Here is a 110,635-nt window from a genome sequence, read left to right on the forward strand (position 1 = left end):
GGGATAAAATAGCAGCCTCGATCTTTGCCGGCCATCGGCGTCGCCACTCTCGCCCAATGGCTTTCGTCCTCGCTGCCGCGCCATGGAAATCGGAGCTTCACGCGTCCCATTTGCTCGGGATCTTGATTGTTCGTGACGATCGCATTGGCGACGCCCTGCACTTGCTCTCCGTTCCGGTCTCCGGGTTGCATCAGATCAAGTAAACTCATAGCGCATTCTCCTTGACATGGAAAGTCGTCGTGTAACCGGATCCGCCTATCGTATGGGTGCTCTTCTCAATGTAATAGGCTTTGCTGAACCGCTTGCCGAGACCGTCCAGTTCGATTCGTTTGCCCGGCTGTATGTCCGGAATGCCGATCGACTCCGCGCTGCCTTTGATCAATCCTTCCGCGTGCTGGTTCAGAATCGACCTCGCGAGCTGATCGGCTTCCTGCTGCGAGAAGACGGGATAACGCGCGTTCTCGCTTATTTTTTCGGAGGAGGAGGAGGAGATGAGCTCCCCGCCGCTTTTCTCCTTGGAATGCGACTGTTTGCCCGCTTCGTCTCCGACGCGCGCCTTCCCCACGATTTCCTTTTTGGATTTGGGATCCCAGCCCCGCACTTCAACCTCTTGCACTTGTCCGGCGAAGTTGAGCTCCGGTTGGAAGCTGATCAACGTCTTGCGCCATTCGAGCTTCACGACGGGTGTGCTGTCCAATGCCGGCGCGCGAAAAGTAAGCGTATCCCCGAACACGAAAAACTCGAAGTGATTTTTCTGCGCGAGCGATTGAATCAGCTGAAAGTCGTTTTTGCCGGCGTCTTTAGTGATTTTCGGATAGGGCACTTTCGTGTCCTCGACATCGCTCTTCAGTTGATATTCTGCAGCGAGCGCGGCGACCACGTCGCTGTGCTTCATGTTGTTCCACGACCGGGGCTCCTTCTTCTGCATGAGCTTGTTCGAGAGATCCAATCCGCTCACTTCCAGCTGCGGAGTGCCGCTCGCGGGGAAATTGACCGACATGGAAGTGACCATGCCGACGAGCATGAGCTTAAGCTTGCCGGCGTAACCCATTCGAATCGTCAATCGTTTGGTCGCAGGCAAGAACAGATCCATCCACTTCAAATCGCCTGCGATCGCATCGAACGCATGATCGATCGTAAACGAGAAATGATCCGCTTCTTCAAGCGATTGATCGACGGTTACGCCGGAGATAATCATGCCTTCTCGAATCAAGTTCCGGCCTTCGACCTCGATCTCGAATGCCGGCGTATAAAAATGGCCGTACTCTTTGTCTAACTGCGCGAAATCCATACGATCACTCCAACGGAGGTACGGTTATCGGTTGACCCGGTGTCAATCGGCGAGGGTTCGCAATGTTGTTCGCTTGGGCGATTTCGCGCCATTTGCCGGGGTCTCCGTATTGCTGCTGCGCGATGGCAGACAATGACATGCCGGCGTTCGCCGTCACTTGTCTCGTCTGACCGGAAGCGGTACTCGGGGTCAACTGTTCTTGAATCGTTTTGTATTCCTTGAACGACACGTTCAGCGTCGCGCGCACCGGAATGCCCGAATCGAGGAACATCGTGAACTTCTGGGACACTTTCTCGATGACGCCCTTGAACTCGAGCTTCCCCCAGATAAACTTGCACACCGGAGGCGCGCGCAGGCTGCCGTCGATGTCGAGCAGGCCGGTCACTTGGCTCGTGTACGCTCGCACGTCCTCGCCTTGTTCGTAACTGTCGAAAAAAAGATCCATCGTCAGCATCTGAGCGTTCCCGCTCACGAACTGCGTCGCAGGCACGGATAGGCCCGGAATCGAGACGGACTGGTATTGATTGCCCTTCTCGATCGAATATTCGCTGGGATTGAACAGCACTTTGACCGGTTGTCCTTTATGGCCGCCTTGTTCGTCCAGCGGCTGAATGAGCGCTTTCTCCAAAGCCATTGGCGCCTCCGGGAACTTGGCTTATAAGCCTTTTCTCTGTCGTTCGACTCGCAGCTTCCGCTCAATCTCTTGATACACATCGTCAGTTAACCGTTTCATGTCGAGAGCAGGCGCGGCCAACGCATACGGCGCGAGCGCAACGGGCGGCGCGATATCCTTTACGGCTTCTTCGCGGCGAGGCGGCGAGCTGACCGAGCCCTCGTTGGGATTCGGATCGGCGTGAAGCAAGCTGACGGATTGAGCATAGCGATACGTGCTTGATGCATGCTGATCCGTAAGGCGTTGCGGATGCGGCATGCCTACGGTTGAAGGAGTATTCTGCAACGGTGACACAGGCGGCGCCTGAATCCATGAGGTCGCCATCGGAACCGTCCTACTTGGCTGATGCATCAATTGGAGAGGATGATTCCGTATCAAGGTCGGGTTATGAATAACAGAGCCAAAATGCATGAATCGTTGGGGTGCGAGCTTCGTCTGTTTTGCGTGCTGTTGATTAGAAGCTGGATCCGGTTCTCCCACGTGCTGCGATTCCCGGAAGTAACGCGAAACCTGGCGATGCTCCCGCACTGCTTGTCGTGAAAAACTTATCCGCTCATATCGGTGATCCCGTCGATACGTATGTCTATTCGCCGCATGCTGTACGGTCGTTCGATTCCTGATGCTCACGAGCAATCGTATCTCGATCGGCCGAACGATCGTCAACCATTCGCGTCGTTCCATGAACCGCTCCCGCTGGATATGATTGTTGCGGACGGGAGATACGGCGGCGAGAAACACCAATGCGGCGCGGCTCTTTGACTTCTGAACTGTAATGCCATACTTCCCTATGATTCTCTCGGCGAATTGAAGCGGCGTCTGCGGCATCCGTCATCCGTCCTTGCTAAAGCCGTTGTGCACGAGCTCGATCGACTCGAAGGCAACGCTGCCGCTGTCGGATTTCAGATCCGGTCCCGTCCATTTGACTGGAAACGCGTTCGTGAAGTTCCAGCGCCATTGCTCTTCGCCCGCCGCATCGACCATGATGACGGAACCGCTTCTGCGAGTAATCTCGCCATTCTTCGCGGCTTGGAACCATGTCCACAGCGTATCGGAGCTCGTCAGCCCTCGTTTGATTGTCAAGTTGGGCACTTTCGACGCCTTTACGAACTTATGGACATAGCCGTTGACGCCGCCTTCGCGGAAATCCTCGGTTTCCAGCTCCGTCAGTAAGCCGGACACTTCGGAGAAGCCGCCAACGACGAGGCCTTCGATCTCGATCTGGAACCGAAAGTTCGTCAGCGGATCTTGTCTTACGGCCGTTGGCATTCCGAATCCCTCCTATGGCTTGAATACGTTGTCCGGCGTCTGATTCAGCTTCCGGTGGATGCTCGATATTTCTTCGCACCAGCGCGTTCGTTCCCGGTGTTCCAATTGCATGATCTCCGCGTGCGGCCAGTGAAAATAGTACGCGATGAAGGCTATCTCCTCATACAGCTTATCCAGAGGGTAGCCGTTTAAGCTTCCCCCGCGGCAGCTACCTCCACGGCGAATTTATGCTCGCAGCGCGGGCATTCGGTCTCTACGCCGGTCATGCCGCTGTCGTTCATTTGACGGTAGAGCTGCTGCAAGTACGCCAGATCGCTCGAGAAGAAGCCTTCGACGACGCCGGGATTGATCACTTGCAAATCGCCCAGCTTCGTCACGACGCGGGAGAGCAGAATGACCGTCAGATAAGCCGGATTTTGCTGCACCCGAGGATCTTTCAGCGGCAATATCTCGTCCGCGGCGGTCGCAAGGCGCATGATGCCATCCCGGTGCAGGTTGCCGTGCTTATCGATGTAGCCTTTGGGTAATGTGAATTCGAATTCAGTCACGAATGTCATAAGAGCCCTCCTGATCCAAGTGCGGTATCGGATGATTAGCTGACGCGCGTCATGCCTTCGTGCACGATTTCGATCGATTCGATCGCGATCTCGTTACCTTTGGCGTTAAAGTCCGGCGCATCATATTTCGTCGGCCATGCGCCGACGAAATCCCACCGGGCTTTATCGTTGCCGGCTTCGTCGACGACGATGATGGATAGGTTCCGGCGTTGGATGCTGCCCGCGATCGCTTCCTTGTGCCAGTTGTACAAGTCGAGCGAATCCGTCTGGCCCCATTTGAGCGTAATGTTGCCGTATTTGGTCAAGCCGGAAAGCTTGCGGACGTGCGTCGGGTCCGTCCCTTCCCGGTATTCGATAACGTCGATCGTCGAGTCGAAGCCCGTCGCGTCGCTGAAGCCCGCTTGCTGGATACCGTCGATCTCGATGCGGAATCGGAAGTTGCGAAGCGGATCTTTACGCTGCCCTGTCGCCATGAACATGTTCCTCCTCTATCTCAATCCTTCTACTGTCATGCCTGGTTAATGTCGGCGCCGGAAGCCACTTGCGCGATTCTGAATATGACGAATTCCGCAGGTTTGACCGGGGCGATGCCGATGAGCGCGATGAGCCTGCCGTTGTTAATATCGTCCTGCGTCATCGTCGTATCGTCGACCCGTACGAAGAACGCTTGATCCTGCTTCGTGCCCATGAGCGCGCCGTCGCGCCAGATGCGGGTAAGGAAGTCGTTGAGCGTGCGGCGGACCCTCGCCCACAACTTCGCGTCGTTCGGCTCGAACACGACCCACTGTGTGCCTTCGTCAAGCGATTCCTCGATGTAGTTGAACAACCTGCGCACGTTGATATATTTCCAAGATGGATCGCTGGAGGTCGTACGGGCGCCCCATACGCGGATGCCGCGGCCGGGGAACGAGCGAATGACGTTGACGCCGAGCGGATTGAGAATCTCTTGCTCCGGCATTGTAATCTGGAACTCCAGGTCGACCGCGCCGCGCACGATCTCGTTGGCAGGCGCTTTGTGAACGCCGCGCTCGGCGTCGGAACGGGCGTAGATGCCTGCGATGTGACCGCCCGGCGGCACTTCGATCGTCGCCCCGCTCGTAGGATGAACGATCTTGATCCACGGATAGTAGTAGGCAGCGAACATGGAATCGTAATGATCCGCGCGCGGGTTCACATCCGTAATCTGCGCCATGCCTTTCTTCGAATCGATGATGACGACGCGGTCTCTTAAGTTCTCGCATTGCGTGATCAATGCGGTCGTTAGCCCGTCAACCGCTCCGGAGTTAGGCGCGTGAAGTATGGAGATATCGTCGATATCCGCGAATGCGAACAATCCTTTTTTTTCCGGCCTTTCCGTCTTGTCTCTCTCGAAGTCGGCGACGGCGAGCGTTGATGTCGTAATCCGATAGGTGGAGGTCAGCTCCGGAGCAGTTTCCCAAGCCCGATCGATCGTTACCGTCCTAGATGCCTTGTCATAGGCGGCAATCTTATATTTTTTATCTTTGCCGGAGCCTGTGCCTTCTACGATTTCAAGCGTCATGTTCTTGTAGTCAACTTCATCGGTCGAATCCGAATCCGCCAGCTTCATCGTTTTAGCCGCCGCATCGACGCTTAACGGTTTGCCTTCGCTCTCGTTCGAGTCCAGTCCGCCAATCAATAACATGGCTTCATTTTTGTCTTCCTTCGTTAACGCGCCCGTGTCGCCGCTTTCGACCTTCAGGACGATGTAGGCGGATGCGCCGTTCACTTTGGTGCCATAGAAGTCCGGGGAGGAAGCATCGGTGGAGACGTTATCGAAGCTCTCCGTGATCGAGGGCTGCTTTTTTTTATCGGCGAACATCGCGGCTAATGCGGCGGAATCCAGATTTTCATCTTTCAAGTCATACACGTTGATCTTAATCCCGCTAAGCGATCCGCTATCTACCATTACGGCGACTCGGTTGCCCCAAGCGCCTTCGCCGACCGCGGAGACGGTTAAGGCGTTCTGAGCTGCCTTATTTAGCAATTTGCATTTGGCGGACACGGCGCTTACCTTGGTGATCCGCGCAATATAGCAGCGTTTGCCGCCGTTATCGAAGAATCCTTTCACCGTATGCGGCAAGTACGGCGTATCGCCGAGCAAGCCGCCGTACACCCTCTGATACTGGAGCCAGCTCGTAATCAGTCTCGGCGTCGTCGGACCGCGTTCGGTCTGGCCGAGAAATCCGGCCGTGCTCGTGGACACCCCTTCGATTGGTTTTCCTCCGAGTTCAATCTCTTCCACATACACGCCTGGCGCAAAATATTGCGGCATCTTCTCTTCCTCCCTATATAACTGCGCTTCAACAATTATCAAGCGTCATCGTCTTTTTGCGCGATCAATTGCATAGGCGCAGTGAATTTGAACATTCTCGTCTCCACCGTTTTCGCAGGTGCAGGCGCGGCGGGTTCCGGCAAAATAACGAGCGGCGATACGACGTAGCACACCGACGGACGCAAATTATTATCTGAGAAAGCCGTCCAGATGTCGGATAACTCCGGTACGGTGACCGGATTGAGCGTGACGCGCAATTCCTGCTCGCTGTCAGCCAAACTCTCTTGAAGCACATCGCCTCCAAGCGAAGCGTGATTGTGCAGGACGCTCATCGCCCTTCCGAGCAGCTGATGCTCTTCGATCGTCCGATCCGTCAAGATCGCCGCTGACGAATACGCGGTCAGCATGTAGTGCAGATCCAAGACGAGCGGCGGCAGTTTGTAGGCCGATGTCGTCGGAAGTATACCGTCCTGATAGCGCATGTACGGATTTTCGAGGATGTTGTACAAGAATAATGTCAAGCGAATGTTCGAAGCGACGATTTCCGCAGGCGAATGCAGTACGATTTGTTCGTTTGGGACCATGTCCTTCATCCCGTCCTGCAGCAGCAGGAGGAGCGTTTTCCCGACATCCGCGATCCCGTTGGAGCTCACGGTCCACCTCCTCCCAGTAAGGCGTAGTAAATGCCGAAGTCTTCCTTGGACGTCAACTTGCCCGTTTTATCCATCTCCCGCTTGATGGCTCGGACGAGATGCTCCATCCCGATCGCTTGGCCTTCTTTGGCCGCAAGAAACGCGGCGGACAATACGACGTTCTTGATATGCCCGCCGGAAATTTTAAACTGCCGCGCCAGGAACTCGTAATCGATGTTCCCGTGCCGCGGGGCTTCAGACGGGAACATGGCTTTCCAAATCTCGCTGCGCTGACGGTCGTCCGGAATCGGGAATTCGATGCAGTGCTGCATCCGGCGGATAAAGGCGGCGTCCATATTGTGATACAGATTCGTGGCTAGAATGGTAATCCCGTCGTATTCTTCCATCTGTTGCAGCAAGTACGCGATTTCCGTATTCGCATGACGATCCAGGGCGTCCTTCACTTCGGTGCGTTTGCCGAACAGCGCATCCGCTTCGTCGAAGAACAGAATGGCGTAGCTGTCTTCGGCGCCTTGGAAGATGGCATGCAGGTTTTTCTCCGTTTCGCCGATGTACTTGCTTACCACTTGAGAGAGATTGATGCGGTACAGGTCCATCCCCAGCTCGTTTGCGATCACCTCAGCTGCCATCGTTTTCCCCGTACCCGGCGGGCCGTGCAGCAGAATATTGATCCCTCGGCCCCGGGAGAGCTTCTTGCGGAACCCCCAGGCTTCATGAACGACGCTGCGGTACTTCACTTGATCGATGATTTCTTGCAGCCGCTTCATTTGATCCGGCGGAAGAATCAGGTCCTGCAACGTCCCCGCTGGCGTCAATGGATCGGCAAGATGACCGAGGCTATGATTCGACTCCGCATTGCAGGATACTTGCAGGTCCTTCATACTGACGCGCGCATGAACCGGATCGCGCCATAACGCCAGGTTGCGGGCCATATTCAGCGCATGCTGAATGCGTCCGGGCGTGAAGCGAAATTTGTCCGCGACGGCGTCCAAATCCACGCTTTCTTCCAGGGGAACCTGCACGGCCATTCGTTGCCAAAGCGTTCTTCGAAGCTCAGGCCCAGGCAATTCGAACGCGACGTGTATAAGGCTCTCGTGTCCGCTTGATTGCAAAGCCGGCCAAGCACGTGTCCCCAACACGAAGGTCAAGTTGGGAAACAGCTCCATCGTGTCCATGAAAGCCGCGATTTCTTGCGGATGTCGGTCTGGGTGGGCAAATAGCGAATCTGTATGAAGGAGACATAAGGCTGCGGGGTGCAGATGCGCTTCTCGGCACAGGAGGAACAAACAGTCTGCAAAAGTCATGGGGTGTTGAAGCAGTTTGGCGACGTCTCCGACGAGCAGCGAGATCCCGAGTTCCCGGCATACGGCCTCCGCGCAACGCCGTTTCCAAGATCCGGCCTCGCCGGAGAAGACGAACAGTACCTTCCGATTTAGGGCCCCGCTCGGAGTGAGCTGAGTCTGGATCAGATGCTGCATACGGCCGAGAAGACGATCATGGAGCCAGTCGCTATCGGGATCGGGGGGCCGCTCCGCAAAGTATGCCGCCGTTCCAAGCCTTCCGTCCAGCTGTTCCATCCCGATCAGATAGTTGACGATTGGCGAATCCACGTATAGACTGCGGGATCGTAGCCCATGGGAAGGATCGGGTTCACGGAATCGAAGGAGCTGGAACTTCATCAGCTTTGCCGAGGGGTCCACGATCGCTTGCGCCAAGATCCGGCCGGTTTGAACCGTTCGAAGCAGCTGCACCGCCAAATCGACGGTTGGCGTCGTCCGCGCTGCATCTTTCTGTATATTGGCATACTGCCGGGCATAGCTGCTATCCAGTTCGGGCGCCAGGGCAATGATTAATAGCGACTGTTCGATGTCAGATAACCGGAACAACTGCGACAAGTACGGAAGCGCCAATTGAACGCCAGCCTTCATACTTGCTATCGTTCTGCTCCGTATCCGAGCTTCGAGGACATTATATTCGTGCAAGAGGGGTTGTTCGGACCAGCCGAGTCCTGCAGTCTCATCTGCCGGATGGACGGAAACCGATTCCGATAGGCGCAGCCGGTGGATCTGGATCATGTAGTCGAGACGTTTTAATACGTCCTGGAGATATTCCGAATTGTCCGCGTAAGGTGCTTCCGCAAGGCTTGCTTCCGTGCTGGTTTGCAGCAAGCGATCCATTGGGAATCGGTTGGCCCCCTCTTATTATTACTTCACGCCGGAAAACGTCATGCGAATGAACTGTTACTACTATAACTTGTTCGGGGACATCGTCAAATCCATCTCATGACCCAACGCGACATGCGCATAATATGTCATAATAAGGAATATTAGTAATAATAATATACGTAATTGTCCGAAATGATTTCTTGTTCGATGTTTCTCTGGGCCTAAGGAAGCGAACCGCGATTCAAATCAATATACGAGCAATATGCCTCAGAGAAAGCAATGTCACCTTCCGTCAGAACTCACCTGTGTTCAGCCGAATCTGCAAGGCCTTGATAACGGAAGCCGAGAGGACGCCGTCTTGAGGCGTTCAGTCCCCCATTATTCAATTCAGTTTTAGGTTTCGGCTGCACCGGCTTCTTCTCTTCTTGTGTTTTGAAAAGCTGGCGCAAGTAATCCTTGCTGTCTTCTTCGGAAATATGGCCGACTTGGTACGTGATTTGGAATATTTTTTCCAAATAATCGTATGCCGAAGCCGCATCTTGCTCTTCGTCGTATTCCAGCGCCACCTTGTAGACTTCATTCAAACATTTCGTCACCCAGCGGATGTCGACGGCAACGACGATCATGAAGATGTCGGCTGACAAAATCAAATGCACGGCTTGCAGCACCTCGATGACGTTTTTCGGCGTGCATCGGTCGAGGTCGTCGATTATAAAATAATGCGGTCAACGTTTGGATGCTTGGAATCTGTTCGATGCAAGAGCTCGCCCAGTTTCTCGAAATCCTCGCGCAGCATGTGGATAAAGCCCAATTCTTTATTGTAGGCATCGGATCGGATGCGTTCAAGCCAGATAGTATTGAATGATCTTTCCGGAGCGGATCTGCTCCAGCTCGTATTGGATCCTTCTCAAAGCTTGATCGGTATGCTCGATTTCCGATTGGATTTGAGCTTTCGATCTGGCCGCCGCTTCGATTTTACCGAAAGCCTCACGGCAAAATTTTATCGCGTTCTCCACCTTTTTGTCCTTGACGGTTTCTCGTATGAACGCTGCCACGCCAATCAATGGTGATAGCCATGCCCAGTTCGGATTCCAGTCACCCGAACGGCTCAGGCCGAAAAAAGCGGCCGCTCCGGCAGCCAGAAAAACCGACAGCGCAAACCATGCCGACCTCGGCGTATAGCGAATGACCAAGCGTAGTCTCGTGCGCAAGGATTGAACCGACGCCGCCAGCTTGATTCCGCGCTCCCGCGCTTCTAGCGCAACCAAGGCGTCAGCGGTAACCCTCGATATCTCTCCATTTTCATTCAAATTCTCCAAGTACGAATTGCCCAGCTTCGTAATTTCCTCTTTGAGTAGGTGATCTTTCAAATCGCTTATCGTCTGGGATTGTTTCTCTTTCTTATCAAGCAATTGATCTCTTTCCGTTTTCAGTTCAATTACGGATGGAATATCCTCCATCCATTTCCCGCGAAGAACGCTGTTGCCCGTGACGGATTCATGGACTTTCGTGTAAATATGATTGGCTAGGTTCGCATACAAATTCGTATCCATGTAATGCCAGGCATTGAACTCGACATGGACGACTTTGGAGAGGAAAGCCGGATTATTTGTTTCCGCGAGCCGATCGACCCGCCGCTTCATTTCTTGCATGAAGAAGCTCTTGCCCGCTCCCCACGAGCCGAACAACCCGATCGCCATATTTTCGACCTTGCTCATGACGGCCAGTCGCGCTAGCGCTTCGGCATCATCGCCGATGTTGAGCCGATCGACCTCGAAATCCTGGTCTTTATTGTAGGGAGGTAGTTGCATACCTTTGGGAGCATAGGAGGATTCTTGCATCGAATTGAAGTTGGGCACGTCATATTCCGGCGTTTCACTGGAAGAACTATTCGTCCCTTTGGATTCGAAGTTGAACTCACTCATGATTTAACAGATGATGCATGCTCATCCCGACCCCACCTTTCCACCCGCAAATAAGCAAATATCCTTCTGAAAACCTCCTGCCGTCCCGGCTTGCATATTTCATTATAATTCCAACGATGATACAATTTGTATACCTACAATTTGGGGGTAGTCATTTCGTTCGGGGAGCGATGAATGATGAAAATTAGCGGCCACTATCAACGAGCAATGGTTCAAATTAAGCGCTTGTGTTACGCCGGACTGGACGACCGGCAATTGCGCAATGAAATCATCGGCATCTTGCACCCCGTCATCGCGTACGATCTTTGCTGCTTTCAAACGGTAGACCCCGCAACCGGCTTAATCACGTCCAACGTTCGGGGAGGCATTCACAATCACGAGGTGAGCGACGTCGAGCATGTTTTTTTCGAGCACTTGTATTTCGAAGACTATCTCCCGGCTTACCGGCGCTTATTGCACTCCGGCGTTCCGGTTAACCGGTTGTCGGAAGAAACGCTCGGTCATCCCGGTAAAGCGTACCGCCATCACATGCTGTACGCTCCGATCGGCCTCGACGACGAAATCCGCGCCGTCATGTTTTCCGGCAAAAATATGTGGGGCACGCTGGTGATGGCTCGAGAAAAGTCCGCCTCTTTATACTCCGAGCAAGATGCATGGATGCTGGCCAAGCTCGCGCCCCATATCAGTACGGGCATTCGAACAGCCATCCAGCAGCGGATGGTCTCAGTAGAACCGGCCGATTCAGATGCTTTGCAGCAGTTTGATATTCCAGGCCTCCTGATTTACGATCCCACCGGGTATATCGAGTCTTACACGGATGCCGCGGTGCATTGGTTGAAAGAATTAGGGGAGCTTCATCCCGATTGGTGCCGCAAAGAACTTCCCATATACATAACGCAAGTCGTAAGCGCCCTCAAAAAATCGCTGTCCATGCAAACCGAGGATGATATCAAGCTCGTGCCGGAGATGGCTCGCTATGGTCGGAATGGACGCTGCGTCACCATCAAGGCTTATGAAATGAGCGCGGATGACGATCGAAATCGGAAAATCGGCATTATCCTGGGGCCAGCCGTGCATCGCGATCTCATCCGATTTCAGACGGCCGCTTACGGACTGACTTCACAAGAAAAGGTCGTCGTTCATCTCGTGGCGAAAGGAAATAATTCCTTGGAAATTTCTTCAAAGCTCGCCATTTCGCCTTATACCGTGCAGGAACATCTCAGCAATATTTTCGACAAGGTCGGGGTAAGAAGCCGAAGAGAGGTCGTGAAGAAGATCTTTTTAGCCAATCTGCTCGAGGGGTAAATCCAGCCTAACGAGTCCCGTCAGCGAACCCAATCAAAGCGCCGTCCTAGGGCCTCATGCCCCGCGACGGCGCTTTGCGTTGTGAGGAAGCGATGCCCAGCACAATCGAAATTGAATAACGAACCTATGTTCGCATATAATAGTAAGAAACAACCGGGTTAGGGATGATACCATGAACGGCTTTGATCCGATTATTGCTCTGAATCTCCGAATCGCCTTGCTGGCGGCACGGGATAGCGCCGAAGCCTTCGTCGCGGAAACCGGCGGCCTGACGCAAGCGATCGGCAAGCTCGTCGGCAGATGCGTATTGATGGAACTGGAGAAGTCCAAACAGGTGATGAAAGCGAACAACATGTGGGTTGACGATACGCCTGTCAGGGGAACCCGCTATCGGTACTTGCTTCAAGGAAGACGCGGCGAGCATGAAGCGACGGAGGCGGATCTGCAGCTGCACCTCGGGATCGTGCAGCGAACATTGGCGCACAAAATCAATCAATGCCGGTAATCGGCAAAAAACACCGGCTGCCTTCACTTGGCAGCCGGTGTTAAAGATGAAGCTGAATCGATCATTGCCTGGCCGGCATCACACAATCGCGAAGTCAGTCCCGTAGTAGTCAAGCGCCAGCTTCTGCGCGACTCGCCGAGAGGAGAGGTTCTCCCAGGACGTGCTGTAGAGCGGGATCCGGCCCGCCTGCCGGACCGCTGCCGCCCAACCGGTCACGACGGCCGCGGCGTACCCCCTCCCGCGATAAGACGGCAGCGTCTCCAGACCTGCTTCATGGACGCGGGCGGTTATGCGGACGCTGCGGCAGACGGACACGGCGCGTCCGCCGGAGAGGATCGCGAGGCAGGGCTGCGCGTGGTCCACTTCCGCAGCGAGCCAATCGAAGCCGCCGGCCAGCAGCTTGGCGTTTTGCCGCGTGATGACGACCGGAGCGGCTTCGGCCGACGCCGCGGCCGCGATGAGGACGGGAATCCGATAGGCCGGTCCCATCGTGCTGACTTGCCCGTCCAATAGCGCCATATACGCTTCATAATGACGGGGATTCGACAACGGATCGCCGCTGCCGCCCTCTTCGGCGCACAGTGCTTCCAGCTGCCGGACGAGATCGTCCGGCACGTCGTGCCTGAACCGGCATACCGTCGTCCCTTGAATCGTCCTCCCGAGGAACATCCGGGGCGCCACGCCGCCGTTCGGCTCGTTGACCCGCAGCATTCTTCCTCTTCGGTCATACGTGTAGAGCGCCTCGGCCTGCAGCTCCATCAGCACGCGCGCTTCCACTTCTTTCGATGCCCGTATATCCAATGGCCTGTCACGCTCCTTCTCTATCCGATACGAATGAGCGACGCCCGGACAGTCCCAAGGCCGGCGCTCGCAGGCTTACAGCCCTTCGACAACCCGGGCGGTCAGCTGCCGGCTGGCGAAGTCGAAGACGAACTCGACGACCTCGTTATCCCGTTCGACGATCAATGCCGACTTGGTCGAAGAGCCGCTTCGCGGGTAGCTGTCGATCGAATACGTCTGCGACAAGGTTCCATAAGGCGCGACCGCGTAATCGTATTCGCCCCGGAACGGGAATACGAACGTGCGCCGGTATAGGCCGTTCCCCGCATAGTACAGGCGGGTCGTCTCGCTGTTGGAATCGTAATTGATCGCCCCGACCTGATGCTGGAAGCTGCCGTACAGGATGACGCGGGCCGGAAGCTTGACGCCGGTCTCCGGATCGAACTCGTTCGCCGCACCGAAGGAAGCATTGGGGATCGGATTGCTTGCCCCGCCCCGGAGATCGGACGCCGATTGCCACAGCCGCTTGATCGTCTCTTCCTGACCGAATCCGAGCGGACAGCCGGCGCTCGCCTGATTGGCTTGATAGCAGTCGGAGAACGCTTCGCCTCCGCCGCTTGCCGGCATCGCGATTCGGCAGCTGCCCAGCGTCCTGCGAATCGGCATTTGCAGATACGCATGGATGTTGGTCACCGCCGTCCACTTGTACGCGTAGGTCAAGAAGTGATCGCGGCTCTCCGCATCCTGCGAGGCGAACCAGGCGATCTGATCGCAGCCCCACCATTCCATCCAGGCGCGGCGCTCGTCCGGAATGCCGTCGCTTTCGCTGAAGAACTTTCCTCCCCAATTATCGAGCTCCATCAACATCGGCAGGCTGTCGCAGCTCCAGCCGCTCGGCGTAACGCCGCCTTCGCTGAACCCCTCTTGCACCAGAGCGAGCTTGTCTCCCGTCCGATCCAGGATCGGCATGCGCGAATAAGGCATGGAATGAAAATCAAACAATAGCGCGCCATTCATATTCACCCCGTGCGCATGCGCGTCCAGCAGCACGATGCCCCGTCTTGCATGAGCCTTGGCATAGTCCCTGATCTTCCGGAACAATGCGCTCGTCTTCGCGAACCCGTGGTCTTCGGCCGTATAGAGATGGACTTGTCCCATATGGATCGCCTCGTATCCGGCATCGATATAGCGCGCCGCCCGATAGAAGAACCACAGCTGCGCCTCCAGCTTATTCAGGTTCGGAATGCCGCCGTCCCCATCCCACACGAATCCCTGCGGCTTCGAATCGAACAGCATGTCCGCGTAACGGAACGTCCGCCGTTCGACCGGCAATTGAAACGCCTCGAACACCCAGTCCGGGATATCGATCTTCTCCACGCCGCTGTAAACGGCTTCAAAAATGCAGGACTGCAGGATGATGTCCGGGTCGACCGCATGCACCCGTTCCGCAAGCGTCCGGGAATTCTGGAAATGCGCATCGTCATCCGGCTCCAGCGTCCACACGCCCGAGGCGCGGCCGAGAAACTTGGCACCGATGTTCGCGATCATTCGCAAATCGTCGTCCAACGTCGTGCTGTTGACCAGATCCGCGGCCGTGACCGCTCGCGACAAGTAGCTTTCCAGCGCGTCGCGACTAATCGTTCCGTTAAATGTAGATTGGGTCATACGTACCTCCAAAAGCATGATTTGTCTCGATGAGAAGCTGTTCGCCAACTATCTGGTATCGGTTCCAGACAGAGAGATATTTCTACTATACCATCTCCTTCCTCAATTGCGCCACGTTTCGGCGAAAATCAAAAACGTCGTTGGCCCCTTCCCGCACGTCAGGCGCTCCGGGCTCGACGGGGCTGACCCCATAATACGAACAAGTTAATTAAGCACAGCTAGGCCTTGTGATCCAAAATACTGAAAATGGGTCCACGCAGCAACCTGTAATCGGGCAAGACTGCCATCGTCATTGATTTGAAATCCCGATACGGTACCCTGATTTCCGTTAAGCGTATAGAGATACCGACCATCTTGACTGACTTCAATATTCATAGGAAAACCGGTTGGTACTCCTGCCGGAGTACTGGTAACATGACCGGCTACCGTTAAGGCACCGCTACTGCTAATTAGAAAGATCGTTATGGTACCGTTTAACGTGTTGGTCGCATATGCAAAGCGTTCATTTTTCGATGTCACCACCCAACAAGTGGCCTTTTGTCCCGTCGGTACTGATGCACTAATTACTTGAAGCATGCCGTTGTCGCTTAAGGAATAGGAAAAAAGCGCATTAGAACCTACTTCCGTTACTAAAAGCAGCCCGGAGGAAAGGAAAAAAGAGCCAAACGGCATGTTGCCACTGGACTCATTAATCATAGGTCCTGTTACCGTACCATTTTGATTAACGTTAAAGACGCTGAGACGGTTTGTGGTGAGTTCAGGGATAACTATTTTGCTGCCGTCAGGAGTGAACAGGACTTGCGCGGCTTGAGCATTAATGGTGCTTAGAGAGTGAGTAGATCCTGGAATAGGAATAAGACGCCCGTTATCATCGACGTAAAACCCAGAAATATTCGAATGATTGGCGGCATCTCCTACATTGGAGACATAGAGAAGGTTTCTGAAAACACCGATACTATTGGGTTGGGCACCTCCTGACGGTTTTAAGTCCGCGAAAATAAGATGCCCATTACTAGTTACCATAAAGCTGCTGATACTATGACTACCTGCATTAACCGCAAAAAGGAAACGGCCGTCACGGGACAAAGTTAAAGATCCTTCTGAATGAAGCGGATCGATTCCATCGTTCGGCGTTGCGGTCGAGACTTCCTTGGTCCCCGTACCTTTTCCGTAGGTCGGATAGGAAGCCATAAAGGTGAGCAATCCATTTAGGTCCCGGTGAAATGCCACGACATGATTCATGTCATTCGAATTGGTCATGATGTATACCAGACTCGGCATATAGCTCACTCCTTCTGTATATGACCAGATTATTAGGCGTCAGGTTATGATCAATTGTCGCAGAAATATATCGTTTTATATTATGCACACCTGCTCCTTTCATTCCTTTCCATATTTACATGTGCAGGTACATGTGCAGGAAGTGCGATCTGTGGTATACTGATCTCGCCATAATTAACATTTTTTACCTACTTAGTGTGGTTAATTATTAACATGAGTAACTAACCAATCTAGGCGATAAGCCGAAAATGAGGTTAATAAAATGCCCATGAATAATGAAACGCACGACCGAATCCCGGCGCTCAGGCTGCAAGGGCTTCGTAAAACGTATGGCAAGAAATCAGCGGTCGACGGCATCGACTTGTCGTCCCTGCAGGGTCGTTCTTCGGGCTAGTCGGTCCGAACGGTGCCGGCAAGACGACGACGCTATCGATGGCCACGGGATTGCTTCGCCCGGACCAAGGCATGGTCCTCATCTTCGGAATCGACATCTGGCGACTTGACCTCGACGAAGCCGAGGACCGCTTCGTTGGCGACTATTCCACGGGCATGCGCAAGAAGATTGCGCTGGCCGCAGCGCTGCTGCATCGCCCCCGGTTCCTAGTGCTCGACGAGCCGTTCGAAGCCGTCGATCCGGTGTCCGCTTCGATTATTAAGCGAATCCTGCGCAGATTCGTAGATAACGGCGGTTCCGTGCTCTTCTCCAGCCACGTGATGGAGACGGTCGAACAGTTATGCGATTCGATTGCCGTCGTGGCGAAAGGCTCGGTTAAAGCTGCCGGGACAATGGAAGCCGTACGTGGCGGACGCACGCTCGAAGAACGATTCATCGAGCTGGTCGGAGGCTCGGGCGGCGAAGAGGAGGGCTTGTCATGGTTGCTATCCTCATCCGAATGAAGCTGGCGGTGCTGCGCAACAGCATGCATGGCGCCTATTTGGGCCGGCTTGGCTGGGGCTGCCTGTTCGGAATCGCGGCCGTGTACTTCACCCTTTCATTTCGGCCTTCTTGGATACGGGCCGGCTCTTGATAAGAACGATAAGCTTGCGCTTCTCTACGGAATTTGGACATTGGGATGGATCTTCGGGCCGATCCTCTTCGCGGGCGAAGACAAGACGCTTCTGCCGGAAAACTTCCGTTTGCTGCCCGTAACGCCGCACCGTCTCGCGACGGGTTTGCTTGGCGCCTCTCTATTCGGCGTCCCTGCCTTGATCAGCCTTCTGGCGTTCTCCACCCTCTTCGTCTACGCGCTGCAGTCTGGCGGCTTGCCGTCGGCGATCGCAGCGATTCCCGCCGTTCTGCTCCAGCTATTGTTCACGGTCTCCATATCCCGGGTCGTTACCAGCATGCTCCGGAAGCTCGTCCGTTCCCAAGCCAGCTCCTTTTTCAGCTCCATGATCACCGGCGCCATCATGGCTTTTTTTGTAACGGGCTGGCTCCTTCTGAACCTGGATACCGGCGGTCTCGCGAATGGACTTCCCACGGGATTCTCCCTGCTGTTGTACGCCGTTCCGACGAATTGGGGCCTCAATTGGCCGTGGAGCGATTAACCCTCTTCGGTCCCGCGCTGCTCCAAGGCATGCTGCACCATGGCAAGGCGCCGGCAGCGGATTCCCATTCCGATACCCCGAACGAACCGTCGGTCGCCGCTCTCGTGAGCAACATGCCCCGCGCTAAAATCATCCAATTTCTCGTCTATGAAATCTTGGGCCTTCTTGCCCTGTTCCCCCAAGGAATCGTTCCGTTGGCGATCAAGCTATTCGGGGGCAGCGAACGGGCTTGGTTCCTCGCCCTCTATTTGCCGGCTCCATTGCAGCTGCCTCTCATCGCGTTCATGATCTGCGCCGGCTTGCTCGCCGTGGGCTACGCGGCAATCATCTATTTTGGGCATAAAGCCGCCGTCCGCAAACAAGAAGCAAACGGTTCGATCGATATCGATACGCCTTGACGATCAGACACTCCGGCCATGACTCCGGAGCGAACTTTCCCACAAAAATACACCCCGCTTGTTAGATCGTGTCTAACAAGCGGGGTGCAGTTCAGAGCTTTTTTGTCACTTGGTTGCCTAGCTATTAATCGTCGTTCGTCATGACTAGGCTAGCGAAATGACCTTGCTGCCGTTAGCAGCACTATCCCACGCCGCTTCCGTTAACCGGGCGATTCTCAAGCCGCAGCTGGACGGCGCTGCCGCTTCGCTCACGCGGCCAAGCACGAGGTTCACGAAGTCGACATCCGGATCGCTCGAGGCCGGCAGTTCCTGCTGCGAAATCTCGGTCAGGCCCCGCTCGCCTTCCTTCGCCACCAAAATTTGGTTGTTACGATACAAGACCGAACCTTTATCGCCGTGAATGGACACGTCCTCATGCCAGCCGATGCTCGCGCTGCCCACCACATTGAAGGTCGCGATGGCCCCGCCCTTGAAACGGACGGTCACGGCGGAATCGATATCGACCTCTCTGCCATGGTTCTCGATCATGGCGGTTACGCTTTCCGGCTCGAGGCCCGTTACCCACAGCACCACGTCCAGCAGATGGCTGCCCGAATCGTTCAGTTGGCCGCCGCAGGATAACGCGAGGTTCTGCCTCCACGTGCCCGTTGCGCCGATCAGCCAGCGCTGCGCCTGATAGGCGGTAATGAAGTTGATTTTCCCCAGCTCGCCGCTGGCGATCAAGTCGCGGATATACATATAAGGCCCCATCAGGTGACGCTGGTAGGCGACGGCCAGATGCTTGTTCACTTTTTCAGCATGCGCAATAATGGCTTCGGCATTGTCGGAACCGCTTACGAACGGCTTCTCCATCAGCACGTGAAGACCGCCGTCGAGACAAGCCATGCCCTGCTCGAAGTGCATGCTGTGCGGCGACACGATGACGGCTGCGTCCGCGCCGGACTGGGCGATCGCTTCCTTGTAGTCCGAGTAGACCGCAATGCCGGCAAGCTGAGGAAACGATTCCTTCACTAAACTAATCGCCTTCTCGGACGGATCCGACAATGCGACGATTTCTGCTTCAGGCACGTTCAATAATCTGCGGATGTGCTCTCTTCCCATGCCACCTACACCGATCATAAGAAACCGAACTTTATCCATTGAAACGCCTCCCATACCATTCTCGTTTTAGTTAAAGCGCTTACAGATGGGGATCAAATCCTCAAGGCAAATTATAACATCGCAACATTTTATTGTATACGTTGATTATTTGGACATTTCTATGGTTTCTTTTGCTATTTACGGCTTAACGGGGCATGAATCCGATTCTCTATGCACTTCTTGGATGCGAAATCCTAACTTACGCGAACATGAAAACGCCGGTTACCTGTTTACGGTTACCGGCGTTTCTAGTCCCCCCGTGCGCCTGACGATTCCTGCGCCAGTTTCCCGCCACGCTTACAGCGCGCTAAGCCGCAGTTCATAAAAATATTGAACGGCGGGATGCTTGCCCTTCATCGTCTCGCGCAGGTTCAACAGCCGCTTTTTTCCGATTCGCCTGTCCACCAGCGCGAGAATATTCAGCAGGATCTCCTTGCTCTCCAAGCTCTCCTCGATCGGACGGGCCAAGAACTTCGTCGCCTCCGCCGTAAAGCTGGATTTGCTTAATCCGGTCTGCGCGGACATGAGCGCTTTGGCCAGCTCCGTTATTTTCCGGCCTCGCACAATGACCTTCAGCCGCTCCTCCGGAACGTTCCCCTTGGTATCGATTCGGACGGCTTCTATGTCTTCGCGGCCGATCGGAATATACAGCTCCGTATCCTGCTTGATTTCCAGCTCCGACCCGTACCATCGGATCGGCGATGCCGCATCGCTCATATTGAGGACGTTCCGTTTATCCACCGCAATATTGCACAGGCCCGCCTTATCCGGCGAATACCGGTAACTGGTCGCGAGATATTCGACCCGCCCCGTTAAGGCCGGGCTGAGAAAGCCTTCCAGCTGCTGCTTCAATTTACTCCAAGACATGTGATCCTCCAACTTCAGCATGATATGGAGCTATTATAACCCTTGATCGGAACCGGCTGCACGATTCTTTCTCTATCGAGCTCTATCGAGCGGCGTCTCCACTCCTTCTAATCCTGCGAGCATGCATGAAAATCGTTCCATTGGAAAACCTAACCACACATCGACCGCACGGAGGAGCGAACTGGTTTGAACGACAAAATTACCCCTTTCCAGCTGTCCATGCTGCTGATCACGTTCATCGGCATCTCGAACCACGTCATTCTGATTCCGATCCTGCTCGATGCCGCCAAGCGGGATGCTTGGATTGCCGTCTTATTCGCCATCGTCCCTGCCTTGCTCGTCGGCCTGCTGTATACCTATATTTTCAAGCAGCTCCCCGCTTCGCTCTCCACGTGGGTGAACGAGAAGACGAATGCGTTCGTTTGGCTGATCTTCACGCTGGTCTATACCGTGTATTTCGCGGTTCAGGCGAGCATCAGCGTCCGGGATACGATAATCTGGTCGAATTTAACCTACTTGACCTATACCCCGACATGGGTCGTCGGCCTCTGTCTGATCAGCATTTGTTATTACACGGCCAGGAAGGGAATCGCCGCGATCGCCATCACCAACGGCATCCTGCTGCCCTGGATCATCGTATTCGGCTTCTACGTGATGAGCGTGAACTTTCAATTCAAGGATTACAACTATCTGCTGCCCGTGTTCAAGAACCCGCCGCAAGCGATCGCGCACGGCACATGGTATACGATGGCGGGCATTATGGAGGTCTTCCTCGTGTTCTTCCTGAAGGACGACGTCAAGGGCACACTAAGCCGCAAGAATTTGCCGTTGGTCATCCTGATCCTAGTCGAGCTGTCATTCGGACCGTTAACGGGCATCATGGCCATGTTTGGGCCGTTCGAAGCCGAGAAGCTGCGGTACCCAGCCTATGAGCAATGGCGCATCGCGTCCATCGGAAGCATGCTGGGTCAGACGGACTTCCTGTCCATCTATCAATGGTTAGCCGGTACGTTCATCCGCACTTCGCTGGCCATCTACATCATTCATAGCTTATGGATCAAGAAATGGCGCCATCCGGAGCTCCTGTATCTCCTTATTGCCGGGTTTCTCTTTGCGATCAATCAGATCAAAATATCGGACGTCCGATTTCACGATCATGTGACCTCGTACTATACGTTCTCCGGCCTGTTATGCGGCGGCATGAGCATCGTGCTTTTGCTGTGCATTTGGGCGGGCAAGAACAGGAAGGCGGCGAAGCGAAGTGGCTAACCCTAGCGAAAACGACATCCGGAAGCTGTTCGAAAACTGCGGAGACGTCATCTTCGAATCGACCGGCGGCTTCCTGTTCGTCTACTGCGAGGGCATGTCCAGCCGGCAGCGAATCAACGAGCTGAGCGCATGCGGCGAGGACGTATGGCGGCAGCACCCCCTATCCTTGTCGGCGCAATGGGAGCAAGAGCTGACCGCTTGCGTGTTGAACGGCAGCCTGCTGCTCTTCGAGCCGGAGTCGGCCAGCTGCTACGTGCACGATGTAGCCGACCCGCCCCAGCGGGACCCGGAAGAATCCGTCATGGAGACGTCCTCGAAGGGCGCGCGCGACGGCTTCACCGAGAGCCTCCAGATCAACGTCGCGCTGATTCGCAAGCGGCTGGTGACGCCGACGCTGAAAGTGGAATCCTTTACGATCGGCGTCCGGAGCCAGACCGCGGTCGCCCTGCTGTACATCCAAGATATCGCGAACCAAGCGGCCGTCGACGAGGCCCGGGCGAGGCTGCGGAAGATCGACATCGATGCGCTCATTACGAGCTCGCAGCTGGAGGAAGCGATCTCGGACCGGTCGATGACGGCGGTGCCGCTGATCGACAGTACCGGACGCCCGGATTTCGCCGCGGAGTATCTGATCGGCGGCCGGTTCGTGATTCTGCTGAGCGGCACGCCGCTTGCCATCATTGCCCCCATTACGCTGACGTCGCTGTTCAAATCGCCGGAAGACGGCTATTTCCGTCCGGTCATCGGCTCCTTTCAACGGATCATCCGCCTGTGTGGCTGGTACTTGGCGCTGTTCCTGCCCGGGCTCTATATCGCGCTGCTCGGCTTTCATTTCGATCAGGTCCCGCTGCCCTTGCTGGCCACCATCGCCGTGAACCGCATCGGACTGCCGACCTCGCTGCCGGTGGAGACGATCGGCGTCATCGTCCTGTTCGAGCTCTTCAAGGAAGCGGGGATGCGGCTTCCGAAGTCGGTCGGCCCGACGGTTACGGTCGTCGGCGGCATCATCGTCGGCGATGCCGCCATTCGGGCCGGCATCACGTCCCCTACGGTTACGGTCATCGCGGCGACCACGGTCATCGCCGGCTACACGCTCGTGAATCCGACATTGAGCGGCGTCGTGTCGATCATCCGCATCGTCATCATGCTCGTCTGCTCGGTCCTCGGCATGTTCGGCTTCTTCCTGTCCGCCTTCTTCGTCGTCGCCTATCTATCGGACTTGAAGTCCTTCGGCGTTCCGTACCTCTCTCCGCTGTCGCCGCCGTCTTGGGCGGATATCGCGGGGGCGCTGCTGAAGAAGCCGGCCGGCATGATGAAGAAGCGTTCGCAAAACCTCAGCTTGCAGGACGATACGAGAATGGAGGACGGCCCGAAATGAAGCGAGCCCGGAAAGCAGTTATGACCGGCTGCATGCTGCTGCTGCTTTGCGGCTGCTGGGACATCAAAAATATCCAATACTTCAACTTCATTAATATGATGGGCGTCGATTATGTCGACGGGCAATACCGCATCTATGCACAAATCAACGAGATGACCTCCATGGCGAAGCAGGAAGGGACCTCCATCGCGCCGAATCCGGTCGTCGTCGGAAAAGGCGAAGGCGCCAGCATCGAGCTCGCGATGTACGATCTGCGGAAGGAAAGCCAGATGCGGACCGACTGGACGCAGAATAAAGTGTTCTTCTTCACCGATCGCATGCTGGAGAAAGGGATCTTCGACATTCACGACGAGCTGATGCGGTCGCGCGACCAGCGCTACACGCCCTGGGTATTCGTAACGAACGAAGACATTGCGAAGGTATTCAGCATCAGGCCGACGACCGGGTCCTCCCCCGTGAACACCATGTACTTTCAACCGAACCTCTTGTATAAACAAATGCAGTCTTCCTTCAAGCCGGTCAATTACCAGAGCTTCATTCGCGCTTCAAGCGAACCGTACCAGACCGCGCTGCTGGACCATGTCGCGCTCTCCGAAAACTGGGACAAAGACGGCAAGCCGATCACGCTGCCGGTCGTGGACGGTCTCGTCGCGCTGCGGAACGGCAGAAAAGAAGCCTTGTTCACCCGTGAAGAAGTAGAGGGCGTGAAATGGCTGAACGAGAAGACGATGCGCGGGCTGCTTCCCCTCCGGGACGGCAAAGGCACCTATTACGGTACCGTTGCGGTCAAGGACAACAGCGTGAAGAAGAAACCAGCCTATATGAACGGGAAACGGACGGTCAAGCTGTACCTCAGCATGGACGCCGGCCTTCGGGAACAGAAGCTTCCGCTCAAGCTGGAGCAAGCGACCGCGCTCATCAAGAAGAACATCGAGGACGAAGTCATCCGAACGTACGAGACCGCCAAGAAACGCTCCGTCGATATCTACTCATTAAACGAAGTGTGGTACCGCAAGGGCCTTGCCGTCCGGGATGATATCCCGGAACTGGAGGTGCATGTCAAAGTCAAGCTCATCGGAACGAACACGTTCGAGCTGCGGGAACCGAACGCCGCGAAAACGTGAGGCCGACGTTCCCGCATGGCACAAGGAATAATTAAGCCACCATGTTGTACGTCATCACCCACATCGATCCGGCGACGATCACGACCAAGATCACGAGTCCAAGGATCAGTGCAAGCAAATTGTAGCGCGGCTTCTTCTCTTCCCGCAGATGCATAAAGAACAACAGCTGCACGGCCAGCTGCAGTACGCCGGCCGCCATCAACGCGGCCATTTTCGAAAAGCCGTCCAGCCAGCCGCCGATGACAATGGCTGCCGGAATCACGGTCAGCACGATCGAGCACAGAAAGCCGAGCGTATACGACCGCAAGGAGCCGTGCGCTTCTGCCTGCGCATGAGCCGATTCCATCGATGACATGCTAGTTCACCCCCATTAAATAGACTACGGTGAAGACGAAGATCCAGACCACGTCCAGGAAGTGCCAGAACAGGCTGACCACGTGGACTTTGCGCCTCGTCACGGGGGTAATCCCCTGCTTCGCCAGCTGCATCATCAAGGCGATCATCCATCCTAGGCCGATGGTGACGTGGATCCCGTGCGTGCCGACCAGCGTGAAGAACGCCGATAAAAAGGCGCTGGTGCTCATCGTGGCCCCTTCGCTTGCGAACTGGGCAAATTCCTTGACCTCGAGGCCGATGAACACAGCCCCGAGCAGCGCCGTGATGCCGAGCCACCCGATCAGCGCCCGCGTCCTTCCCCGCTGCATGGCAAGCACGGCCAGTCCGCATGTATAGCTGCTGGTCAGCAGGATGAAGGTGCTGGCGATCACGCCGCCCAACTCGAATAGCTCACCAGGGCCTGGACCGCCGGCGGTGCTGTCGCGCAGCACGATATAAGTGGCGAAGAACGTCCCGAATATCATAATATCCGTCATGAGATAGATCCAAAATCCGAATGTGCGCATCTCTTCCGCGTCCGGATGATCCGGGTGCCCGACGGCTCCGTGTCCGGCCGGCTTGGTCGTCATCATGGGGTCACCTTCCTTGCTTCTGCTTCCGTGCGCTTAATCGCGTCGACCGGGATGTAGTAATCGGTGTTGAAGTTGAAGGAATGGGCCAGCATGCAGGCTGCGACGCCGGCCAATCCGGGTATGATCATCCATAGCCAATGGAACGTAAAGCCGAATCCGGCCACGAACCAGCAGCCGGCCATCACGATCGGGATGCCGGAATTTCGGGGCATGTGGATCGGCTCGAGCTTCGGAGCAGCGGCCGGATCGGGTATGCCTTGTTCCCGGCGCCGCTTGACTTCCCACCAATCATCGAGCTCGGACACTTGCGGAAGCGTCGCGAAATTGTATTCCGGCGCGGGCGAAGGAATCGACCATTCCAGCGTGCGGCCGTTCCAAGGATCGCCCGTCGTATCGCGATTGCTCCGGTAATGCCGGATGCCGTGCGCGATTTGCCACACTTGGAACAAAAACGCGATCCCCATGAAGCCGGCGCCGGCCGAGGATACCAGGTTAAGCGCCCACCAGCCGGTATCCCAGCCGTAGGTGACGATCCGGCGCGTCATCCCCATCAGGCCGAGCGCGTATTGCGGCATGAAGCAGACGTAGAAGCCGATGTTCCAGAACCAGAACGCCCATTTGCCGATGCGCTCGTTCAGCTTGAAGCCGAACAGCTTCGGCCACCAGTAATAGAGCCCGGCAAAATAGCCGAACACGACGCCGCCGATGATGACCTGATGGAAGTGCGCGATCAGGAAATAGCTGTTGTGATACTGAAAATCTGCCGGCGCCACCGAGAGCAGCACCCCCGTCATACCGCCGATCACGAAGCAGGGAATGAAGCCGATCGTCCACAGCATCGGGGTTTCGAATGTGATTTTGCCCCGGAACATGGTGAACAGCCAGTTGAAGATCTTCACCCCGGTCGGGATGGCGATGACCATGGTCGTCAAGGCGAAGAACGCGTTGACGTCCGCCCCCGAGCCCATCGTGAAGAAATGATGCGCCCACACGAGGAACGACAGGATGCTGATGATCATCATGGCGTAGACCATCGACTTGTAGCCGAACAGCTTCTTCCGGGAGAAGGTCGCTACCACCTCGGAGAAGATGCCGAAGGCCGGCAGCACGATGATATAGACCTCGGGGTGCCCCCACATCCAGATCAGGTTGATGTACATCATCGGATTCCCGCCGCCGCCCAGCGTGAAGAAGTGCGCGCCGGCGTACCGATCCAGGAAGAGCAGCGCCAGCGTCGCCGTCAAGACGGGGAACGAGAATATAATCGCGATGCAGCTCGACAGCACCGACCACGAGAACATCGGCATGCGCATCAGCTTCATGCCGGGCGCGCGCATCTTCAGAATCGTCACGATGAAGTTGATGCCGGTCATCAAGCTGCCGATGCCGGATATCTGAATCCCCCAGATGTAGAAATCCTGACCGACCCCGGGGTTGTACATCAGCTCGGAATACGGCGGATAGGCAAGCCAGCCCGAATCCGGCGAACCGCCGATGACGAAGCTCAGGTTGAACAGCATGGCGCCCGCGAAGAATAGCCAGAAGCTGAGCGAGTTGAGGAACGGATACGCGACGTCGCGCGCGCCGATCTGCAGCGGCACCGTCACGTTGAACAGCCCGAACATGAACGGCATGGCCATGAACAGAATCATGATCACGCCGTGCGTGGTGAAGATGCCGTTGTAATGGTCGGGCTGCAGGAATTGCAGCTCCGGTACTGCCAGCTGCGCCCGCATCATAATGGCGTCCACGCCGCCGCGGAACAGCATGAGGAACGCCGACATGATATACAGGATGCCGATTTTTTTATGATCGACCGTGGTTAGCCATTCCCGCCACAGCCACCCCCATTTCTTGAAGTAAGTCAGTACGAATACGATCGTGGCCAGCGTCAGTACGATGGCCGCATCCGCCCCGTAGATCAAGGGATCCCCCGTGACGAAAAAACGGCCGGCGAAGCTTTTTATTGCGTCGAGCATGATTGCCTGTACTCCTTTCCGTGATCGCTAGTTGTCCATTGGCATGTCCGGCATATCAGGCATGTCCGGCATGTGGTTCATCGCATGACCGCCCGTATCGTCGTGCTTCGGCGTATCGGGCCTGCCGTGCGCATGGCCGGCGTATTTCCTTACGATCTTGTCGAACAGCCCGTCGGGAAAGGAAGAATACGTCAGTACCTTCGACGATGCGGGCTTGGCAAGCTGCTCGTACCCCGCCTGCGTCAGCGCCGGCGAATCCGCCTTGACCTCGCTCACCCACTGGTTGAACCGCTCCGGCGTGACGGCCTCCACGTCAAACACCATCTTGGCGAAGTCGGTGCCGGTAAAATTAGCGCCGTACCCCGCGTACGTCCCCAGCTCGTCCGCCTGCAAATACAGCGTCATGGCCATCCCCGACATCGCGTATATTTGACCGCCCAGCTGGGGGATCCAGAACGAATTCATCGGGGAATCGGCCGTGATCTCGAACCGGACCGGCACGCCTTGCGGAAGCTTCAGCTCGTTCACGGCCGCGATGCCCTGCTCGGGATATTGGAACAGCCACTTCCAATTGAGGGAGGTCACCTGAACGGTCAACGGCTTGACCTCGGAGCGGATCGGCTTGGACGGCTCGAGCGCGTAGGTCGCCCGAGCGGTCACGATCGCGATCGCCAGGATGACGATGATCGGAATCCCCCACCAGACGATCTCCAGCTTCGTGCTGTGCGCCCAATTCGGAGCATACTTCGCTTGCCTGCCCGCTCTGTCCCGGTAGCGCCAAATGATAATCCCCGAAAGCACGAGGACGGGAACGATGACGATCGCGCACAGCGCGGTCGACAGGTACATCAGATCCCGCTGCTGTTCCGCGATCGGCCCTTTGGGATCGAGCACGCCGGCGTTCGAACAGCCCGTGAAGACGAGCAGCATGACCGCCGTCACGGCGAGGCACGAACACCAGCGCCTCAATTTGGTATTGCACATGTACATCAGCTCCTTGTATCCACCTTTCATCTGCCCAGGTCCACTCTATCGAATGGAACTAGAGGCGTCACCATCCGCTTGGGGCGTTCGGTCCCCGGCCATGTTCAAGGGATTGAAACGAAATGCACATGAATTGGCCATCTTGAACGGCGGTCGAACCTCTATCGCTCCAAATGGGCCGCATGCATGGCCGTCAAGTGGATGGTTCCATGTGCCGGGATTCGTTATATAGTCATGGACACATCGTTCCACGCGGGGCGCTCGCGAACGAAGTTGAACGACACCCTCATGCATTCGGGAAAGGAAGGGAGTACATGCTTACGGCACGCAATTTAGGCGGCATCTACGTTCCTGTCGTAACGCCTTTTGACGCCCATGGCCATTTGGATGCGCAGTCGTTCGAAGAGCTGGTCGTCCGTCTGGTGAGCAAAGGCATACGCGGGCTCGTCCTGAGCGAAGCCGTCGGCGAATCGGAGGCCGTCGAGCCCAGCGAACTGGACGCGATGATCGCGGCCGCGCGCGGCGTCATCGGCGACCGAGATATCCTGCTTATCGTGTCGACAGGTTCCGATCATGCGGCCGATGCGTTCCAGAGGACCATGAGGGCGAGATCGGCCGGAGCCGATGCCGCGCTCGTCCAGCCCCCGCACCGCGGTCGTCCATCGGAGCAAGCCCTCCTCGAACATTTCCAAGCCGTCGCTCGCGCGGGGCTTCCTATTATTCTCGACGACGCTCCATCCCGCTCGGGAAGAATGCTGCACGCGAAGACCATCCAGGCCGTCATGGATTTGGAGGCGGTTATCGGGCTGAAGGAAAGCTCGGGGAGCATCACGCGCTTCTTAACGTTGGCGCGGACGCTGACCAAACCGATGCTGTGCGGGGAGGACAAGCTGTTCTTCGGTTCGCTCTGTTACGGGGGCAAAGGGGGAATTCTGGCCAGCGCGAATCTGGACACCGAGCAGTTCGTTCGCGTCCATGCGCTGTATCAATCCGGCAATATAGAGGCGGCGCTGCGAAGCTTCGAACAGCTGCAGCCCCTCATCGATTTCTTATCGTCGGAGCCGCATCCCGCTCCGTTAAAGTGGTTATTGGCCGAGCGCGGGCATATCCGTTCGGATCGGATGCGCCGGCCCTTATTTCAAAAGATAAATAAATAAACATAAATGGGTAAGACTACGATTACGCAGAATTCAAACCAAAGGAAGATCTCATCATGAACCTATTCTGGTCGCACACCGTCTGGTATTTATTGTTAGGCATAGCCAGCTTAGCGCAGCTCATCTATACGCTGTACCATTCGGAGAATCGCCGTCAAACCTTTGCTTTCTACTTCTCGCTTGTGGCGCTTCCCCTGTATTTTGAAACCGTTGTCATGATTTTTTTGAACGCGTATGTGTACGATCCGGACATCATCAGAGATCCGAAGCTCAATCCCTTCAATGATGCGTTAGCGGGGAATCTGTTCTCGCAATTCGGAGTGGCGTCATCAGCGGTGCTGTTGATCATTCGGCGAAAACCCTTTTACTGGTATGCGATTGTCGCCTTTATTTACTCGATGGTCGAAGTACTCTTCGTGCATTTGGATATCTATCGGCATCATTGGTGGAAAACGTGGATGACCTTCATCGGGCTGCTGCTTTATTTCGCCATTTCGAAATGGCTGCACGTTCAATTCATCCGGGGTGTCCGTCCCTTGTACTTTAAAGGCTACATCCTCTTGGGGATGTTTCCAATCTGTACGATCCCGTGCATATGGGGAATTCTCGATCTGTCCGGGTCGATGCGATGTTCGACGACTCTGATTCCCCACCATCCCAGATTAAGCCAATACGGTCTAAATTTTATTTTCACGTCGGTCGCCTTCCCCATTACCATCTGGGGCTATTATCAAAGACATTGGGCATGGAGAATCGTCTCCGTAGCGGCGATCGGCGCTTTGATCTACGCGGGTTACATCAGTCATCTCATGGTCTTCCGGGAAGGTTCGCTTGTGCCGATCGGCATCTTAATGATCATTTGGATGTATGGTTCGGTATGGTTCTTAGATATGCTATACCGGGGACGACCACAAGAACAGTAACCTCATGACAATCGCGAAAGCTGCCCCGGTATTCGGTATTACGGGGCAGCTATTTTTGCGCGATATGACTTGCAGGTACGATCCGTTTGATCAGCGGTACGAGCTCGGAAGCGAGTTCGCTGCCCCTCGAAGCGCCGGCGTCGTGCTTTGATAGGCCAGACCGACCCTCTTCCGATTAAACGGGCCGCCGAGCTCTAGATGGTCCAGCATCCATGAGGCGACGTCGTCATACGCAACGTTCAGCTCATGCAGCCGGCTGAACAAGTGTCCGGCAATCGCTGCCTCGGACCATTCCCGGATTGTCTCCGGAACCGGAACGGGCAGGATGTCCGTCGTGACTCGCAGACGAACCGGCTCCGGATGCTCCCTCGATTCCGTCATGGTTCCCGGACACATCACGGACCAATCGAGCGAAGAGCGCCGCAGCCGTTCGAAATTCCTGTTGTGGGCTTGAAACTCGGGCGGAAAGCCGGGTAAATTATTGCCGATCAGCGCCGTATGGGGAATATCCAGCAGCCCGGCGCCGCCCATGATCCATACCCGCCCGGTGAATCGGGGCTGGCTCTCGCATTGGCTGATCAGGGTATCGACGAGGCGAACGAATTCCTCTCCCTGCCCCGCGTGGCCCGCCGCCAGAATAGCGGCGTCTTGCTGCGCGAGCACCTCGCCGACGTTCGCCGGGTCCGTCCTATCGTCCGCGATCACCCTCACCTGCCCCGCGGCATGCTCGCCGAGCTGATCGCGCAGCTTCTTCGGATTTCGCACGAAAGCGGTCATCTGATGTCCCGAATTCAACCCTTGCGCCAGCACCCTTCTCCCTGTATTCCCCGTCGCTCCGAACACAATGACGTTCATGTTTCGTTCCTCCTATGGCCCCAATATTTGGTTGACTCAACCTTAGCATCCCTTCGCCATTCTGGTAAGAACGCACTTCAAAGTAAGGGACTTACTTTAAAGTAAGCCTGCCGGGACGGGAGCCGCGATCGTCACACGGAGAACGGCGGACGGAGAACGACGGCAAACGTGTTGGCGGCAATGAAAAAAAGCTGCCCGCGGCAGCTTTGGCATGACGAACGATTGCGTTTCCGGACAAGTTCATGGAACCGGCTTACGATGCCGATTCTTCGTATTTGCGCTTATTGTGGATTTCTCCCCAGGCACACATGACATCCGCGACGGGAATCAAGGTTTTGCCGTATTCGCTCAGGGAATATTCGACTTTCGGAGGAACCGTTCGATCGACGATACCTTCACGCTCCAGCTCCCGGAGATGCTGCGAAAGCATCTTTTGCGTGACGCCGGGGATCAGCTTCTCCAGATCGTTGAACCGCTTCTTGGATTCGATCAACTGCCACAAAATCATGGGCTTCCACTTGCCGCCCAAAACTTGAATGAACGTCTCGACCGGGCATTCGTGCTGATGATTCATGGTTCCATCCTCTCCTTGCTTCAAGGAGTGCATAACCTAAAATTTCCATGCCGAAATTTTACTATAGCGCCGCAACCGCGTCAATCTTCGAAAGCAAGCAGGCTGAGCGAGCCCGATGAACCGATCCGCCGGGCCGTGATGCTTGCCTGCCGAACCGGACTTGCGTGACCAGCATTCTCCTGTTGAGCCTCTTCGATCAAGCTTGTACAGTGAAGGAGAGGTGATAGAGATGCCGATATCCCTATTGCAGCATTGGCGGGTCAGACGGCTTAAACTGCGCGTATGGAACCGCCGGCTCCAGGAACGCCTGCGCGGTATCGCATCCGAATTCGGTTCGTCGGTCGAATGCTCCGTTCATGTGCGCTGGGGGCCGTTTTACGGCGGCAGCATGACCGTCGACCGCAGGTTCCGCCGCGCGAAAATCCTGATTCAACTCCCCTACGACGGTTATTTGACCGCCAACGAGCGGCAGGTGCTTCATCGGTATTCGCTTCTGAAGACGATGCTGCCTTATTTCATCCTGTATCACGAAGCCGCGCATCTGCTTGAGATCATGCCCTATATCGACAGCGCCGATCTGGACGGGCTAAAGCGACACGTCGCCTCGCACCGGCGGCTAGCGGCGGAAGCCGCGACGGCGTCTTCGTCCGCTTACCGGGAGCTCGCGTTCGAGGAAGCGGCCGACCGGTACGCTTACCGGATGATCATGAAGAACCGCGAGCATGCAGGTTAAGCCCGGCTTGCCTGCAGCTCTTGCTTGCTCGCCCGCTCGATGATATGTTCCGCCGTGCGCAGCGCCAGCGCCATGACGGTATTCGTCGGATTCCCTCCGCCGGAAGTGACGAAGGTGCTCGCGTCGCAGATGAACAGATTATCGATGTCGTGCGTCTGCCCGTAGGAATTGACCACCGAGGACGCGGGGTCGTCCCCCATCCGGCAGCCCCCCATCATATGGGCGGTATCCGGGACGACGAATTCCGGCCTGCCGCCCTCCGCTTCCAGAATGGCGCGCATCGTGCGAACCGCGTGGTCGATCAACCGGTTGTCGTTATCCCCGTAACCGAAGGTGACCTTGGCTCGCGGCAGTCCGTACTCGTCGCGCTCGCTCGCCAGCGTCACGCGATTATCCGCGTTCGGCAGCACCTCCCCGACCAGCGTCACCCGGCCGTAGTAGTTGTAATGGAGCATCGCGTCGCGGAACCGCTCCCCCCATACGGGGCCACCTTGCGCCTTCGAGATCCCTTTCGCGAATTCGACCGGCCTCGCTCCGTGGGCGTGCAGCGTGTAGCCGCGGACGAACGGCCGGTTCGGATCCGTCCGGTAGAAATCCTGCGTCGTCGCCAGGACCGGCGTTCCCTTGTACAGTCGGATCTCCCTCTCGAATCTCGCATAGACGTCATTGCTGCTGTGAACCATGATCGCCCGGCCGACCATCCCGCTGCTGTTCGCGAGCCCGTCCGGAAATGCCGGCGTGGCGGAATTCAGCAGCAATCTCGGCGTCTCGACAACGAACGCGCTCAGGATGACGAGCTTCGCCTTCTGCTCGTACTCGGTGCCATCATGAACGAACGCGACGCCCTTGGCCCTACCGTCGCTACCCATGACAATGCGCGTCACCATGCAGTCCGGGAGCACCTCGGCGCCGGCTCTTACCGCCTTCGGAATGTGCACGATCAAGGTGCTGAATTTGGCGTTCGGCATACAGCCCTGGTTGCAGAACCCGCGATTGATGCAGGGCGGGCGTCCTTCGAACGGCGCGGAGAGGATGGCCAGCGGCGCGACCGCGGACCGAATGCCGAGCTTGTCGCAGCCGTTCATGAACAGATACGCGTTCGGACTGAGCGGTTCCCGTTCGGGATACGGATAGGGTCCCCCATAGTTGCCCCAAGGAAAGCGCTTCGGCCCCGAAACGGCGATCTCCCGTTCGTTCCGCGCATAGTACGGCTCGAGATCCTCGTACGTAATCGGCCAGTCCTCGCCGGTGCCTTCCAGGGTCCGTCCTTTGAAATCGACATCGTGGAAGCGAAGGAACACGCCGGTAAAATGCGTCGTCCCTCCCCCGATGCCGCGGCCGGAATTGTTATGTCCCAGCGTCAGCGGGTCGCGTCCGTCCACGATCCGGGTATCCTGCCAGCCGAGCGACTGCATGGCCAGCTCGTCGCTGGCGAACTCCTTCTGCGGATCCCGGAACGGACCGGCGTCCAGAACGACGACGCTCATGCCGGCTTCGCTCAGCTCCTTCGCCAATACGCCCCCCGCCGCGCCGGCGCCGACGATGACCGCGTCGACTTCCTCGTTCGCGTATTTTCTCTTCATTGTTCCGCCTTCGCCTCCCATGGATCGAATTGGCCGAGCTGCGTCCGCACGTACCCTCGCGGGTACGCCGGACCGGCATAACCGATCTCGGACCACACCTCCGGATGCGAGCAATAGGATTCGACCGTCAACGCCAGCAGCTTCTGGAAGAACGGCTGCTGGGGGATGCCGTTCCAGATCTCGGACGGCCCTGCCGTCCCCGCGCCGATCTCCTCGAGCAGCTTTCGCTGCCGATCAGGACCGAGCTGCGCGAAAGAGGACGCATGCGCCGCCTTCGCGCACCGCTCGACGGCCTGCAAACCTTGGCGGATCAACGTCTTCCCTTCCGGCACCCCTGCTTTGCGCTGACCCTCTCCCGGCGACGAATGCAGCGTTTGATCGAAGTGATGCAGCACGAAGCGCAGCACGGCCGGCTTGTCGTCATGAAGCAGCTGCGCGCATATGGCAGCGAGCGTGTCCGCTTCCTGGCGGCTTAACGCCCGATGCTTCGGCGTCGCCGACAGCCGCGAATTCACGATCCCCTGCGTATGGGCGTCCCAGGCATCCTCTTCGTCCATCACGTTGAAGGACGGATAATGCGTCTTCTGCGTCACGGTTCACGCCTCCTTCCAATAAGCCGCGATCAAGCCCAGCACGGCGATCGCCGTGAACACCATCGGCAGGATGACCGGCGGGCCGGTCATGAAATTGCGCAGCGCGAAGCCGCCCACCCGGATCCCCACGCCGCGAACGTGGAAGTACAAGCCGATCATGCCCGCGACGGCGCCGATCCACATCAGGACGATGAACAGCGTATGCAGCCACGCCGCGTTGTACCAGACGAGGATGACCCCCGCGACGAAGAAGATCGGGGACCCGACCACGGGCATCCACATCACCTTATTATGAAAATTTTGACGATAGTGGTACAGCGTCACCTGAATGCCAATCAACAGAAAGGCAAGACCGACGAACAAAATCAACACGCGATTCAGCGACCAGTGGTCCCAATACATGCTTCAACCCCGTTTCGGCAAATGTTGTATGCCGTTATCGTCTCCGGCGCCCATGCCGATTATCCAGTTTCCGACATAAATACCGGGATGACTGCCATACTAACCGCGAATACGCAACGGAAGGCGGCACCCAACATGAAGATTCGAACCATAGAAACCTATCCGCTTCTCTATCGTCTTCCCTCGCCTTACGGCGATGCCAACGGGCTGAAGACGTTTCGGTCCGCCTATCTGATCCGGATCGGGACGGATGACGGCGTCAGCGGCTGGGGCGAATGCGCGGATGCCTTGGAGACGCTGCACAAAGGCTTCCATGAACGGATCATCCCCGAGCTGATCGGGCAGCCAGCCGCCGACCGGAGGAAGCTGGTCCGATCGGTGAAAAAGCTGCATGCCCGCGCCGCTTCGGCGGTCGGCATGGCGTTATCCGAAATCGCGGCGCTCCGGGCCGGGATGAATATCACCGAGATATGGGGAGGCCGATTCCGCGACAAGGTCCCCGTCTACGCCTCGTTCCAGTCCTATACGGCAGACGCGGACTGGCGCAAGCGGTCCGTCGAAGCCGTCGAGCGGGCGGCGGCCGCCGGCTTCGACGCGTTCAAGGTCAAGATCGGCGGTAAACCGATCGAGGACGATCAGCGGCATATCGCCGACGTACAGGCCGCCATATCCGGGAACATGAGACTCGCGCTCGATGCGAACCAAAGCTATGACGCGGCGGCGGCGCTCGCCTGGCGGCCCTTGCTGGAGCGGCAGCCCCGGCTGCTGTGGCTCGAAGAGCCGCTGCGGATCCAGTACGTCGCCGATTACGGCCTGCTCCGGCAACGGATGCCCGTCCCCCTTGCCGGCGGCGAGAACCTCGAGGCGGCGGCGGACTTCCTGCCGCTGCTCACGCAGCGCGCGCTGGACTACATCACGCCCGATCCGCTGCATGTCACGGGTATCGACGAGTACCGGGCGACGTTAAGCATGGCCCGGGCCTTCGGCATTCGCGCGACGCCGCACGCGTTCGACGGCGCGCTGACGCGGCTGCACGCGCTGCTCGCGCAAGCCTGTCTGGAGCCGTTCGGCAAGATGCAGCCGGATGCCATCGAGCCGGTGGAGTGGGACGCGATGGACAATCCGTTCACGGGGCTGGTCCCGCTTCGGCCTTCGGGTGGCGAAGTCGCCGTGCCGCGCGGGCCCGGAATCGGGATCGAGCTCGATACGGATCTCCTCGCCTTCTATCGGTGGGACGGGAGCCGTTACGAATGAACGAGAACAAGCGGAAGGAGCGTAACGGCATGTCCGACATTACGGCGACGCCGCCGTCCGCCGCGGGCACGGCGGTCCCTTATTCCCGCAGCGTGGCGAAGGCGATGCTGGAACAGCTGCGGCTCTGGGGCGTAAGACGCGTCTACGGCGTCACGGGAGACGCGATATTCGGCTTGATGGACGCGCTCGCCGACCAAGATCAAATCGCATTCATCGCTGTGAAGCACGAATCGGCCGCGGCGTTGATGGCGTCCGCCGAAGCCAAGCTGACGGGCGGGCTCGGCGTCTGCGTAGCGCAGACGGGGCCGGGCTTGGCGAATTTGATCGTCGGGCTCGGCGATGCCTATCTGGACAACGCGCCTGTTCTCGCCATCACGGGACAGTCGCCGCTCGCCAAGATCGGGACGCCGGCCAAGCAATTCATCGATCAGCAAGTGCTGATGCAGGCGGTCGCCGGATACAGCCGGCTCGTCGCCGATCCCGACGCGGCGATGGCCGGATTGACGGAAGCGATGCATCGCGCGCGCGCCAACCTGACCGTATCCCACTTGTCGGTTCCCGCGGACCTGTTCGGCCTGTCAACGGCGGTTCCGGCCAAGCAGCCCCCCGCCCCGCCCGTCGCGCAGCCCGATACGGAGGCGCTGGACCAGGCAGCCGGCATGATGCGTGCCGCGAGAAGACCGATGATGCTCGCCGGCTGCGGACTTCGGCACGAGCGGGATTCGCTGCTCAAGCTCGCGGAAGCCTGGGGCTGCGGGCTCGCGCTGGCTTATGGAGCGACGGGGATCGTGCCGGACGATCATCCTCTGTTGCTGAACGGCCTGGGAGAAGGAGGCAATCCTCATCTGGACGAGTTATTCCGGCAAGCCGACGCCGTCCTTGTCCTGGAGTCGGATTGGTGGCCCGAGGGCAGCGTTCCGCAAGGCGCGCGCGTCATCCGGACCGCCTCGCATCCTGCACTTCTCGGGCTTTCCCGGCCTGCTGAGACGGCAATTGTCGGAGACGGGTCCATGGTGTTGAAGCAGCTGATCGAGCGGATGAACGGTCATCCAGCCAACCCGTCCTGGCCGGAAGCGATTCGTCGCTGCAAGCGGGCATGGCAAGCCCGGCGGGAACGGGAAGCGGGCTCGCGCGAATCCCCGCTTCACCCGGCCGGCATCGTCCAAGCCGTCGGACGGGCCCTTGACGAGGATGCGGTCATTGCCTTGGACGAGGGCGATTCCACCTTGTGGTTCCTGCGCTGCTTTCGCGCGCGTAAGCAGCGCGTGCTGCTCTCCAACCGCTTCCGGACGATGGGCTTCGGACTCCCCGCGGCCATCGCGGCGAAGCTGTGCCGGCCCGAGCAGCAAGTCGTGTGCCTCACGGGCGACGGCGGACTAGGGATGGTTATGGCCGAGCTGTTAACCGCCGCACGATACGAGCTGGCAATCGGCGTCATCGCGTTCCGCAACGACAGCCTGCAGATGGAGCGGGATAAAACGGCGGGGCAAGGACTGCGGCCGAAAGGAACGGAACTGACGAACCCCGATTTCGTACGAGTCGCCGAAGCGTGCGGCTGGGCGGCCCGGCGAGTCGCGAGCTTGCGGCAATTGGAAGAAGCGCTCGAGCACTATCTGGGCGGCAGCCGTCCGTTCTTGCTGGAGGCGGATACGGCGCGCGTGCCGTTCCCCGAATTTCAATCCTAAAGGAGATCAAGCCATGACAACGACGAAGCACGCGCATGTATCCGTCCCGAACCCGTTAACGCCCGCTCCCCCGTATCCCGCACAGCAACAAGACCGACAGCCCGGCATCGAGTCGGCTATGAATCCGAGGCCCGTCTTCGATGACCCGGGCTATACGGGAAGCGGGAAGCTGAAGGACAAAGTGGCGATCGTCACCGGCGGAGACAGCGGTCAAGGCAGAGCCATCGCGCTCGCGTTCGCCAAGGAAGGCGCCCTTGTCGTCGTCGCCTATCTGGATGAGCATGCCGACGCGGAGGAGACGAAGCGGGCGGTCGAACGGAAAGGCAGCCGCTGCATGACCGTCGCCGGAGACATCGGGGACGAATCGTTCAGCGGACAATTGGTCGCGCAGACGATCGACCGGTTCGGCAAGCTCGATATTCTGGTCAACAACGCGGCAGAGCAGCATGTGCAGACCGATCTGGCGAACATTACGTCCGCTCAGATGGAACGCACGTTCCGCACCAACTTCTACTCCGTCTTCTATTTGACGAAGGCGGCTTTGCCCCATATGAAAGCCGGCGGCGCCATCATCAATGCCGCATCCTTGACGGCCTACGAAGGTAACGAGCAGCTAATGGACTATTCCGCGACGAAGGGCGCGATCGTGGCTTTCACCCGCTCCCTCTCCAAATCGCTGCACGGCAAAGGCATTCGCGTCAACGGCGTCGTGCCCGGCACGATATGGACGCCCCTCATTCCGGCTTCATTTCCAGCCGAACAGGTGGCGATGTGGGGGGAGAAGACGCCGTTGAAACGCGCGGGCCAGCCCTTCGAGGTCGCTCCGGCCTACGTCTATCTGGCTTCGGAGGATTCGTCGTTCGTCTCCGGCCAGTTCATCCATGTCACCGGCGGCGTCGTCATGAACGGCTAGCGCTGCGCCATGCCTGTAGGAAGTCCGCGGAATTCGCGGGCTTTTTCCTGTGCGCCTCAGGGGACGAACCGACCGGCCGCATCGTCTTCCCTTCCCGGACGATGAATAAAACGGATTCAAATGGAAAGAAAGAAATACATCACGGATATCCATCGGGAAGGTTCGGCATACCACAATGAACAACTTTCGAGACGAATATCGGAATCGGTATTATCAAGCCAATGTGTCGACCTGGGGCACCGTGCAGCTGCACCAGCGGAATCCCCATGTCGTGGCCATGTGGTCCGTTGCGTTTCCGGGGTTCGGCCACTTTTTGTGCGAGCGGTTCGTCACGGGCTTCGCTTTGTTTTTTTGGGAATTTTATATCAATCAAGTGACGCATCTGAACACGGCGATGATGTATTCGTTCAACGGCGAATTCGACCGGGCCAAAGCCGTGTTGGACGAAAAGCATATCTACCTCTACATTCCGGTTTATTTATTCGCCATCTGGGACAGCTACCGGATGACCGTCGACGGAAATAAGGTCCAAGTGTTGGCCAAACGGGAAAACGCCAAATTCCCGACGTTCGCGATAACCCCTTTCGGATGCGCAATTCTCAGCAAGAAGGACCCTTGGATCGCGTTTGCCTGGGCCATGGCCTTCCCGAGTCTCGGGCAGCTGTACCTCTTCCGCTGCATAAATGCCTTGTTGACGCTGGTAATGACCATCACCGTCCTCCTGAATTCTAACTTGGTGGAAGGCATTCACTACTGCATGTTATTCGACTTCGCGAAAGCCCGAGAAGTCGTCGACGAGCAGTGGTCCCTGTATTTCCCGTCGATTTATTTCTACGGCATCTACGAAACCTATACGAATGCGGTGGAAATCTCAAAACTCTACAACAACGAGCAAGCGAATTTTTTGAAAGAGCACCATCAATCCGAACATTTCGTCCTGTATAAAGGAGAAAAAATCGAATGAGCGTCCAGAGCGTCCAGATCTTCTCCACCTTCCAGCACTCCCACTATCTCGAGCTTGCGGTCAGCGAACTGAAGGATCATGAAATCAACAACATCTACGCAATCCCGCTCGACAATCGCCAACTGGATACCAAGCTGTTCGATACCATGCACGGCATGGACGGGACCTCCTTGGTCGATCTAGGGCTGATCCTCGCGATGATGTTCGGCACGATCGGGGTGGCGAGAGGGTTCATATGGGAGTGGGGCCCCGTCATATGGGGGCTGATCGGATCGGCAGGCGGTTTCGCCGTCGGATTTGTCATCGACCTCCTCGTGACCCACTATCGGCGAAGAAAACTCCGAACCGTGAAAAAAAAGCATGGTGAAGTGATCTTAATCGTGCAGTGTTCGAATGAACAATCCCGCTTGGTCGAGCAGACGCTATGGGGGAACCAGGCGATCGGCGTGGCCAAGACGCGCATCGTCACGGACCTCTAGCCGCGGCTGCGGCGCGAGATGCTCGAAGCGCCTCCCCATACCAAAGCCCGCGCTCCGCGCGGGCTTTGGCTGCGTCTATTCGCTAACGCCGGTTAGCCTCCGTTCTCGTGCACCTTTTCCAGGCCGGCGTTGACGGTCTTCATGATCCGGACCATGTCCGTATACGGCTGATCCTGCTGGTTGACGAGACCGATATTGAAATTCTCGTTGTCCCTCCGTCCCGTCACGGCTTGATCGTAGTAGGCGAACCAGCCCGAGCCGACGAACAGCGGGTTCGCCGCCTGGCTCTCGACATAGGCTTTGAACGCGAGCCCCCGCTCCGCGATACCGGCCACGCTGGTGCTCGCGTTGATCGGGGACAGTCCGCGTGCCGCATGGCTGAACGTGAATTCCAGGTTGAGCAGCGGCTTGTTGAACGATGCATAGCGCGTAATCCAAGTGGGATCGTTCGAATAATTGTCGACGGAGAACGCGTCTACGAATTCCATCGCCGCGGAATCCCATTCGAGGCTGGTCCTCCAGGTCGGCACGATCGACGCGCCCATGAACAGATGGTTTCGATCGTACTTGGAGATGATGCTCTTGATCGTCGAGAAGTACGTGCGGGAAGCGAGCCGAATATAGTCCGACACCACCTCTGCCGGCACGTTCGCGATATTAATGGACGCCGCCTTCAGCGCGTCGAACGATTCGGCGCTCGTGCCGAGCACCGCATTGACCGCGGCGAGGTCCTGGTTGTACGTGGCGGCGACCTGGTCGACGAACGCGCTCTTGGCCGCGGAGTCCGCCCCGTAGGTCAAGACGGTCTTCACGATATCGGCGTTCCAGCCCGCTTCGTTGTCGTACGTGTAGCCGATCAGCCACCGGTCGTTGCGCAGCTCTTTGAGCCGGGGCGCGATCGCCGCTTCGATGATGGACCGCGCTTGCGGGTCGAATACGTCGTAGGTCCATTGTATGCGCTTTAAATTCATCGGATCCTGAAGCAGCTCGATATACGGGAAATCCTTGATGAATCTCGGCTTGGTCCATTTCGAGAAGGCGTTGAATCCCCAATCGATGAGGCGCTTCCTCGTGATGCTCTCCCACCTCGCCTCGAAGTCGCGGCCGTATTTGCGCATGACGTTCGCTACCAAGAAGCTGACCCGCTCGCCGTTGCCATCGCTGGCATAGGCCGGGGCAAACGCCGCAGGATCGGGAAGCTCCTCGAACACCTGCCTTGGCGAGCCGTCCGCCTTGTGGTACGGCGTGCCGTAGCCCCATTCCCAGATGCTCGCGGCATCGACCCCTTTCAGGATGAATTTATAGCCCTCCGGCGTAATGAACCACCATTTGCCGTTGATTTGCTGCAGCCTGAAATACCCGGTGCTTTTATATTTCCCGCCGCTTTTTATCCCGCCGTATTGGTCGTACGTATACCGGTCCAGCTTCACCCTCGCCAGCGCCCCGGCCTCCGCCTTGTATTCCTGCCGCAGCTGCTCGTCGGACGTCACCTTGCCGTCCCACGTCTCATAGAGCCATTGGCCGTACTTATCCATCATCAGGGCATCTTTCTTCATCTCGGCCTGCAATTGCTCAGCCGTATAAGCCGGGCTCAGTTCCGCCCCTGTTTCGCCCGCCCCCTGATAGATTTGGACTTCCGTCAGCGGGATATGCTGATAGGGCTGCGAGCGCTTCATGTCGATGACGACGAACCGGGCCGTCTTGTTGCCCATCGGCACGTTGATCGTATTGTTGAGGTCGGTGCCCGTCCTCGCATACTTGCCGGCGATGTAGTAATAGTCCGGCGCCGCTTCATTCCGGTATTTGACCGAAACTTCCTTATACCCCCAATAAGTGTTAGGCGAATTCATGATGATGTTAATGGTGCCAATCGGATAGTCCTTCAGCAAGTCGATGACGACTTGGACCGTTCCGGCGGAGGTCGCGCTCCCCATCCATCCGGCATAGGTGGTCAGCACGCCGTCCGTTATGACGCCGCTCTCCGAGGCGATCAGCCCCGCGGCGCCTTTATCCGGCAGCTGACCCGCATCCGGCGCGATACTGTAGAGATAATTCCCGCTTGTCAGCAGCTCGCCTTCCGCGTTCGCGCGATCCCGATGAACCGCCACGACCGGCGCCAACAGGACGAGCGCCAGCAGCAGCTTCCCTGCCCATCCCCAACTCCATCTCCGTTTTCTCCCGCTTTGCATCGCGGATTCCCCCTTCCATGACCTGAAACCTCACAAGACCAACTTGTACATTCCCGTCGACCTACCCTTTCACCGCTCCGATCGTCATCCCTTTGATGAAATACCGCTGCAGCCACGGGTACAAAAAGACGATCGGCCCGATCGTGATGACGACCGTCGACAGCTGCAAGCTTGTCGCGGAGACGGGAATGTTCACATTCGTATTCAGATAGTCCAAATTTTGCGAATTGGATACGATTCTGCGCAGCATCATCTGCAGCGGATGGCGCTGCGAATCGTCGATGAACATCAGCGCGTTGAACCAATCGTTCCAATACGATAAAGCGTAAAACAACGCAATCGTGGCGATGACCGGCATGGACACCGGCCAGATGATCCGGAAAAAAATGTACAGCTCGTGCGCCCCGTCCACCGTCGCCGCTTCATTGAGCTCGAACGGCAGCGTGCGGAAATACGACGTCATGAGAAACGAATTGAAGGCGGAGAACAATAGCGGCAGCAGCAGCGCGAGCACCGAATCCCGCAGGCCGAGCCAGTTGGAGATCAGCAAGTAATAGCCGACCAGGCCGGGCGGAAACAGCATCGTGAAGTAAATGTAGAAGGACAGCGCATAGCGGAATTTGACTTTCGGATGCGCGGCTGCGTAGGCGAACATCGCCGTCATGAGCACCGCGGCCGCGGTACCGGCGACCGTGATGAAGACGGAGACGAGGCCGCTGCGGTACACTTGGCTGCCCTCGAACAGGAACCGATAGGCATCGAGCGTGAAGGCCGTCGGGAACATGCGGAATCCTTGCACGATTTGGCTCTCCGCCGTGAACGAAGCGACATAGACCAGCCAGAACGGAATGAAGCAGAATAAGGCGAACGCGCCGATGAACGTGTATGCGGCCGCCGATACCGCGAGCTGGGACGCATCGAACGGCTTCTTGGGCCTCGACTGCCCGGATTGCACCGCCGCCGGCTTCGTCCGCTCCGCTTGATTCCCCATGATAGACAAACCTCCTTATCCGGAACTAAAACAGCTTCGAATCGTGGTCGACCCGGCGGACGACCCAGTTAAAGAAGAGAATCGTCAGCAGGCCCATGACGGATTGAAACAGCGCGACCGCGGCGGCATTGCTGTAGCTGTTCATATTCGTCGACCGGAGCGAACGGTACGTATACGTATCGATGACGTCCGTCGAATCGAAGAGCAGCGAGTTGTCGCCGATAATGCCGTAGATCAAGCCGAAATCGCCGTAGAAGATTCGTCCCAGCGCGAGCAGCGTAAGCACGATGATCGTCGGCCGCAGCAGGGGGAGCGTAATGTGCCAGATCTGACGCAGGCGCGAGGCCCCGTCGATCCGGGCGCTCTCGTAGTATTCCTCGGAGAAGCCGGTCAAGGTGGCGAGGTAGATGATTGACCCCCAGCCCGCGCCCTTCCAGACGAAGATGAGCGTCAGCAGGGACGGCCAGACGGCCGGTGTCTGGAACCAATAGACCGGATCGAAGCCGAGCTGGCCGAGCATCCGGTTGATCATGCCGTCTTGCCCGTTGAAGAAGTTCAGCACCATCAGGTTCACGACCACGATGGATATGAAATGCGGCAAGATGACCAGCGATTGCGTGACCTTCTTGAAATAAGCGTGACGGATTTCGTTCAAGAGCAGCGCGATGCAGAGGGACATGACCGTGCCGGCGACCATGAACAGCAGGTTCAGGTAGATCGTATTCACCGTCACGCCCAGCCAGTCGGGGCCGGTGAAGAAGAATCGGAGATTGTCGAGTCCGACCCACTCGCTGCCCCATACCCCTTTGACGGGAATAAACTGCTTGAACGCCAGCAGATGGGCCGTCATCGGCACGTAGGAAAACGTAAACACGTAGACCACGACGGGAAGCGTCATGGCGTACAGCCATTTGTTTTTGCGAAGCTCGCGCCATATTCCCATGATCGGTCCCGCCTTTCGCGAAGGTTGTATCTGCATCGTACGCGTATTCCGCCCCGGAGGAACAGTCTTGAATGTATCAATGAGTATGAATGGCCACACTCGCCGGCGGTAGCAATCTTATGCCAAGCGGCCGTACGGATATTAACGCAGCGCGAGCCTGCGCAAAAAAACCCCGGCCCGCGATCTGCCGCTCGCATGGAGCGGACAGACGCACGGGGCGAGGCTTTGCCTTTACCTTTCTTTACCTTTACCTTTACCCTGCATGCTTATTGTTTCTTGCCGGCCAGATAAGCGTCCAGCTGCTTCTGAACCTCCGCCTGCACCTTCTTCACGTCGTCGTACGCCGCCTTCTTGAACTTCGCCAGCCCTTCGTTCGGCTCCGTCACGCCCAATACGATCGGGTCGTACAGCTCGCTCCCCGCGTTATTCAGTTGCGCCACTTCGTTCGCGACCGGGCTCGGATCGAAGGTGAAGCCCGCCAGAATGTCCGGCGTAAAATAGCTCGGATCCCGCTGCCACTTGTTCAGCGCGATCACGTCCTCGGGGAAGGTTGCATCGATGCGATCCAGCTTCGGATTCCATCCCCAGGCGAACGGAATGCCCGCGTACGGATTCGCCTGGATCGGCTTATACAGCCCGTCGCCCGCCTCTTCCCAATTCTTCCCCTTGATCCCGTACGCCAGCAAATCGTAATTGTCCTTCTGGTTCAGCCAGTTCAGAAACTGAACGGCGCGCTCCTTGTTTTTGCTGACGACCGGAACCGCGATGAAATTGCCGGCCTTGTAGGTCGAATTCAGCTTCATATCCGGGCTGTACAGCGTGAACGCCTCCGCGGCCGCGCCTGGAACCGACTTCTCCAGCGTGGTGCGGGTGCTGAGATTGACCCCGAAATCATTGAAGGTGGACACCGCCGCTTTGCCTTTCGCGAACTCCGAATTGCGCAGCGTCAGCGCATCCTTCGCCAAGACGCCGTCCTTGTACAGCTTGTGGTTCTGCTCGAACGTGCTCAGGATCAGCGGGTCCATATCATCGAAGACGTTATACACTTTGCCGTCGTTGCCCTTCGTGTACAAGCCGGGGTAATTGATCACGGACGCCAGATTGGCCGACGGGTCAAGCATTCCGGCCAGTTTCAAGCCGGTATGCTCGGTGCCGTTCGGAATATAGGGCGTCAGCCCGGGCTCCTTCTCCTTCACCTTGTACATGAAGCCGATCAGCTCGTCGTACGAGGTGATCGGTCCGACGCCGAGCTTCTCCCGAATATCCTTGCGGATGACGAACGTCCACGGACGGATGAAGTTCACCTCGAGCGGCACCGCGTACAGCTTGCCGTTCACCTTGTTCGCGTCCATCAGCTCCGCCGAACGGACGGCCTTGATGTCGGGCCCGTATTGATCGATCAATTCGTCGAGCGGCTCGTAGAGCCCGGCGGCGATATTTTGCACCGGGTTGTTGTCCCAGATCAGATCGTAGTCCTCCGCCGAGGACAGCGAGACCTGGCGCTTCTGGCGGACGTCGGACCAAGGGATGAACACGGCGTTCAGCTTCACGTTCAGCGAATCAGCCATGCGCTGCTCCATCTCCGTCTTGACTTCGTCCCAGTTCGCCGGCGGATCTCCGGGAAACATGATTTTGAGCGTCACCGCCTTCTGCGCGGTTCCTGGCTCGGATGTCGAGGTGCCGCCATTGCCGGTTGGCGGATCCGTCGTCCCGCCTGAATTGCAGGCGGACAACGCCGCCGCGAACATGAACGATGCCAGCCACAACCCTGTTTTGCCGATTTTCATAGCCCAGTCCCTCCCCATGAATACGCCGGACAGCAGCAGCGGCAGGCGAAGTCTCGCAGGTCCGCTAGACCGGCTCGTGAGTCCGATCATACCCGGCTCCCGTGAAACGGTACAGTACGGTATTCATCGAACGGTACGGAATATGACGATGAGGGACGTCGCGATTTTGTGGATGAATTTTGTGAATGAATTATGCAAATGAATCCGGTACGTCCGCGCTGCGCGGCGCCCGTTCAGCGCCCCGGCTTCGCGCGCGCGTGACGGTATTGACCCGGCGTCATGCCGGTTGCCCGCTTGAATAACGAGAAGAACGTGCTTTTCGTTTGAAATCCGGACTGCTCCGTAATTTCCGCGACCGTCCAATCGGTCGTCGTGAGCAGATGCATCGCGTATTTGATCCGCTGATCCGTAATATAATCGGACAGGGAGAGCTGGCCGTGCTCCTTGAAGATTTGCCGGACGTAGTTGACGGAGAGGCCCACGTGATCCGCAACATCGTCGACCGACAGCATCGGATTGTGCAGATGATGGCGCACGAACTCCATCATTTCGGAGACGAACTCTTCCTTGCGGGCCGAGCCGCTTCGCGGACGCTCCCGGTCCATCATCCGTAGAAGCTCTTGCAGCAGCCAGGCCTTTACTTCGCCGATGGTGGAGAACCGCTCGAGGAATACATGGATGCTCTTCATCCCTTGGAACGTGCCGGCGGATGTGAAGCTCCTCATGAGCGAGTAAATGATATGCGTCAGCTGCAGCTTGCATTCCTCGTAGCTGAGCCCCTGCATATGCCGGGTCAGGCTGTCCAGATCGGACGACAGCGCGTCCGCGTTCCGAAGCCGGACCGCGTGAATCGTTTGCTTCAGCAGCGCTTCGTCCGGTTCGCTCCCTTCCTCCGTCCGGTAGCGTTCCAGATCGTCCAGGGTGAATACCCGGTCCTCGTCGCATAGGAAAGCCAGCAGCGTCAGCTCATAGACGCGGTCGTAGACCGGCTGCAGATGGGTCCCTTCGTCCAGCGCGGGACTGACCGCCGCCTGCAGATCCAGCTTCAGCCAGCGCTTGATCTGCACCCGCGCGTCCGACAGCGCGTTCAGCACGAGGAGCTCCCGGTCATGCGCGGCGGCAGGAGCGACGAGCGCCACGATATGATCGGAGCCGAAGTCGACCGTTTCCGCCGCGAAGCCGTGGTTGGCCAGCACCTCCGCCGTCATGTTCCCGAGCGCGAAGCGCATCAGCTTGCGCGACGCGAAGTCGTAATCGTCCGTGAACCGCCCGTACGATTCCAGCCGGATCACCGCGATGCGGAACCTGCCTGTCCGCAGAATCCCGGTCTGCGTGCGGATATACTCCGCGGCAGGTCCGGAGGCCCTCGAGCCGAGGATCCATTGCCGCAAGAGATCGTCCTTGATCAAGGCCTTGCTGCTCTTAAGCGACATGTCCAGCTGCTCGAGCCGGCCGACCAGCGTATCGAAGCGGGAATCGAGCCAGGCGATCTCGTTGCCGGCGTCCTCCGGTCTCGCGGCCGGCTCCTCCGGCCCCAGCTTGGACTGAAGCCGCGCCGTCAAGTCGCTGATCGGCTTCAAGCGGCGATACGATTGCCAGTAGAGAAACAGCAGCAGCGCGAAGATCAGGACGACGGCGGAGGCGATGATGTCGATCCGGATACGATCGATCTTGGCTTGCCAGGCCGAGATCGGCGACAAGAGGTACACCCTCCAGCCTTCGATCGGCAGCACGGCCGTTTGAATCGACCAGGCGGCTCCGCCGGCGGTCCAATTCCAGCTCGTGTCGTCCGATGCGGGCTTCTCAGCCCGTGCCAGCTCCGACGCCAGCTCCGCATCGGCATTGCCGAGCAGGAGCGCATGGCCCGGTCCCTCGACGACCAGCTTGTTTTGGTCCTGATCGGAAATTTGCAGCATATGCTCGTTCAGCAGCGGCTTGTTGAAGAGGATCGACACGTATCCGCTGTAGCTCGCGTTCGGGCCGGCTGCCGGCACGACGAGCGCGAGATGCGACCGGCCCTGCACGGTATGATCGAAAAATTGCAAGTAAGGCGTCGTCCCTTGGCTGCGGACCGCCCTAAGCATAGCAGGGTCGTAGTAATCCTGCGGCGTATAGAGACCGGCTTCGGAAGAGGAGTAGATCTGATTCAACTGGAAGTTGAATAAGCAGACGCTATCGATAAACGGCTCGCTGTTCACGAATTCCCGCACGCTCGCAGCCGCTTTATACAACGTCAACGGAGAGTAATGGTCCGGACTCACGTTCAGCCACAGCGCGATGTTTTCGTCCGAATACACCCGAAGCGCGAACTGGCGTAACTTCTGCAGCGTAAATTCCGACGTTTGCACGACCTGCTGCATTTTGTCCCGGTTGGACGCGTTGATCTCGTCCATCGTGCTTTGCACGATCAAGCGGCTTACGTACATCGTGAACGCCAAGGTCAGCACGCAGACGGCCAGGCAGGCGTATAAAAAAAGGCGGACGTACATCTTCCTCGGCATAATCCGAATCCACATGCGCGCTTCCCCCGATCCCCCGCATTCCGTTTGACGACGAAACCGCTTCCCCGATTTGTCCACTATGAAATTTATTCCAGCCGTACGGATTCTATTACATCCCGGCCCGGGCGGCGGCTTGCCGCCCATGCTGCGGTTCGCCGCGTGTCAGGCTGCCGGACGCTCAGAGAGTGGCCGCAGGCGTTGCGATCGTTTGCGTTTGCCTTCCTTCGGAAAAAAAAAGGCCAACCAGTAAGACTGGTTAACCTGATCCTACGAAAAGCCGCGCAGCCGCGGCCTTCGCAACTTAAAACGTATTGTATACATTTTCGCATTCCTGCGCGGTCGGTTCATAGAAGCAGTGCTTCTTCCATCGCCCCACGAACGGCTGATTGTACCACGTCGGCGGACACGGCCCCGGATTCTCGAACGAACCCGGACGGAAATACCAGAGCGAGAATTTGGCCGGCCAATTCCGCTCCCCGTTCACGGACCGCTGCGCGAGGCGGCGTTCCCTGTCCCTTGCGCTCTGATAGAACATGCCATGCTGCAGCGCTTCGAACGCATGCGGCTGGTAGATCATTTGAGGAATCGTGCGGAGTCCTTTAAAGTCGGAGCAGTTCGCTCGAATCCGGTTAATGCCGACATTTCCGACAAGGAGCATGCCCTTCTCGCCCTCGGTCTCGGCTTCGGCCCGAAGCAGCCTCGCCAACATATCGATATCCTGTTTCCTGGCTTTTACGACACCCATTGGCTCACCTCTTTGGAGTTCTAGACTCATCATATTGTAGGCGAAGCGGAAGTGTGCCTCCGGCTGGGCCTTCGTCACGGGAGCCACTCGAGATCCTCGGCCGTCGCGGGCGCTTCCTCCGGCAGTACGCCGAACGTCATGCCCGGCACGTTGCGCGGCTTGTATTCGATGACGTCGGAGGAATAGATGGACACGTACAGCTTGCCCGGCACCGCCAGCGCGCGGATCAGGACCGGTTGGTTGTATTGGTTCTGAAAGGCGAAGTCGGGACCGTCCCAGCTCACCGTCGCGTCGCGGCCCGGCCGCACGTACGGCACGTTCCGGCTGTGCGAATAGCGCTTCACGATCTTCAGTCCCGCGCGGTCGCTCGCGTTGAACAGCGTGGAAGACACTTGGCAGATCCCGCCGCCGATGCCCTCGGATAATTCGCCTCTGACGATGACGGGCGCCTCCAGATAGCCTTTTTGTTTCGTGCGCTGGCCGACGATCCGGTTGAACGAGAACGTCTCGCCCGGGAAGATGACCGTATTGTTGATCGCCTGCGCCGCCAGCCGGATGTTGTGCGAACGGTTCTTGTTGCGGCTGTTGTAGTACGTGGCATACTGGCCGATGGGCTTCTCCTTGATCTCCGCCAGCAGTTCGCGGTCGACCCGCGGATAGACGGGCGCGAGCGGCGCCTCGATGGCGGCTGCCCCCGTGCCATAGAAGTACGCGTAGAATTTCTCGGTGAACAGCCGCTTGTCCAGCCGGTAGCCGAGCCGTTCGGCCACGATTCCCCCATGATCGCCGATGATCGCGTTGCGAGGCGCCTCATAGCTCCGCTTCTCCAATTGCCCGATAAGCGCGTCGAACTTGTCCAAATCCACCATGGTAAACCCGGGGGACGCGTAATCGGCACGATGAATCACGACGGGGTTCTGCCCGCGAAGCGCCACGGCTAATTGTTCGTCCGTCTGCTGTCCGTCGCCGGCGCCCGGCTGCAGCAGCCGTGTCAGCATCGATATCCATAACCAATTCATATTCCTTCTCCACTTCTTAACATGTTCAAGGCTGCCGATCGGATTTTTCGCGGCAGTCTCCTGCTTCAAGCCAGTCTCATGCGGTGTCGAAAATCAGGCATGCTTAACCCAATTTTTAGGGGATATTATGCCCTCGATTCGCAAGGCTATGCTTCCGGCATCCGGCCAATTGATCGGCCGAAGCGAATTGCGTTCGCTCGCACCGAGGGGGGTGGATATGGATCGTTAGAGCACTACCAATATTACCTGATTATGGTAGATTTAGAGAGAATCATCCATAGGAGGGAATAAGATGAGGCGACGGTTCTTGTTACTGGTGTGGGGAGTTCTGAGCTTGACGCTGCTGCTGCCCTTTCGGGCGGCGGCCGCGGAATCCGCTGCCATCGCGGCGGCAGCGTCTTCGAACTTGGAGGTCACGAGCGTTACGGGCGGATCGACGCATACGCTCGCGCTCGAACGGGATGGAACGGTGTGGGCATGGGGAAGCAATGAATACGGCAGCATCGACGGAAGTACGACCGATCATCATTATACGCCGGTTCGCGTACGCGGGCTCGATTCGGTGTCCGCCCTCGCGGCGGGCGATACGTACAGCTTGGCGCTCAAGCGCGATGGCTCCGTCTGGATGTGGGGCCGGAATTGGATTGACGGTACGAACAGGGTATCCCCCGTTCAGGTCGCCAATCTTAGCAGCGTGACGGCCATCGCCGCGGGACATTCCCATAACTTGGCGGTCAAAAGCGATGGAACCGTCTGGGCGTGGGGATGGAACGTTCACGGTCAACTGGGCGACGGCAGCCGGACGGATCGCGCCGCGCCCGTACAAGTCCAGGGCCTCGATTCGGTGATCGCCGTCGCGGCAGGGCAGCTCCATAGTATGGCGCTCAAGAGCGACGGCACCGTATGGGCATGGGGAAGCAATGAAAACGGTCAAAACGGGGTGCCCGGCGGCTCGATCATCTACGATGGCCCCTACCAAACCCCCTACCGGTCCGTGCCCGTTCAAATTCCGGGCCTCGATTCGGTGGTCGCCATCGCGGCGGGACAGCTCCATAACTTGGCGCTCAAGAGCGACGGCACCGTATGGGCATGGGGATGGAATGGTTCCGGCCAGCTCGGCGACGGCAGCACGACGACCCGTCCCACACCCGTTCAAGTGAACGGGCTCGGCTCGGTGTCGGCGATCGGCGCGGGCTCTTCGCATTCGCTCGCGGTACGAAGCGATGGCACCGTATGGGCATGGGGCCATAATTATTCCGGTGCGCTCGGCGATGGCAGCACGAACAACCATTCCTCCCCCGCGCAGGTAGCCGGACTCGATTCGGCAGCATCCGTCGCGACGGACGATGGCGCGCATAGCGTGGCGGTCAGAAGCGACGGCACCGTATGGGCATGGGGATATAACGGTTCCGGCCAACTCGGCGACGGTACGACGACAACCCGTAATGCGCCCGTACAAGTCGCGGATCCCGAGGCGCCGCGGTGGCCGGAGTACGATGTACTGACGGCGACCGACGTCACCGCTAACAGTGTACGGTTGAATTGGCAGCCGGCCACGGACGATTCCGGAGTCGACCAGTACTTGGTGTACCAGGATCAGACGCTGCTCGCTGCTGTAAGCCATGACGCCATTCACTATGACGTGAAGGGATTGTCGCCCGCTACGGCTTACCTCTTCGCGCTGGTTGCCGTCGATGGCGACGGCAATGAGAGCGTGAAGCAATTAGAGACGGTGACCACGGCCGCCGATACGCCGGTGTCCGAAGCCGAAACGCTGCTTTACCGGATGAACGGAACCCTGCTCGATGTGGACCAAGGCCGGATTCTATGGAAGGAAAACGGCGATAAGACGCTCTGGTTATACGACCGTACGGCGAAAAGCCAAGTCAAGGTCTATGATGCCGACGGGTCCGTTCGCGCCCTTCGGACCGCAAATCTATCCACGGACGGCGTGGTGTTTTCCTTATCCGACGGAACCGCGATGTATTGGGAGGGCGGCTCGGTTCGGCGCAGCTGGCAACGGGCAACCCCCTATGACGTGAAAGGCAACTTCGCGGTATTCGGCAGAAACGTGGTGAACGTCAAGACGGGAGCGTCCCGTGATCTGCCGAATGCGAATTTCAATAATCGGAACGCCTTCGATCTGTCCGCGGACGGAACGGTCGTGTATGAGTACAATTACGGTATTCGCCGCTACCTCGCCGACGGAACGGTCTCGACGTATTATCCGGCCGTGCCCGATTACCCGAACACCTTCAACGGGCCTTTGACGGACGGGAATCACCTCCTCTATACCGCGTATACCGTGGTCGAAGGCTATCCGAAATGGTCGCTCCAAGTTCGCGGCTCGGACGGCGAGGTGACCCCGATCGCCTTGAACCCGATCCTGAACGAGGATTACTATACGACCGACCCGAGAACCTCGTACCAGATCAACAACGGATGGATTGCCTATAAGGAATACGATAAGGCGGCGGAGCGCTGGACCTTGAAGGTCCGGTCGCCGGAAGGCCAGACCAAGCTGGCGTATACGGCCCCGAAATGGTGGCAGCTGACCGGCGTCCCGCTTGCCATCAAGCAGTTGGGAGCGGACGGCACGTTGGCGTTTACGTTCAAGGACACGACGTACCTGTATTCCGCCCAAACGGGCAAGCTCGTCTATTCGTTCGGCGGTCCGGGAGAGCTGCGGTACCGCGAGCATATTTTCGCCGGTCCCGCGGGCCAGCAGCGGTATGGCGCGTGGTACCGTGTGGACGGCGGCGCGCTGTATGCGATTCGCTTTTGAATCAATAGGAGCAGGTAACGGCACAGCTGTATGAGTCCTTCGGCGGTTCGAAGAACGAAGACAGCGGTTCGATTCCGTTTTCACTGCCCCCCTATCTGTAAACGCTATCTTCCGTTACAATGGACATGATTACGTTTACTCAATCATTCGTCCTAGGAGGAGCACGCAAGATGAACGAGCAATTCGAGCAGCTGTTCGACTCGGCCCGCGTACGTCAGCTGCTGGAGCAGATGTACGGCAGCGAAGAAGGGGAGCAGCAGATCCGCAGATACCGGAGATGCATGGAAGCCTACGGCGCGCAATACGGAGAGACCGCGTCATTGAACTACTTCAGCGCGCCGGGGCGCACCGAGATCGGCGGCAATCATACGGACCATAACAACGGCAAGGTGCTCGCGGCCAGCATTCAGCTGGATACGATCGCGGCGGCGGCAGCCGTAGACACCGGCGTCATTACCGTCGTATCCGAAGGGTATCCGGGCATGTCGGTCATCCGTCTGGACGAGCTGGAACCGCAGCCGGGCGAAACCGGGACGGCTGCCCTAATCCGCGGGATCGCACGCGGTTTCCTGCAGCACGGGTACCGAATCGGCGGATTCAATGCCAGCGTCGGCAGCAACGTGCTGCCGGCGTCGGGCCTCAGCTCCTCCGCATCGTTCGAGGTGCTGATCTGCCAGATACTAAGTACGTTCTATAACGACGGAGAGCTGGATGCGGTCATGATGTCGCGCATCGGCAAGTTCGCCGAGAACCGGTATTGGAACAAACCGTCCGGGATGCTGGACCAGATGGCCTGCTCGTACGGCGGGATGATCGCGATCGACTTCAAGGAGCCGGCCGAGCCGCGGATCGAGCGGATTCCGGGCACCTTCGAAGCGGCGGGTTACAGCCTGGTCATCGTCGGCACCGGCGGGAACCATGCCGACTTGACGAACGATTACGCGTCGATTCCGAACGAGATGCGGGCGGTGGCGCAGGCATTCGGCGCCGAGGTCTGCCGCGATATTACGGCCGAGATGATCTACGGCCGGCTGGCGGAGCTTCGCGAGGCGGCCGGCGACCGGGCGGTGCTGCGCGCGCTGCATTACCTCGACGAGAATGACCGCGTCGACCGTCAAGTCGCGGCGATTCAGGCCGGCCGGTGGCATGACGTGCTGAAGGACATCGCCGCTTCGGGGAATTCTTCGTGGAAATGGCTGCAAAACATCTACCAAGAATCGGCGTCCCGCGAACAGGGAATCGCCCTTACATTGGCCATCACCGAGCGATTCATCGACCGGTTGGGCGATGGTGCCTGCAGAGTGCACGGCGGCGGCTTCGCCGGCGTCATCCTCGCCGTCCTGCCGCATGCGGCCGTCGCGGAGTACCGCGAGCTGATCGGGCGTACGACGGGCACGGAGCTGTTCAAGATCCGGGTGCGCGAAGTCGGCGCGGTTTGCCTGAATAAGCGCATGTAGGTTCGGGCCGTTCGTACATGCATCCCTCCCTGACTTCCATCCATACGACAATAACGGCAGCCGATCTTTCTTCGGCTGCCGTTTTGCTTGGCTTCACGCGTTCGCGTTCTTATTCGTTCAGATACAGCGCGACTTTATTCTGAATGAGCTTGGCGACGTCTTCCGCCGACTTCTGCCCCTTGAAGTAGGCTTCGCTCTCTTCGGAGACGATCTCGTCGATCCGGGATGGTTTCCCTACGGCGTGAACCGCGCCCGTCAAGTAATCGTCGAGCTGGTCGAGCTGCGGTCCGTCGGCTGTGACGGTCACCCCGTCGGCAGGACCGTTCGGGAGCGTGCTGACCGTTCCGGCCTTTCGAGCCTGCTCGATCTGCTTGTTATAGGCGATCCGGCTGATCGGGAAGCCGCCGAAGGAGATATCGCTGATGGAGTAGTTGACGGCGGTGTTATCCGCGGGGACGGTCACCGCTTCCTCGGCTGCGAGAAAGGCGATGAATTGCCAGGCCTCTTCCTTGAACGGCGAGCTCGCGTTGATGCCGACGGTCTGGTTCGTCTGGAAGTAGCCGCCCGGTCCCAGCTCGGGCATGTGCGGCTTCGTATAGAGCTTAGCATGTCCTTCATAGGCATCCATCACGTATAAATAGTCGGACAGCGATTGAACGGGCATGTCCTGGAAATAGGTGGCTATCGATCCCTTGCCGGCGCTGCGTTCGACCTGCTCGGCGATGCCTTCGTCGAACATCGTCTTGATCCGCTGCAGCAAGCCCGTGAACGCCGGCGAAGCGAACTTCGCCTTACGGTTCGCTTCATCGACGTACAGCGGATAATTCTCGCTGACCATCTCTCCGAGCAAGTAATCCGGACTGCTGAGAAGCACCGTTGTATTGCCGCCCTTCTGGGCCAGCTGCTTCGCGACGTCCGAGAACTCGTCCCACGTCCAGTTCTTGTCGTCGATCTGCGTCCCGGTCTTGCCGATCGCGCCCGAATCGCCGATCAGCCCGTACAGATAGTACGAGAGCGGCATGGCGTACAAGCCTCCGCCGATCTCGCTGTTGTCCAGCACATTGGCGAAATAATCGCTCTTCTTGAACGAGACGTCCTGCTCCATAAGGCCGTTCAGATCGGCGAGCAGATGCCGGTTTGCATACTTGTCCACCGGCAGCAGGTCCAGCTCGAGCAGATCGGGGCCTTTGCCCGCCAGCATCGCCGCATTGGTCGTCGTGATGTATTTCTCGATGTTCGCTTCCTGTGAAGTGATGTCCTTGAATTCGGTCTGGGTGTACGTCAGCTCGATCGTGACGTTCGGATGCAGCGATTCGTACTTCTTCACGGACGCCTTCAGCTGTGCGCTCGGATTGACCGTGGCGAATACGAGCTTCACTGGACCGGACTGCTCGCCGTCCCCTTCCTTCCGGCCCGCGGCTTCGGCATCCGCTTCCTTAGCAGGCGGCTGGCCGCTTCCTCCCAGCGTGCCGGCGGCTCCGTCATGGCCTCCGGCTCCTTGTCCGGCCGCCATCGACGGATTATCGCCGCCGCCCGCGTTATTGCCGCTGCAGGCAGCGAGCAGCAGCACCATGAGACTGAGCGAGAGGAACAAACCTTTTTCGTTCATCGTCCTTTCACCTTTCCGGGACTACGCTTAGTTGCGCATCGCGCAGGCGTCCCGGTTAACAATATAAACCAGCGATGTGATCATCTCTTCGCCGACTTGTGATCAAAATGTCTCCGCGTTGTATCCTTGTCACGGCACAAAAAAACAACACCTCGGGGAGATGTTGTTTCCAGGCCGGGCCGCTATGACACTTGCTGCGCGGTTCGCGTATTCGCGGGATGCCGCCCGCAGCTCCTAGTCATGGACGCGCAAAATGATTTTCCCGGTATTGTGGTTATTCTCCATATGGGCATGCGCTTCATTCGCCTGCTCCCATTCCCACACGGAATCGACGATCGGCCGCAGGCGTCCGTCCGCGAAGCGCGGCATCGCGAAACCGACGAACTGCTCGGTGAGCTTGAGCTTGACCGCCAGCGGCTGAGAGCGCAGCGCCGTGCCGATGACCTGCAGCCGTTTCCGCAGCAGAAAGCCCAGATCGAGCTCGCTTACTTTGCCTCCGCCCATCGTACCGATGATTATCAATCGGCCGTCCGTCGCGAGCGACTCGATATTCTGCTGCCAATACGGGGCGCCGACGAAATCCATGATGATGTCCACGCCTCGCCCGCCGGTTGCCTCCTGCACGGCCGCGGCAAACGGGCCTGCCTTATAATCGATTGCCTGGCCGGCGCCGAGCGCGAGGCACGCGTCGCGCTTTTCCTTCGTGCCGGCGGTTACGATCGAGACGGCTCCCGCTTCACGCGCCAGCTGGATCGCGGCGGTACCGACTCCGCTTGCTCCCGCATGAATCAATACGGTATGGCCTTCCCGCAGCCCTCCGAGCACGAACAAATTCAAATAAGCGGTAAGGAACACTTCCGGAATCGCCGCCGCCTGCTCGAATGAAAATCCGTCCGGAATCCGCATCGCCATCCCGGCCGGAATGGCGACCCGCTCCGCGTATCCGCCTCCAGGCAGCAGCGCGAACACGCGGTCTCCGGGCTGCCAGCCCTTCACGCCGGCGCCCAGCTGTTCGACGACGCCAGCCATTTCAAGTCCGAGCACCTCGGATGCGCCCTGCGGCGGCGGGTACAACCCGCGCTTCTGCAGCAGGTCCGCCCGGTTGAGGGCAGTCGCTTTGACGCTGACGAGCAGCTCGCCGTCCGAGATCGACGGCTCGGCGGCTTGGCCGATATACAGCTGCTTCGTCTGCTCGTTGACCAATATCGCTTTCATGAACAACCTCCCTTAACGACTGGCCTGGGCGTGTGACGCTAGTGGTATAACCAAGAACGGCCGCGTCTATACGATCGCTGCGCTCGGGCGCCAGAGCGTCGAACGCAAGACAGCCAACGGAACGAAGGCTGCCTGCGGTGTACTTAGTTCATTCTACGCATCCGGTAGATTTCCTTTCTATCATGGGTCATACGCGATGCGGCTACTGTTAATCAAGTTCGAGCTTCGCGCCGGTGAGCTGCTCGCTCAGCTGCCATAACCGGCCTGCGGCTACGGGATCGGTCGCGCGAGGCCGTACGCCGTGCATCTCGGTCGATGCATCGCTCGGCAGCGCCCTTGCGATCTCGCAATCCGCGCAGTACACGCCGCCCATGCCGTCAAGACGCGGACTAGTCGCGCACCATACGCTGGTCGCGGCTCCTTGCGCAGGAGTCTTCCGGTTATTGGCGGGATCGATGATCGGCTTCCCGTTCTTATCGAGGAAGTCAAGAGCGTCGATGTCGGCCTGAGACAGATGCCGCTGCAGATCGGTTGCGATGCCGCCCGGATGGACGGAAAACGCGCGCACGCCGTACGGCTGTCCGATCGAATCGAGCGCGACGGCGAACAGCGCGTTCGCCGTCTTCGCTTGACCATAGGCGGTCCAGGGGTTATAGTCGCGTCGCTCGAAATTCCAGTCCCGGAAGTCGATCCCCGCGCGACGGTGCGCGTAGGACGAGAGCGCCACGACGCGCGCGCCTTCCGCGCGAACGAGCGCCGGCCACAGACGGCATGTGAGCTGAAAATGGCCGAGGTGGTTCGCCGCGAACTGCGATTCGTAGCCCCGTACGTCGCGTGCCAGCGGCGTTGCCATAATGCCCGCGTTATTGATCAGAATATGCAGCTGATCGAACCGGCTTAGGAAACGGTCCGCAAACGCATCAATCGACGCGGGACTCAGTAAATCCATGGCATCCAGCACGACGTCCGGCATATCGGCTAGATTCGCCTTCGCTTTGGCGATGTCGCGGGCAGGCACGATGACCGTAGCGCCGGCGGAGCGGAGCGCGCGAACGGTCTCCAGCCCGATGCCGGCGTAACCGCCCGTGACGATGACGTTCTTGCCGGTCAAATCTATGCCGCGAATAACTTCTGCTGCGGTTGATGAAGCTCCGAATCCGGAGCCGATAGGTGCTTGCAGTGTTGTCATAGTAGATCTCCTCCATGAATAGATCGGGTTGGGCTCATCTCGAGCCCCTTTATTATGCGACAAATCAGCGGTCAACCGTTATCAAAATCGTTTCAAATGATTGCCTGATCCTATCATGGGATTTGCACGCGGACGGCCTGTTATACTATGATGGGTCTCAAACGAAATCTGCACAGGAGAATGGATATGGCCCCACAGATGCAACAACTTCGCGAGACGCTCGCCGGGTTGATCGAACGGCTGACGGAACAGGAGAATGGCGTCCATCCGACGTCGATTCCGTCGCTTTTCTTATCTCGGCATACGAAATTAACCGAGCCGAGGAATGGCGTTCACGACCGGTCCGTATGCTTCGTCTTTCAAGGGCGGAAGGAAGTGCTGCTGGGCCGGGAGCGGTACCCGTACGGCCCGGACGAGTATTTGGTGGCTTCCATGCAATTGCCGGTCATCAGCCAAATCACGGAAGCCTCCCCCGAGATGCCGTATCTGGCGCTGAAGCTCGAATTCACGCCGGAGCAAGTGCTGCAGGTCATGAAGACGTCCGGCATCCAGCCTTCGCCGCTCGAGCAGGCGAAGCGCGGCATGTTTATCAGCGAGGTGGATGCGCCGCTCTTGGATGCCGTGACGCGATTAACGCGATTGCTGGATACGCCGGCGGATATTCCGCTGCTTGCGCCGCTGTTGATGCAGGAAGTCCTGTACCGCGTGCTTCAAGGGAAACACGGGGGGACGCTGGCGCAATTGGCCGTCGAAGGCGGCGGCGCATTTCGAATCAAAGCGGCCATCGATCATATTAAGGCGCACTACAACCGGTCGTTTCGCATCGAGGAGCTCGCGGAGCAGGCCAATATGAGCATTCCGACGTTCCATCGGCATTTCAGAGCGGTTACCGCCATGACCCCCATCCAGTTCCAAAAGAAGCTGAGGCTGCAGGCCGCCCGGCAGATGTTGTTCGCCGAATCGGCGAACGCCGCGGACGTCGCCTTTCAGGTCGGGTACGAGAGCCCTTCCCAATTCAGCCGCGAGTATGCCAGAATGTTCGGTCTGCCGCCGATTCAAGACATCAAGCGCCTGAGGCTGCTGGATGGTTAAGGCGCCGCTGGCTTTCACGGAACCTCCGCCAAGGACCGGTATCGATCGTCCACGATCAGCGAAGGCCCGGACTCTTCCAGGGTCTCGATGATAAATCCGAGCAGAATGGCTTGATTGTTCACCGCTTGCTTATCGAGGGCCGCGCCCTCCTCTGCCAACGGCTCCTCAACGGTAAGCTCGGCATGCGGCATAATCGTCTTCCGGACGGCGATTTTGGGAAACCGTTTACGGATCGCCTCCGTCTGGAGGTCCGCGTTCAAGGCCGGCTCGATCGATAGGATCGTGTAGGCCGCGTTCCCGTTATTCGTCAGTTTGAAGGCATAAGTTCCTTCGCGGACTTCCGTATCGCTGACATGCAGATCCATGCCCGCCCGCGTCAAGCCTCGAATCGTATTCAAGACCGAACCGTCGTGCTTCCGGATGTAGTAAATGACGGCCGGCGTATTCTTGATCGGCGGATTACCGGCGGCGTCGACTTCGACCGACCAGACGAGCACGTCCTTCCGGTCGGCTTCCGAGTAGAAATATCTCGTCGACGTTTCCGTCCCATATCGGGTCCAGAGCTTCGCATCCGCGTAACCGTCCCGCTCGGCTTGCCGGAGGGCTATTCCCTCCGCTTCGCGCGCCGATAGGCCCGTGTCACGATGATCGATCAGGAAGGCGATGCACCCGGCCGCGAAGATCACCCATGGCAGCAAATAGCGCAGCTTAACTCCGGCCACCTCCCATAATTTTCTATCCCATTCGATTAGACGCTTCTTCCGCAAGGTTAGTTGCGGTCTTCCTTCGCTTACAAATCCCACCCTCCCCCACCCTCCAAGAGGTATCAAAAACGTCAATCCGGTCATATTCGTCCGCTGTATCTCCCGCCCGCTTCGTATAAAATAGACGTGCTTCCCCTGCATGGCATCATGATCAACCTAGCGAGCATTCGACTTCGGAAAGGAGGCGAACTTGCGTAACCGTTCGGCGATGATCCATCTCGAATAGGAGGAATTGACATGACCATCCGGATAAAACCGGCGTTCCAGCTCTTCATGGCGGCCGTTATGGCGGCCGTACTGTTTATCTCGTTCGGCAACGACGCCAAGGCGAAATCGCTCGCCTTCGCCGCTTCCGACGACGCATGGATGTGGGGCACGAGCTTCATGGGCAGCTCCACGGCAAGCTTATCCGTCTACGGCGCTCAGAACAAGAAAGCGTATCTGAAATTCACGGCCGGCGGCGCGGACACGATTCAAGACGCGATCTTGAAAGTGACCTGCGTGACCGGCGGGACGGCCACGATCGAAGCGTATGCGGGAATGGGCAATACCGCGTGGACGGAATCCACCCTCGCCTGGAATAATCAACCCGCCGTCGGCAGCTTATTGGATTCCAAAAACACGACCTTCGTCGCCGGCAGCACGTATTCGTTTCGCGTGAATGGCCTCGTCACGGCGAACGGCACGTATTCGGTCATTTTGAAGTCCGCCGCCGGAAGCGAGGTCGCCTTCGCCTCCAAGGAAGGCGTTAACGCACCGCAGCTGATCGTCTCCGACGGGACGACGCCGGTCTCTTCCGAGGGACCGAGCCTCGCGGGCTACACGCTCTACAGAGACTATTCGTTCGGCACCTCGCGCGGCGTGAACAGCTTGACCTCCCTCTCGAACAATTTCAATGCCTACGGCATCGCGGGCACGACGGTCATCAACAAAGAATGGCAGCGCTACCAGCCGATCAATGCGACGAACCACGTCCTGACCGCCAACTCGCTCGATCTGACGGCCGTCGCCAATCTCGGCGGCGTCTACGACGGCGGCATCAGCAGCGGCCAGATCACGACGAAGGAGACGTTCTATCCGTCGAACGGCAAGACTTACATGTTCCAGCTGCGCGCCAAGATTCCGAACGGCGTCGGCACCTGGCCGGCCTTCTGGATGTACTCGCCCGGCGGCACGGGCTCGACGAATTCCGAGATCGATATTTTCGAATTCTTCAACTCCCCGACGCAGAACCACTACGACTGGACCGGCTACGATCACGGCTCCGGCGAGGGCGACAATTACTACAGCATCATGACGAATCAATGGGTGTGGCATCCGGGCATCGACTTCTCGGCCGATTACCATACGTACACGCTCATCTGGAAAGAAGGCGAGATTCAGAAGTGGGTCGACGGCACGATGGTGAAAGGGACCAATTTCGCTTGGTTCGGCCCCGCGCCGCAAGTGCTGATCAACCTCGCCATCGGCGGCAGCCCGAACAGCAATCCGACCGCCGCCACGTTCCCGGCGAAGTTCAGCCTCGATTATTTCCGGGTCTACGTGAAAAATTAACCCTTCCCCCGAAGGCATACGAAAAGAGGGATACGAAAAGGATGAAGCGAGCGCGCTTCATCTTTTTTCGCTTCCCGTTCATTCCCCCGCTGCCTCCCCCTTGTACTGTGCAGATTGCACCGGAGCGCTACAATGGAACAGGAAGTTAATAACGGTTGACTCCCCGGGCGCCGTACCTTACATTGAACCTTGTAACCGATTCGGTTACAATTGATAAGCGAGGTAATTAACCGCGTTAAGGTTCTACGCGAACGATGGCAAGCTGCCTCGAACCAGGCAAACTGCTTCGAACCGGGCAAGCCGATTCGAACAATGGTCAGGTACTCCCAGCAACTTCCCCATTATTAATCATCGTTGTCTACAGCTATGATAAGATAAACGAGAACCCGTAGGATGCCACGAACGAAAGGAACCTTCATGAGCGATAAAATTATGGTCATCGAAGACGAAAAGAAAATCGCGGACGCCATCGCCTACGCGCTGCGGCGGGAAGGCTACGCCGTCGACGTCGTCCATCGCGGCGACGCGGCCCTCGAGCGGCTGCCGCTGTTCAAGCCGGACGCGCTCATCCTCGACGTCATGCTTCCCGGAACGGACGGCTACGAGATTCTGAAGAAGCTCCGGGAGAAGGGCCGGCGGATAGGCGTCATCATGCTGACCGCCAAGGAAGATATCGTCCACAAAGTATTGGGGCTCGAGCTCGGCGCGGACGATTATATGACCAAGCCCTTCGACATGCGCGAGCTGCTTGCCCGGCTGAAATCCTTGCTCCGGCGGATGCAGGCCGCGGAGGACAAACAAGAAGCGACCGAGCTCTCGCTCGGCCAAGTGGTGCTGCAGCTGTCCAAGCGAACGGCCTTTGTCGGCACGAAGTCGCTGGATCTGACGCCCAAGGAGTACGACCTGCTGACGCTGCTCCTATCCAGCCCGGATCAGGTGTTCACGCGGGAGCAGCTGCTGGATCGGGTCTGGGGCATCGAGTACATCGGCGGCACGAGAACCGTCGATATTCATGTGCAGCGGCTGCGCAAGAAGCTCGGCGAAGCAAGCGGCAAAATGATTCAAACCGTGCATGGCGTCGGCTACAAAGTCTTGGGTGGCTACCGTGAGAATTAGCATCAAGCTGAAATTCAGCATTTTCCTGGCGTTCCTGCTGCTGCTGACGGTCTTCATCCTTAGTCTGCTCGTGCTCGAAGGCATCAAGAAGAATCAGACAGCCCAGCTGGAGCGTTACTTCGCCCAACAGGCCGCAACCGCGAATATCTACCTGCTCCAATCGCTGATGGAGGAATCCCGCAAGGTGCCTCACACCTTTCTAGCCGCCAAAGGACGGGATTTCGCCAAGCGGCTCGAGCTGATTACGGGACAATCGGTCGTGCTCTACGATCAGTACGGAGCCGTGCTCAGTTCGAATCCGGGGCTGACGGCGTCGGATGGCATCCGCAAGACATTGGACCTCGCGCTCCGCGACAAAACCGCCTATCTGATCGAGAACGACTCGCTCTATTACTTCGCCCCTCTTCGAGTAGGCAGCGGGCAGGTCGGCGTCGTGCGGTTCTATGATTCGTTGGCCGACGACCAAGCGTTCCATGACCGGATCAGGCAGCTGTTCATCACCATCGGCGCGAGCGTATTCATCCTCAGCTTCATCCTCGCTTACTTCTACTTCAATTCGTTCGCGAGCGGCATCATGAAGCTGAACGGAATGGTGGATCAGATTCGCGCCGGCAATCTGGCCCCCGCCGTACTGCGGCGCAAGGACGAAATCGGAGCCCTCAGCGAAGGGATCCGCATGATGAGCCGGCAGATCATGAAGACGATGCAGGATAAGGACCAGGAGCGGGAGAAGCTGGCTCTGGCGGTTCGCAAATTATCGCAGCTCGATCAGCAGCAGAAGCAGTTCATCGGCAACGTCACGCATGAGTTCAAGACCCCTCTGACATCCATTAAGTCCTATCTGGATCTGCTGGAGATGTATCCCGACGACGATCAGCTGCTCGAGACGGCCAAAACGAACATTCTCGGCGATACGCAGCGGCTGTACGAGATGGTCGAGAAGGTGCTGCAGCTCTCCGCCTTGGAGAAGTACGAATTCGAATTCCACAAGGAGAAGCTGGACGTACGGCAGCAGATGCGGACGGTGCTGGACAGCCTGCAAGGCAAGATGGATAAGTTCGGCATCACGGCGGAGACCGAGCTTGCCGAAGCATACGTCGAGGCCGATAAGGAGCTCCTCTCCATCGTGCTGGTGAATCTGCTGGATAACGCCATCAAGTACAACAAACCGAGGGGCCGCATTTTCGTCAAGACGGCCTTAACCGATGGACGGGTCGTCATGGAGATCGCCGATACGGGCATCGGGATTCCGAAGGAAGTCTCCCACAAAATATTCGATCCGTTCTATACCGTCGACCGGAACCGGTCGCGCGAAATCGGCGGCACCGGACTCGGCCTCTCGCTGGCCAAGAAATACACGGAATCCCAGGGCGGCTCCATCGCGCTCGTCCATACCGATTCGGCAGGCACCCTGTTCCGCCTTGTCTTTCCTGCCTACGGCGAGCCGGTCTCGTGAACAGCGCGAAGCCAGCCCGTCCGCTGCCAACGATGGCGGCGGACGGGCCGGCTATTTGCTGCTGCGGTTAACGCTGCAAGGAAAAATGAATATCGATGACGCCGCTCCGGGAGGGCTTCTCGTTCCATTCCGCGTAGACGAGCCGCTCGCCGGAAGGACTCCAAGCGGTCGTGACCGGTTCGAAATCGACGGCGATCCGGGTGGACTTATCGGTCAGCATATCGTACAGATAGAGACCGTTTACGGCCGCGCCGTTCGCATCGGATCGCAGGCCGTAGGCGACGATGCGTTGATCCGGCGACCACGAGATGCCGGTCAGCTCCGTCCCCTCGGCGATCGTCCGGTCGATCTTGCCGTTCAAGTCGCATAGGAGAAGCGTCGTCTTGGCATCGTTCACTTGCCGCACCAGCAGCTGGCGGCCGTCCGGCGAAGGAAGGACGTTCGTCACATTGTCGAGGTGCAAGCTCTTCTGCTCCAGGGTTACGACGTTCAGCGCCTTGAGCGACGCGTCGGATTGGGTGTTGTAGTAGAGCGTGTCCCCGATCTTCTCCACGAGATACAGCCCCGCCTCCTCCAGCTTGCCGGCCGCCGTCATTCGGCCGTCCAAGGTCGCGAGATACGCGCCGCCGCTATACGCCGAGCCTACGATCGTCGCGGAATCGGCCCAGCTCGCGCTCGCAGCCCCTCCGATCGGCGCTCCGGTCAACCGGAACGTGTCCAGGGAGTCCATATTCATCACGTTATAGACGGAATCGCCAAGCGAATACTCGGCATAGATCAGATGCTTCTTGTCGGGCGACAGGACGGCCCCGCCCAAATGGGCATTCTTCTGCTCCTTCAACAAGGTGTATTGGCGCGTATCCAGGTCATACAGATACAGGCTTCGGGGATACGAATCCGCGAGTTCGGCCAGGGACATCTTGCCCAAGGCTTCGTTTTCCTTCGCCACGATAATCGTATGCTCGTCGACCCAGTCCATGATCTCCGCTTGATCAAGCTGCACGATATTCTCGATGGACTCGACGGGCATGTCGGGCTTCCCCGCCTTGCTGTCGGCGTCGCTTACGACGGTGATTCGCGGTTCGTTCCCTCCCTCCGCACAAGCCGTGAACAGGCAGGCAGCGGCCAGCAGCGGGATCAGTTTCATTGCGGTCATTCTTCGAATCATGTCAATCTCTCCTTTTTATCTGTCATTCCCCTATTCGTGCCAATCGTGTCAGACACCCTCGATCAATCACAAGTACACTGTAACAAATCCTTGTTCCAAAAAAAGAAACGAATGTTTCGAAGATGTAAACAAACCTATCGAATCTGTCTCGCATGGATAGGCAGCCCGCGAAATAACAAAAACAGCCGATCCGAAATGACCGGCTGTATTAATATTACTGCGAGTTCCCGTTCAAGCCTTACCGTGCGTTCGTCAGGCTCGATCCATTCTTCACGCCCCGACATAATACTGCGCCTGCGCATTCCAGAGCTCGGCGTATTGCCCGCTTCGGTCGGCGATCAGCTCGGCATGGGAGCCGCGCTGCACCAGCCGGCCTTCGTGAAAGACGGCGATGTCGTGGCAGAACCGGCAGGACGAGAGCCGGTGGGAGACGAAGATGGCCGTCTTGCCGCCGATCAACGTATTGAAGCGCGAATAGATCTCGAATTCCGCGATCGGGTCCAGCGCCGCCGTCGGTTCGTCCAGGATGACGAACGGCGCGTTTTTGTACAGCGCCCGCGCGAGTGCCGCCTTCTGCGCTTCGCCCCCGGACACCTCCACGCCGTCGTCGGAATAATCCTTGTGCAAGTAGGTATGAAGCCCGTTCGGCAGCCGCTTCACCTTATCGCCGAGCCCCGCCAGGGTGAGGGCATCCTCCGCCCGCGCCGCGTCATAAGGCTCGGAAGCGGCAACGTTATGCCCAAGGGAGAAGGCGTACAGCTTAAAATCTTGAAACACGACGCTGAACACGCCCATATAGGCCGAATAGTCGTACTCCCGGATGTTCACGCCGTTTAACGTGATGACCCCCTCCGTCGGTTCGTACAGCCGGCACAGGAGCTTAATCATGGTCGTCTTGCCGCTGCCGTTCAACCCCACGACGGCCAGCCGTTCACCGATCGTGAGCGACATGCTGAGGTTCCGGATGGCGTAATGGTCGGACCCGGGATACTTGAACGACACGTTGCGAAATTCGAACGCCAGTCCGTCCTGCGGGATAGGCCTGCTTGCCTCGCTCTTGCGCGTATGGTCCGGCAGGTCGAGATATTCGAACACGAGCTCGAGATACGGGTTGTTGGTCAAGTAATTGCCCAGTACCGAGACCAGTTTGGCCAGGGCGCCGACCGCGCCCGTCACCGCGCCGATGTATTGCACCACGCTGCCCAAAGGATACATGCCGTAGAGCGCCCGGAGCCCGATGAAGAGATAGACGCAGCCGCCCAGCACGGCGTTCATCGCCGCCGCCAAGGCGTTGTTCCTGCCGAACAAATTGAAGATCCGGTACCAGAACTCCGCGCCGACCGATTGATTGTAGTGCTCTTCGATCGCCCGCGCCTGGTTATAAAGGCGAATGTCCTTGGCGGCATTCTTGGCTTGCATATATTCGTTGAAGAAATGCACGTAGGTGTTGGCTTTCGGGTTCTCGTCGAACACTTGCTTCTTGATCCGCTTCTCCCGCTTCTTCAGCGCGTAGGTAAAGGGGAGATTAAGCAGGATCAAGAGGATCAGCAGCCCGGTGGCAAGCGGCGACGTCACGAACGTATGCGTATAGGCCGAAGCGGATGTAAACATCCCGGCGAACAGGAACACCGAAGCCGTCAGTTCGAAGATCGACTGCAATAATTCCGGTAAACTGTAGTGCAAGCGCAGGAGCCCGAGCCCGTTGCCGTTCGTTTTGGCCTCGATATCCGCCAACCGTTCGTTGTTCATTGCGTCTTCCACTTGATCGTAATTCAGCTCCATATAGCGGCTGCCGAGGAAAAAGTAGAATCGCGCCCACAGCGTGCTGTTCAAGGTCGTGATCCGGCGCGTCACCGCGGCCTGGATCGCCGAGCCGGCAAACGCCAGCCCGACGGCAAGCCCGGCATACAGCGAGATGCGCCCGAGGTCGCGTGCGCCGGCCAGCTCGTTGATGATCTGGGCGGACAGGAACAGCACCATCAGCGGCTGGACCGCCTTGATAAAGGAGGAGACGACGGTAAGCGAAATGTAGCCAGGCGTCAACCGATGGATTATGCCGTAACCGCGGCTCAGATTACGCCAGATGGAATGCTTCTTCATGACCTGTGCCCTCCTCGTCCTGATAGTAGTGAGACTGCACGCGAAACATCTCGGCATACTTCCCGCCCGCGCGCATCAGCTCGTCGTGCGTGCCGCACTCGGCGATGCGGCCGTCGTCGATCAATAGAATCCGGTCGCAGAACCGCGTGCTGGCCAGCCGGTGCGAGATGTAGATCGAGGTTCGGCCCGCGGTCAATTCGGCATAACGCTGGTAGATCTCGCTCTCGGCGATCGGATCGAGCGCCGCCGTAGGTTCATCCAGGATGATCACCGGCGCGTCTTTATACAGCGCGCGCGCCAGCGCCAGCTTCTGCATCTCGCCGCCGGAGAGCTCGACGGCGTCGGCGTGCACGCGGCGCACGAGCAGCGTCGATTCGCCCTTCTCCAGCCCGCTTACCTTCTCCATCAGACCGGCCTTGGCGAGGCAGCTCGCTACCTTCTCGTAGTCCGTCTCCTCCGGGGGCTGCTGCGACACATTGCCGGCGATATCGCAGCAGAAGAGATGAATATCCTGAAAGACCGTCGAGAACAGCGAGAAGTACGCATCCCGGTTATAGCGCTTCACGTCGACGCCGGCGAGCGTAATCTCGCCGCATGTCGGCTGATAGAGTCCGCATAAGAGCTTGATCAGCGTCGTCTTGCCCGCTCCGTTCGCCCCGACGATGGCGATCCGCTCTCCCGGCCGGATCGCCAGATCGATGCCGCTCAGCGTCGGTAACTCAGCCGACGGATACGTATAGCCGACGTTGCGCAGCGTAATCGCGGGAGGCAGCCGGTCGCCGGTCGGCAGCGCATGGCCGGCGCCGGTATTGGAACGATCGGGCACATCCAGGTAAGCGCGGATGTCCGACAGCTCGCTTAAGGCGCGCATCAGATCGCTGGCGCTGGTCAGGATGCCCGACAGCCAGCCCGCGAACGCGCCGATGGCGGCAAAGACGAGCACGAAATTGCCCAAGGTCATATCGCCGTTCATCAGCAGGTAGACCAGGAACGCGTACGCGGCTCCGTCGCGGATCAGGCTGAGCGCCGCATCCGTGAGCTGCGCCTTCATATCGCTTGTCGCGACCTTTTTCTCGCTGTCGGTGCTCTCCGCGAGTACGGACCGGAAGAGTCCGCGGATGAAGCGGCCGAGGTCGTAGAGACGCACGTCTTTACCGCCGGACGGCTCCTTCGACACCCTCTGCAGATACCAGAGCTTGCTCTGATGCTTGGAGCGCTCCTCCCGCGTGTTCCTCTCCGTCTTGCGGGCGCGGGTGAGCGCGAACCAATTGATTCCCGCCGAAGCGGCCAGCACGAGAATAATCAGGGGATGTACCGAACCGATCACCGTTCCGTAGGCCAGCAAGCCCAGTACGTTCATGAGCAGCTGCGACAGGTTGCGCGGAATGTTCGATGCGGGCGAATGATTGCTTTGCATGGCGCGCGAGGCTTTCTCGCCCAGCTTGGCGTACCCCGGGCTCTCGAGCACTTCGTAGTCCATATGCAGCTGCTTACGCATGACGGTCTGCAAGTGCTTCAGAATGCTGATGGTCCCGACCGATTCATGGGTGATGAGGTCGGCGTAGCTCTTCGCGCTGCTGAGCGCGGCCAGCAGAAGCGCCAGGCCGCCCACCGTCAGAATGAACGCGCCGGGCGTGACGCCGGCCGTCAGGTTGTCGATGACGACCTTGGGCATCAGGATGCTTACGAAAGGCAAGCCGACGCCGACCAGCGCCGAGACGGCGCAGCATATCAGCGTCAGCGGTCTCGCCCGCCAGTGCAGCCGTATGGAGTACCGAATGTTCGACCAGGCGGAGTACGCCGCTTTTTGCTCCGTGGACATGCTAGAACCTCCCTATCAAAATTTGGCAGAATCGCGATAACGACCTCAGCATAGCACACCCGCGAATGCCAACCTATCAAGCAGCAGTTGAGCGCTGGCATTCAACCGGCGGTAGAATGACCGGCGGTTGAATAACCCGCGGGAATGCCCGCGGCCGGTCATGTGTTCGCGTATTTCGTTGGGAAGAGTATATCGCGGCACGGCCTTTTTATCATACGTCTACGGATGGATTGAACGTCCGTCCGCGGTTCCAATATTTCCAGCTAAGCCGCCCCCACCGGCTTCGCATCCATCGCCCCCTGCCGGCCCTAATAAGGCCTGGTGCACAACCAAAAAAAAGAGGCCCACAGGGACCTCTCGCGAATCGAATGATACTATCGCAGCGACTTAAACGCCGTGCGAAGCTCGGATATCATGAATTGCGGCTGCTCCCAGGCGGCAAAATGCCCGCCTTTCGGCAATCGGTTGTAATGAATCAGATTCGGGTACGCCTTCTCCGTCCAGCTCCGCGGCGCCTCGTACATTTCATCCGGATAGACGCTCACGGCCACCGGAAGCTTGACGCCCTTGACAGCGAAGAACGAGATGCCGGCGTTCCCATTCTCCCAGTACAGCCGCGCGGCGGAAATCGCGGTCTTCGTGAACCAGAACAGCGAGATGTTGTCGAGCACGTCATCGCGCGTCAAGCCTTCTTCCACGCCGGCAAACGATCTCGTGATCATCGCCATGCTCTTCCAATCGTGATCGATCATGAATGCGGCCAACCCGACTGGCGAATCGACCAAGCCGGTCAAGGTCTGCGGACGCGTTCCCATGAAAAAGGCGTAATAAAACTTATTTTCGCGAATCTGCTCGCATGCCTTGACCTCGTCGGCGGAGAGGCCGGCCGGCAGCGGATTGCCGGACCAGATCGCCGCGTCCACTTCGGGAGGAATCACCTCGGGCATGTTGGTATGAAGCCCCAGCAAGCCTTCCGGTTCCTGAACGCCCATGAAGTTGACGACGATCGACCCCCAATCGCCGCCTTGCGCCACATACTTCTTGTAGCCGAGCCGGTTCATTAATTCGGCATAAGCGCTTGCGATCCGTTTCGGATTCCACCCCGTCGCGGTCGGCTTACCCGAAAATCCATACCCGGGCATCGACGGAATCACCACATGGAACGCATCCGCTTCGGTTCCGCCGTGCGCCGTCGGATTCGTCAACGGTTCGATGAGCTTCATTTGCTCGATAATCGAGCCTGGCCAACCATGTGCGATCAAGATCGGCATCGCATGCTCGTGTTTGGACCGAATGTGCATGAAGTGGATATCAAGACTGTCGATCTCCGTCATGAAATTCGGATAGGCGTTGATTTTCGTTTCGATTTTGCGCCAGTCGTATTCGTCAGCCCAGTAACGCGCAAGTTCTTGTATCGTTTCGAGCTGGACCCCTTGCGATTGGTCCGGGACGGTTTCCTTCTCCGGCCATCTCGTTGCCAGGATGCGTCTTTTCAGGTCCTTAATTTCCTCATCGGGAATGTTCACATGGAACGGGCGAATGGATGCTCCCTGCATCGTCATTGGTGTCATGGCTCTGGTCTCCTCTTTCCAAATGGATAATCATGCGAACTAGTCGACTAGTGCAAAACTGAATAGCCACGGCGTGAATCTGCAGCGACACGCATCGGCGAAGTGATCACGTTGACGAATGTTACAGGGGCGAATCCGAAGACGTCAAACGGTAAAAAAAGGAGTTTTTCCGCCGAAGCACGCATCAGCATGACCCGAAATGCACGCAAATAAGGCCTTTGCACATGCAAAGAGCCGCAAAATCAAGACGAATCCTGTTATGGATTGGTCCAACGGGGCCGGATTGGACGTGTACAGCTAATCCAAGCGCTGATATAGTGTCTTGGAGCCGCGGTCACGTTCGCATGCAGACGTCCGCGAGAATACGAATGCCCTCCTCAATCAAGCGCTCGTCGACCTTGGCGAAGCCCAGGACCAGGCCTCTTCGGTCGCATGCCATGCAATACGGGCTGAGCGGATATACGCGAACCCCTCGACGCAATAGCTCCGCGGTGACTTGTCGTTCGTCGAACGACGGCTCGGCTTCGAGCAAGATATGCGCGCCGGTCTGAATGCCGGTGATCGTCAGCCGCGCGCTTAAGCCGCAGGCATGAATCGACTTGATGATCGTTTCGTACCGGCGCCGATACAAAATGCGAACTCTTCGCATGTGACGCAGGAAGTGGCCCTGCTCCATGAATCGGGCAAGCGTCACGCTCTCCATGATGGGCAGGTGACGATTGCTCAGCATCTGCACGGACGCGAGCTGGGCGATTGCCTCGGCGGAACCTACCAGCGCGGCTAAACGGAGCGCGGGAGCGATCATTTTGGAAAAGCTCATGACGTAGATCGTGTGATTCGGCGCTTGGCTGAACAAGGTCGGCAACGGTTCGCCATGGTAACGGAACTCGCTATCGTAATCGTCCTCGACGATCCAGCTTCGGTTACTCGTCGCCCAGCGGAGGAGCTGCTGCCTGCGCGGCTCCGCCATGACGACCCCCGCCGCGCATTGATGTGACGGCGTGACGAAAGCCAATTTGGTTCCCGGGGGCATTCGTCCGACGACGAGACCCTGATCATCGACGGGTACGGGGAGCACGCGCAGGCGGCGATAATTCATGGCCAGGCCGGCGGCCGGATAACCCGGATCTTCGATCGCGACCGTATCCCCTTCGACGAGCAAGGCCTGCGCGATCAGATCAATGCCGTGCTGGGCGCCGGAAGTCAGCAGGATTTGGTCGAGCCGCACGTGAATGCCGCGTTCATGCGACAGGTGGCGTTGGATCTGCTCGCGCAAAGGCTGATAACCGTAAGCATTTCCGTAAGCCCAATCGCATGGATGCATGCCGGAAGAAGCCTGAAGGAACGCTTGCCGCCACAGCTTCTGGAAGGTGTCATCGACATAAGGCTCATGCGGACTGAAATCGATCGCCGCTTCCCCCGCTTCTTCTCCCTTGAACCATTGTTCTAATCGGCCGATCGACGTACGAAGGACAGGGATGGAAGGAATGACCGGGCATTCGAGGCGTTGAGGGGGCGATGGAGCATCGATCGTCCAGCACGAGGTGACGCGGGTCCCTCCTCGTCTGGACGTATCGATATATCCCCGGGCGCGCAGCTCCTCGTAGACGAGCTGGACCGTTGAGCGGGAGACGCCCAGTTGCTGCGCCAGCTCCCTGGACGGAATCAACTGTTCGCCCGGCCGCCAATGCCCGTTCGTAATATTCGCAATCGCCTGGTCCAGTAATTGCTGCCAGATCGGTTTCGGATCCCTTCGGTTGACGGTCAACATAAGAATCACCTTCCTTCCTGGCTGAATACGGGGCTGGCCGGAAATGAAATGCGTTCAAGCCGGGCACAGCACGATAAGAAAGGCCGCCCGGCCGAATCGGGTGTTCCGCTTCTCTCCTAATATCCGTAAAGTATTCCCTTCATATGCAGTGCGGCGGGCGCGATACGCCGGCACGCCGGCCCGTCATGGCGCAGACGGGCATCCAAAGGATACGCACTCCCTCGAACTGACTTGGTTAACGGCATAAATTGGAACGCGTTGCTCATACTACCTGTAAGATTGTCCTGGCTTAGGCGGTGGAATGAGAACGATGTCGAAAGTGTATCAAGACAACCCGATGCCGGACGCAGCCGAAGACGCCCGGCTAACCGCATCGTTGGCCGACGACGAAGCGGAGTTGAAGCGCCGGTTTCATGCTTGCTCGGACATGATTTTCCGTTCGTTCCGAATCGGCGGCGAGACGAAAGCGCTGCTCGTGGCGATCGACGGACTTATTGAAGACCAGCAGCTGGACGAATTCCTGCTGAAGCCGCTCATGGCCGCCGGAGCGTCGGCGCCGCGAGACGACGGACAGGATCTGCTATCCCATCTGCAGACTAGGTGCATCGCGATTACGCAAGTGAAGCGGGCGGCGGCGGTGACCGTCCTCGTGCGCGAAATCGCGAAAGGCATGGTCGCGCTCCTGATCGACGGCCAGACGGAAGCGCTCGTCCTAAGCATACCGGGCGGAAAAACGCGAGCCATCGAACAAACCTCTTCCGAGAACACGATCCGAGGTCCCCGCGATTCGTTTACCGAAAGCCTTCGAGCCTGCTCCGGAGACGGCTGCATACAGCGCAATTGAAGATCGAATCGATGACCGTCGGCGAGCTCACCCGAACGGAGGTGGCAGTCGCGTACCTGGAACAGATCGCGAACGCCGACGTCGTGCAAGAGATCCGGTCGCGCATTCAGCGCATCCAGATCGACGGCGTGCTGGAATCGGGCTATATCGAGCAGCTGATCGAAGAACGCTCGTTCTCGCCTTTTCCGCAGTATCTCGTGACCGAGCGCCCGGATTATATCGTGTCGGCCTTATTAGAAGGACGGGTCGCGATTCTGACGGACGGCACCCCATTCGTTATCAGCGGGCCCATGACGTTCTGGGGATTCCTGCAAGCGGGTGAGGATTATTACGACCGGGTCCTGTTCGCGAATATGATCCGGTTCATCCGGCTGATTCTCTTGATGGCGGCACTGCTGCTGCCGTCGATTTACGTGGCGTTGACCACGTTCCATCAGCAGATGATTCCGACGAAGCTGTTGCTCAGTATTGCGGCCGCCAGGGAAGGCGTGCCTTTCCCCGCTCTGGTGGAAGCGCTGCTGATGGAGGGCACCTTCGAGGCGCTGCGGGAAGCGGGCGTGCGGCTGCCGAAGCAGATCGGACAAGCCGTCAGCATCGTCGGGGGACTTGTCGTCGGTCAGGCCGCCGTGCAAGCCGGCATCGTGTCGGCTCCGATGGTTATCGTCGTGTCGTTGACCGGCATCGCGTCGTTTACCATTCCGCGCTATAATTTTTCGTTCGCGTTCCGCATATTGCGGTTCCCGATGATATTGCTTGCCGGCATGTTCGGTCTGTACGGCATTACGGCAGGGCTGCTGTGCATTCTGATCCATTTGGCCGGCCTCTCTTCGCTCGGCGTACCCTATTTGTTTCCGGTATCACCGGTTACGTTTCAGGGGCTGAAGGATGCGATTTTTCGAGCGCCGCTCTGGACGATGTACTTCCGGCCGCAGACGGAAGGCAAACGGCAAATCCGCATTCCGAAAGGACAAAAGCCATAATGCGCGCGGCTAACCACGGATGGAGAAGAGCGATGACGATGCTCTTGCTGCTAACGGCGATCCCCCTGCTCGGCGGCTGTTGGGACCGGATCGAGATGAACGATGTCGCGTTCTTCATGGCCTCGTCGCTCGACAAAACCCAAGACGGCCGCATCCACGTGTCGATTCAGGTGCCCATTCCGTCCACGGGCGGACCGACCTCTGGCGCGCTCGGCAAAACGTACTACGTTCTCTCCGCTTCCGGCACGAATATTTACGATGTCGAACGGAAGTGCCAGCAGCAGCTGTCCCGTAAATTTTTTAAAGGGCACCGCCGGGTGGTCTTCATCGGCGAACGCTTCGCCCAGACGGGCATCAAGGACATTCTGGATTATTATTCACGGGATCCCGGCACGCGGCTGCGCACGTACCTCGTAGTGGCGAAAGGCAGGCAGGCGGCGGCGTTTCTCTCGACGGATCATCCGTTCGAGCGCATTCCCTCCGAAGAAGTGCGGGAGCTCGAGCGCACCGAGGTCGGCACGGCGGTCACGTTCCGGGATTATCTGATCGACCAGGAGCGGGACGGAATCGTGCCGGTACTCGGCGCCGTCGAAATTCAGCCTCCTCCGCCGTCGATGGAATCGAAGGAAGCGGAGTCGTCGAGACAAGCCGTCTTCCGTCTGTCATCGACGGCCGTCATGAAAAACTATCGCTTGGCCGGGTACTTGAATGACATCGAGACGAGGAGTCTCAGGTGGGTCAAAGGCGAAATCAAGCATGAATACTTGGCCGAAGACATTCCGGAGGCTGGAGGGAGCGTCGGCGTCGTCTTGAACAAAGCAGGGAAAAGCGTCAAAACGATCGTCAAAAACGGCAAAGCGACGATCCGCGTCGAGCTGAAGGGAGAGGGCTTGCTGCATGAAGCGACGGTCAAGGGCGCAATCAATCAGGCCGAAACCATGGACATGATCGAACGCTCGCTGAATAAACGGATTGCGGAGCAAACCCTTCGGACGATCAAGAAAGCGCAGACGGAGTGGAAAGCCGATATCTTCGGCTTTGGTCTGGCGGTGCATCAATATCACTACGGAACGTGGAAGACGGTACGCCGGGAGTGGGATACGATCTTTTCGCAAGCGGATGTCAGCGTCTCCGCCAGCATTCACCTGAGAAGAGCCGGCATGATCGGCGCTTCGCTCGCCGCCGAATGATCCAGCCGATCCTCTACGTTCTGTTCGTTGGAGTTCTGTTCGGAGTGCAGTGGAAGCTGATGAAGAAGTCGGTGCAGACACGGGATTACGTGACGGTCGTGCTTCTATTCGCGCTATGCGCGGCGGTCGGGGTAAGCCTCGCGTTGGGCCTGCAGCTTACGAGCCCTACGATGCTCCTGCAGCAGTGGTTGTCTTCCTTGGTGAAGTGATCGTCTCACGAAAGGGATGTGCCCATGAAAAGTTACGGAACCAATCGGCGGATCTCCTCGACGGAGCTATGGACGCTGATGTACGTCTTCATGATAGCAAGCTCGATGTCGCTGCCCATCGGGTACACCACCGGGCACGATTCGTGGATATCCGCCGTCATCGGCGCCTTGCTCGGGTTAGGCATCGCCTGGATTTACGCGGCGCTAAGCGGGACGTTCCCGGAGCAGTCCATCGTTCATATCGCTCAGGCGCTGCTCGGAACCTGGGCGGGGAAAGCAATCGGGCTTCTATACGCGGGCTACGGGTTTCAGCTAGGTGCCTACGTGCTGCGCAATTTCGAAGACCTCACGGTCACCGTACTGCTGCCTCGCACCCCGAGCTTTGTCATCAGTTTCATCATGATCGCGATCTCGGCTTGGGCCGCGTATAAAGGAATCGAAGTGATTTGCCGGTGCGCGCTGATTATCTTGATCTTCGTCGCGCTTCAAAGCGTGATCTTCATCGTGCTGTTGATCCCGGATATGGATCCGGGCTTCCTCCTGCCCGTTCTCGAAGGCGGCTGGCAGCCCATCCTCGACGGCGCCGCGCAGATCGCGACGTTCCCGCTGGGCGAAACGGTATTGTTCGTCATGATCATCCCGTTCGTGAACCGAGGCGAGCGGATCCGGAAGACCGTCCTCTCGGCCGTAGGCGTATCCGGCGTTTTGCTGATTACGTCCCATCTCTTCAATATCATGGTGCTCGGCGAGCTCGCGAGCAAACAAGTCTTCCCTTCCTACACGTCCGCGATGTATATCTCCGTCGGCGATTTTTTCGAGCGCATCGAACCGATCGTGTTTACCGTGTGGGTGTTCGGCGAATTCACCAAGCTGACCGTATGCCTATTTGCCGCTGCCTTGGCGCTGGCGCAGACGCTGGGGAGCCGGGATTATCGCATGTACGTCGTGCCGCTCGCGCTGGCGCTGCTGGAGCTGTCGCTCTTTCTCCATCCCAGCCAGCTCGATGTCATCGAATTCCAGCAGCATGTGTGGCCTTGGTTCTCGGTACCGTTCCAAGTCGTCATTCCGTTCGTGCTGCTCGTCTGCGCCCTGGTGAGACGCCGCTATCGCCGGCTATCTTAAACACGCCGTTCCTCTCAACGCTCGACCATCTTCGGGATGCAGCATCCTATTCGTCCAATGAAGCTAGCACCGGGATGGAATCGCGATTGCACCAGCTGGGCGCATCCTTGAAGAGCAGCGCGTATTCCAAGGCAGTGACCGCTTCAAATACCCGGTCAGCGAGCTCGTCCCATCCGTCTCTCGGATGGCGGATCGTGGCCCGGACCGCAGGGTCGGCTCCGCGGGCGAGCAGGAATCTCGTCCTTTCGTCGGTCGGCGACAGGACGGCTGCAGCCGCGTGGAATAGCGGCGTATGACCCTCGCATCCGTCGGCGTCGATTGCGGCCCGGGCGTTGACGTCCGCGCCGCGTTCGATCAGCCATTCCGCGATGTCAAACTCGTCATATTCCATCGCCAGGTGAAGCAGCGTCGTGCCTTCGATGGGCGCTAGCGTCATGGCCGTACTGAACCCAAGCTCCGGCCGATAGATGTCCTCCGCTTGGAAGCGCCGCCGAACGAGATCCGGATCGTTGCGCAAGTGCTTCTCCAGTAAATCCAAGCGTCCGCGATGGAAAGCCATCAAGGGCGTATCCTCGAGCGGTACGCCGGCGTTGGAGAGCACTTCGAGGCAGGCGTGTTTGCTGCGGGTATTACGGGCATACGCGCCTAGGATGAACCCGAGCGGAGAATGAATGTCTCCTTGGCTTGTACGGTGCTTGACGTTCGGATCCGCGCCCAGATCGATCATCAGTTGGATGCCCTCCGGATTCAGAGCTTCGCAAGCCGCGAGGATAACGGGCCCATAATCGATCGCGGTCTCGGAATACAATCCGTTCGGATTCGCGCCTATCATGACTAGGTACTCGGAGACCTCTCGATGAGCTCGCATCGAAGCGCGGGATAGCGCTTGCTGCACATCTGTAGGGCCGTAGGGAACAAGCGCCTTGACCATGTCCAGGTGATTGCCTTGCGCCGCCAAGCTAAGCGCCGCCCCGCCATCCACTCCGGGTAAAGACGCATGCAATAGTTCCGGGCTTTGCGCAAGGATGGCCCGTACGGCTCCAATGTCATTCTCGTGAATCGCTTCGATCCAACGATCCTTCTGCTCCCCTGCGTTGATCTTCATGAATTCCCTCCTACACGTTGAGTGTCCGAGCGTCTTTAGTGGAACGCCGGACGGCCGATTGTTCCGAAGACGGCTCCCGAAGTGTCATGATCGAACTTTCATTCCCGTGGGTTATGTTTCCGAGAGCAATTCACGGTAATTATTCTTCATGTACCGGTAACCGGAATAGGCTGTCAAACCTGCTGCCAGCATTATAATGGTCAGGTCAACCGGAAAAGCTGTGAAATACGAGAATGGGAAATTCCCTATTAACACGGCGGTAATTCCGGTCACCTGGAGTATTAACTTTAATTTGCCGTGTCGATCCGCCGCAAGCGCCGTTCCCTTGGCCGCTGCCAATACGCGAATACCCGATACCATAAACTCGCGGCCGATGATGACAATTGCGATTCAAGATGGGATCAGTTGTTGCTGAACCATCACGAGTAAAGCAGCCGACACAAGCAGCTTATCTGCGAGCGGATCCAACAGCTTCCCCAAATTGGTGATTTGATTATATTTACGGGCGATATAACCATCTAGCTTGTCCGTCGCGGATGCAAGTACAAAAATGCCGACCGCCCAATACAACCCATCACGGTTGAGGTAATTCAAAACCCCGATTCGCTCTGCTATCGAGGCCGGATAATGTTGGAGCGTGAAGAGAAAAATCGGAATCATGCCAATTCTTACAATTGTTATTTTATTCGCGAGGTTCAAATGATCATCACCATCCAAGCCTAATTTGTTCTTTAGATTTCCATACTACCACATTTATACAGTGGATATGCTATAAATTGGAACTAGATCCGGCAGCCGCTCTATGGCCTTGATAAGTTTTAGAGTTGACATGGCAACACTTCTAACTAGACCGCTAATTGATATCATTCGTATTGTTTTAGCAGGTTAATTACTGATCTTACAAGACTAGTTTATCCTTGACCTTCCGTGAGAAAGCCGCGTTCTCGTACCCGGTTAGTGCCGCTATACACGAAGGGTTGTGATGTACTGTTGCCATAATAACGCAAGATGTATCCGAGACTCGGTGCTTCGTTCCGAATAAAAACATTGACCCTCACGAAATTCAGGTACGGGTTGGTAAAAGATTCCCGTTAATCGCTGGAGTGCTTCGCATCTGGCACCGAACGTCGATACTCGCTGCAGTATTGCATCATTCATTAATCCTGAAACCAGGGGCTCAATGAAGAACGGATGTTCGATTCTTGAGGCTAACTTGATGGCACAATAGGAAAGATCAAGATCGGAATCCTTAAAAAGTTCAGCGATATGGCCTAATAAATGCTCCCAAATATCAGCTCTATTATTCAACGCAAACAAAGCAGCCATTTTGACATAACAGGACGGATCTCGAAGTAAATCTTCCATTTCCCCCCTAGTAATAAAAGTTGAATCTGCCATTGCACATATAGCCGCAGCCCGGACCTTGGTAGAGTTTGAATGAAACATCATTTGTTTTACTTCGTCCGAAGATTTGTGATGCTTCGCATGAATAATTGAAACGAGATGCAATTCATCCGTCATAATTGGCTCCAAATCATCTCGTCGATTATCGATTGCTGCATCGGCCGAATAACTCACCGCAGCACCGACTTGAATAAGCCCCGCCTCGCTTCCGTACCACTCATTTTTATAGATTGCCGTCTCAAACATTGCTGTTTTAACCTGACTTGCCATCCATTCCGAATGTGCTTCCCAAATACACGCTGCGCAACCGAGGATGATTGGGGCAGCAAATGAAGTGCCTTCCGTTCTGGCATAGCCCTCTGGAAGGTTATCATATGGCGCGGTATCATGATCTCTGTACTCATCGATTGATTGAAATGGCATTGGCAGAACAATATTTTCAGCCGGGGCTAAAATCTCAGGTATTCGTTTCCCATCAAAGGTAATGCCTTTACATCCATGGTATTGAAGTATCTGATTTCCTTCATGAGGCACGATAACACCGCCAACCGCTAATACTGATGGGGAAGAGGCGGGACCGTTACATGTCAGCTCTCTCGTATTACCTGAAGCAACAACGACGAGCAATCCCTCCTTGGCTAGTTGTTCGCATTTCATCCGAATCGGGTCGATTTGCCAAGGCAGGAGCCCGGTATCTCTCGTAGAAGCTACCGTTAAAACAACCCCGCGAATACCGAATTTCCTCCAATTCTCCCTAATCCAGCTTAAAGCCGCAGTACATTTAGTTTCAATGTCCTCAACCGTATTAAAGCCCCCCGTCTGAAGTAAATATAATTCAGCATCGGGCGCAGCACCGGAATAATAACCCGAAGACAACGAACCGGAACCTGCGGCTGCGGCTGCGGTCATCAGTCCGTGGCTGCTTCTCCAAGGAGTCTCGCTTGCTCGAAATAATTCAGGCTTTACATCCACCGACATCATATCCACTAGATAGACAAGTCTTCGATCGTTTGTCGTTATATCCGGATGAGGCGGAAAGTAACCATCGACCACTGCAATAGAGACATTATTCCCTGTAAGATTAGACGGAATATGAAGGAAATTTCGAACAGATGGCCATTCCATAATCTCATCTCCTCACGTTGAATATTTACTTTCAACTCCAGGACGCTCCTTAAGGAAGCAAAGATAAACAATCACGCGCATTGGTAATGAGCCTGCCCCTATTTGACGCTCGGAGCGATCCGTTCGTTGCGCCGATTGAACCGTCGGCCGAATAACAGCGCTCTTTCCTAGTCGGCAAGCGGGTAATTTCCCCGCCTCCAGCTATTATTTCTCGGGTAATCGCAGAGTTCGACGGTTCCTTTAAGGAAATCACAATATTTCGCGAATCGGTAAGCTTCTTGTCGGTTTTTCATACAAAACCCCCGCTCGGGCGAATGGCCCGGCGGGGGTTAGAGGAACCGTGTTACGCGTACGGATGCACGCTGGCCTCTTCTGGAGCGGGGACCAGTCCGAGGCGCGGATCGGCCAGGTCCAGCTTGTACATCAGCTGATTGTAGTTGTACCGCGGCGTCGGCGGATGATCGGTGTACGTGTTGGTATACGTCGCCTCGAAATAGATCGTCCGTCCGCCGTCCTTGGCGAAGACGGCATGCTGCGCCGGATTGTAGAACGTGTAGTTGTCATGCGTCACGATCTTCGCCGCCTTCGTCCACGGCCCTTGCGGCGACGGCGCCGCGGCGACCCAGAGCTCGCCGAGCAGCGACGTCCTGCCGAACTTCTGCTGCGTGATCATGACGTATTGCTTCAGGTAGTCGTTCCATTCGACCGAGCCCTGGGCAAGCTGGATTTCTTCGCCGTCGGCCGCGCTCTTCAGCTGGTAATATTGCGGATCGCCGCTCTTGATCAAGCCGAGCCCGATCAGCTCCTTCTCCTGCTCCTGCGAGATCATCGGCGTGTTCTTCTTCCAGCCCCAGATCAACCGGCCGTCCGCGTCGCGGTCAAGCTTCGTATTGGCGCCGTCGTATTGGGCGCCGGGAGCCAGGCACGTGAACGATTCCCACTGTGTGTAATCCAGAACCGCGCTCAGCTTCGACTCCACCCGCAGGTTCGGGAATTGATGCTCGGTGAACACCCAGTAGCCCTTGCCGTTCTCCTCATAGTACGCCGACTGACCGTTCTCGCCGGCGTGGCGCCAATCGTTCTGATCCTTGGCCGGGAAGTCCGCGACCGGTTCGAACTGCTGCGTCTTGTCATTGAACATCAGAATGCCGTAGGCCCGCGTCTCGGGCGCATGGGTGCTGTAAGGGGCCAGCAGCCGCTCCTTGCCTTTGTCGTCCTTGACCGTCATGAGCCCGAATATCCAGGCGATGCCGGCACCGTCCGGCAGCGGCGGCACGAGGCTCTTGACCGAGCCGTCCGCATTGGCGATGTACGCGAGATCGACGCCGGCATCCGGGTCGAGTCCGCCTTTGCCCGGCAGTTTGGACGTCGCGCCCGTCACGCGGAAATTACCGAGCGGATAGCCGGGCCGGTCCGTATCGCCCCAGAACCAGTACAGCCGGCCGTTATACGCGATCGTCTGAACGGAATCCTGGCCCATGACCTGGCCGTTCAGCAGCGGCTCCTTGATCGGCGTCGGCAGGCCGAGCAGTGTGCTGTCCCGGTAGATGCCCTCGCCGGTGACGCGATACAACCGCTCGGCGACGTTGAGCCGCGTCATCTGCAGCGTCACGCTTCCGCCGGGCTTCACGTCGACGGCCGTGCCGTTGTAGCCGAAGCCGTCCTTCGGATACGCATACCCGTCGCTCGAGAGGTGGAAAAAGACTTTTGCGTTCATCAGCCCCGGCTCGTCGAACGCGACGACGCCGGCGCTGTCCGTGTAGAACGAAATGCTGTTCGTCGTTCTCAGCTCGACGAGCGGAATTCCCCTGCCCGTCTCCGCGTCCACGACCTTGATCATGAACGGCGCGTTCTTAACCGGCGCCGGCTTCGCCAAGGACATTCCCGGCATCATCATCGACACGAGCAGCACCAACGCTATCACCCCTGCCAACTTGCCTCTTGCCGTGTTCATCATCATAACCTCCCGATTCTCCATTAATCGCACGCGGCAATCGCGAGCGAGCCTTGCGCTGACCCTGGCTTACTTGGACACGACTCGTTTGGCGGCATCGTTGTAGATTTGCAGCACCTTGTCGAGGTCGCCCATCCCTTTCACTTTGGCGATGAACGTATCCCAGTCGTCGAAGCTGGCCTTACCGGCCACGAATTTGGACTCTTGCTCCAGCACGTACGTTTTGATCGGCGTCATCACTTCCGAGATCTGCTGGCTCTCGGCCTGCGTGAATTGAAGCGTCGGCGCGGTGTACGAGGAAGGCACGTAGTCGTTGTTCGGCATCGGCAGGCTGCGCAGGTACGGCGATTTCTCGATCGGCGACTCCTCGTATTTGCCGTTGAAATACGTGTAGTCCATCGCGGCGAAGTCCACGAACGCCTTCGAATCGGCCGCGATCTGCAGGCCCGGCGAATAGTGCTTGCTGGCGCGAATGCCGTATTTGTCGCCGACCACCCAGGGATCGTCGGCCTGCTTGAATTCGTCCGTGAAGGTCGGATTGCCGTCCGCGTCCAGCGTAAAGGTCTTGCCTTCCTCGCCCCATGTGATCAGCCGGATGACCTCGGGATCGTACTGCAGGTCGATGAATTTGATGAGGTCCTTCGGATTCTTCACGTCGGCGTTGATGCAGAACGTGGCCCAGCCCAGGTCCGGCGTGTTGCCGTTGGCGACGTTCTGCCACGACTTGCCGTACTTCGGATTGTCGGGGTACAGCGACACGGCGAAGATCTTGCCGTCGCCCGCCGTACGGGTATAGTTGCCCGGATCCGTGAACCATTGCGCCAGCCAGATGAAGTTGTCCCCGTTCAGCGCCTTTTGCTTCAGCGTATCGTCCGTATCGGTCAGGTACTCCGGATCCAGCAGCTTCTCGTCGTACAGCTGATGAGCGAACTGCAGCGCTTCCTTGAATCCCGGCTGGAAGACGCCGTACGTATACTGGCTGCCGTCCCAATAGATGTCGTCCACGACGTGGTTCGCGTTGAACAGCGAGCGCAAGTCGTTCCAGCGGGAGTTGATCGGATACTTGTCGGGATACAGCTCCTTCAGCTTCTTCGCCGCGGCGTACAGCTCGTCCAGCGTGGACGGAATCTGAATCTTGTCCTGCTGGAACAGGTCGTACCGGTAGGAGGACACGTTCTGAATGAGCATCCCCGTGTCCTTCGGAAATCGCGGCAGGGACGTTTCTTTGAAATAATACATTTTGCCGTCGGCGTTGGTGACCTGCGCCACCCCGTTCTTCACCTGGCTCAAATAATTCAGGTAGTTGGGCATGTCGTCCTTGTACTGGCTCAGGTCGAGGATCTGGCCGTTCTTCACCATGTCGGACGTATCGTAGAACAGCGGCGTGGCGAAGAAATCCGGCAAGTTATCGCTCGCGATCATCAGCTTAACCTTCTGGTCGTAATCGGAAGACGGAATGTAGTCCCATTTGATGTCGATTTTCTTGCCCATTTTCTGCTCCATCAGCTTCAGCCATTCTTGCTGGATGGGACTCTTCGCGTTGTCCACGCCGTTGGCCGAGAGCGCGACCGTAAAGCTGAGCGTCCCGCCGCTTGGCGCCGCGCTATCCGCGGATGACGGGTCGGTTTGGGTTGCTGCGTTGTTGCCGTTGTTGCCGTCGCTGCACCCTGCCGCCAGAATGACGGATGCGCAGATCGTCGAGACGACGCCCAGTTTCGCTGCTTTTGCGTGCATGCCTGTACCCCCAATTGGAATGGAAATGATCGGATTGTGATGCGATATGATGACGATGCGCAGAACGACCGATGCTTACGCGCCTCCCCTCCACGGTCCGTCTCTTCTTCGCATGCGATCCATCCGGCGGCCGGCTAGCCCTTGATCGAGCCGACGAACATGCCTTTGGTGAAATACTTCTGAAAGAACGGGTAAATGATCATGATCGGGAACATGGTGACGACGATGACTGCCATTCGAATGGACTTGGGGTCCATCAGGGAGCCCGGCGAATTGATGGCCACATTGCTGGCCCCTACCCTGCCTTGAATCGCATTGTTATCCAAGGTGAACAGATAGTTGCGCAACACCATCTGCAGCGGGTACTTGGCCTGGTCCTGCAGATAGATCAGCGCCTCGAACCAGCTGTTCCAGCTTCCAACGATGCCGAACAAGGCGAAGGTGGCCAGCAGCGGCTTCGATAAGGGCAGGATGATCCGGAACAGCACCACGACTTCGTTGGCGCCGTCGATCAGCGCCGCGTCCTTCAGCTCGGACGGAATATTCGCGAAGAACGTCCGGAACAAAAACACGTTATACGCCCCGACCGCCCCCGGGATGACCATGACCCAGAACGTATCGAGCAGATGCAGGTTGCGGATCAGCAGGTAGGTCGGGATCAGGCCGCCGCCGAAAAACATCGTAATCATGAGAAAAAGACTCAAAAACTTCTTACCGATAAAGCCGGGCACGGTAAGCGGATACGCCATCAGCGACGTGAAGAGCAGCATGACGAACGTAGAGCCGAGCGCGTACCCGATCGAGTTAAGATAGCCCGTGAAGATCAAGCGATCCTTGAAAATGTCCGTATACGCCTTGAACTCGAATCCGCGGGGCCAGATCGTAACGCTTCCCTTGGCCACGTAGCGCGCGCCGCTCAAGGACGTGGCGATGATGTTGAACACCGGGTACAGCACGGCAACCAAGATCAGAAGCATGATGAAGATGTTGAGCACGTCGAACATTCTGGAGCCGAGGCTTTCCTTCCTCATTGCTCTCCCCCCTTAAAACAAGCTCGTATCCGATAGCCTGCGGCTGATCCAGTTCGTGATGAACAGAATGACGAACGAGATGACGGACATGAACAGCCCGATCGCGGTCGTGTACGCGTATTGCGCCCCCAATATCCCTTGACGGTACACGTAGGACCCGATGACGTCCGCCACGCTGTACGTCGCGGGATTATACAGCAGGATGACCTTCTGGAAATCCGTGCCCAGCACCCCGCCCATGGCGAAGATGAGCAGAATGACGGTTGTCGGCCGGATGGACGGCCAGGTGACGTGCCGGACCTTCTTCCATCTGCCCGCGCCGTCGACGTCGGCGACGTCGTACAGCGACGGATCGATGCCGCTCATCGCGGCCAGATAGATGATCGCGCCGAAGCCGACCCCCTGCCAGATCCCCGACGAGATGAAGATCGTCCGGAACCAGCCCGGTTCCAGCAGGAACGACACCGCCTCCCCGCCGAAATGCGTAATTACGTGGTTGATGAAGCCGTCCCGTGCCGTGTAGATCTTGATTAATCCCGCCACGATGACGACGGATATGAAGTGCGGGAAGTAAGAAACCGTTTGCACGAGTTTTTTGAAGCGCTTACTTTTTAGCTCGTTAAATAACAGCGCGAGGATGATCGGCGCCGGAAACGACCAGAACAAGGTGTATAAGCCAAGCAGCAGCGTGTTCTTCAATACGTTGAAGGCCATGGGGTCGCGGAAGAACGCGTTGAAATACTTCAAGCCGACCCACGAGCTGCCCAAGATGCCCTGCGCGGCGCTGAAATCTTTAAACGCGATCAAAATGCCGTACATCGGAAAGTAATTGAAGATCAGCACGGTCAGAAACCCGGGCAGCACCATGAGGTACAGATAGCGATGCTTCCACATCCGCGTTCGGATGCTTCGATCGTTAGCATGCAATGACAACACTCCCTTTTGCCGAATGACTGCAAACCTCGTATACGAAGTTATTCGAACTGCATATGCGTTCTATCCGCTCTATGTTTTGACCGCACCTCCTGTTCGATCCCCATGAAGCTTGTCTGTTGCACGATGCGGCCGCAAAAAATTGACAGCGCATTCATTTCTGAAAAGATGCGCCATAGCAAGGTTTATCGGATACCTCCTCCGCCGGCCGCGCTTCTCTCGGCTCGCATCATTATGCCTTCCAGCCTGTAAATCTCATTGTTTCACATACCAACTATCAAGAGGTTATTATGCTTTTCCCAAAATGTAACACATACTATTTGGACCGTCAATTCGTATTTTGACATTAGTTATGAATATGAGTTAGTATACTTTAGGAGAATTTTAACTTATAATCAAAAGAACTAGTGCTTTCACCCCACTTGAAGGAGACGATTTATGGGCAAGAACGACTCGATATCGCCAAAGTATCAGCAGGTCAAGGATTATGTGCTCACGCAAATCGAAAACAACACGCTCGGCAAGGACGGCCGCATCCCGAGCGAATCCGAGTTCTCGCAGCTGCTGGATGTCAGCTCCATCACGGTGCGGAAAGCATTGAACGAGCTGGTCAACGAAGGCGTCATCTACCGCGTCCGGGGGAAAGGCAGCTTCGTGTCGAACCGGGGGACGACGGCTGATGCTGCGACGCGCTATGTCACCTTCATCATCTCCGGCAATGCGCTGTACGACAGCTCCTACCTGCTCATCACGAAGGGCGTCCAATCCTTCCTGAGCCGGCAGGGCTGCAAGCTGATCATCGAGTTCGTGGAAAACGATTTCGAGCAGGAGCGCGAGCTGATCACGAAGCTGATCCGATCGGAAACGCGCGGGCTGCTGATCTATTCCGTCAATCCGAACGCCGCCAAGGCGTATCTGCAGGATATCCGCAAGAAGTCCATTCCGTTCGTGATGCTCGACCGGATCCCCTCCGGCTTCCCGGTCGATTGCATCACGTGCAACAATAACGACGGCGCCTACGAGGCCGTCGCCTACCTCATCGCCCAAGGCCACCGGAAGATCGGATTCGCCGCCTACGATTTCTACTTAAGCGCCGAGGCCGAACGGTATTACGGCTATCAACGCGCCATGCAGGACGCCTCCCTCGTTCCGAACGATGAGACGTTGTACTTCTCGCGGGATCTGGATTACGACAGCCTGATCGCGGCCGTCAAGAGCGGCGAGCTGACGGCTCTCTTCTGCGTCAACGACAGGCGGGCGCTCGAGATCGTCGAGCGGCTGACGCAGGAAGGCATCCGCATCCCCGATGAGATCTCCATCATGGGCTTCGATGATTTCGAAAGCGCCAAGTTCGCCAAGGTGCCGCTCAGCACCGTCCGGCAAAACTTCGAAGCGCTCGGCTACGAAGGCGCGCGGCTGCTCTTCGAGCTCGGCAGCGACGCCGTGCGCTGTCACAAGAAGATTCTGCTGTCGACCAGCCTCGTTATCCGGGAGTCGGTCAAACCGCTGTAGCACGAACAATAACCCCGATTCGTCTTGAATCGGGGTGCGCTTTTTGTATGGCTTCGAATATTCGGCCGCTCCGGGCTTTACGCTTTGGCAGCCTTCGCCGAGCCCCATAGAGATCCGGGATTCACGCGGCTTGGGTAAAGCGCAAGCATGGCATTGTATAAATCGTCAACGGTGTCCGTTTCGTGGTCCAGCCGAATGAAGTCCAGCAGATACTGTTTCGTTTCATTCAAGATGCCATGGTTGTTATCATTTTCGGGGACTTTGTGTCCCGCAATCACATATTTCGGATTAAGGTCGATCAAGCGATCTAACGTTCGGATCCATTCTAGCCGGGATTGCTCTGTTGTTTCGGCCAGGTATGAATGGATGCCGTTATAGACGACATCGCCTGCCGCCAGCAATTCAAGATCGGGAACCCAAAGTGCGGTCGTATTTGCCGTATCCGTGAACCCCGCTTCGATGATTTCCAGCCGATGTCCTTCCAGCTCAAACGAGGCTGCATCGATCGCTTCGGGAAACACCTGGGGCTCAGGAATTTGATTGGGGAATAATTGATCCCAAAAACTTTCAATCAGCTTGCCTTGCTTCAAACATGCCGTTACGGTGCCTGGCGTCGCGACGGCTTTCGCCTCGGGGAACGCTTCTTTCAATTGCTTGATGCCGAAGAAATGGTCGCCGTGGCCGTGTGTCACGTAGATGTACGTCAAATTCCGGTTGAAGGTCTTGATCCACTTCAGCAGCATACGGTTATGTTCGATCGTAATGAAGGTATCGACCAAGACGGCATCTTTTTCGCCATAGATAAGAACGGCTGTATTGGAAACCCATTGCAGTTCTTCGTTGCCTTCCGGCAGGTTTCTCGTGAGGCTGTCGCGTTTGACGCAAAGTTCAGCGAATTGCAAGTTTGACATGGTTACCATCCTTCAACAGTGATATTACGAATGGACACAAGCTCATCCATTTCCTAGGCTCGCGGCATGCCGCTCATGCTCCCCTGTTCGTGATCTATTTATACCGCATGTAGAACGATCGGTAAATAATTATTTTTTACTAATCATTCTCGAATGTGGCGTCCGTCCGCCGATGCCTTCATGAGATCATGAAAAAACCGCGAGATCATCGCGGTCGATACAATCGCAGATTAAACCCGTGCTGCCGCCACAGGCTTCACGCTCTGGATATGCCGGATATAATCGAGCCGGCTCTGCGCCAGCCGTTCGTCCGTCAAGTTGGATACATCGCTTAACGAGAAATGCGGCAGATAATCAGCGCTGATGAAATGAGCCAGCGCTTCGACCGGACGGAGAAGTTCTTGCAGCGTAAACCGATTGAAACCGGAAGGCTGGTAAGAGGCTTCCGTTCCGTACGTCGAGATGGCCACGCCGATTTCCTTGCCTGCCGTTTTACTGGCGTCCGGCGTTCCATAGGCCCAGCCGTATTGCAGGACGTCATCGAACCACTTCTTGAGCAGCGGCGGCGAGCTGTACCAATAGAGCGGGTATTGAAAAATGATGCGGTCGTGGGCTTCGATCAGCTTCTGCTCGCGGGCGACGTCGATTTTTTCGTCCGGATACGCCGCGTACAATTCGTGAACCGTAATTTCCCCGTGCTTCTGCAATTCATCGCGCCACGCTTTATTGACGCGGGACGTCTCCATATTCGGATGCGTGATGATGACCAAGGTCTTCATTCATTCGTCTCCTATCCAAGGTATAATCAACGTTTCTTCATGTAGCCTGCCCCGATCATCGGTTTCCTATCTCCGCGGAAGCGGCTGCCTGGTCTCGATTACGAACTTGTCCGACCGGACAACCGCGCGAAATAATCCACGACCACCTCGCGGAAATCCTTGGCGGCCTGCGAGATGTAGCGGCTCTTGTGCCACAATAGCGCGATTTCCCGGACCGCCAGGTGCGTCTCCACGTAAAGATACGCGACGTGCGCCCGCGGATTCCTGGCCGTGCTCGGGACGAACGCAACCCCGATGCCGGCTTCCACCAGATTGGTCAGCCTCGCAGGCTCATCCCCCTCGTATACGTAATGAGGTTCGAACCCGACCGATCTGCATTCCTCGTCCATCAAATCGCGCGTCCCGAACCCTTTCTTGACCCCGACGAACCATTCGTCCCGCAGCTCGGCCAAGGATACGCGGCTTCGCCCCGCCAGCCGGTGCCCCTTCGGAACGGCCAAGAGAATCGGGTCGACGAACACGACTTGGCATTCAATGCCATCCCGTGTGATGGGCGGCGAGGACAGACAAAAATCCACCTCTCCCCGGTCGAGCAGCGTCACCATTTCCTGCGTAGTCAGCATTTGCACATGAAAATGAATCGAAGGCCGCTTCTTGCGAAACTCCCGGAGGATATTGGGCAGTATGCCCGCCGTCGTCACTCCCAATTCGAGCGTGCCGTGATCCGGGCCGGATAGATCGCGCAGCTCCACTCGCCCCTGCTCCAGCTCGAACAGCGCTCTCTCCGCGCGGCGCAAAAATCGCCGGCCGTAATCGTTCAACCGCAGCTTCCGCCCGACCCGGTCAAATAGCGGAACGCCGAGATCCTCTTCCAGGCGCTGAATCGTTTTGCTTAACGACGATTGCGTCACGTGCAGATGCCGCGCGGCTTCGGTCACATGCTCCGAGCGCGCCACCGCGAGAAAATAGTGCAATTGAAGCAGCTCCACTCGCCTCACGCTCCATTCATTCCTTCTAGTTCATGAGATTATAACATGAAATGCGTTGGAATAAATAATCGCGATCCGGTACGATGTCCATACGACAACCATTTATAGAGAAAGGATTACGCATCATGAATCGAACATTTGTGGTGTATTTGGTCGCGTTTGCCGCCTTTCTGGGGCCGTTCACGCAAACCATTTATACGCCGGTCCTGCCCGAGGTTGCAAGTCAACTTCACTCAACTTCCTTCGTCGTGAACCTGACGATTTCCGTGTTTACGTTCTTCCTGGCCATCATGCAGATGATCTATGGCCCGCTCACGGACTCGAAGGGCCGCCGCAGCGTCATGCTCTTCGGCATTTCGCTCTACGTGCTCGCTTCGACCGGGTGCTACTTCTCCGGGAACATCGAGCTGCTGCTCGTCTTCCGCGCGCTCCAAGCGATCGGAATCGCGGCGGGATCCGTCGTAGCCGTTACCGTCATCAGCGACTTGTTCGACGGCCGCGAACGAGGCCAAGCCATGGGGACGTTTCAGATGATGGTGTCGCTCGGCCCCGTGCTCGGGCCTGTCATCGGCGGCTTCCTGAGCGGACGGTTCAATTTCCACTCCGTGTTTCTCGCGCTGGCGGCGACCGGGATACTGGTGCTGCTGCTGAACTACCTGTGTCTGAAGGAAACGAAGCCCGACAGCGGCGAAGCCGCGCGCTTCCGCTTCCGGGACTTCGCCGTCATCCTGCGGAACCGGGTCGGATCGTCGGTCATTTATCTGGGGTTCGTGCAATATTACGTGTTTTATAATTTTCTTGTCTTTCTGCCGGACATTTTAAGCGATCGGTATGGCTTGTCCGCCGAGCAGAAGGGGCTGGTCTTTCTGCCGATGTCGCTGTGCATCGTGATCGGCAGCTTCTTTGGCGGCAAGATCCAAGCGCGGATCGACGGCAAAAAGGTTATCGTGCTGACGACGTTTCTGAACGCGTCTTCGGTGTTGTTCTTCCTGCTCTTCTACTCGATCTCGCTGGGTTGGCTGCTCACGGGCATTATCTGCTTCGGCTTCTTCCTCGGGCTCTCGCTCCCCGTGCAGACGACGCTGCTGACGGGCGCTTTCACGACTAACCGCGCGACCGCCGTGGGGGCGTACAACTTCTTTCGCTACATGGGCATGGCGTGCAGTCCGATCGTGGGCAGCCTCGTCTACCGCGCGGGCGGGTACCTTTTGTTGTATGGCTTCGTCGTTGCCCTCTTTTTGGCGTTCGGCTTGCTGCTGTCGCGGCGCCTCCTCGGCGCTCGAGCCGTCAAGTCCGCGTCTTAGGCGTACAGCGGGAAAAGGCAGCCGATCCTGTGATGATCGGCTGCCTTTTTTCGGTTCCGTACCGTCGTTCCCCCTCCGCTGTATGAAGGGACGCGAAGCGCGAATATGACGTTCTCTTAGGTATCCGCTGCGTCCGGACCATCAACGATGTCGATGACGCCGACGGCAAGGATGGTTACGGCAGCCGCTCGACCCAGCTTCTTGGCGCCCTCCTTCATCAATTGCGTGTCGTTCTCCTTCATGCCGGTCACGACCTCTTTTCCGCTTTCGACCACGTATTCGATTCCCTGGCCGGCGCCTCTAACCGCCGTCGTGGCCGCAACGCCAAGCTCGTCGAATCCGGCTTTCGCCTGCTGCTTATCCGCCGTGATGAGTCCGGCGCTAACGTCCCACACGCCGCTCGCTGCTTGGCCTGCCAGTTCCCCCGTCTTTGCCGTCACGCGTTCCACGTCGTTCCCGATTACTTTGATGTAATCACTATGAACAAGTTCCCCGGCGACACGCACGGTACCTCCAAGCACTCTGCCCGTGATATCGCCCGCCAGCTTTCCGAAGCCTTTCAACAATTCCATCCAGAACACCTCCGTATCTTAATCTATTCGGTATAACGATGATTTGCCGCACTTCGTTTCATCTAAACATCAATCTCCACCATCCGCCATACATTCATCCTATATGCTTCGATCTGAAGAGAAATCGACTGGAGGTTGAAGCCTATCTTATGGATCAGAAAACGTGACAAAACGCCGCTGGAAGCGATCCGCGAGGAATTAATGAAACGGCTCAAACAGGCTCCAGCCAGCCTTGCCGCGTTAACCCCTTCGGAGACAACGCTCCTGGACAGCATCAATCGGACGACCCGGGACCTGAACCTTAACAATGTGACGCGAACACGAGCCTATCTTGCGTTTTATCTCCGTCACCCCGAGATCCATTGGGCATTCCTAGGGCATATGGTATCGCGAAACGGCGGCTGGAATATGACCGATCTCAAGGGCGAGTTTCTGACGAAGCTGCTCTCGGAGAAGGAGCGGGACGGCTTGTTCCGATTTTTGGAGCGCGGCAACTGGCTGATCTTCCAAGACGTATACCCGCAGCTTCTGCTCTATGAAGCGAGTCTGAAGAACAATCAGCCTTTGTTCTATTTGCTGCCTCGACTGCAGGTATCCGGGTTCATGGACACGATATGGAACTATTTTTGGAGAGCCCGGGATACGCATATGCTTTGCATCGGATTGGTCATCAACGAACAAAGTTGCTTGGAGAACAGGGTGATTCAACACCCCGATTATCAACAACAAGGATGGATGGCCTTCCTCTTTCACCTTCAGGATGTGCTGGCATTCAATCACATTCTGTTTCCTGCGGAGGGCAATCGTCTACAGGGGCAGACGCTCTATCGATTCCAGTCGCTCCAGGAGCGAATCTTTTTCGGCAAGAAGCTCTATGCCGTTTTGTTTCAGAATCCGGAATTTACGTCCCAAGCCTTGGAATGGGCGACACGCCACCCGCATACGGGGTCTAGGAAGGACTACTGGCCGCATTTATTCAACAGCGTGCATGAAGGCGTGCCGGGAACGACCTCCCCATTACGGTTAAAGTCGTGCCGTATTGACGACGATGCACGACGATTTTACAGCCCCAAGCTGGAGGAGGCTTGGAAACCGATCGCCCAGCCGGATGCAGAACCGGGGGAGTGGTTTGTAGACGTACGCGCAGCGGATTACTTAGCGGACGACATCGACATGGTGGACGGAGAGATTACGAAGGACTACTGTAAAACCTTGGAGCGGCTCGAAATTGCCGCGTATGCCAAGCAGGCGATTCACGCCCAGCCTTGATTGGATTCGCTCCGGAGAACGCAAAAAAGCCGCGTTGCCGCGGCCAGGGTTACGCTTTGATTCAAGTTCGACGCGCTACACGTGCACGACGATCGTCCCGGATTCGACCGTGACGGGATACGTCTCCACTTCCGGGACGGCTTCGGCTTCCACCGTCACATCGTACGTCTTGACCAGACATTTGAGCGGGTCGAAGATCGATTTGCCGGTGGTAATGTCGAATTCCCAGCCATGCCACGGACAGCGCACGATCTCGCCGTCCCGGCCGTAGATGTATTCGCCCGGCGCCGATGGAAGGGTCATGCCGGTTACGGTACCGGCGCAGAGCGGCGCGCCTTGATGCGGGCAGCTGTTTTTCAGCGCGTAATACGTGCCGTTTACGTTGAATACGCCGATCGCGCGTCCTTCCACTTCCATCATCCGTCTCGTTCCCGCCGGGAACTCGGCGACGGCTCCCACGACGTGTTTCCCCATGTCGTCCCCTCCCTTAACCGAGCTTGTACAGCTCGCGCGCATTGTCGGAGAAGATTCGCCGGCGCAGCGGCTCCGGCAGCTTCGGGAACGCGCGGGTCGGCGAATCGAAATCCCAGTGCGGATAGTCGCTGGAAAACATGAGGAGATGCTCCGCGTCCATCATCTCGAAGATTTGCAGCAAGTGGGCGTCATTGTCCGGCCTTTCCAGCGGCTGCGACGTGATCCGCACATAATCGCGCAAGTATTCGCTCGGTTTGCGCTTCAGCCACGGGACCTCGTACCGGAGCGCTTTATATTCCGCGTCCAGCCGCCACATCAAAGGCGCCAGCCACGAGACGCCGCCTTCGACGAGGACGATCTTGAAGCCCGGAAACCGCTCGAATACGCCTTCCGTCAGAAAGCTGACCAGATGCGCCTGGAACCCGAGCGACAGACAAGTATGCCACTCGATGTAGTGAGTCGGGAAGCCCGGGGACGGCTGCACGTTTATCCCCATGCCGTCGGTGCCGGGGTGAATGGCGAACGGCAGGCCGAATTTCTCGCAAGCCTCGTAGATCGGATAGAACTGCCGCTGGCCGAACGGGGCGCGGGCGCCGGAATCGGTCATGACCTGGACGAAATGCGGATGTCCCGCCCACCGCTCGATCTCGCGCGCGGCGGCTTGCGGATCCTGCGTGTTCACCGTAATCGATCCCTTGAAGACGCCGTCCGGATTATAACGGCTCAGCCACGTATCCGCGAGCCAATCGTTGTAGGCCGCCGCGATGGCGGTTCCGAAGTCGGGATCGGGATGCAGGTTGCAGAAGGCCCGCGGCATCAGAATCGCATAGCCATGTCCGTACTCATCGATCAGCTGCTTGCGGAGGAGCTCCGGATCGGAGCCCGACGGACCGCCCTGCGGCGGTCTCGCGTCCAAGCGGTCGCCGTGCACGGGATTGCCGTAGAAGCCGCGGCCGCCTCCGTTATAGCGCTCCCGCCAAGGCTGCTTCATATAAGAGCGGATTTCCTCCGCATTCCTGGGGTAAGGATGCACGTCGCAATCGACGAGGCCCGTCCGCGCTTTCGTCGGTTGGATCGTAGTTTGCTGCTGCTCCATCCTGTCGTTCGCCTCCCTTACATGATTGAAACGGCTGTTGCTCTCACCTTGTTCTCGTTGACCTCGAGCCCGAGTCCGGGGCCGTCCGGCACGAACAGGTATCCGTCTTTGAATTCCAATTGATTGTGGAACAGCGCGGACAGCTTCTCGTTATGCCCGGTGAACTCCTGATGGTACATGGCATTGGAGACGGAAGCGCAGAAATGCAGACTGGCGGCCGTTCCGATGGTCGGCTGGGTGTTATGCACGACGATCGGCTTGCTCCATGCTTCGCACAAAGCGGCGATTTTCTTGGCCTCCGTAAGACCGCCGCATTTGACCAGATCCGGTTGAATGATATCCGCCTTGCCCTGCAGGATGAGATCGCGGAATTGCCAGAGCGTATATTCATGCTCTCCGGCGCTGACCGGGGTATCGAGCGCATCCGCGACCTGTGCCATGGCCAAGTAATCGTATTGCGGCGTCGGTTCCTCGAACCAAGCGAGTCCGACATGCTCTTCCAGATGGCGTCCGACCTGAATGGCTTTATGCGCCGTATAGCCATTGTTCGCGTCAAAGCCGATCTTCACCTCGTCGCCTACCGCGGCGCGGATCGCTTTCATCATCGGAATCGCCGGATCGTTCGCGACCTCCCCTCGCAACGGGCCGTAATTCATGCGCATTTTCAGGACGGTGAATCCGTTTTCAACTTGCTCGCTCATGATGCGGACCACCTCGTCGACGGTCGCTTTCCCGTCCCAGCCGTAGCTGTAATAAATGTTCACCCGGTCCCGGAAGCGTCCCCCTTGCAGCTGATAGACCGGTTTATTCGTCGCTTTGCCGATGATATCCCACATGGCCAGATCGATGCCCGATATCGCTTCCGACTGCGCGCCGGACGGGCCGAGCTTATATGGCGCGAGCAGCATTTTCTGCCACAGCACCTCGACGTCGAACGGGTTCCCGCCGATGACATGCGGCTTCAAGGCATGGACGGCCATAGCCTGCAGCACATGTCCGCCCATCGGCGAGCATTCCCCCCAGCCGCTGATCCCTTCGTCCGTATCCAACTTGATGAACAAACTGCCCCAAGGGAATAGAAACGTGGTCATGCCGGTAATCTTCACGAATTAGCCTCCTAGCCTAGCGAATGTTGAATATATTCTATATATTCTGAATTTGTACGGAATCTCCTTCAAAAACCCGGAAATTCCCCCATTCGCCTCTCCAAAAGCAAAAAAATCCGCTTATGATGGCGGATTAAATCGATTGATGCTGAGCGATTCGATCTTCCACGGTTCCGCGGGCGTCCCCCGGACGAGCCGGAGCACCAGTCTCGCTTGCCGTACCCGGCTGCCCGCCGCGTACAGCTTCACGATCTGCGAACGTTCCGCGACGAGACTGTCATCGGCGGCATACGCGGTCTTCCCCGTCTTGCCGTCGGACGAGATCCGTTCCATTTGCGACAGTAATTGTTCGAACGTCTCGTTGTACGGATCCACGAACAGCATTCTGGCCGCCGGGATTTCCTTGAGATTGAACGTTTTGAAGAACGCGGCAGCCAGCTCGTCCTGGTTCAGGGTCCCGACGTAATCGGTAAGCTTGCCGGCCGCTTTATAGACCATGAGCTGATGTTCCGGATCGACGCTCCGCGACTTATGCGTCGTACTGCCGAGGAAATGCACGCAAAAATGGCCGGAAAACCCGTTGTCCGGGATGCCGTCCCCGCCATGCGGCATGCCGTGCATCGAGGCGGCCAGCACAGTATCGCCGGTCCCGACGAGCACAGCCCTTCTTTTCCAGCTCCACTTGCCCCCGTAGATGTCCTTCATGATCTCGGTGTCCCCGCGCGTCAGCGGCTGGACATCCGCGTGGCTGCTGCCCGCCCGGCGCTGGACCCGGAAGGTCTTGCCGGTCTCCACGTCCGTCAGCGCGAACGTCGACGCCATCGGTATGCGCGATTGGGCTTCGTCCCACGGGAGCAGCAGGCCGTAATACGACCCGCGCAGCTGATCGACCCGCTTCTTCAGCAGCAGCCGGTCCGTACGCCGCAGCAGAATCTTCTCGCCCTTGACGGGGTCGTACACGTAGCCGTTGCGATCCACCGCGAAGGTCTGCCTGCCCTCGCCCGTGATCAACGCCATGGAGGCATCCGTGACCGGGAGGTAGTGCGTGCGGACGCGAACGCCGCCGTTCAGCATCCGCGACACGGCGTTCGGGCTGCCCAGCGTCATGACGGCCGTTCGGGCCGCGTTCGGCGCCGCCGTTACGCGCAAGATCGCCTCGTTGCCCGGCTCGTTGCCCGACGCGTTGCCCGGCTCGTTGCCCGGCGCGGCGCTGATCCCGCTCGGTCCAAAGGCGGCTCCGAACAGAAGGACCGCCAGCAGGAGGCCTGTTCTCGTGTCACGCATAGGATCCATGGTCTCCTCCTTGATCGGGAGCTAGATTCGACGGTCAAGCTCCTCTTGTCTTAAGTTATCCTTCACAGGATTTGCCTAATGCGGATGCCTTATCCTAAGGACCGTCGATCTTCGGCCGCGCCGGCGGAATTCCGCCGCGGCAGCGCCGCGAGCTTCGGTAAGCCCGCTGCTTTCTGCCCAGCTTAAAACGTGACGTAAGCCTGCGCGTGCCCGAATAGCCCTTCGCGATCCACGAGGTCCCTTCGTTCGCGGCCGTCCGTTACTCGCCCTGCGGCCTGGTCGAGGATATCGGCTAACGCGGATTCGATCAACGCGGCCCGATCGGCGCCCCATGTTTCCGACTTCAGCTGCGGGAAGCGGAGGCTTTCCAGGACGTTCATGCCTTTCAAGCGCTGAAACGGCGCAGCCCACATGACCAAATCGCCCTTCAGGCCGGAACGCGGCACCGCAAATTCCCGACAACCGACGATTCCCGCATTCGTGGAGAGCGCGATAAGCCCGCGGATATCCGACTCCCGTTCGAAGGGCTGGTCATCGAACAGAAAGCATTCGATTCGGGTAACCCTGCACTGACGCAAATATTCCAGCCCGCGCGCCGATTCCTTCAGTCGCGGCAATTCAGCATAGAGCGCACGCGCTCGCGGGTCGTCTTCAACTGTCTCCTTATTTGTAACGCGGTCGGGAACGATGATCGGCATGTCTTCTGCCCCTCCTATGACATGGTTGATGAAGTGATAACAACAAAAAATGACCTTCTCCGGAGTAAGAGAAAGGTCATTAACAGGCAAAGTCAGATCCTCGCTCTTATCTCTCGGAATCGCCTTACACAGCGTTTCCGCAAGAATTAGCACCGTGCATACCTTTAAATCCAAAGGTATGTCGGTTGCCGGGCTTCATCGGGCTAGTCCCTCCGCCTGCTCTTGATAAGAAAGTTCACCGTATTCAATTAGTTACAATAATACTATAAAGCACCTTGATGTCAAGTCCTTTTAAGTCGGATCGAGAAGAGACGGCGGGCATGAAGGGAAAGGCCGGTTGACGAGGCCGGGCTCGAACGGCGTGCGTGCTCCCAAGCCGCGCCGGTCTAACGGGTTTCGCGCGCCAGCCTGCGTTCCAACTGCCTGATGAACGCCGCCCGCCGAAAAAAAAGGGACCCGCAGCAACGGGCTGCGGGCCTAAGGATTATATTCTAAAGGGGGTCGAGTTTCAGTATAGCTTCTTCACCTTAAGACAAGCTAAAGATCGGATGTCATTCTCATTACAATTCGCTTACAACTCATCGCAGGATGCGCCATTGATTTGCACGATTCGGCCGAAGAAACCGGAGCGGCACGCGCCAATATCCACCCTTCGCGCGATATGAAGAGACAATAATCGCCGCATACGCGCGACGCGCCGGCGCAGCAGCCTGTGCCCGCTTTTATTTCCGCACGATCGCGTTGATCGAACAAGCTGCCGTTCCTCGCGGCAGCTTGTTTTCATATTGGCGTTTAAGTTGGCGGTCAGGCACATGTTAGGATTTTCCATGTTTAAACGGCTCGTCAAGCGGTTAAGTCTGAAAGATCGTCTCCCCCTCCCCTTGCCATAAACCAATTTCCATTCGTCGCTTGGATGAAATAGAGAACATTGGAAATAGTATGTCGAAAAGGATGGATACCTGCATGATTGTCATGAACAATGTCAACAAGGTTTACCCGGACGGCTATCAAGCGTTAAAAAATATTAACCTTGAATTCAAACAGGGCGAGCTCACGGTGCTGATCGGCCCGAGCGGCTGCGGGAAATCGACGACGATGAAGATGATCAACCACCTCGTCTCGCCGACGAGCGGCTCGATTCTGATCAAAGGCAAAGATACGCGCGAGATCGATCCGGTCGAGCTGCGCCGAGGCATCGGTTATGTCATTCAAAGCATCGGATTATTCCCCCATATGACGATCGGCCGAAACGTAGGCGTCGTGCCACGCTTGAAGAAATGGCCGGCCGCCCGCATCGAGCAGCGCGTCGACGAGCTGCTCAATCTGGTGGGACTGGAGCCGTCCACGTACCGCGACCGCTATCCGTCCGAGCTCAGCGGCGGCCAGCAGCAGCGCATCGGTGTCATTCGCGCGTTCGCGGCGGATCCGGACATCATCCTGATGGACGAGCCGTTCAGCGCGCTCGACCCGATCAGCCGCGAGCAGCTGCAGGACGAGATCGTCCGGCTGCAGCAGGAGCTGCACAAGACCATTATCTTCGTCACGCACGACATGGACGAAGCGCTCAAGATCGCGGACCGCATCATCCTCATGAAGAGCGGCGAGGTCGTCCAGAGCGATACGCCGGAGCGGATTCTGCGGTACCCCGCCAATGAATTCGTGGAATCCTTCATCGGCCAGAAGCGGCTGCAGCAAGAGGACCACGTCTACGAGAGCCCGACCGTCAACGAGGTCATGGTGACTCAGCCCGTCACCGCGTACCCCAACAAGGGATTAGCCGAAGCCATCTCGATCATGGAACGGCGCAAGGTCGATACGCTCTACATCATCGACCGGCGGAAGCAGCTCCAAGGCGTCGTGTCGATCTATAACGTGCTGGAGCATTACGGGGAGGAGAACATTACGGTGGCTGACGTCATGAAGCCCGTGCGTTATGTCGTTCGCAGCGGCTCCCTCCTGTCCGAGGCGGTGGAGATCATGAGCCAGAACCAGCTGTCCAACGTCGCCGTCATCGACGACCAGGAACGGCTCGTCGGGCTGATTACGCGGGGCAGCATCGTGCGCCATCTGGCGGAGATCCTGCCCGCTTCGGACGAGGAGGTGTAACGGATGCTGGATTATTGGTCGTTTTTGCAGGAGCGTTATGCTGACATTCTGCATGCGCTGGGCCAGCATTTGGCCATCTCGCTCACGGCGATCGTGCTCGGCACCGTCTTGGCCGTGCCGCTCGGCATCGCGCTCGTGTACAATCAGATCCGCTGGATCAACGGCATCGTGTTCTTCGCGGCCAATCTGCTGCAGACCGTGCCGAGCCTGGCGCTCCTGGCCGTCTTGATCCCGCTCATGGGGATCGGCACGAAGCCGGCGGTCGTCGCGCTGCTGCTGTACACCATCATGCCGATTCTTCGCAATACGTACGACGGCTTCGAATCCGTCGACCGCAATGTTCTGGAATCGGCGAGGGGCATGGGCTACGGGACGATGCAGCGCATCCTGCTGGTCCAACTGCCGCTGTCGGTGCCCTATATCATGTCGGGCATCCGGGTCACGATGGTGTACATCATCAGCTGGGCGACGCTCGCGACCTTGATCGGCGCCGGCGGCCTGGGCCAGCTGATCGTGTCGGGCATGGCGGTCAACAAGCCGGAGCTGATCGTGACGGGGGCTTTGGGCTCCATCCTGCTCGCGCTGCTCGTGGACGTGCTGCTGGGCGTACTCGAGAAGTGGCTGACCGGACGGTACGGCGGGGCGAAGCGAATGACGATCTAACATGGAGGAAACCGATGATTGCGAAGCTGACCAAGACGATAACGGCGCTCGGCTTGTGCGCGATGCTGCTGACGCTCGGCGCCTGCGGCACGGGAGATACATTGGATACATTCATCATAGGCGCTCAGACATTCACCGAGACCAAGATTCTAGCCGAAATGTACAAGGCGCTTATCGAAGACCGGACGGACGTCAAGGCGGATATTATTCCGGATCTCGCGTCGAGCCCGGTCGTACTGCAAGCCATCGAGCGCAACGACCTGCAGATGGGTACGCTCTATTCCGGCGAAATCTTCAATAACCATTTTCCGATCCAGGCGACGAAGGATCGTCAGAAGGTCCTCGAGCAAGCGCAGGCCGGGTTCGACAAATATTACGACCTCGACTGGATGGATCCGCTCGGCTTCGAGAACACGTACGCCTTCACCGTGCGGGCGGATCTGGCCAAGGCCAAGGGCTACGAGAAAATCTCTGATATCGCGCCCGATGCGCCGAACATGCGGCTCGGGGTCGACACGTCCTGGCTTGAGCGCTCTTCCGACGGCTATCCCGCCTTCTCCAAGTATTACGGAATTACGTTCGGCAGAACATTCCCAATGGAATTAAGCCTGGTCTACAACGCGGTCGCCCAAAATCAAGTCGACATCGTGCTCGCCTACTCCACTGACGCGCGGCTCAAGGCGTATCAATTGAAAACGCTGGCGGACGACAAGCAATTCTTCCCGCCGTACGACGCATCGCCGGTGATCCGCAATGATGCGATCAAAAAGTATCCAGGCGTCGCGGAAGCCGTCTCGGAGCTGATCGGGAAAATCGACGTCCAGACGATGGTCGACCTGAATTACGAAGTCGATATCGGCAAGAAAAGCGAACGCGAAGTCGCCCTCGCCTACTTGAAGCGGGTGGGCTTGCTCAAATCGTAAGAAGCGTTCATGCAGCGCTTCAATCGCAAGGAGGATTGTGAATGGCAGAGCCCCATCTCACGTTTTGGGATTTCATCGACTACGTGCAGCGGAACTACGATATGCTGCTCGGCTATCTGTACCGGCATATCCTGATGGTGCTTACGGGCGTCGGCTTCGCCTTCCTCGTCGGCGTTCCGCTGGGCGCGATCTGTACGCGAAGCCGCGCCCTCGCGCGGATCATCCTGGCCATCATGAATATTTTGCAGGTCGTCCCGAGCTTGGCCATGCTGGTCCTGCTCTTGCTGATCATGGGACTGGGGTCGACGACGGTAACGGTCGGATTGTTTCTCTATTCGCTGAATCCGATCGTTCGGAACACGTACATCGGGCTGCAGCAGATCGATCCGAGCTATGTGGAAGCGGGGCGCGGCGTCGGCATGAGCACCATGCAAATCCTGTTCCACGTCCGCTTTCCCCTCGCGTTGACCTATATCATGACGGGCCTTAGGATCTCCGCGGTCATCGCCATCGGCGTCGCCACGATCGCCCCGCTCGTCGGAGGAAGCGGGCTTGGCCGGGAGATCTACGCGGGCATCAACAACGGCAACTCGCTGCGTATCTTCTCCGGCGCCATCCCTGCGGCGCTGCTCGCGATCGTCGCCGACATCGTGCTCGGCTTCCTGCAGCGCAGGCTGCGGGTGGACAACCGGCGTTCGAAGAACGTCATGCCGCCGGCGCCCAGGTCGCACGGGTGACCCGATCCTGCAATTATGAACAGCCGATCCGAACAGAGCTCGAGCTTGGGTCGTTCCGGCTGGGGTCGTTCCGGCTCGGCCTCGCTGCAACGGAGCTCGGGCTTGCGGGAATAGCCGAATCATAACAAAGGAAGCCGATCCATGCGATCGGCTTCCTTTGTTATACTCCTTTACGATTCCAGCACGGTCACGATGACGCCGTCCGTATTGTTGCCCGACAGCTCGTACTTGCCTTCGGCAGGCACGTGAAGCGTCGTATCGGATGACACCGGAAAATAATAAACGCCGTAGGTGTCGTTCCCGACGGTCGCCGTGATTGATCCGCGTTCCTCAAGCGCAGCCAGGTATTCCTCCAACACCCAATGATTGTCCTGCATGATTTCGCTGTGCGGAAGCCCGACGTACCGGAAATGCCAAGGCTCGTTTATGACGCCGGTTACATCTGTCTTATCCGCCGGATAACGCGCGATGAACCCGTACTTCCAGGCATTCGCCTCCAGCCATCTCCCTTCCGGCGCGTCCTTCATCTGCGCCTGCGTCGAACCGATGTCGAGCGCGAGTCCCAAGCTATGCTCGCTGTGCCCCGGCACCGCCGCGATTTCCGGACCCAATGATTGGTACAGCGCTTCTTGCTCTTCGACGTTGCGGTACCCGCTGCTGATCAGAAAATGGTCGACGCCGTCTTTGGCGGCATCCTTGATCATCGAGGCGAATCTGGCCGTTAAGTCGGGCGACAGCCGGATCTTGTTGTCCAGCAGGCCGAAACCGTTCACCAGCTCCCGATGCTGGTACAAATTCACCGCTTCGGCGTCCGCGTCGCTCGGCGGCACCGCGATGTTTTCATTCACGAGCAGTAGATTCCCCTCATGCACTTGGGCGCCCATGACGCGGATCGAAAGCCCGCCCGCAGGAACGCTATGCTCGGGTTCCGTCGTTTCCGCCTGATTCGCGTCCATGACCGGCGCATTCGCGTTCATGGCTTGCTCCGCCGGCATTCCCGGATCCGCCTCCGTCTTGAACCGCTCATAGAATACGCCCGCCGTCAGCAGCAGCAGCGCAATCCATACGACACCTTTTTTCACTTGCTTGTCTCCTCCTCATTCCTTCTGACTCTAGCGTAACGCCAAGAAATAAAGAGAAACCGGTTGAAAAGCTTAAAAATTTATGAACCTCGTTCAGATGGCGGCGCCGGCATCCAGACGGCAAACAAGGCTGGCGCCCGCGCCAGCCTGGTCTTCGCCTCTCTTGAATACCCGGGTCGGAACACGGGCTAGAACACCCTTCGGGCCGTCACGAACCGGTCCTTCCACTGCCCGTCGAACGCCTCGATATGGACCCCCAGCTTGTCCGAATAGGTATGCAGGATCTTGCCGTCCCCGGCATAGATGCCGACGTGGCCGATATCGAGCCCCCTTGCGCTGAAGAACAGCAAGTCGCCCTTCCGCAGGTCGGCGAGCTTGACCTCCTGGCCTTCCTTCGCCTGCTCGTACGAGATGCGCGGAAGATCGATGCCGAGCACTTCGCCGAACACGCGCTTCACGAACGAGGAACAGTCGAAGGCATCGGTCTGATCGGTCGGCGCGCCGAATTGATAATCCGTTCCAATGAACGACGATCCGAACGCGATAAGCTCGTCCGCCTGCTTCAGCTTCAGGTCCGGGCTCGCGTAATTCGAATATTTGGGCTTGGCCGACATGAAGCCGATCTTCCCGTCCTCCGTCTGCACCTCGAGCCACTTCGCGTCGACGGTGCGGATGACGTGGATCCGCTGTCCTTTCGCCAGCATCCGGACGACGGAGGCATCCGCTGCCGAATTTGGCTCGGTTCTCAGGTTAACGCCGTATGTAATTTCGGTTTCGAGCGTATGGACGGACGAGATGCTGATAGACCGGTCGTAAGCATGCCATTGGACGACGTTGCCCATCAATTCGCTGACGAACCGCAGCGGTACCATGGAGAAGTCGTTGATCAATTTCCCGGGCGCGGCAAGCGCGCGCATTTCCCCATTCTTGTAAGCCTGCTTGTCGCCGAGCCGATAGGTAATGATCGTATCGTCCTTCGTCGCCGTAACCGAGCGCGTTTGCTCGTTCCAGCTTACCTTGGCCCCTTCCGCCTCGAATATCGGACGTACGGGCACGTAGCTGACCCCGTTCTCGATCACGGGCGGCGCGGCGAGCGCCAGCGGACGGCCATCCAGCAGCAAGGACGGCGGCTGCGCCGCATCCGCATGGACGCGATGGGCTTGGACCGTCGTTGTCGTCAGAATCAGCAACGCCAAGGCCGCGAATTTGATTGTGCTTTGTTGCATCTTATGGACACCCTTTCCAACCAAGATACTCTATAGACGCGTTTCGTCTCGTTTTGTTCTAGCATTTTGGCGGATGGATGATTTTACCTCGAAATCGGCGCTATTTCTCCCACAGCTCGATCAGCCGGCCGTCCGGATCCTCGATCCAGGCAAAATGGCCGTATTCGCTGCTTTCGGCCGGCTTCGCAAGCGGTACGCCGAGCTGCTCGAGATGCCTCAACGCCTCGTCCAGATTATGGACCCGGAAATTCAACATCACCTGCTGGTTGGCCGGAAAATAACCGCTATCCTCGGGGAACAAGGAGAAGATCGTCTCGGTTCCCGGCTCGGCCTTGATCATTGCGCCGTTCCAATCGTTGATGTCGAGCTTCAGCACGTCGTTATACCATTTTTTGGTCACGTCCACATTTGCCGTTCGCCAGAAAATGCCTCCGAACCCTTTGATCATCGTCTCAAACTCCTATCGTCATCAAATATAGGCAGCGATTCGAGACGCGGGTGCCGCGGCGGGTCGCCTACGTCGGCGTTAATCGTGCCGTCTGATGCCCACCTCCAGATTCCCCTTAACGGGAATCGAATATTCCCGGCGCGCCGCATGCCCGGCGCCTCGAGGCATCAACAAAAAAACCAGCCATCGCGAGAATGATGGTTGGTTTGTTCCGGTGTTGCCCGATAGCCGCCGGCCGGACCGGCCGTGCATCCCGATGCCGCTTCGTCTACAACCGAATCGACACTTCCATGCCGTCTTGATCGCGCACGTCCACCAGGACCGTCCCTTTGCAGCGCTGCAGCTCCCCGATCAGCTGCCTGACCGCCCGCTTCGTGCTTCGGTCATCGAGAATCGACAGCACCAGCCCGGCGCCGAGCCGGCTGTCGTCCGATGCCCCCTCGCGTTCGTCGCGCTTGCTCAGCCAATCCTTCATCTTGCGCCGCGCGATACCGGAGGTCAGCACGCCACATCCCAAGCGCAGCACGGTATACGGGACCGGAATCGTAAACGCGCGCCCCTTGTTCTTGACCTTCACGATCATCATCTGCCGTCACTCGATGACGACGGAGACGGTCTCTTCGCCGGAGCGGACGTCGATGATTTGTCCGTCGAGCTCGTTCTCGATGGCATCGATCAGCAGGGCGATGTCGATATCCTTCACGTATTTCGCCGCCTGCGGGATATTGGACGCGATGCTGTGCCCCGCTCCGAGAACGGCCTTCACGAATTTGATCGGCAAATTAACGTTGATATTCTCGTTCTGCTGGGAGGTTATCCGAATTTTCAGCGTCTTGTTCAAGTACCCGCCAGAACCGGGCGAAAGTCTGGCGCCATAACCGGGTCTGCCCTGCGCCTGCGCGGCATGCGCAAGCGTCGTCTGCTTCTCCTTCAGCACGGCAATCAGCTCCGAAGCGCGTTCCGAATCGATTTTGCCTTCCTGCATCATGGCCAGCACTTTGCCGATTTCCTCTTTCATCGGGTCAGCCTCCTCCTTATTCTTCCTTCAACAGTTTAACCGCCTCGTCCGCCGTGATCTCGCCGTTCTCGAGCATGGACAGGACTTTCTTATGGTCGGCTTCCGGCTTCTTCCGCGTATCGTAGCCGAGGGCCGCGATGATGTCGTTAAGCTTGCCGCGCACCGTCGGATACGAGATGCCGAGCTCCCTCTCCACTTCCTTGATATTGCCCCGGTTCACGAGGAAGGTGATCGCGAAATGGAGCTGTTCGGGCGAGAGCCGAGCCAGCTTCGACAATTCAAAGCGGTTCTCGATCGTCGTCCGGCAATGGCCGCATTCCAGCTTGACGGCGTGAAGCGGATGGTCGCATACCGGACATTGCGTGAGGATGGGATATTTCATGCGCAGCTCCTTTCTGTAATTGAATTATAAGGCCGCATCCTTAATTTGTAAACAGGAAGAAATCAAATATATCAATATCTAGATTAAAATTATTTACTAATCGCGCCAGTAGGATTGAATTCTTAAACTCCGCCATAAAAAAGAAAGCCTCGGCGAAACCGTCGGCATGGCGTCCGGCTTCCCCCCGGTCCATTCCGATCGACTCGTCGAGACTTTATTCACATGGGTGCGCGGAAGCTTGCCGTCAGTCTTCGATGGCTTGGTAGACCGTGGTCCAAAAGTCGTGGATCAGCCGCGCCGAATCCGGCGTGGACTTCCCGACCTGGGTCAGCAGGATGCCGGTGAGCCGGTTGACCGGGTCGGCGTAGGTTGAAGTGCCGCTTCCGCCATCGGACCTGAAAAGCGCAGGATCGCACGCTAAATGACCGTCACGTTCGACAATTCGGCTCCCATGCCCTTGAGCAGCGCATAGGTCAACTTATCCATCGACGCGCCGTTGAAGCGGAGGGTTTTGATCATCTTGTAGTACTTGTTCGTGAGCGTGAACCCCGGCTTGAACGAGACGTTTTTCAAGGTTGCGCCATGGAACGAGACATCGGTCAGCGCCGCTTTGTCGAACTTCACGCCGATAAATGTCTGGCCGTCGAAGCGCTGCCCGCTCAGATCCGTGTATCTGAAGTCCACCCCGTCGAAGACGCAGCCTTCGAATGCCGCCTTCCTCAGATCGGTCAGCGACATGGTCACGTCGGTCAGCTTGACGTCCGCGAAGCGGGCGCCGTCCAGTCCCGATTTGCTGAAATTGGTGCGGACCAGGATCGACTTATGGAAGCTCGCGTTCCCTAAGTCCAGCGCGGACAGGACGCAGTCCGTCAGGTTCGCGCCGTCGAAATTCGCGCCGCGGACGTCGCTGCCCTTGAACGAGCTGCCGGTCAGATCCGCGCCCGAGAAGTCGGAGCCGCGCAGCGCGCTGCCTTGAAACTGTCCCCTTCGGGCGGTCACGCCGGCAAAATCGCTGTCCGCCAGGTTGCTGCCGCTGAAGTTGGTCAGCACCTGCCGCTCCAGCGAGCGGGAGAGGTTGGCGACCTCCATAATCGTCTCTTCGATGTCGCCGATGCTTTCAACGGTTTGCTTGAATGCCGTCTCGTCGTCCTTGCCCTCGGCTTTCAGCTCGCGGTAGCGTTCCTGCAGATCGGCGTGCAGATCGGCCTTTAATTCGGTGACGCTCTTGACCCCGTCGTACGGCGTGAACACGCTGTTCAAGTACTCCGTCAATTTCGCGTTCATCCTCATCCATCTCCCTAGACTAAATTTTCCAGCACGCGTTTGGCATATTCCCAGTTGCTTTTGTTGCGGGCGTAGGTCTGCTTGCCCTTCTCGGTAATCCGAAAATATTTGCGCCGTCCGCCCTGCGACTCGTCGCCCCAGTACCACGTGATGTCGCCATCCGCCTCTAGCCGCCGGAAGCTGGAGTACATCGTGGCTTCCTTCAGTTCGTACTCGCCGCCCGAACGCTCGGCGATCAGCTTGACGACTTCGTACCCGTAACGATCAGCTTCGGACAGAAGCCTTAAAATCATCGTATCCGTATGGCCGCGAAGCAGGTCGGACGTGATTTTGTTCTCGCTCATGCCAATCACCTCCATATCCGCATAATAAGCCATATTACTGTGACTGTCAATGTATCATCTCGAATGAAACACATTTCCTCCATGAACCGTGCTTCCCGTACAAAGAAAACCGCGCGGCGCGCGGTTTCAGAGCATGACTTTTCGTGCCGGTTCGAGGACAAACGGTCGTCAGGCACAAGCGAAGCCGCTTCGGGCGGGACCCTGCTTTACGCGAAGAAACCGTGATTCTCGCGCACAAGCTGATCAAAGGTTTCCGCGATGTCGAGGTCTGTGTTGTTCACGATCCATTCCTTCTTGATGTGAGGACTGTCCAAGCATTTCAACTGGCTCGCGGCGATTGCCGCTTCGGCGGCGGCATCCTGCTCGGTATCGCGGCCCCGGCTCCTTTTTCGTGCCAATATCGCCTCCACGGACGGCTTGAGCAGGACCACCAGCAGATTCGAGGCTTCCCCCGCCAGCGCCTCTTGATACGCGAGCAACGGTCTTGGCGGATCGCAATACAGAATGAATTCAACAACCACTTGCTTTCCCTCCGCCAGACGTTTATGGATCTCCGCCGCGACTTGCTTTTGAACGATCCGTTCTTCTTCAGGCGTTCGCACCCCATTCCGGGGGTCGTTCGCTTTGAATTCGTGCCAGAATTCATCCTCGCTCACGACGGAGTAGCCGCATTGGTCTCCGATCCAATTCGCCAGCGAGGTTTTCCCGCTCCCGCTAGGACCGGACACCAGGATGACGTTTCGGGTAGGCTGCACTCGCTCATTCCCCTTTGCCCCGATGATGAGATTTCTTAGTCTGACTTCTCCGCGTCGGCCAACCAGCCGGCTTAGACTTATTCATGAAGTTCGATGCGCACTCCGAATTCCCTCCGCCGTCCGGCTGGTTTCCGGCAAAATAATTGCGCCTTCCTCCACGGAAGCTCCGCAGCTTCTCCTTGCGAGAACGCGTTTTCATGAATTTGGAACGTGAAATTTTTTTCATGACTTTCTCATAGAGCCGCTTAGGCCGTGGAACCACGCGGGGTTCGCCTCTTAGTGGAAACAAATAGGTAATGCGCAATCTGGTAAGGTAGTTACATAGCCGGAAACCGAACCAAATTTTTTATACGGAGGGTGACTCATCTTATGAATATCAGACAAACGAAAACGAAACTCTTCGCCATCGGATTAAGCGCCGCAATCGGCTTGACGGCACTCGGCTTCGGACAAGCCCCGCAAGCGCACGCCCTGTCGTCGTCGTCCGCATCCAAGCTGCTGAATTACGGCGATAATTTCCTGGGTACGCCTTATAAATTCGGCGCTAGCACGTCGACGACGCGATATTTCGACTGCTCGTCGTTCACGATGCGCGTGTTTAAGAAGCTTGGCTATAACCTGCCACGCACCGCGCGCGACCAAGCGAAAGTCGGCCGTTACGTGTCGAAGCAGAATCTGAAGAAAGGCGATCTCGTCTTCTTCAAGGTACCAAGCCGCGGCAATTTCATCGGCCATGTCGGCATCTATGCCGGCAACGGGAAAATGCTGAACACGTACGGCTCTGGCGGCGTCAAGTTCACGAACATGAACTCCTCCTACTGGAAGAAGAACTACGTCACCGCGCGCCGTCTGGGCTCCTAACGGATTCGGACCTCCATGGATAACAAAGGATTAATAAAAAAGCAAGCTGCCGCGGCAGCTTGCTTTTTGCTTTGTACGCCCAGCATGGGCGTCATCTCTAGGGTGAAAGTCCCGAACGGGGGCTGGCGAACGCCTACCGTTAGCCAAAAGCAAGGGTGTCCGCCGCGAGGCGGAATCTGAAGGAAGCTTACGGCAAATG

The 110,635-nt window shown here is 57.6% G+C and carries 100 protein-coding genes, 3 pseudogenes and 1 riboswitch (1 of these 104 running past the window's edge); of the genes and pseudogenes, 34 read left to right on the forward strand and 69 right to left on the reverse strand.

The window, feature by feature from the left end; all coding sequences use genetic code 11:
• From ACFPB1_RS02370 to ACFPB1_RS02430, 13 genes are all read right to left on the reverse strand, one after another.
• Positions 1 to 209, reverse strand: partial view of a phage baseplate assembly protein V gene (locus tag ACFPB1_RS02370; RefSeq protein WP_379221461.1) — the 5' portion only. It extends 442 nt beyond the left edge of the window; 209 of the gene's 651 nt are visible here — the first part of the coding sequence; its start codon is at positions 207 to 209; the stop codon falls past the left edge of the window.
• Complete coding sequence (locus tag ACFPB1_RS02375; protein ID WP_379221463.1) at positions 206 to 1,291, reverse strand: phage late control D family protein; 1,086 nt, start codon at positions 1,289 to 1,291, stop codon at positions 206 to 208. Before ACFPB1_RS02375 ends, ACFPB1_RS02370 begins: the two co-directional genes overlap by 4 nt.
• Before the next feature lie 4 nt (positions 1,292 to 1,295).
• On the reverse strand, positions 1,296 to 1,925 hold the full coding sequence (locus ACFPB1_RS02380; RefSeq protein WP_379221465.1) for a LysM peptidoglycan-binding domain-containing protein: 630 nt from the start codon (positions 1,923 to 1,925) through the stop codon (positions 1,296 to 1,298).
• Between the two features lie 21 nt (positions 1,926 to 1,946).
• Entirely contained in the window at positions 1,947 to 2,789 is an 843-nt protein-coding gene (locus ACFPB1_RS02385) for a hypothetical protein (RefSeq protein WP_379221467.1), read from the reverse strand.
• 3 nt (positions 2,790 to 2,792) lie between these two features.
• A complete protein-coding gene (locus ACFPB1_RS02390) occupies positions 2,793 to 3,230 on the reverse strand; it encodes a phage tail protein (protein WP_379221469.1) in 438 nt (145 codons plus the stop codon).
• Positions 3,231 to 3,242: 12 nt separating this feature from the next.
• Complete coding sequence (locus ACFPB1_RS02395; RefSeq protein WP_379221693.1) at positions 3,243 to 3,455, reverse strand: DUF6760 family protein; 213 nt, start codon at positions 3,453 to 3,455, stop codon at positions 3,243 to 3,245.
• Entirely contained in the window at positions 3,419 to 3,787 is a 369-nt protein-coding gene (locus tag ACFPB1_RS02400; RefSeq protein WP_379221471.1) for a phage tail assembly protein, read from the reverse strand. Before ACFPB1_RS02400 ends, ACFPB1_RS02395 begins: the two co-directional genes overlap by 37 nt.
• A gap of 35 nt (positions 3,788 to 3,822) precedes the next feature.
• On the reverse strand, positions 3,823 to 4,260 hold the full coding sequence (locus ACFPB1_RS02405; RefSeq protein ID WP_379221473.1) for a phage tail protein: 438 nt from the start codon (positions 4,258 to 4,260) through the stop codon (positions 3,823 to 3,825).
• A gap of 35 nt (positions 4,261 to 4,295) precedes the next feature.
• On the reverse strand, positions 4,296 to 6,080 hold the full coding sequence (locus ACFPB1_RS02410; RefSeq protein ID WP_379221475.1) for a phage tail sheath family protein: 1,785 nt from the start codon (positions 6,078 to 6,080) through the stop codon (positions 4,296 to 4,298).
• A 38-nt stretch (positions 6,081 to 6,118) separates the two neighbouring features.
• Complete coding sequence (locus ACFPB1_RS02415) at positions 6,119 to 6,733, reverse strand: DUF4255 domain-containing protein (RefSeq protein ID WP_379221477.1); 615 nt, start codon at positions 6,731 to 6,733, stop codon at positions 6,119 to 6,121.
• Entirely contained in the window at positions 6,730 to 8,910 is a 2,181-nt protein-coding gene (locus ACFPB1_RS02420) for an ATP-binding protein (RefSeq protein ID WP_379221479.1), read from the reverse strand. Before ACFPB1_RS02420 ends, ACFPB1_RS02415 begins: the two co-directional genes overlap by 4 nt.
• 287 nt (positions 8,911 to 9,197) lie before the next feature.
• Positions 9,198 to 9,611 carry a P-loop NTPase fold protein gene (locus ACFPB1_RS02425; RefSeq protein ID WP_379221695.1) on the reverse strand — a complete coding sequence of 138 codons (414 nt, stop codon included), beginning with the start codon at positions 9,609 to 9,611 and terminating at the stop codon, positions 9,198 to 9,200.
• 129 nt (positions 9,612 to 9,740) lie between these two features.
• A complete protein-coding gene (locus ACFPB1_RS02430) occupies positions 9,741 to 10,823 on the reverse strand; it encodes a P-loop NTPase fold protein (protein WP_379221481.1) in 1,083 nt (360 codons plus the stop codon).
• A gap of 174 nt (positions 10,824 to 10,997) precedes the next feature.
• On the opposite strand from ACFPB1_RS02430, the gene ACFPB1_RS02435 reads away from it, so the two are divergent.
• Entirely contained in the window at positions 10,998 to 12,128 is a 1,131-nt protein-coding gene (locus tag ACFPB1_RS02435; RefSeq protein ID WP_379221483.1) for a LuxR C-terminal-related transcriptional regulator, read from the forward strand.
• A gap of 172 nt (positions 12,129 to 12,300) precedes the next feature.
• Positions 12,301 to 12,633, forward strand: a complete 333-nt coding sequence (locus ACFPB1_RS02440) for a hypothetical protein (protein WP_379221485.1) — start codon at positions 12,301 to 12,303, stop codon at positions 12,631 to 12,633.
• Positions 12,634 to 12,711: 78 nt separating this feature from the next.
• Here ACFPB1_RS02440 and ACFPB1_RS02445 read toward each other — a convergent pair whose 3' ends face one another.
• The 3 genes from ACFPB1_RS02445 to ACFPB1_RS02455 all read right to left on the reverse strand — a co-directional run bounded on the left by ACFPB1_RS02445 (position 12,712) and on the right by ACFPB1_RS02455 (position 16,359).
• On the reverse strand, positions 12,712 to 13,434 hold the full coding sequence (locus tag ACFPB1_RS02445) for a GNAT family N-acetyltransferase (protein WP_379221487.1): 723 nt from the start codon (positions 13,432 to 13,434) through the stop codon (positions 12,712 to 12,714).
• Between the two features lie 75 nt (positions 13,435 to 13,509).
• Complete coding sequence (locus ACFPB1_RS02450; protein ID WP_379221489.1) at positions 13,510 to 15,078, reverse strand: hypothetical protein; 1,569 nt, start codon at positions 15,076 to 15,078, stop codon at positions 13,510 to 13,512.
• Positions 15,079 to 15,282: 204 nt separating this feature from the next.
• The gene (locus ACFPB1_RS02455) at positions 15,283 to 16,359 is read right to left on the reverse strand and encodes a lactonase family protein (RefSeq protein ID WP_379221491.1); all 1,077 of its coding nucleotides are present in this window, start codon (positions 16,357 to 16,359) and stop codon (positions 15,283 to 15,285) included.
• A gap of 339 nt (positions 16,360 to 16,698) precedes the next feature.
• Between ACFPB1_RS02455 and ACFPB1_RS02460 the strand changes: the two genes are divergently transcribed.
• From ACFPB1_RS02460 to ACFPB1_RS02470, 3 genes are all read left to right on the forward strand, one after another.
• Positions 16,699 to 17,256 carry an ABC transporter ATP-binding protein gene (locus tag ACFPB1_RS02460; protein ID WP_379221698.1) on the forward strand — a complete coding sequence of 186 codons (558 nt, stop codon included), beginning with the start codon at positions 16,699 to 16,701 and terminating at the stop codon, positions 17,254 to 17,256.
• 171 nt (positions 17,257 to 17,427) lie between these two features.
• Positions 17,428 to 17,907 (forward strand): hypothetical protein, encoded by a 480-nt coding sequence (locus ACFPB1_RS02465; protein ID WP_379221493.1) that lies wholly within the window; start codon positions 17,428 to 17,430, stop codon positions 17,905 to 17,907.
• A complete protein-coding gene (locus ACFPB1_RS02470) occupies positions 17,895 to 18,305 on the forward strand; it encodes a hypothetical protein (RefSeq protein WP_379221495.1) in 411 nt (136 codons plus the stop codon). Before ACFPB1_RS02465 ends, ACFPB1_RS02470 begins: the two co-directional genes overlap by 13 nt.
• Before the next feature lie 144 nt (positions 18,306 to 18,449).
• On the opposite strand, the gene ACFPB1_RS02475 is transcribed toward ACFPB1_RS02470, so the two are convergent.
• Positions 18,450 to 19,445 carry a Gfo/Idh/MocA family protein gene (locus ACFPB1_RS02475; RefSeq protein ID WP_379221497.1) on the reverse strand — a complete coding sequence of 332 codons (996 nt, stop codon included), beginning with the start codon at positions 19,443 to 19,445 and terminating at the stop codon, positions 18,450 to 18,452.
• A 297-nt stretch (positions 19,446 to 19,742) separates the two neighbouring features.
• Positions 19,743 to 20,312 (reverse strand): hypothetical protein, encoded by a 570-nt coding sequence (locus ACFPB1_RS02480; protein ID WP_379221499.1) that lies wholly within the window; start codon positions 20,310 to 20,312, stop codon positions 19,743 to 19,745.
• Between the two features lie 186 nt (positions 20,313 to 20,498).
• Here ACFPB1_RS02480 and ACFPB1_RS02485 point away from each other — a divergent pair, with 186 nt between their 5' ends.
• Genes ACFPB1_RS02485 through ACFPB1_RS02495 form a run of 3 tightly spaced genes read left to right on the forward strand, consistent with a single transcriptional unit; the run spans position 20,499 to position 24,083 of the window.
• Positions 20,499 to 21,581: a GerAB/ArcD/ProY family transporter gene (locus ACFPB1_RS02485; RefSeq protein ID WP_379221502.1), complete on the forward strand. Its 1,083-nt coding sequence runs from the start codon at positions 20,499 to 20,501 to the stop codon at positions 21,579 to 21,581.
• Positions 21,574 to 22,959 (forward strand): spore germination protein, encoded by a 1,386-nt coding sequence (locus ACFPB1_RS02490; protein ID WP_379221504.1) that lies wholly within the window; start codon positions 21,574 to 21,576, stop codon positions 22,957 to 22,959. Before ACFPB1_RS02485 ends, ACFPB1_RS02490 begins: the two co-directional genes overlap by 8 nt.
• On the forward strand, positions 22,956 to 24,083 hold the full coding sequence (locus ACFPB1_RS02495; RefSeq protein ID WP_379221505.1) for a Ger(x)C family spore germination C-terminal domain-containing protein: 1,128 nt from the start codon (positions 22,956 to 22,958) through the stop codon (positions 24,081 to 24,083). Before ACFPB1_RS02490 ends, ACFPB1_RS02495 begins: the two co-directional genes overlap by 4 nt.
• Before the next feature lie 31 nt (positions 24,084 to 24,114).
• Here ACFPB1_RS02495 and ACFPB1_RS02500 read toward each other — a convergent pair whose 3' ends face one another.
• The 4 genes from ACFPB1_RS02500 to cyoA are packed head-to-tail and all read right to left on the reverse strand — an operon-like array spanning position 24,115 to position 28,014.
• Positions 24,115 to 24,438 carry a cytochrome o ubiquinol oxidase subunit IV gene (locus ACFPB1_RS02500; protein WP_379221507.1) on the reverse strand — a complete coding sequence of 108 codons (324 nt, stop codon included), beginning with the start codon at positions 24,436 to 24,438 and terminating at the stop codon, positions 24,115 to 24,117.
• A 1-nt stretch (position 24,439) separates the two neighbouring features.
• Positions 24,440 to 25,048 carry a cytochrome o ubiquinol oxidase subunit III gene (gene cyoC, locus ACFPB1_RS02505; RefSeq protein ID WP_379221700.1) on the reverse strand — a complete coding sequence of 203 codons (609 nt, stop codon included), beginning with the start codon at positions 25,046 to 25,048 and terminating at the stop codon, positions 24,440 to 24,442.
• Entirely contained in the window at positions 25,048 to 27,030 is a 1,983-nt protein-coding gene (locus ACFPB1_RS02510) for a cbb3-type cytochrome c oxidase subunit I (RefSeq protein WP_379221509.1), read from the reverse strand. Before ACFPB1_RS02510 ends, cyoC begins: the two co-directional genes overlap by 1 nt.
• A 27-nt stretch (positions 27,031 to 27,057) precedes the next feature.
• Entirely contained in the window at positions 27,058 to 28,014 is a 957-nt protein-coding gene (gene cyoA, locus ACFPB1_RS02515) for a ubiquinol oxidase subunit II (protein ID WP_379221512.1), read from the reverse strand.
• A 314-nt stretch (positions 28,015 to 28,328) separates the two neighbouring features.
• Here cyoA and ACFPB1_RS02520 point away from each other — a divergent pair, with 314 nt between their 5' ends.
• Together ACFPB1_RS02520 and ACFPB1_RS02525 are read left to right on the forward strand one after the other, a co-directional pair.
• Positions 28,329 to 29,171, forward strand: coding sequence for a dihydrodipicolinate synthase family protein (locus tag ACFPB1_RS02520; RefSeq protein ID WP_379221514.1), 843 nt, complete (start codon positions 28,329 to 28,331; stop codon positions 29,169 to 29,171).
• Positions 29,172 to 29,227: 56 nt separating this feature from the next.
• The gene (locus ACFPB1_RS02525) at positions 29,228 to 30,094 is read left to right on the forward strand and encodes a hypothetical protein (RefSeq protein WP_379221516.1); all 867 of its coding nucleotides are present in this window, start codon (positions 29,228 to 29,230) and stop codon (positions 30,092 to 30,094) included.
• Positions 30,095 to 30,184: 90 nt separating this feature from the next.
• Here ACFPB1_RS02525 and ACFPB1_RS02530 read toward each other — a convergent pair whose 3' ends face one another.
• A complete protein-coding gene (locus ACFPB1_RS02530; protein WP_379221518.1) occupies positions 30,185 to 30,949 on the reverse strand; it encodes an NAD(P)-dependent oxidoreductase in 765 nt (254 codons plus the stop codon).
• A gap of 253 nt (positions 30,950 to 31,202) precedes the next feature.
• A complete protein-coding gene (locus ACFPB1_RS02535; protein ID WP_379221520.1) occupies positions 31,203 to 31,523 on the reverse strand; it encodes a winged helix-turn-helix transcriptional regulator in 321 nt (106 codons plus the stop codon).
• A gap of 229 nt (positions 31,524 to 31,752) precedes the next feature.
• Between ACFPB1_RS02535 and ACFPB1_RS02540 the strand changes: the two genes are divergently transcribed.
• Entirely contained in the window at positions 31,753 to 32,256 is a 504-nt protein-coding gene (locus ACFPB1_RS02540; RefSeq protein ID WP_379221522.1) for a hypothetical protein, read from the forward strand.
• On the opposite strand, the gene ACFPB1_RS02545 is transcribed toward ACFPB1_RS02540, so the two are convergent.
• Genes ACFPB1_RS02545 through ACFPB1_RS02555 form a run of 3 tightly spaced genes read right to left on the reverse strand, consistent with a single transcriptional unit; the run spans position 32,253 to position 34,834 of the window.
• Positions 32,253 to 33,839, reverse strand: coding sequence for a GMC family oxidoreductase (locus ACFPB1_RS02545; RefSeq protein ID WP_379221524.1), 1,587 nt, complete (start codon positions 33,837 to 33,839; stop codon positions 32,253 to 32,255). The two genes, ACFPB1_RS02540 and ACFPB1_RS02545, sit on opposite strands and share 4 nt — an antisense overlap.
• Complete coding sequence (locus ACFPB1_RS02550; protein WP_379221527.1) at positions 33,836 to 34,432, reverse strand: gluconate 2-dehydrogenase subunit 3 family protein; 597 nt, start codon at positions 34,430 to 34,432, stop codon at positions 33,836 to 33,838. Before ACFPB1_RS02550 ends, ACFPB1_RS02545 begins: the two co-directional genes overlap by 4 nt.
• A gap of 3 nt (positions 34,433 to 34,435) precedes the next feature.
• Positions 34,436 to 34,834: a hypothetical protein gene (locus tag ACFPB1_RS02555; protein WP_379221529.1), complete on the reverse strand. Its 399-nt coding sequence runs from the start codon at positions 34,832 to 34,834 to the stop codon at positions 34,436 to 34,438.
• Positions 34,835 to 34,969: 135 nt separating this feature from the next.
• Between ACFPB1_RS02555 and ACFPB1_RS02560 the strand changes: the two genes are divergently transcribed.
• The 5 genes from ACFPB1_RS02560 (at position 34,970) to ACFPB1_RS02580 (ending at position 40,129) form a co-directional block, all read left to right on the forward strand.
• On the forward strand, positions 34,970 to 36,088 hold the full coding sequence (locus tag ACFPB1_RS02560; RefSeq protein ID WP_379221531.1) for a mandelate racemase/muconate lactonizing enzyme family protein: 1,119 nt from the start codon (positions 34,970 to 34,972) through the stop codon (positions 36,086 to 36,088).
• Positions 36,085 to 37,773 carry a thiamine pyrophosphate-binding protein gene (locus ACFPB1_RS02565; protein WP_379221533.1) on the forward strand — a complete coding sequence of 563 codons (1,689 nt, stop codon included), beginning with the start codon at positions 36,085 to 36,087 and terminating at the stop codon, positions 37,771 to 37,773. Before ACFPB1_RS02560 ends, ACFPB1_RS02565 begins: the two co-directional genes overlap by 4 nt.
• 13 nt (positions 37,774 to 37,786) lie before the next feature.
• On the forward strand, positions 37,787 to 38,686 hold the full coding sequence (locus tag ACFPB1_RS02570) for an SDR family oxidoreductase (RefSeq protein ID WP_379221535.1): 900 nt from the start codon (positions 37,787 to 37,789) through the stop codon (positions 38,684 to 38,686).
• A gap of 175 nt (positions 38,687 to 38,861) precedes the next feature.
• Positions 38,862 to 39,650 (forward strand): hypothetical protein, encoded by a 789-nt coding sequence (locus ACFPB1_RS02575; RefSeq protein ID WP_379221537.1) that lies wholly within the window; start codon positions 38,862 to 38,864, stop codon positions 39,648 to 39,650.
• A complete protein-coding gene (locus tag ACFPB1_RS02580; RefSeq protein ID WP_379221539.1) occupies positions 39,647 to 40,129 on the forward strand; it encodes a hypothetical protein in 483 nt (160 codons plus the stop codon). Before ACFPB1_RS02575 ends, ACFPB1_RS02580 begins: the two co-directional genes overlap by 4 nt.
• Before the next feature lie 92 nt (positions 40,130 to 40,221).
• Here the strand turns inward: ACFPB1_RS02580 and ACFPB1_RS02585 are convergent, their stop codons facing one another.
• The 7 genes from ACFPB1_RS02585 to ACFPB1_RS02615 form a co-directional block, all read right to left on the reverse strand.
• Positions 40,222 to 42,318, reverse strand: coding sequence for a hypothetical protein (locus tag ACFPB1_RS02585; RefSeq protein ID WP_379221541.1), 2,097 nt, complete (start codon positions 42,316 to 42,318; stop codon positions 40,222 to 40,224).
• Positions 42,319 to 42,379: 61 nt separating this feature from the next.
• Complete coding sequence (locus tag ACFPB1_RS02590) at positions 42,380 to 43,309, reverse strand: carbohydrate ABC transporter permease (RefSeq protein ID WP_379221543.1); 930 nt, start codon at positions 43,307 to 43,309, stop codon at positions 42,380 to 42,382.
• Between the two features lie 25 nt (positions 43,310 to 43,334).
• Positions 43,335 to 44,252, reverse strand: coding sequence for an ABC transporter permease (locus tag ACFPB1_RS02595; protein WP_379221546.1), 918 nt, complete (start codon positions 44,250 to 44,252; stop codon positions 43,335 to 43,337).
• A 266-nt stretch (positions 44,253 to 44,518) separates the two neighbouring features.
• The gene (locus ACFPB1_RS02600; RefSeq protein WP_379221548.1) at positions 44,519 to 46,039 is read right to left on the reverse strand and encodes a DUF3502 domain-containing protein; all 1,521 of its coding nucleotides are present in this window, start codon (positions 46,037 to 46,039) and stop codon (positions 44,519 to 44,521) included.
• 233 nt (positions 46,040 to 46,272) lie between these two features.
• Positions 46,273 to 48,555 (reverse strand): helix-turn-helix domain-containing protein, encoded by a 2,283-nt coding sequence (locus tag ACFPB1_RS02605; protein ID WP_379221550.1) that lies wholly within the window; start codon positions 48,553 to 48,555, stop codon positions 46,273 to 46,275.
• 286 nt (positions 48,556 to 48,841) lie between these two features.
• The gene (locus ACFPB1_RS02610; protein WP_379221552.1) at positions 48,842 to 49,285 is read right to left on the reverse strand and encodes a cell wall hydrolase; all 444 of its coding nucleotides are present in this window, start codon (positions 49,283 to 49,285) and stop codon (positions 48,842 to 48,844) included.
• Between the two features lie 74 nt (positions 49,286 to 49,359).
• The gene (locus tag ACFPB1_RS02615; RefSeq protein WP_379221554.1) at positions 49,360 to 50,304 is read right to left on the reverse strand and encodes a VanW family protein; all 945 of its coding nucleotides are present in this window, start codon (positions 50,302 to 50,304) and stop codon (positions 49,360 to 49,362) included.
• A gap of 292 nt (positions 50,305 to 50,596) precedes the next feature.
• Between ACFPB1_RS02615 and ACFPB1_RS02620 the strand changes: the two genes are divergently transcribed.
• On the forward strand, positions 50,597 to 53,089 hold the full coding sequence (locus ACFPB1_RS02620) for a fibronectin type III domain-containing protein (protein ID WP_379221557.1): 2,493 nt from the start codon (positions 50,597 to 50,599) through the stop codon (positions 53,087 to 53,089).
• A 170-nt stretch (positions 53,090 to 53,259) separates the two neighbouring features.
• Positions 53,260 to 54,546: a galactokinase gene (locus ACFPB1_RS02625; RefSeq protein ID WP_379221559.1), complete on the forward strand. Its 1,287-nt coding sequence runs from the start codon at positions 53,260 to 53,262 to the stop codon at positions 54,544 to 54,546.
• 109 nt (positions 54,547 to 54,655) lie between these two features.
• Here the strand turns inward: ACFPB1_RS02625 and ACFPB1_RS02630 are convergent, their stop codons facing one another.
• The 3 genes from ACFPB1_RS02630 to ACFPB1_RS02640 all read right to left on the reverse strand — a co-directional run bounded on the left by ACFPB1_RS02630 (position 54,656) and on the right by ACFPB1_RS02640 (position 58,559).
• Positions 54,656 to 56,155, reverse strand: a complete 1,500-nt coding sequence (locus tag ACFPB1_RS02630) for an ABC transporter substrate-binding protein (RefSeq protein ID WP_379221561.1) — start codon at positions 56,153 to 56,155, stop codon at positions 54,656 to 54,658.
• 234 nt (positions 56,156 to 56,389) lie between these two features.
• Positions 56,390 to 57,370: an NAD(P)H-quinone oxidoreductase gene (locus ACFPB1_RS02635; protein ID WP_379221563.1), complete on the reverse strand. Its 981-nt coding sequence runs from the start codon at positions 57,368 to 57,370 to the stop codon at positions 56,390 to 56,392.
• A gap of 208 nt (positions 57,371 to 57,578) precedes the next feature.
• Entirely contained in the window at positions 57,579 to 58,559 is a 981-nt protein-coding gene (locus ACFPB1_RS02640; RefSeq protein ID WP_379221566.1) for an oxidoreductase, read from the reverse strand.
• A 186-nt stretch (positions 58,560 to 58,745) separates the two neighbouring features.
• Here ACFPB1_RS02640 and ACFPB1_RS02645 point away from each other — a divergent pair, with 186 nt between their 5' ends.
• Entirely contained in the window at positions 58,746 to 59,651 is a 906-nt protein-coding gene (locus tag ACFPB1_RS02645; RefSeq protein ID WP_379221568.1) for an AraC family transcriptional regulator, read from the forward strand.
• 14 nt (positions 59,652 to 59,665) lie between these two features.
• Here the strand turns inward: ACFPB1_RS02645 and ACFPB1_RS02650 are convergent, their stop codons facing one another.
• Complete coding sequence (locus tag ACFPB1_RS02650) at positions 59,666 to 60,373, reverse strand: hypothetical protein (RefSeq protein WP_379221570.1); 708 nt, start codon at positions 60,371 to 60,373, stop codon at positions 59,666 to 59,668.
• A 279-nt stretch (positions 60,374 to 60,652) separates the two neighbouring features.
• Between ACFPB1_RS02650 and ACFPB1_RS02655 the strand changes: the two genes are divergently transcribed.
• From ACFPB1_RS02655 to ACFPB1_RS02665, 3 genes are all read left to right on the forward strand, one after another.
• Positions 60,653 to 61,969, forward strand: coding sequence for a DUF7594 domain-containing protein (locus tag ACFPB1_RS02655; RefSeq protein ID WP_379221573.1), 1,317 nt, complete (start codon positions 60,653 to 60,655; stop codon positions 61,967 to 61,969).
• 417 nt (positions 61,970 to 62,386) lie between these two features.
• A complete protein-coding gene (locus tag ACFPB1_RS02660; RefSeq protein WP_379221575.1) occupies positions 62,387 to 63,085 on the forward strand; it encodes a response regulator transcription factor in 699 nt (232 codons plus the stop codon).
• Positions 63,075 to 64,541, forward strand: coding sequence for a sensor histidine kinase (locus tag ACFPB1_RS02665; RefSeq protein WP_379221577.1), 1,467 nt, complete (start codon positions 63,075 to 63,077; stop codon positions 64,539 to 64,541). The genes ACFPB1_RS02660 and ACFPB1_RS02665 overlap by 11 nt, the downstream gene beginning before the upstream one ends.
• A 67-nt stretch (positions 64,542 to 64,608) precedes the next feature.
• Here ACFPB1_RS02665 and ACFPB1_RS02670 read toward each other — a convergent pair whose 3' ends face one another.
• From ACFPB1_RS02670 to ACFPB1_RS02690, 5 genes are all read right to left on the reverse strand, one after another.
• A complete protein-coding gene (locus ACFPB1_RS02670) occupies positions 64,609 to 65,709 on the reverse strand; it encodes a hypothetical protein (protein WP_379221579.1) in 1,101 nt (366 codons plus the stop codon).
• A gap of 270 nt (positions 65,710 to 65,979) precedes the next feature.
• Positions 65,980 to 67,809: an ABC transporter ATP-binding protein gene (locus ACFPB1_RS02675; protein WP_379221581.1), complete on the reverse strand. Its 1,830-nt coding sequence runs from the start codon at positions 67,807 to 67,809 to the stop codon at positions 65,980 to 65,982.
• The gene (locus ACFPB1_RS02680; RefSeq protein WP_379221584.1) at positions 67,784 to 69,631 is read right to left on the reverse strand and encodes an ABC transporter ATP-binding protein; all 1,848 of its coding nucleotides are present in this window, start codon (positions 69,629 to 69,631) and stop codon (positions 67,784 to 67,786) included. Before ACFPB1_RS02680 ends, ACFPB1_RS02675 begins: the two co-directional genes overlap by 26 nt.
• A gap of 374 nt (positions 69,632 to 70,005) precedes the next feature.
• The gene (locus tag ACFPB1_RS02685) at positions 70,006 to 71,202 is read right to left on the reverse strand and encodes an epoxide hydrolase family protein (protein WP_379221586.1); all 1,197 of its coding nucleotides are present in this window, start codon (positions 71,200 to 71,202) and stop codon (positions 70,006 to 70,008) included.
• A gap of 334 nt (positions 71,203 to 71,536) precedes the next feature.
• Positions 71,537 to 72,973 carry a PLP-dependent aminotransferase family protein gene (locus ACFPB1_RS02690; RefSeq protein WP_379221588.1) on the reverse strand — a complete coding sequence of 479 codons (1,437 nt, stop codon included), beginning with the start codon at positions 72,971 to 72,973 and terminating at the stop codon, positions 71,537 to 71,539.
• Positions 72,974 to 73,400: 427 nt separating this feature from the next.
• On the opposite strand from ACFPB1_RS02690, the pseudogene ACFPB1_RS02695 reads away from it, so the two are divergent.
• The 4 genes and pseudogenes from ACFPB1_RS02695 to ACFPB1_RS02710 all read left to right on the forward strand — a co-directional run bounded on the left by ACFPB1_RS02695 (position 73,401) and on the right by ACFPB1_RS02710 (position 77,318).
• Positions 73,401 to 74,797 (forward strand): annotated as a pseudogene (locus ACFPB1_RS02695) (spore germination protein).
• A gap of 32 nt (positions 74,798 to 74,829) precedes the next feature.
• Positions 74,830 to 75,987: a Ger(x)C family spore germination protein gene (locus ACFPB1_RS02700; protein ID WP_379221590.1), complete on the forward strand. Its 1,158-nt coding sequence runs from the start codon at positions 74,830 to 74,832 to the stop codon at positions 75,985 to 75,987.
• A 44-nt stretch (positions 75,988 to 76,031) separates the two neighbouring features.
• Positions 76,032 to 76,196 (forward strand): hypothetical protein, encoded by a 165-nt coding sequence (locus tag ACFPB1_RS02705; protein WP_379221592.1) that lies wholly within the window; start codon positions 76,032 to 76,034, stop codon positions 76,194 to 76,196.
• 24 nt (positions 76,197 to 76,220) lie between these two features.
• On the forward strand, positions 76,221 to 77,318 hold the full coding sequence (locus ACFPB1_RS02710; protein ID WP_379221594.1) for a GerAB/ArcD/ProY family transporter: 1,098 nt from the start codon (positions 76,221 to 76,223) through the stop codon (positions 77,316 to 77,318).
• Between the two features lie 46 nt (positions 77,319 to 77,364).
• On the opposite strand, the gene ACFPB1_RS02715 is transcribed toward ACFPB1_RS02710, so the two are convergent.
• The 7 genes and pseudogenes from ACFPB1_RS02715 to ACFPB1_RS02745 form a co-directional block, all read right to left on the reverse strand.
• Positions 77,365 to 78,423: an ankyrin repeat domain-containing protein gene (locus ACFPB1_RS02715; RefSeq protein WP_379221596.1), complete on the reverse strand. Its 1,059-nt coding sequence runs from the start codon at positions 78,421 to 78,423 to the stop codon at positions 77,365 to 77,367.
• Between the two features lie 111 nt (positions 78,424 to 78,534).
• Positions 78,535 to 79,140, reverse strand: a pseudogene (gene pgsA / locus ACFPB1_RS02720) (CDP-diacylglycerol--glycerol-3-phosphate 3-phosphatidyltransferase).
• 246 nt (positions 79,141 to 79,386) lie between these two features.
• Complete coding sequence (locus tag ACFPB1_RS02725) at positions 79,387 to 80,952, reverse strand: S8 family serine peptidase (protein ID WP_379221598.1); 1,566 nt, start codon at positions 80,950 to 80,952, stop codon at positions 79,387 to 79,389.
• A 343-nt stretch (positions 80,953 to 81,295) separates the two neighbouring features.
• Positions 81,296 to 82,906 (reverse strand): hypothetical protein, encoded by a 1,611-nt coding sequence (locus ACFPB1_RS02730; protein WP_379221600.1) that lies wholly within the window; start codon positions 82,904 to 82,906, stop codon positions 81,296 to 81,298.
• Between the two features lie 69 nt (positions 82,907 to 82,975).
• Positions 82,976 to 84,640, reverse strand: a complete 1,665-nt coding sequence (locus ACFPB1_RS02735) for an extracellular solute-binding protein (RefSeq protein WP_379221602.1) — start codon at positions 84,638 to 84,640, stop codon at positions 82,976 to 82,978.
• Positions 84,641 to 84,774: 134 nt separating this feature from the next.
• Positions 84,775 to 85,671 (reverse strand): carbohydrate ABC transporter permease, encoded by an 897-nt coding sequence (locus ACFPB1_RS02740; protein WP_379221604.1) that lies wholly within the window; start codon positions 85,669 to 85,671, stop codon positions 84,775 to 84,777.
• 12 nt (positions 85,672 to 85,683) lie between these two features.
• On the reverse strand, positions 85,684 to 86,565 hold the full coding sequence (locus ACFPB1_RS02745; protein WP_379221702.1) for an ABC transporter permease: 882 nt from the start codon (positions 86,563 to 86,565) through the stop codon (positions 85,684 to 85,686).
• 477 nt (positions 86,566 to 87,042) lie between these two features.
• On the opposite strand from ACFPB1_RS02745, the gene ACFPB1_RS02750 reads away from it, so the two are divergent.
• Positions 87,043 to 88,116 carry a GntR family transcriptional regulator gene (locus ACFPB1_RS02750; protein ID WP_379221607.1) on the forward strand — a complete coding sequence of 358 codons (1,074 nt, stop codon included), beginning with the start codon at positions 87,043 to 87,045 and terminating at the stop codon, positions 88,114 to 88,116.
• Between the two features lie 77 nt (positions 88,117 to 88,193).
• On the opposite strand, the gene ACFPB1_RS02755 is transcribed toward ACFPB1_RS02750, so the two are convergent.
• The 3 genes from ACFPB1_RS02755 to ACFPB1_RS02765 all read right to left on the reverse strand — a co-directional run bounded on the left by ACFPB1_RS02755 (position 88,194) and on the right by ACFPB1_RS02765 (position 90,795).
• Positions 88,194 to 89,027 carry an MBL fold metallo-hydrolase gene (locus tag ACFPB1_RS02755; protein ID WP_379221609.1) on the reverse strand — a complete coding sequence of 278 codons (834 nt, stop codon included), beginning with the start codon at positions 89,025 to 89,027 and terminating at the stop codon, positions 88,194 to 88,196.
• A 230-nt stretch (positions 89,028 to 89,257) separates the two neighbouring features.
• Positions 89,258 to 89,806 carry an NAD(P)H-dependent oxidoreductase gene (locus ACFPB1_RS02760; RefSeq protein WP_379221611.1) on the reverse strand — a complete coding sequence of 183 codons (549 nt, stop codon included), beginning with the start codon at positions 89,804 to 89,806 and terminating at the stop codon, positions 89,258 to 89,260.
• A gap of 98 nt (positions 89,807 to 89,904) precedes the next feature.
• Positions 89,905 to 90,795 carry a LysR family transcriptional regulator gene (locus tag ACFPB1_RS02765; protein WP_379221613.1) on the reverse strand — a complete coding sequence of 297 codons (891 nt, stop codon included), beginning with the start codon at positions 90,793 to 90,795 and terminating at the stop codon, positions 89,905 to 89,907.
• A gap of 125 nt (positions 90,796 to 90,920) precedes the next feature.
• On the opposite strand from ACFPB1_RS02765, the gene ACFPB1_RS02770 reads away from it, so the two are divergent.
• The gene (locus ACFPB1_RS02770; RefSeq protein ID WP_379221615.1) at positions 90,921 to 92,099 is read left to right on the forward strand and encodes an MFS transporter; all 1,179 of its coding nucleotides are present in this window, start codon (positions 90,921 to 90,923) and stop codon (positions 92,097 to 92,099) included.
• Between the two features lie 116 nt (positions 92,100 to 92,215).
• Here the strand turns inward: ACFPB1_RS02770 and ACFPB1_RS02775 are convergent, their stop codons facing one another.
• A complete protein-coding gene (locus ACFPB1_RS02775) occupies positions 92,216 to 92,671 on the reverse strand; it encodes a hypothetical protein (protein ID WP_379221617.1) in 456 nt (151 codons plus the stop codon).
• Positions 92,672 to 92,815: 144 nt separating this feature from the next.
• On the opposite strand from ACFPB1_RS02775, the gene ACFPB1_RS02780 reads away from it, so the two are divergent.
• A complete protein-coding gene (locus ACFPB1_RS02780; RefSeq protein ID WP_379221705.1) occupies positions 92,816 to 93,940 on the forward strand; it encodes a DUF2515 family protein in 1,125 nt (374 codons plus the stop codon).
• A gap of 75 nt (positions 93,941 to 94,015) precedes the next feature.
• Here ACFPB1_RS02780 and ACFPB1_RS02785 read toward each other — a convergent pair whose 3' ends face one another.
• The 5 genes from ACFPB1_RS02785 to ACFPB1_RS02805 form a co-directional block, all read right to left on the reverse strand.
• Positions 94,016 to 94,414, reverse strand: coding sequence for a Rieske (2Fe-2S) protein (locus ACFPB1_RS02785; RefSeq protein WP_379221619.1), 399 nt, complete (start codon positions 94,412 to 94,414; stop codon positions 94,016 to 94,018).
• Between the two features lie 13 nt (positions 94,415 to 94,427).
• Complete coding sequence (locus ACFPB1_RS02790) at positions 94,428 to 95,510, reverse strand: amidohydrolase family protein (RefSeq protein ID WP_379221621.1); 1,083 nt, start codon at positions 95,508 to 95,510, stop codon at positions 94,428 to 94,430.
• Positions 95,511 to 95,527: 17 nt separating this feature from the next.
• Complete coding sequence (locus tag ACFPB1_RS02795) at positions 95,528 to 96,616, reverse strand: mandelate racemase/muconate lactonizing enzyme family protein (protein ID WP_379221623.1); 1,089 nt, start codon at positions 96,614 to 96,616, stop codon at positions 95,528 to 95,530.
• A gap of 120 nt (positions 96,617 to 96,736) precedes the next feature.
• Entirely contained in the window at positions 96,737 to 97,909 is a 1,173-nt protein-coding gene (locus tag ACFPB1_RS02800) for a hypothetical protein (RefSeq protein ID WP_379221624.1), read from the reverse strand.
• 182 nt (positions 97,910 to 98,091) lie between these two features.
• Positions 98,092 to 98,607: a hypothetical protein gene (locus tag ACFPB1_RS02805; RefSeq protein ID WP_379221626.1), complete on the reverse strand. Its 516-nt coding sequence runs from the start codon at positions 98,605 to 98,607 to the stop codon at positions 98,092 to 98,094.
• A 103-nt stretch (positions 98,608 to 98,710) separates the two neighbouring features.
• Positions 98,711 to 98,839: riboswitch (SAM riboswitch) on the reverse strand.
• Positions 98,840 to 99,570: 731 nt separating this feature from the next.
• Here ACFPB1_RS02805 and ACFPB1_RS02810 point away from each other — a divergent pair.
• From ACFPB1_RS02810 to ACFPB1_RS02825, 4 genes are read left to right on the forward strand one after another with little or no spacing between them, the layout of a single operon-like run.
• Positions 99,571 to 100,713 (forward strand): ABC transporter ATP-binding protein, encoded by a 1,143-nt coding sequence (locus ACFPB1_RS02810; protein ID WP_379221628.1) that lies wholly within the window; start codon positions 99,571 to 99,573, stop codon positions 100,711 to 100,713.
• A 3-nt stretch (positions 100,714 to 100,716) separates the two neighbouring features.
• On the forward strand, positions 100,717 to 101,376 hold the full coding sequence (locus ACFPB1_RS02815; protein ID WP_379221630.1) for an ABC transporter permease: 660 nt from the start codon (positions 100,717 to 100,719) through the stop codon (positions 101,374 to 101,376).
• Positions 101,377 to 101,390: 14 nt separating this feature from the next.
• A complete protein-coding gene (locus ACFPB1_RS02820; protein ID WP_379221633.1) occupies positions 101,391 to 102,299 on the forward strand; it encodes a glycine betaine ABC transporter substrate-binding protein in 909 nt (302 codons plus the stop codon).
• 41 nt (positions 102,300 to 102,340) lie between these two features.
• Positions 102,341 to 103,036: an ABC transporter permease gene (locus ACFPB1_RS02825; RefSeq protein ID WP_379221635.1), complete on the forward strand. Its 696-nt coding sequence runs from the start codon at positions 102,341 to 102,343 to the stop codon at positions 103,034 to 103,036.
• 170 nt (positions 103,037 to 103,206) lie between these two features.
• Here ACFPB1_RS02825 and ACFPB1_RS02830 read toward each other — a convergent pair whose 3' ends face one another.
• The 10 genes and pseudogenes from ACFPB1_RS02830 to ACFPB1_RS02875 all read right to left on the reverse strand — a co-directional run bounded on the left by ACFPB1_RS02830 (position 103,207) and on the right by ACFPB1_RS02875 (position 109,575).
• A complete protein-coding gene (locus ACFPB1_RS02830) occupies positions 103,207 to 104,118 on the reverse strand; it encodes a M15 family metallopeptidase (protein WP_379221638.1) in 912 nt (303 codons plus the stop codon).
• Positions 104,119 to 104,306: 188 nt separating this feature from the next.
• A complete protein-coding gene (locus ACFPB1_RS02835) occupies positions 104,307 to 105,344 on the reverse strand; it encodes a stalk domain-containing protein (RefSeq protein ID WP_379221640.1) in 1,038 nt (345 codons plus the stop codon).
• Between the two features lie 100 nt (positions 105,345 to 105,444).
• Entirely contained in the window at positions 105,445 to 105,792 is a 348-nt protein-coding gene (locus ACFPB1_RS02840) for a VOC family protein (RefSeq protein WP_379221642.1), read from the reverse strand.
• A 268-nt stretch (positions 105,793 to 106,060) separates the two neighbouring features.
• The gene (locus ACFPB1_RS02845; protein ID WP_379221644.1) at positions 106,061 to 106,378 is read right to left on the reverse strand and encodes a hypothetical protein; all 318 of its coding nucleotides are present in this window, start codon (positions 106,376 to 106,378) and stop codon (positions 106,061 to 106,063) included.
• Between the two features lie 6 nt (positions 106,379 to 106,384).
• On the reverse strand, positions 106,385 to 106,810 hold the full coding sequence (locus tag ACFPB1_RS02850; protein WP_379221646.1) for a hypothetical protein: 426 nt from the start codon (positions 106,808 to 106,810) through the stop codon (positions 106,385 to 106,387).
• 16 nt (positions 106,811 to 106,826) lie between these two features.
• A complete protein-coding gene (locus ACFPB1_RS02855) occupies positions 106,827 to 107,192 on the reverse strand; it encodes a DUF2089 domain-containing protein (protein WP_379221648.1) in 366 nt (121 codons plus the stop codon).
• Positions 107,193 to 107,436: 244 nt separating this feature from the next.
• A pseudogene (locus ACFPB1_RS02860) lies at positions 107,437 to 107,592 on the reverse strand (serine hydrolase); the annotation flags it as partial.
• 17 nt (positions 107,593 to 107,609) lie between these two features.
• Complete coding sequence (locus ACFPB1_RS02865; protein ID WP_379221650.1) at positions 107,610 to 108,476, reverse strand: pentapeptide repeat-containing protein; 867 nt, start codon at positions 108,474 to 108,476, stop codon at positions 107,610 to 107,612.
• A gap of 14 nt (positions 108,477 to 108,490) precedes the next feature.
• Positions 108,491 to 108,820, reverse strand: a complete 330-nt coding sequence (locus ACFPB1_RS02870) for a PadR family transcriptional regulator (protein WP_379221652.1) — start codon at positions 108,818 to 108,820, stop codon at positions 108,491 to 108,493.
• 206 nt (positions 108,821 to 109,026) lie between these two features.
• Positions 109,027 to 109,575 (reverse strand): AAA family ATPase, encoded by a 549-nt coding sequence (locus ACFPB1_RS02875; protein ID WP_379221654.1) that lies wholly within the window; start codon positions 109,573 to 109,575, stop codon positions 109,027 to 109,029.
• A gap of 369 nt (positions 109,576 to 109,944) precedes the next feature.
• On the opposite strand from ACFPB1_RS02875, the gene ACFPB1_RS02880 reads away from it, so the two are divergent.
• Positions 109,945 to 110,436, forward strand: coding sequence for a C40 family peptidase (locus ACFPB1_RS02880; RefSeq protein ID WP_379221656.1), 492 nt, complete (start codon positions 109,945 to 109,947; stop codon positions 110,434 to 110,436).
• The last annotated feature ends 199 nt before the right edge of the window (positions 110,437 to 110,635 follow it).

This window comes from Paenibacillus sp. GCM10023250 (assembly GCF_042653205.1).
Taxonomy (GTDB): domain Bacteria; phylum Bacillota; class Bacilli; order Paenibacillales; family Paenibacillaceae; genus Paenibacillus_Z.

Bases quoted from the DNA above. Each gene is read 5' to 3' on its own strand.
- ACFPB1_RS02375 (WP_379221463.1), bottom strand. From the start codon at position 1,291: ATGGATTTCGCGCAGTTAGACAAAGAGTACGGCCATTTTTATACGCCG.
- ACFPB1_RS02380 (WP_379221465.1), bottom strand. From the start codon at position 1,925: ATGGCTTTGGAGAAAGCGCTCATTCAGCCGCTGGACGAACAAGGCGGC.
- ACFPB1_RS02385 (WP_379221467.1), bottom strand. From the start codon at position 2,789: ATGCCGCAGACGCCGCTTCAATTCGCCGAGAGAATCATAGGGAAGTAT.
- ACFPB1_RS02390 (WP_379221469.1), bottom strand. From the start codon at position 3,230: ATGCCAACGGCCGTAAGACAAGATCCGCTGACGAACTTTCGGTTCCAG.
- ACFPB1_RS02400 (WP_379221471.1), bottom strand. From the start codon at position 3,787: ATGACATTCGTGACTGAATTCGAATTCACATTACCCAAAGGCTACATC.
- ACFPB1_RS02405 (WP_379221473.1), bottom strand. From the start codon at position 4,260: ATGGCGACAGGGCAGCGTAAAGATCCGCTTCGCAACTTCCGATTCCGC.
- ACFPB1_RS02410 (WP_379221475.1), bottom strand. From the start codon at position 6,080: ATGCCGCAATATTTTGCGCCAGGCGTGTATGTGGAAGAGATTGAACTC.
- ACFPB1_RS02420 (WP_379221479.1), bottom strand. From the start codon at position 8,910: ATGGATCGCTTGCTGCAAACCAGCACGGAAGCAAGCCTTGCGGAAGCA.
- ACFPB1_RS02430 (WP_379221481.1), bottom strand. From the start codon at position 10,823: ATGAGTGAGTTCAACTTCGAATCCAAAGGGACGAATAGTTCTTCCAGT.
- ACFPB1_RS02435 (WP_379221483.1), top strand. From the start codon at position 10,998: ATGATGAAAATTAGCGGCCACTATCAACGAGCAATGGTTCAAATTAAG.
- ACFPB1_RS02440 (WP_379221485.1), top strand. From the start codon at position 12,301: ATGAACGGCTTTGATCCGATTATTGCTCTGAATCTCCGAATCGCCTTG.
- ACFPB1_RS02450 (WP_379221489.1), bottom strand. From the start codon at position 15,078: ATGACCCAATCTACATTTAACGGAACGATTAGTCGCGACGCGCTGGAA.
- ACFPB1_RS02455 (WP_379221491.1), bottom strand. From the start codon at position 16,359: ATGCCGAGTCTGGTATACATCATGACCAATTCGAATGACATGAATCAT.
- ACFPB1_RS02475 (WP_379221497.1), bottom strand. From the start codon at position 19,445: ATGGATAAAGTTCGGTTTCTTATGATCGGTGTAGGTGGCATGGGAAGA.
- ACFPB1_RS02480 (WP_379221499.1), bottom strand. From the start codon at position 20,312: ATGTCTTGGAGTAAATTGAAGCAGCAGCTGGAAGGCTTTCTCAGCCCG.
- ACFPB1_RS02495 (WP_379221505.1), top strand. From the start codon at position 22,956: ATGAAGCGAGCCCGGAAAGCAGTTATGACCGGCTGCATGCTGCTGCTG.
- ACFPB1_RS02500 (WP_379221507.1), bottom strand. From the start codon at position 24,438: ATGTCATCGATGGAATCGGCTCATGCGCAGGCAGAAGCGCACGGCTCC.
- cyoC (WP_379221700.1), bottom strand. From the start codon at position 25,048: ATGACGACCAAGCCGGCCGGACACGGAGCCGTCGGGCACCCGGATCAT.
- ACFPB1_RS02510 (WP_379221509.1), bottom strand. From the start codon at position 27,030: ATGCTCGACGCAATAAAAAGCTTCGCCGGCCGTTTTTTCGTCACGGGG.
- cyoA (WP_379221512.1), bottom strand. From the start codon at position 28,014: ATGTGCAATACCAAATTGAGGCGCTGGTGTTCGTGCCTCGCCGTGACG.
- ACFPB1_RS02520 (WP_379221514.1), top strand. From the start codon at position 28,329: ATGCTTACGGCACGCAATTTAGGCGGCATCTACGTTCCTGTCGTAACG.
- ACFPB1_RS02525 (WP_379221516.1), top strand. From the start codon at position 29,228: ATGAACCTATTCTGGTCGCACACCGTCTGGTATTTATTGTTAGGCATA.
- ACFPB1_RS02530 (WP_379221518.1), bottom strand. From the start codon at position 30,949: ATGAACGTCATTGTGTTCGGAGCGACGGGGAATACAGGGAGAAGGGTG.
- ACFPB1_RS02535 (WP_379221520.1), bottom strand. From the start codon at position 31,523: ATGAATCATCAGCACGAATGCCCGGTCGAGACGTTCATTCAAGTTTTG.
- ACFPB1_RS02540 (WP_379221522.1), top strand. From the start codon at position 31,753: ATGCCGATATCCCTATTGCAGCATTGGCGGGTCAGACGGCTTAAACTG.
- ACFPB1_RS02545 (WP_379221524.1), bottom strand. From the start codon at position 33,839: ATGAAGAGAAAATACGCGAACGAGGAAGTCGACGCGGTCATCGTCGGC.
- ACFPB1_RS02555 (WP_379221529.1), bottom strand. From the start codon at position 34,834: ATGTATTGGGACCACTGGTCGCTGAATCGCGTGTTGATTTTGTTCGTC.
- ACFPB1_RS02560 (WP_379221531.1), top strand. From the start codon at position 34,970: ATGAAGATTCGAACCATAGAAACCTATCCGCTTCTCTATCGTCTTCCC.
- ACFPB1_RS02565 (WP_379221533.1), top strand. From the start codon at position 36,085: ATGAACGAGAACAAGCGGAAGGAGCGTAACGGCATGTCCGACATTACG.
- ACFPB1_RS02570 (WP_379221535.1), top strand. From the start codon at position 37,787: ATGACAACGACGAAGCACGCGCATGTATCCGTCCCGAACCCGTTAACG.
- ACFPB1_RS02575 (WP_379221537.1), top strand. From the start codon at position 38,862: ATGAACAACTTTCGAGACGAATATCGGAATCGGTATTATCAAGCCAAT.
- ACFPB1_RS02580 (WP_379221539.1), top strand. From the start codon at position 39,647: ATGAGCGTCCAGAGCGTCCAGATCTTCTCCACCTTCCAGCACTCCCAC.
- ACFPB1_RS02585 (WP_379221541.1), bottom strand. From the start codon at position 42,318: ATGCAAAGCGGGAGAAAACGGAGATGGAGTTGGGGATGGGCAGGGAAG.
- ACFPB1_RS02590 (WP_379221543.1), bottom strand. From the start codon at position 43,309: ATGGGGAATCAAGCGGAGCGGACGAAGCCGGCGGCGGTGCAATCCGGG.
- ACFPB1_RS02595 (WP_379221546.1), bottom strand. From the start codon at position 44,252: ATGGGAATATGGCGCGAGCTTCGCAAAAACAAATGGCTGTACGCCATG.
- ACFPB1_RS02600 (WP_379221548.1), bottom strand. From the start codon at position 46,039: ATGAAAATCGGCAAAACAGGGTTGTGGCTGGCATCGTTCATGTTCGCG.
- ACFPB1_RS02605 (WP_379221550.1), bottom strand. From the start codon at position 48,555: ATGTGGATTCGGATTATGCCGAGGAAGATGTACGTCCGCCTTTTTTTA.
- ACFPB1_RS02610 (WP_379221552.1), bottom strand. From the start codon at position 49,285: ATGGGTGTCGTAAAAGCCAGGAAACAGGATATCGATATGTTGGCGAGG.
- ACFPB1_RS02615 (WP_379221554.1), bottom strand. From the start codon at position 50,304: ATGAATTGGTTATGGATATCGATGCTGACACGGCTGCTGCAGCCGGGC.
- ACFPB1_RS02620 (WP_379221557.1), top strand. From the start codon at position 50,597: ATGAGGCGACGGTTCTTGTTACTGGTGTGGGGAGTTCTGAGCTTGACG.
- ACFPB1_RS02625 (WP_379221559.1), top strand. From the start codon at position 53,260: ATGAACGAGCAATTCGAGCAGCTGTTCGACTCGGCCCGCGTACGTCAG.
- ACFPB1_RS02630 (WP_379221561.1), bottom strand. From the start codon at position 56,155: ATGAACGAAAAAGGTTTGTTCCTCTCGCTCAGTCTCATGGTGCTGCTG.
- ACFPB1_RS02635 (WP_379221563.1), bottom strand. From the start codon at position 57,370: ATGAAAGCGATATTGGTCAACGAGCAGACGAAGCAGCTGTATATCGGC.
- ACFPB1_RS02640 (WP_379221566.1), bottom strand. From the start codon at position 58,559: ATGACAACACTGCAAGCACCTATCGGCTCCGGATTCGGAGCTTCATCA.
- ACFPB1_RS02645 (WP_379221568.1), top strand. From the start codon at position 58,746: ATGGCCCCACAGATGCAACAACTTCGCGAGACGCTCGCCGGGTTGATC.
- ACFPB1_RS02655 (WP_379221573.1), top strand. From the start codon at position 60,653: ATGACCATCCGGATAAAACCGGCGTTCCAGCTCTTCATGGCGGCCGTT.
- ACFPB1_RS02660 (WP_379221575.1), top strand. From the start codon at position 62,387: ATGAGCGATAAAATTATGGTCATCGAAGACGAAAAGAAAATCGCGGAC.
- ACFPB1_RS02670 (WP_379221579.1), bottom strand. From the start codon at position 65,709: ATGATTCGAAGAATGACCGCAATGAAACTGATCCCGCTGCTGGCCGCT.
- ACFPB1_RS02675 (WP_379221581.1), bottom strand. From the start codon at position 67,809: ATGAAGAAGCATTCCATCTGGCGTAATCTGAGCCGCGGTTACGGCATA.
- ACFPB1_RS02680 (WP_379221584.1), bottom strand. From the start codon at position 69,631: ATGTCCACGGAGCAAAAAGCGGCGTACTCCGCCTGGTCGAACATTCGG.
- ACFPB1_RS02685 (WP_379221586.1), bottom strand. From the start codon at position 71,202: ATGACACCAATGACGATGCAGGGAGCATCCATTCGCCCGTTCCATGTG.
- ACFPB1_RS02690 (WP_379221588.1), bottom strand. From the start codon at position 72,973: ATGTTGACCGTCAACCGAAGGGATCCGAAACCGATCTGGCAGCAATTA.
- ACFPB1_RS02700 (WP_379221590.1), top strand. From the start codon at position 74,830: ATGACGATGCTCTTGCTGCTAACGGCGATCCCCCTGCTCGGCGGCTGT.
- ACFPB1_RS02710 (WP_379221594.1), top strand. From the start codon at position 76,221: ATGAAAAGTTACGGAACCAATCGGCGGATCTCCTCGACGGAGCTATGG.
- ACFPB1_RS02715 (WP_379221596.1), bottom strand. From the start codon at position 78,423: ATGAAGATCAACGCAGGGGAGCAGAAGGATCGTTGGATCGAAGCGATT.
- ACFPB1_RS02725 (WP_379221598.1), bottom strand. From the start codon at position 80,952: ATGGAATGGCCATCTGTTCGAAATTTCCTTCATATTCCGTCTAATCTT.
- ACFPB1_RS02730 (WP_379221600.1), bottom strand. From the start codon at position 82,906: ATGAACACGGCAAGAGGCAAGTTGGCAGGGGTGATAGCGTTGGTGCTG.
- ACFPB1_RS02735 (WP_379221602.1), bottom strand. From the start codon at position 84,640: ATGCACGCAAAAGCAGCGAAACTGGGCGTCGTCTCGACGATCTGCGCA.
- ACFPB1_RS02740 (WP_379221604.1), bottom strand. From the start codon at position 85,671: ATGAGGAAGGAAAGCCTCGGCTCCAGAATGTTCGACGTGCTCAACATC.
- ACFPB1_RS02745 (WP_379221702.1), bottom strand. From the start codon at position 86,565: ATGTGGAAGCATCGCTATCTGTACCTCATGGTGCTGCCCGGGTTTCTG.
- ACFPB1_RS02750 (WP_379221607.1), top strand. From the start codon at position 87,043: ATGGGCAAGAACGACTCGATATCGCCAAAGTATCAGCAGGTCAAGGAT.
- ACFPB1_RS02755 (WP_379221609.1), bottom strand. From the start codon at position 89,027: ATGTCAAACTTGCAATTCGCTGAACTTTGCGTCAAACGCGACAGCCTC.
- ACFPB1_RS02760 (WP_379221611.1), bottom strand. From the start codon at position 89,806: ATGAAGACCTTGGTCATCATCACGCATCCGAATATGGAGACGTCCCGC.
- ACFPB1_RS02770 (WP_379221615.1), top strand. From the start codon at position 90,921: ATGAATCGAACATTTGTGGTGTATTTGGTCGCGTTTGCCGCCTTTCTG.
- ACFPB1_RS02775 (WP_379221617.1), bottom strand. From the start codon at position 92,671: ATGGAATTGTTGAAAGGCTTCGGAAAGCTGGCGGGCGATATCACGGGC.
- ACFPB1_RS02785 (WP_379221619.1), bottom strand. From the start codon at position 94,414: ATGGGGAAACACGTCGTGGGAGCCGTCGCCGAGTTCCCGGCGGGAACG.
- ACFPB1_RS02790 (WP_379221621.1), bottom strand. From the start codon at position 95,510: ATGGAGCAGCAGCAAACTACGATCCAACCGACGAAAGCGCGGACGGGC.
- ACFPB1_RS02800 (WP_379221624.1), bottom strand. From the start codon at position 97,909: ATGGATCCTATGCGTGACACGAGAACAGGCCTCCTGCTGGCGGTCCTT.
- ACFPB1_RS02805 (WP_379221626.1), bottom strand. From the start codon at position 98,607: ATGCCGATCATCGTTCCCGACCGCGTTACAAATAAGGAGACAGTTGAA.
- ACFPB1_RS02810 (WP_379221628.1), top strand. From the start codon at position 99,571: ATGATTGTCATGAACAATGTCAACAAGGTTTACCCGGACGGCTATCAA.
- ACFPB1_RS02815 (WP_379221630.1), top strand. From the start codon at position 100,717: ATGCTGGATTATTGGTCGTTTTTGCAGGAGCGTTATGCTGACATTCTG.
- ACFPB1_RS02820 (WP_379221633.1), top strand. From the start codon at position 101,391: ATGATTGCGAAGCTGACCAAGACGATAACGGCGCTCGGCTTGTGCGCG.
- ACFPB1_RS02825 (WP_379221635.1), top strand. From the start codon at position 102,341: ATGGCAGAGCCCCATCTCACGTTTTGGGATTTCATCGACTACGTGCAG.
- ACFPB1_RS02835 (WP_379221640.1), bottom strand. From the start codon at position 105,344: ATGCAACAAAGCACAATCAAATTCGCGGCCTTGGCGTTGCTGATTCTG.
- ACFPB1_RS02840 (WP_379221642.1), bottom strand. From the start codon at position 105,792: ATGATCAAAGGGTTCGGAGGCATTTTCTGGCGAACGGCAAATGTGGAC.
- ACFPB1_RS02845 (WP_379221644.1), bottom strand. From the start codon at position 106,378: ATGATGATCGTGAAGGTCAAGAACAAGGGGCGCGCGTTTACGATTCCG.
- ACFPB1_RS02850 (WP_379221646.1), bottom strand. From the start codon at position 106,810: ATGAAAGAGGAAATCGGCAAAGTGCTGGCCATGATGCAGGAAGGCAAA.
- ACFPB1_RS02855 (WP_379221648.1), bottom strand. From the start codon at position 107,192: ATGAAATATCCCATCCTCACGCAATGTCCGGTATGCGACCATCCGCTT.
- ACFPB1_RS02865 (WP_379221650.1), bottom strand. From the start codon at position 108,476: ATGAACGCGAAATTGACGGAGTACTTGAACAGCGTGTTCACGCCGTAC.
- ACFPB1_RS02870 (WP_379221652.1), bottom strand. From the start codon at position 108,820: ATGAGCGAGAACAAAATCACGTCCGACCTGCTTCGCGGCCATACGGAT.
- ACFPB1_RS02880 (WP_379221656.1), top strand. From the start codon at position 109,945: ATGAATATCAGACAAACGAAAACGAAACTCTTCGCCATCGGATTAAGC.